Genomic DNA, 115,343 nt, shown 5'->3' with positions numbered 1-115,343 from the left:
GAATCTAAGGAGGTATATAAATGTTGCATCTAATATTGGCTATACTAGTTATATTTTATATGTTTTTTGTAGTTATTAAAATACGTAAAAAGAAAATAGATGAACTAACTAGATTTCTAAATAACGTAAACTATTCTGAATTAAAATCCAAACTAATTAAGAGTAATGAAAAAGACAGGCAAAGATACTAACATTCTTTTCCTGTCTAAACTCAGTGTTAGTTTATATTCACATTTTGAGCAATAAAGTCTTTTACTTCTTCAGCTGTTGGAAGTTTTAATATTTCATCAACTAAGCCTTCCATCTCTCTTTTACTAAGATTATTCACAATCCACCTAGCTCTTAGCATAGAGGATGCACTCATACTAAACTCGTCTAATCCCATTCCAATGAGAACTGGAATTAGCTGTGGATTTCCCGCTACTTCTCCACACATTCCTACCCATATTCCTTCTTTATGACCATTATCTATTACTTTTTTAATGAGCCTTAAGACTGCAGGATGAAACTCGTTATATAGATAAGCTATATTTCCATTGCATCTATCAACTGCAGTTGTATATTGAATTAAATCGTTTGTTCCTATACTAAAGAAATCTACTTCCTTTGCAAATAAGTCAGACATCACTGCTGCTGCAGGTACCTCAATCATAATACCTACTTCTGTGTTTTCATTAAACATTATGCCTTCTGACCTTAATTCATTTTTTACATCTTCTAATATGCCCTTAGCTTGTCTCAATTCTTCTATTGCAGAAATCATAGGAAACATGATTTTTATATTTCCGTAAGCACTTGCACGTAGCAAAGCTCTTAACTGTGTCCTAAAAATGTCTGTCTGATCAAGACAAAGTCTTATGGCTCTATAGCCTAAGAATGGATTTATCTCCTTTGGAAATGGAAGATAAGAAAGCTCCTTGTCTCCACCTATATCAAGAGTTCTGATAACTACAGGTCTACCTTCAAGCTTTACTGCTACTTCCTTATATGCTTCAAACTGTTCCTCTTCAGTAGGTAGTCTGTCTCTATCCATATACAAAAATTCAGTTCTATATAGTCCTACTCCTTCACCATCGTTTAACAGTACTCCTTCTACGTCCTTTGGAGTCCCGATATTTGCTGCTATCTCAACTTCAAAGCAATCTTTAGTGATACTTTTTTGTCCTCTCATTTCCTCTAGCTTTTTCTTAAATTCAATATATTCTTCTCGTTTTCTTGAGTATTCTTCAATAACTTCTCTCTCAGGATTTATAATAACATTACCTGTATCTCCATCTAATATTACATAGTCTCCATTTGATATTAGTTCAGTGGCATTTTCCAAACCAACTACAGCAGGTATTTCTAGTGTTCTAGCCATTATAGCCGAATGTGAGGTTTTTCCACCTACTTCAGTTATAAATCCAATGACTTTTTTTCTATCCATTTGAGCAGTATCCGATGGTGTTAAATCCTCAGCCACTATTATGACTGGTTCTGTTAAGTTGCTTAAATCTGTATCCTCTATTCCAAGTACTATTTTAATTAGCCTTCCTGTTACGTCCCTTATGTCAGCTACTCTTTCTCGCATATACTCATCTTCCATAGCCTCAAACATTTCAATAAAAAAGTTAGCAACCTCTGAAATAGCCCATTCTGCGTTCACCATTTCTTCTTTTATCTTACTTTCTATCTGTCCAAAGAAGTCTGGATCTTCAAGTATCATCTTATGAGCTCTAAATATACCTGCCTCTTTCTTTCCTATAGTATTGAAAGCATGCTGATACAAGGCTTCTATTTGTTCTTTTCCTTTTTCTCTTGCATCATTTAGAATACTAATTTCTCTTTCTGGATTATCAATGTGGTTCTTCTTTAGTTTGATTGTCGGTTCTTTTTTAATAATGGTCTTACCCATTCCTATTCCAGATGATACACCTATGCCAATCACAACTAAGCCCCCCTATTCTCCAAAGCCATTGTCTATCAGCGCTATTAACGCTTCAACAGCTTCTTTTTCATCTTCTCCTTCAGCTTGAATTGTCAAATTAGTTCCCTTACTTGCTCCCATACTAAGTACACCCATTATACTTTTGCCATTGTATTCTTTTCCATCCTTAATAACCTTGATTTGAGACTTAAATTTTGATGCTGTAAAAACAAATTGACTTGCTGGTCTTGCATGAAGACCTGTTTCATTTTTTAATGCTATTTCTGCACTAAACACACTGGTTTCCCCCTTTATTGTTTTATGCTCATGAATGCTATCCTAAAAATTGACTGACAGTTTATTATAATATTAATATTATAATACCACATTTCCCCACATATGTTAGAACTATTTTATCTTTAACCTTACTATTGTAAGATAGGACTCTTTAGCTACACCTCTATATATAGACTAAAAATCAAAAGTCACTACCTAATTATCTCCTTTGGTGTAAAATTAATATAGTCACAAGCTATACAATGAAAATCAATTCCCTCTATATTGCCTTCCACTACAAGCTTATGCCCCTCCCCATGAAGATGCCCATATACACATTTAGTTACATTATACTTTTTCATAATATCTACAAATTCATTTGGAGACTTATTTTCTGTGTTAAAGGGTGGATAATGAAGCATAACTATTTTCTCAAAAGAATCATCTTTTATAGAAGAAAGAGATAAATCTAACCTATTTATTTCTCGTGAAAATATTTTCTCATCCTGTGAATCAAACTCATCGCTATCCTTTGATGCCCATCCTCTTGCACCACAGATAACAATAGAATTATATAAAAAGCTATCATTGTGTAAAAAATGTATAGTCTTAAACCCAAGTCCTTCTAGCTTAGATTTTGTAGACCACCAATAATCGTGGTTTCCTCTAGTTATAACCTTATTACCTGGGAGTTTTTCTATTTTCATTAAATCTGCATATGCTTCTGAAAGTCTTAGTGCCCATGAGATATCCCCAGCAATTAGGACTATGTCATCCTCCGATACAATATTCCTCCAATTGTTAAATATTTTATCTTGATGCGATACCCAGTTGTTACCAAAAATATCCATTGGTTTATCTCCTGTTGAATCTAAATGAAGATCAGCTATGCCGTACACAGCCATAATTTCACCCCCAATGCCTAAGTTAAGGTTAAGATTAAGATTAAGATTAAGGTTAACGTTAAACATTAACCTTTAAAGCTCTAGTTTTACAGATTTATTATAGCTAATGTAGCACATCAACTAATTCTATAGATTAACTAGATTATATTTAAAACCCATATTATTAAGTATCTCTTTTTCTCTATTATGACATGTAAATAATATTATCTGTCTTTTTAGGCTTTCAATAGATAAAAATTCTAGTATATTTTCTATTCTATCCATATCATACTGCACAAAACAATCGTCTAGGATTAGCGGTAGATTATTATCTTCTTTTATAATATCAATAATCCCAAATCTCAGTGCAAAGTATAGCTGATCTATGGTACCTCCACTTAGTTTGTCTACATCAACTATTTTATTGCTTATAGGGTCTACAACTTTTATATCTAGGTTCTCAGTTATTTTAATATCAGTATACTTTCCTTTTGTAACTTTTTCAATGATTTCTCCTACTCCACTACTTAGTCTTGGAGCAAAATCTCTTTGAATATTTCTAGATATTTTATCAATAGTATCTCTAGCTAGTTCTAGGGAAGATAAGTTTTTCTCATATTCCCCCTTAATCCTATTCTTTCTAATTATTTCTTCTTCTATTTGCACAAGTTCAGCAGTTGTTGAGCTTAGAATTCTGATTTTTTCTTCAAATCTTGTAAGTTCGTTCTTAGTTTCTAGTATTGTATCATTTATGTCCTTTAGATTAGCTAATAAGTCATCTTTATCAAGCCCTCTTATATCTAGTCCTATTGTTTCAGTAAAATCATCAGACCTTTTCTTTAAAAACTCTATGTTTTTATCCCCAAGAATGTTACTAAGCAAGCTCTTCTGACTTTCTAGTAGCTGAATAGATTTTTCATAGTTTCTCTTTTTTTCTAATCCTTCTTTAAATGTATCCATATTGCTTACATTATTCTTCTTATACAACATCAACAGGCTATTTCCTATGTTTTTTTGCTTAAGCTCAATATCTTTTATTTCATTTATCAAGTCATCGATCTCATTTTGAGTACTTTCTTCTAGTCTCTTGTGCTCTAAAAACTTAGAATATTCGTGTTTTAACTTTCTTATATTGTCTAAAGAAACTAAGTCCTCTTTTATTAAATTCAGATATTTTTTAATATTGTCTTCCAACTTTTGTATTTCTTCTATTAGACTATTTTTCTTATTCTTAAGTTCCAATACTTCATTTGCTGCAAAATTTCTCTGGCCTAAGTCATTTACTAACTTTCTTATCTCAGCCTTTGATTTACAGCCACATGAATCAAGTATATCCTGCATTTCCTTATCTAGTTCTTCAATTTTGCTCTCTCTTTGTACTTCCTTTTTTTCAATATCTACTATCTGATTATTTAAAGTATTAATATAGTTATTTAGCTCCTTTGAAGAATAAAAGGCATATATTAATAAGGCTAATGGAATTGCAGCTACAAAATACATAGCTCTAAACAACATGATTCCAAGAATTATACTTGTTAAAGCTCCAAAGGCTGAAAAGATTTTTAAAAGATTTAATCTATTAAGACTTTTTGATTTTTCATCCAGTCTAGTTTTTAGAAACATTATATTATTGTACTCATTATTATACGACAGGCTATTTTTCTTTTCTTCTAACTCTTCATAATTATATAGCTTTTCATTTATATCATTTAAGTTAAAATCAATTTCACCAGTGGACTTACTGGCTATTCTATCATATGTAATCTCTAAATCCTGCTTCTTTTGCTCCATAATGTTATAATATGCTATTAATTGTTCGATTTCTTCCTCTTCAATTCCTTCAAAAAAAATCAATTGCTCTATTATTGTTCTTATCTTTTTTTGCCTATTTAGGACTTTATCTTGCTTCTCCTTTAACTCTTCCTTGTTATCATTTAATGATTTAATCTCTTGCTGGAATTTAACAGCCTCGGTATAGTCCTCATCATTTAAATTAGCAAATTCCTCTAACTCCTCTATTTGTTTTTTTAGAATGTTAATCTCTTCTGAAAGCTTTAGACATTCTAAGTATTTTTCTCTGGCTTGGAAAACTTCAATTAGATTAATCTTTCCTTCTATCTCTGTCTTTTTTTCATTTAATGCTCTTATTTCATCTGATAAAAGATTAGCCTTTTCCTGATACTCCTTTACTTCTATTGAGATATCATAAGCTCTTTGCCTTTCATTGTTCAATTGTTCTATTTCTTCAACAACTTTACCATAAGGAGATGTCTTAATCCTTTTTTCAGTACCTATATCATTAATCTTCTCATTAAGCTTCTCTAATACTTTTTTTATAGAAATATCCTCGTCAAGACTTCCTCCTAAATTGATTAGGCTATCCTTGACTTCCTTTGCTAATGTGTCATCAGACTTACTCTTTAACTGACCAATGGATATGGTATTGTTGTATACTGTACTATTTAAGCCCATATGAATTGACATAGGCTGATGAAGCCTAGTTACATTATCATACTCAAAAAGATGGCTAATATCTTCACCTGTTTTATCGTCTATTATCTTAACTTCATCATTTCCCTTTAAAAAATTTCTTTCTATTCTGTATATGTTGTCTCCTACTTCATATTTAAGGACTCCACTATAGTCCGTAAAATCCCAGGGTAGATATCTATCATAGTCATCAGTATATATTTTTCTCTTTATATATGGCTTAAAAAAACCAAAAAGCATTCCCTCTATGAATTTATGCACTGTGGTTTTACCAGCTTCATTTTCTCCATATACAATATTAAATCCATTTTCAAGGGTAATAGATTTTCCTTTAAACTTCCCAAAGGAAGTAAGCAAAAGCTCTTTTATAGTCATTTTTTCACCTTCTCGCTTAGTAGTACTTCTAGTCCATAGTATAGTGCATTCTTAACTATTTCATTGTCTAACCCTTGTCTTTCCATTTCTTTTATGAAAAAACCTATTATATTATTTGGGTTTTCTTTATAGAGTTTCTTTAAGTCATAATCAGGAACAGTATTATCAATTATATCTATATAATAAAATTCCCTCAATAAGTATTCTTTTATATCCTTAATATTTAAACTTATTTGATTATCCCTTGTACCTGTTACAATAGCTCTATAAAGGTTTAGAGCTATGTCCTCCTTATCATCAATAGATTTTATCTTGTCTACTATTTCATTATAGGTCATATTCTCATTTATAGAAATTTCTTTAATAATGAATTCTCTTTTAGCAAAAGGTACAAAAGCCATTTTAGTTTTACCTTTTGAAATAGTACCTTCCATAATACCGTGGCTGCCTGTTTCTCCAAAATCAAGGGGTTCAGGGCTTCCACAATAACAAATACTGCTACTAATAAACTGTGGTTTGTGGATATGACCAAGTGCTACATAATCAAAGCCACTGTTTAATAAGGCGCTTCTATTTATGGGAAGGTACTCTGACTCCTTGTTAAATACATCTCCATGTACAAGTAATATATTAATTTTATTAGTATCTTCTGCTTTTATATTATCTACTAGATTTGCTCTTTCTAACTTCTTATCCCAGCTAAGTCCCCATATTGTTGCATTTAAATCATTAAATTCAAGTTTAGTAATCCTATTTGGTTCGAAGATGTGAACATTGTCTCCCCAGTTAATCAATCTATATAAAGATCTCCTCCCAAGAGTATCATGATTTCCTGCAGATATAACTACCTTTGTACTACTTATTTCTCTAAATTTAGAGTCTATTCTCTTAACATCAGCAACTGAGCAATATTCATCCTCAAATAAGTCTCCAGCTATAAGTAAAATATGTGCTTTTATCTGTTTACATCTATCTATTATCCTATTAAAAGTTTCCCAAAGCTCCAATCTTCTTGTATTAGCTTGTTTATTATCAAAGCTTGCGCTTTTAAATTCCATTCCAAGATGAATATCGCCTGTATGAATACATCTTATTTCCATTTGCTACACCTCCGCTTAATAGAACATATATTCGATACTAGATATAAAAATTCCTTTATATTTTTTTAATAAATCTCTAAAATTAAATAATCATGGGGACAGGTTCCTTGATTTAAACCAAGGTTCCTATCTCCATGATTACTCTTAAAAAATCACAAAACCTATAGTAACTATATGCATTTAGTTGTTAGATATAAGTTTCTCTACCAATTTATTGCCTTCGTATATTACTTTTTCTTCATCAACATTTATAAGCTTTCCGTCCTTAACTACTATTTTACCACCAACTATTGTATAATCTACTTTTCCTTTAAAACCAACCGTTCCTAATAAAGACTTAGGATCGTATTGAGTTCCTACAAACTCAATTCTATTCTTATTTATCATGAATAGATCTCCAGCTTTTCCTATAGATAATTCACCGATATCATTTCTACCTAAGAGTTTAGCTCCACCCTTAGTAGCTAGCTTCAGCATATCATATCCAGTAGGTGCTTTTCTACTAGAATGAAGCCTGTGGAGTAGGTATCCTATTCTCATTTCTTCTAGCAGATTAGAACCGTCATTGCTTGCACTCCCATCTACTGCTAGACCTACTGGAATATCCATCTCTAGCATTTCAGGTATTCTCGCAACTCCAGATGACAGCTTCATATTTGAAACAGGGCAATGAGCGACTCCTGTTTTAGTTTTTGCTAGAACCTTTAGCTCTTCATCATTAAAATGAATACCATGGGCATACCAGACATCTTCTCCAACCCAGCCTAGGCTCTCCATGTATTCTAGTGGTCTCATTCCAAATTTTTCGGTAGTAAATTTCTCCTCATCAATAGTTTCTGCAAGATGGGTGTGTAGTCTTACTCCATATTTTCTAGCTAGTATTGCAGACTCCTTCATTAGTTCTCCTGTTACACTAAAAGGTGAGCAAGGTGCTAATACTACCTGTCTAGTAGAAAACTGGCTACCATCATGGTAGGTTTTAATGAGTCTTTCTGAATCGTATAGTATTTTATCTATGGTCTGCACTACAGAATCAGGTGGTAGTCCTCCATCCTTCTTACTTAAAGACATGCTACCTCTTGATGCATGAAACCTCACTCCTAGCTCTTCTGCTGTACGAAATTGTATGTCTATAAACTCATCACTTTCCTCCTGAGGGAATACATAGTGATGGTCAAAGCATGTTGTACACCCATTTTTCATTAGCTCTCCAACCCCTACGTAGGTACTATATCTAATAATATCAGAATTCAACCCTTTCCATATTTCATAAAGAGTCGTTAGCCAATCGAATAGCTCCATATTTTGAACCTGTGGAAGATTTCTAGTAAAAGTTTGGTATAAATGATGGTGAGTATTTATAAGTCCCGGATACACTATCATATCCTTGCCATCTATTACTTCATCTGCATTATATGCATCATTTCCTATATACTTAATGGCTCCATCTTCAATATATAGATTAACATTTTCAAATACTCTGTCTTGCTCATCACATGTCACTAAATAACTGATATTTTTAATTAATAGTGAATTTTTCATCAGTATTTTCCTCCAATCCTTAGTATAAAGTAAAAGCAAAATCCTGTTATAACAACAAATTCCTTTCCAAACCATTTTTTATTTAACGTCTAAAAATAGAATATAGTAACTGTTATATTATATTGTCCACTGATTATTTATAACACCCACTAACTTCCAGCTACCTTCATATTGCTCGAATACTAAGCGAAGACTTCTCCAATCTATGCCTCCATACTCTGGATTAAAACCTGAAAAATAGTATTCTACGATAATAGGATTATCATATACTTCAAATTGATTCTCTAGCATATTTCCACTGCTCAGTACTTCATTATATCCAACCTTTTCGGCATTTACAAAGTCTTCTGAGTATATGAACTTATCATAGTACTCACTTGGTGTTAGCTTAATTTCATCTCCTGTGCCATCATAATGTCCCCACACATAAACTTCTTTATCCTCAAAGAAATTCTTTATCTCGTCCTTATTGTATACTACGTCATTCTCCAATGAAACACAGGTATAAGGAGTAAATCTAACACCCTTAACTGGATGAATAAGGTCTGATATAGTTTCTACATCTTTATCTTTTATTGCATTAATTAGCCTTTCTGATGTTTCTTTAATCAATTTTTCTGCAACTTCAGGTTTAATAATACCTTCCTCTGTTAGTTCATATGTGTCATCTCCATAGTCTATGATTTCATCTTGATTATTTTCTTTTTCTGTATCTTGGTCACCTTTTACATCATCACTAGAAATTGGATTTTTATTATCTAACTCATTCTCAATTGTTCCATTTTCTGATATAGGTTGTTGACTTATGAGTTTTATAGCTGTTGGAATTATCACTGCTGCACATATAAGACCTATAATAATTGTATTTCTTGTTTTATGTTTTTTCACAAAATCACATCCTTAATGCATTTTTGAATTTATATATTCTTAGACGTTAACAAGCATTATTTGTTCCCTTGTCAAACAATACTCTATTTTATGATTCTTCTAGCTCCCATTAATAAATCCTTTGCATTTATCAAAGCTATAACAGATACTAATATTATCTCATATACAAACCAGTTATCTATCTCTAATAGTATAATTATGGTTTGTATCATAATTATAAATATATTTAAGATAATTTTAGGTATATTCCAAGATACGGTCATGAATTTCCTAGTATTGATTGCTCTTATCATGAACATACATATATAGCTTATTAGTGTTGCTATAGTTGCCCCCTGAATTCCATATTTGGGTATTAAATGTAAATTGAGTATTATATTTATAATTGCACTTATAGTAGTAGTAGTAAAAACATATTCACTTTTTTTATGCATCATATATATACTTGCCAAAAACGTAGCTAGGGATGCAAATAGGGTTGCCATCACTAAAACAGGTATATAGCTCCATGTTATATAAAATTCTGGTGAAGCAAGTAATCTAGTAATCAACTTAGTAAAAGCCACAATTACAGATGCCCCACAAAATAGAAGGGAGCTATAGACATTTAATACCCTAGAAAAGAACCAGCCTTTATCACCTTTTTGATACTCGTCTATGGCTGATATTTGCCATGCATCCATAAAAATTCCCGCAACTATTGTTATAATAGTAGGCACCTTATATGCAATTGCATATAAACCATTTGCTCCACTTCCTAATATATATGAAAGAATATATCTATCGGACATGCTGATAATCCATATAGATATGGTTGTTGGAATAAGGGGTATAGAATATTTAAGCATATTTTTAAAGGTGGTTTTATCAATGTAATTTAAGCTAACATAATTATAAAGCTTTGCCACAGTAAACAACATAATTGCTGATATTAAATCTGATATAATAGTCGCTAACAAGTATCCAGCAATTCCATACTTAAATACTACTAAAAAAATAATGTTTAAAGCAATAGTTAATGCAGTTCTAAGCACACCATCAAGTGCATAGAGCCTAATATATTCCTGAGACCGTGTAAAATTTGAACACAATGAATGTAGGCTTGACATTAATATGAAAAGATAAACATACATAATATATTCTGATATAAAATCAATTCTTTTTAATAGAGGCATAAAGACAATTAGCCCTATAACTCCTAAAAGGTTTATCATTAATCCTATAGAAAAAACACTTTTTTTGTTAGTAGAATTATCAAGACCAAACCTGATTACTGCATTCAAAATACCTGCCGATACAATAGGAATTAGTATATTACAAGTTTGTACTATTAAGTCTAATTTCCCATATTCTGAGCTTGATAATACTCTTGTGTAAAGTGGTAGCATTAAGAAAACAAGTAGTTTAGAACTAAAGGTACCTATTGCAAAAATAAATGTATTTGAAGCAAGTTTTTTATATCTATCCATCATCTTCATCCTCTTCTCAACCCATCCTGTCAAACTGACTAAGTATATTAATATCACATTTTAATTAAATTTGCCAATAATTAATAATATAAATTTGATTATGATACTAACTATAATCCAAGCCATAGTTTGTATTATAAGATGTTAGATGCACAGTACTTTCGTACAATTGATATCAGTTAATTCATATTTTATTATTTACTTCATGTGTTATAATAAGTAATAGAATTCTAGTTATTTTACATGGCTAATTATTAGCGTTGGGAAGGTGTGCTTATGAAATACAAGCTCATTGCCATTGATATGGATGGGACATTACTTAATAGTCAGCATGAAATATCTGAAAGAAATAAAGTAGCCATAAAAACAGCTGCTGAAAGAGGTTAAAAAAATAGCTGATTTCGTCACTGATACTAGTGACTGTGATGGAGTTGCAAAGGCTATAGAAAGTCTATTGCAGTAAAATACTTAACCACATTCTTATATAATTATCATTAGCATACTGTTAGAAAATGTGTTAGGACAGATTCTTGAATATAGGCCAATAATCTGTCCTAACACATTTTCTAAGTGGAAACTCTAAGTTTTTATGTAAACTAATAGAATATTGGATTAGAGTATCATAAAGGTTTAAAATTTAGGAAAAAATACTAGTTTTTAAGTAATCTGATGTCCTTAAAAGTCACCTTTTACAATTTTTGCAAACTCATTTAAGTCAGTACTAGGATATACAATGAAACGTGGCAGTTGTAGCCGGTCAGAATCCTTACTAATATACCCAGGTTTTATTGTAAAGGCCATTGTATAACCTAGCTCTTTTATACATGCTATGATATCTTTATTATATTTCCCATGTGGATACGCTATATAGCTTGTCTCCCAAAGTTCCTTATTCTTTTTTAGATCACTCAATATCTCATCTTTTTCAGCAGACATCAACAATGGCCTACCATTTTCATTTGCCTTATGAAGGCTGTAAGTATGGCATCCATATTTAAATACATCCTCATAATTTTTAATTTCACTATTTGATATGAACTGAAGATATTTGGGGTTAAAAGGAATTTGAGGATTAATAGATGCTTCTCCTATCATAAATATAGTTCCCTTAAGCCCATATTCTTTCATTATAGGGTATGCATATATATGATTGCTAAGATAACCATCATCAAAAGTTATGACTACTGTTCTTTTAGGTAGTTCCTTAGTACCATTTAAAAAACCATATAATTCATCAAGTATAGCTGTATAGTATCCATTATCATTAAGATAATCCATCTGCTCCCTAAAATTCTCTAAAGAGATTACACTTGAATTATTTTCCCAGTCATAGTTTTTTATCTCTTCTTCTGTAAGTATATGATGATAAAGCAGAACAGGAACTTTTTTAGCCTGCCCCATCTTTAAAAGAGACTCAATAGCTTTATTTACTTCCTTCTCCCCTGTGCTTTCCTCAGTATTTATACTTATATAATGCACATCATCACATTTTTCATACTCCAACTTAGCTTCAAAAACTTCTGCTATGAATCTAAGTGGTACATATATTCTATCTTTATGTACAAAAACTCTTGCTCCAGTTACAGGCTTCCCATCAGCATCATAGTCTAGATATCTTTCCTGTCCATCTATTATAGCTTTATCAGAGCCTATAGTAAGCTCAACTTCTTTTTCATTGTCTTTAACCCATACTTTTCTTATACCTTCACCCCAAGTATCTCTAGACCAATCTACATTATAGCTCATATTTTCGGAAATAACTCTAACGGGGACAAATATTCTTCCTGTCTTCAACAATACAGGTTTGCCTATATGTTCATTGAACTCTACTTGATTTCCATTTACAGTGACGATATATTCTTGACCTGATAAGAACTCAATCGAGTTATAATCTACTATAGTAAAGGCTAATGCTGGTATTGCCACAAACATAACCAGCAGCACAATAACTATAATACTGGCTTTCTTTGATTTCGTTCCCATTATACTTACCCTCCTTTTATTATTGGTTAGGCTTTTTTTAGCTTTTCGTGAACAGTTTTACTACTTTTAGCTCTAATATTTCCTTGTTCTTCTCTTTTCACTCCTGCCATAGATAAAAGCAAAAACTACCCATATCTTAAAGTTTTTTATTAGAGTATCTTTTGTAGCTCTATAAAAACTCCTCAGCATAATATGCTTTTTTAAAGTAGGTTTATTTTTATTTTAGTATTGACTGACTCCAATACTCTTTTGTTCTTATCAAAAACTTCAGCTGTAATAACCATATATAACCATTCTCTATAATCCTTTCTATGGAAACCCTAAATTTCCTCTTTTTTGTTAGAAAATTGTCATCTTATTTACAAGTAACTATCAAAGGAGGGTAACCAATAGGTCATATTTATGTAGTATTTTACTTTTTATTATGATAAAATATAAAAGTTGAAATTTAAGTTTTGAATATAATATATCAGATTAGAAAGGGATAAAGAGATGGATGTAGGTTTTGTTTCATTAGGCTGTAGTAAAAACTTAGTAGTGACAGAAGGAATAATCGGATTATTCAATAAACATAATTTCAATATAGTAAATGACGAAAAACAGGCAGATATAATAGTTATAAATACTTGTGGTTTTATAGAATCTGCAAAACAAGAAGCTATAAACACCATATTTGAAATGGCAGAGCTTAAGAAAAATAGATGTAAGTATTTAATCGTGACAGGCTGCCTTGTTCAAAGGTATAAGGAAGAATTAGTGAAAGAAATTCCTGAGGTGGATTTATTTTTAAGTATAAGCGATTATGAACACATATGGAAGGAAATTGAGAAGTTATTGGGTCTAGAAGAGGGAAAAGAAGCTAAATTAGACTTTAATAACAGGGTACTAACTACTGGTGAAAATATGGCTTACCTTAAAATTGCAGAAGGCTGTAACAACAATTGTACCTATTGTGCTATACCCTATATACAAGGTCCATATATTTCTAGAACTATGGAAGATGTTTTAGGAGAAGCTAAGAATCTTGCAAAGCAAGGAATAAAAGAGCTTATAGTTATAGCTCAGGATACTACAAAATACGGAATCGATTTATATGGAGAATCAAAGCTTGCAGAGCTTTTAGAAGAGCTTTGTAAAATAGAAGGATTTCAGTGGATTAGATTTCTATATGCTTATCCAGAAAGCATAAGCGATGAATTAATCGCTGTTGTAAAGAATAATCATAAAATATGTAACTATTTTGATATACCAATACAACACATATCTGATTCAGTATTAAAAAGAATGAACAGGAAAAGTGATGGGGCAAGCATTAGAAAGCTAATAGAAAAAATTAGAAAGGAAATACCAGATGTGATTCTAAGAACTACATTAATAGTAGGCTTCCCTGGTGAAACAGAAGAGGATTTTAATGAATTATATGATTTCGTTAAAGAAACAAGATTTGATAAGCTGGGAGTATTTACTTATTCAATGGAAGACAATACTCCAGCAGCAAGACTAAAAGAGCAAATTGAAGAGGCTATTAAAGAAGATAGATTTGATAAAATAATGAAGCTTCAAGAACAAATCTCAAAAGACAGCCTAAGTAAAAAAATCGGAAACGTTTATAAGGTATTAATAGAATCAACAACTCCAGATAATCAATACTATATAGGTAGGACTTATATGGATGTTCCAGATATGGATGGAGTAGTTTTTGTTAAGAATAATGGTAAGGAAAACCTATTAAATAAATTCGTTAAATGTAAAATTTTAGAAGCAGTAGAATATGATTTAATTGGTGAAATAGCAAAGCAATAATGCAAAACATTTTCAAGGTTTTGCTCTAAACTAAGAAGAGTATAAGCTACTCTTTCAAATGTGCTACTGCATATGTTGAATTTGAGTCACAATTAAAAAGAGATTCTTCGCACTTACGTCCTCAGAATGACATATTTACATAAGTGAAGAATCTCTTTTAATTTTAACTGTGCAGCAGTTCTAATATTTTTTGCTGGTGGAACTATATAGTATATATCAGCAAAATTAGAAAGCAGATATTTGGTACTGTACTATAAATTACATAATCTTATTCTTCTTAAATTGACTGATACTTACTAGCATTGTTAAAAAGTATATAACTAGTGATACTCCCAAGAATAGTAGACTCCATATTGTAAAGTCAGTTGCAACGCTTTCCAAAATTATCTCTAGCTCTCCTGATTCGATGAAGCTTGGCGTTGGAACGCTTTTTAATAATGAAGAAAAAATAACTGGTATAAAGAAAAATCCAAGGAAGAATATTCGAGATAGATTTATAGCCCTAGCAGCTCCGTATTTATAGATAAATATATATAATACACCTGTAAATATGAGGGCAAGGCCTGCACCGATTAATGGTATTGTAATCAAATAACTATTCATTAAGGTCTTATTGTTGAAAATAACTGACATCAAGTAATAATACAATACACTGACTGCTGCTAAAATTAAAGCAGTCATATACTTACTCATTACAATCTTATAAGGCTTCAATGGAAGAGTTCTAAGTAATGAATATCCCCTATTCTTATCTTCAACGTATTCATTTCTTGCTACTACTCCATAAACCATTAGAAAAATAAATCCTGCTGACATAAATATACTTGTATCAGCTTGAATAGTTGAAAAAACAAAAAACAATCCGATTAAAGAATATAGAAGTATGGTCTTCCTAGCTTGATAAAGGTCTTTGTATATTATATTTAGCATAAGCCTCTCTCCTTTACTAATGATATTAATATTTGATCTATGCTGGTGTTCTCAACTCTTATAACATCTTTTTCAATATATGGTTTTATTGTATTTTTTAGCTCTTCGTATCTATCAGTTAATCCAGTTATTCCAAAGTAGTTTTGCTCAATCCCTATAAGCTTGCTGTTTATTTCTCTTATTTCATATCCATTTTTTATGTGTATAGTTTTCCATTTCTCTAGTAGTTCGTCCTTTGGAGCTGACAGTACAATCCTTCCATCAATTAGATATGTTACATAGTCAGCTATTTTTTCAATATCCTCAGTAATATGAGTAGAGAATAGAACTGACTTGTTTTCATCTTGTATTATTTCTAGAAGTATTTTGAGTATTTCACTTCTTATAACTGGGTCAAGACCCGATGTAGGCTCGTCAAGTATTATTAGTTCTGGATTGTGAGCTAAAGCTAAGGCTAAGGAAAGCTTTACCCTCATTCCCTTAGAAAGCTCCTGAACTTTTTTTGTAGGACTTACATTGAATCTTTCTAAAAGGGCATAGAATTCATCCTTATTCCATTGTCTATAGTGCTGAGAGATGAACTGCTCCATCCATTTCACACTCATGTCTTCATAGAAATACTGTTCCTCTCCTACATATCCTATCTTATTTTTTATTTCCTCTTCAGAGTTTTCATAGTCTAGACCAAATAATTTTATCTTACCACTATCACAGTTTATTAAGTTCATTATTGCTTTTATTGTAGTAGATTTACCTGCGCCATTGGGTCCAATCAACCCCATTATATATCCTCTTGGTAGAGTCAAAGAAATATCCTTCAGTGTAAACTCCTTGTATTCTTTTCTTAAGTTTGATATCTCTAAAATATTCCTCATTAAAATTCCTCCTTTATCTCTTTTAACATTTTAATAACGTCGTCAATTTCTATATAATATCTCCTAGCTTCATCTGCTATCTCTTTAAGCCTTTCTCTTATCTCCTTTAGCTTTTCATCCCTTAGATTATCCTTGTTTATTGAAGTTACAAAGGAACCTAATCCAGGTCGTGTCACTATGTATCCTTCGCTTTCTAAGTCTGCATAAGCCCTTTTAACTGTAATTACGCTAATTTTTAGCTCATTTGCCATAGTTCTTATAGATGGTAAAAGCTCATCTTCTTTTAATTCTCCAGTAACTATTGCTTGTACTATCTGATCTTTAACCTGCTTATATAAAGGATCAGGATTTGTATTGGATAAGGTTACAAACATTTCATCACCCTAACTGTGTATATAGTATATATACAGTATATTGTTTATATACTGTATTGTCAATAGCAAAAAATAGTTCGCAAAAAAGTTTACAGATACTAAAAGTTACAGATTTTCTTTTATCTAATTATTCAAAGTGTAGTTATTAATATTTTGTAATATTATTTACAGTTTAATGGTTTAATGTTAATATTTAGTCAACAAATTGTGGTAAATCTAATATAAGGAGGTGTAATCTGTTATGAAAAAAAGACTATTAACTAAACTAATACTTATGCTTGTATTAATAAGCTATATAAGTACTTTTGCATCAGCAGACCAAAGAATGGATACCTCTACATATGTTACCTCTAATCATACATCTATAGACACAGAATCTTCTGCCACTACAGAGCAAGTATCTAAACAAGAGCCTTATGTTGAGAATGGAGTTTTGATGTGTAGCTGTGGTATTCCCTATAGTAAGCATCTTGAGCGTTCACACACTAATGATATTGGCATCAATGCTTATAAATGTGACTGCGGAGGTAATATAAGAGAATCAAGAACTCCAGGACCATGGTTTTACACAGATGAATCAAAAGAATGTCAACATAAAAAATATGGTCATGATTATGAAATGGCAAGACATGTAAGAGTAGACTACAAATGTACTCAATGTGCTTATGTATATTCTATAGGAACGTATGAATACAAGTGGGAATGTAAAGGATGGGGTTATTAAGAGAATAGGTACCTTGAACTATATCAAGGTACCTGTCCTTTTATTCGGCTGATTTGTATAGCATTTCAACATGAGGTAAATCGTCTTCTAAACATGTATCTGATACCTCTATGTCCATATTTTTAAAACAATTAACAAAAAATTAAAAAAAGCTTTTAGCTATTAAAAACTACAAGCTTCCATTTAATTTTTAAAGAGCTATTTGTTACGAATTTGTAACAAGCTTTACAATTTAATGTTTAATTGTTAATATATGGCCAAAGACTTTGATAAATCTATATGAAAGGAGGTGCAATCTGTTATGAAAAAAAGACTATTAGCTAAACTAATACTTATGCTTGTATTAATAAGCTATATAAGTACTTTTGCATCAGCAGACCAAAGAATGGATACCTCTACATATGTTACCTCTAATCATACATCTATAGACACAGAATCTCCCGTCACTACAGAACAGGAAAATAAGCAAGAGCCTTATGTTGAGGATGGAGTTTTGATGTGTAGCTGTGGTATTCCTTACTTTGAGCATCTTGATCAAAACAAGAACAAAGATGAATTTCATTTATTAACTCCTATATGTGGATGTGGTGGTAAAATACTTACAACTGTAACTAAGTTTGATTGGTTCTATACGAAAGAGGAAAGAAAATGTATCCACCATCATTATGGACATGATTATGAAATGGAAAGAAAGGTAGTAACTAAGTATAGCTGTAATAATTGTAGTTACTTAGAATATGACTCATATAGTGAATACAAGTGGGAATGTAAAGGATGGTAAGTATAATTAAAGGAAAAACAGGTACCTTGACTCATAATCAAGGTACTTGTCCTTTTATTTGGCCCTAATATAAATTAATTTTGTGTTTTAGTGAAAAATTTTCTAGCAAAAATCTAAATGATATTTAAGCCAAAAAGACCAGAGGTGTAATACATTATCAAAAGAAGTATTAAGAGAAAATAATTGTTAATATTTTGTAATATTATTTACAGTTTAATGGTTTAATGTTAATATTTAGTCAACAAATTGTGGTAAATCTAATATAAGGAGGTGTAATCTGTTATGAAAAAAAGACTATTAGCTAAACTAATACTTATGCTTGTATTAATAAGCTATATAAGTACTTTTGCATCAGCAGACCAAAGAATGGATACCTCTACATATGTTCCCTCTAATCATACATCTATAGACACAGAATCTTCTGCCACTACAGAGCAAGTATCTAAACAAGAGCCTTATGTTGAGAATGGAGTTTTGATGTGTAGCTGTGGTATTCCCTATAGTAAGCATCTTGAGCGTTCACACACTGACGACATTGGCATCAATGCTTATAAATGTGACTGCGGAGGTAATATAAGAGAATCAAGAATTCCAGGACCATGGAAATACACACATGAATCAAAAGAATGTCAACATAAAAAATATGGTCATGATTATAAAATGGTAAGGGATGTAATAGTAGTGTATGAATGTATTCAATGTGCTTATGTAGATTCTATAACAACACAAGATTCCAAATGGGAATGTAGAGGATGGGATTATTAAGAGAATAGGTACCTTGAACTATATCAAGGTACCTGTCCTTTTATTCGGCTGATTTGTATAGCATTTCAACATTAGGTAAATCGTCTTCTAAACATGTATCTGATACCTCTATGTCCATATTTTTAAAACAATTAACAAAAAATTAAAAAAAGCTTTTAGCTATTAAAAACTACAAGCTTCCATTTAATTTTTAAAGAGCTATTTGTTACGAATTTGTAACAAGCTTTGCAATTTAATGTTTAATTGTTAATATATGGTCAAAAGCTTTGATAAATCTATATGAAAGGAGGTGCAGTCTGTTATGAAAAAGGGACTATTAGCTAAACTAATACTTATGTTTGCATTAATAAGCTATATAAGTACTTTTGCATCAGCAGACCAAAGAATGGATACTTCTACATATGTTCCCTCCAATCATACATCTATAGACACAGAATCTTCTGCCACTACAGAGCAAGTATCTAAACAAGAGCCTTATGTTGAGAATGGAGTTTTGATATGTAGCTGTGGTATTCCCTATAGTAAGCATCTTGAGCGTTCACGCACTAATGACATTGGCATCAATGCTCCTGCATGTGAATGTGGAGGTGTGATAATAATAACTGAAACTCCAGGTAAAACATGGTTTTACACAGATAGAATTAGAAAATGTCAACACAAAGCAAATGGTCATGATTATGAAATGGCAAGACATGTAATAGTGGACTACAAATGTACTAGATGTACTTATGTAGAATCTGTAGTAAGGCAGGAATATAAGTGGGAATGTAGAGGGTGGTAAGTATAATTAAGGATACAGTTACCTTTACCTATAATCAAGGTAACTGTTTCTTATTTTTATCTAATTTGTATAGCATTTCAACATGAGGTATATTATCTTCTAGATATATATCTGAAACCTCTTCAAATCCAAAACTTTTATATAAACCCTTTATATATACTTGTCCAGAAAGCCTAATGGATTTTTCATTTAAGGTTTCTTCAATAAAGTTAATTGCTCTTTTTAACATTTCCTTTGCTAAGCCTTTACGACGATACTTATCCTTAACTAAAAATCTACCAATAGAAACTTCATCATAAGATATGCCTTTTTCTAAAATTCTTGTATATGCAATAACATCTCCATTATCCTCTAAGAATAAATGATATGCTTTTTTGTCCTTTCCATCACAGTCTTGGTAAAAGCAATTCTGCTCTACTACAAATACTTCTATTCTTGCTTTTAAAATACTGTACAATTCTTCAATGGTTAACTCATTATATTTTTTTATTTTCCATTCCATGTCTATTTCTCCTTTCCAGTTTCCCATAGGGGAAAATTTTCTTACATAAGCCTGTTAACTATTTCATGTATAATTTATTATACATTTATCATGCAAATTCCTGCTTATGTGAGTAATGAATAGTTACATGGGTATAATATTTTATGATTTTAATTAAAGCTTTAGAAAATATTTTAGGAGGTACCTAGTATGAATGAAGTAATTAGAACTTTCATGGATCATAGATCAATAAGAAGCTATAAAGAAGAAATGATAAGAGATGAGGAGCTAGATGCAATTATTAGGGCTGCTCAAGCTGCTCCCTCTTCAATTAATGGACAACAGGTAAGTATAATTGCAGTAAAAGATAAAGAAAGAAAAGCAAAAATTGCAGAGTTTGCTGGTGGGCAAAAGTGGATTGATGAAGCTCCTGTTATTCTAATATTTGCTTCAGATTTTTATAGAGCAAAACTGGCAGCAGAGAAAAATGGGGTTGAGCTAGTAATTACTGAGGATCTTGAATCTATCATGGTTGGCTGTGTTGATGTTGGTCTAGCTATGGGAAATGCCATAGGTGCAGCAGAATCCTTAGGCCTAGGTATCGTTCCAATTGGAGGAGTCCGAAATAACCCTAAGAAGATAATTGAGCTTCTTGAGTTGCCAAAATACGTATATCCTATATGCGGGCTATGTGTAGGATATCCTAATGATAAATCAGAGCTAAAGCCAAGATTACCAAAGGAAGCAGTATATCATGAGGAAAAATATAATAGTGATTTAAGGGAAATTATTGATAGCTATGATGAGGAAATGTCTCAGTATATGAGAAAAAGAACTAATGATAAAAGCGACAGAAATTGGTCCCAAGGCATAGCTCAAACATATAGTACAATATATTTTCCTAATGTTAGTCCTACTATTAAAGAACAGGGGTATGAGAATAAATATTAATTTAATTGAAAAACACGGGTCAGGTTTTATAGATTAAAAAAACCTGACCCATGTTTTCAGATGTTGTATAGGTAACTAACATAAAATCAAAGATTCTAGCTATCTGCTCATTAATATTTCTGAATCTCTAGCAAATCCTCTACCATTTGATTCATTCTTTTATATGAATCATAAACACCTTGATTGTAATACTCCGGTCCCAACTTTTCTGTAATAAAATCTAATATTAGTGTAGCTGCTAAATATCCTAATTCTTCATCTCTTTCTTTTACAAAGTAATCCATGATTGCTAAGATCATCTTTTCTTTTATTTCTTTGCTCAGTATTATCTTATTATTCAAGCTTTTAATCTCCTTTCAATAGAATTTTTACAGCTTCAAATAAAAAAAGTCCAATACTATTTTTTATTATTCAACATACATGTTTATTTCCCTTCAAAAAATATAGGAGGAACATATGTTAATATGCTCCCCTATTATTCTACAGTGCTTTTTTATAAATCTCTAATACATCTTCATAGCTAAGAGGCTTATATGAGCCTACTGTACCACCATTATAATTTGTCACTGCTCTTGCCATTTTTTCAAGGTTTTCTTCTCCTATCCCCAGTTCTCTTAGGGTTGTCGGTATTCCTAAGGATTTGAAGAACTCCTGAGTCTTATCTATAGCTTCATTGGCTATATCATAATCGTACTTGTCATCCTTAATATCCCATACATTTTTACCATATTCGACAAACTTTTCTACAGTTGAATCACTTAAAACATGTCTCATCCAATGGGGTGTCAATATTGCTAAGCCTACTCCATGTGTTATATCATAATAAGCTCCCAATTCATGCTGTAATGGGTGGACACTCCAAATTGCTTCTTTTCCATATCGTATAAGTCCATTTATTGCAAGGCTTGAAGCCCACATTAAATTTGCTCTAGCTTCGTAATTATCAGGTTCTTTTATGGCTATTGGTCCATATTTAATACAAGTTTTAAGCAAGCCTTCTGCTATTTTATCTTGAACAAAAGCATCCTTGTTGTTACTAAAATAGGATTCAAGAATATGGCTCATTATGTCTGCTGTTCCTGCTGCTGTCTGGCTTGCAGGTACTGAGAAGGTATATGTTGGATCTAATATGGAGAACTTAGGCGCCATATCTGGATGACCTACACCTAGCTTTTGCTTAGTCTCAGGATTAGTGATAACTGCTCCTGCATCCATTTCTGAACCTGTGGCTGCTAGTGTAAGTACTGAAGCAATTGGAAGCACTTTTTCAATTTTAGCTTTTCTAATAACTAAGTCCCATGGATCACCTTCATAGAAAAATCCTGCAGCTATTACCTTTGCACAGTCTATAGTACTTCCTCCACCTACTGGAAGTATAAAGTCGATATCATTTTCTCTGCAAATTCTAATGCCCTCTCTTACACTTTCTATCCTTGGGTTTGGCTCTATCCCGCTTAACTCCCAAAATGGAATGTTTTCTTCATTTAGTATTTTTATAACCTCACCATATAAACCGATTTTCTTGATACTTCCTCCACCATAAGCAAGTAAAACCTTTGATCCATATTTTTTAATTTCTTTTCCTAGTACTTTGATTTGATCTTTTCCAAAGAAAATCTTAGTAGGTATAGAATAATTAAAGTTTAGCATAATTCTCTCTCCTTTAACATTTATCAATTTTCCTTACATGCCTAATATACCCAAAAGAAATTTATACTAATCTACTAAAGTCCTAATGTATAAGTCTTCAACATCTAATAACCTCAAAGAATATTCTTGTAGTAAATAAATTTTCACTTTACTATAGCTCTAACAGATTCTTCTTATATCTATTATAAATCTTTTTTAGTTTATTCATGTTTTTTTCAATTTCTAATTGAAGCTTAGAAACACTATCATAGTCCTCAAGCTCTATTGCATCATGTAATTTGCTAAATAAACATTTTTTATCTAGTGTGTTCTTAGATAAGGAATTTTTAATATCCTCTATCTCCTTCCATGTAATTTTGTCTAAATCTGTAGCGGTATCATCCTGATGTATCTTGGTTATGTTTCTCATTATTTTAATATCATGTCTAATAATCCTATCTGTCAATTCAGTTAACCATCTTCTTAAAATACTATCTTTATAAGATTCTATAATCTCATCTGAAAATACTTCACCTCTTAATAGAATTTGTTTCTTATCCTTGTATATATCTAAGTTTTTAATATTCTCCCATACAGTTCTAGGAGGATTACCAAATATTCTATTTCTCTCTTCTTCAGAATAATATTCAAATACATCTTCTTCGCTTCTATAAGCTCTTCCCTTTTCTAAGTAAAAGCCTTGGACCTCAGGTTCTTTCGAAATCTCAAATTCTAATTCCTTTGAGCTTTTCCCACTTTCTGCTACAGCTATTATTCCATCTAGCATCCCTTGATATATACTAGATATAACTAAATAAGTATTAGAAAGTGGATTCGGAGACCTTACTTCAAATCTTGTAGTTAAAGGATTTTGCTGATCACCAACTACACCAACTAAAACAGTCCTATTTCTAGAAGGCTTATCAATACTGCGACCTAATGAACTAACTATACATACAGGAGCTTCAAAACCTGGTTTTAATCTATTAAATCCATCTGTTGACGAAGTTATAAATGGATTTATAACTTCATAGTTCTTCAATATACCCATTAAAGCACCATACCCTATTTCACTTAGGTAGTCCTTAGTTCTGTCTACAGGAGTAAATAGATTTTTTATACTACCATCTTTAAGTCTTACTGAAACACCTACATGAGTATGTTCTCCGTTACCTGCCACTTCTTCAATTGGTTTTGCTACAAAGCTTACTTTTAATCCATGCTCTGTAAATATTTCTTCCACTAAATCTCTAATAAATATTTCGTTATCTGCAGTTTGAACTCCGGTACTATACTTCCAGTCTATTTCTAGCTGTTCCATTACATAATGTAGGTGTCCATCAGTTCCAACTTTGCTTGATATTCCCCCAACTTCTTTGTGGCCCATTTCAGGCTCAAAACCATACTTCTCAAGAGCCATCAAACTTTTCTCTAATGCAGTTCTTACAGTTCCCCTAGTCCTTTTCCAATACTGCTCTTTCAAAGATTGAGAAGTAGTAAGCTTTTGAATATTAGGTCTAAATTCAGGGGTTTGCACCCACATTTCTAATTCTGTTGCAGATGTCAGTATCACTTCATCAATATAGTCCACACTATCTATTCCTATATTTTTAATCAAATGTGGATATTGTTCAAATATTTCAATTAGGCTCTTTTTAAAATTCTCTACAGCCTTGTGCAAAATGGATCTTGAATCTACCTTTTTTCCATTGTGGATTAAAAAAGAAGGTATTTTTAAAGTTCCTACTGGTAAATTGCTTTCTTCATAAATGTGCTCATAGTTATAGTCTACAAACCAATTAACATCTAAATCGGGGACTATGTCTACTCTTGCATTATTTAAAGTTGCTATTTTGTTTAAAGCAACACTAGACCCATCAGTTTGTATTCCACTATTAAGAAAATTATCTATGTCATTAATAAATAATTTTATTGGTATCTTTTCATCAGTAGCATTTCCACCAAGATCAACACCCATAAATGAAACAAATTGTATTTCCGGGTGTTCTTTTAATAATCCTTTGAGATTATGAATTCTATCCTTTTCTTTATAGATTGTATACACTAATTCAGCTTTTTTCATCAATTAACACAACCTTTCAGTGTTTAATATTTATCTTCTCGCCTAGTATTTCAAATACTCTTCTACTACTGAATATCTTTTACTTGCATAATTAAACTATCCATATTTATAATTTTACATTTTATTTTATTTAAATTAAAATATCAAGAAAAAATTTGCCCCAGTTACCTCATATGAACTATTAGTTGTGAGATAACTGGGGCTTTACTTATCTATTATTCTTTTTCTTGTCTTTTAATGATCTTAACTTATCTAATTCTTGGTTCCTTTTATGTATTCTAATCTTTCCACTTAAGTTTAGTTAAACTGCTTTCTGGAATTTTTTAAGTAAATGTATAAAATGGTTAGATTCACGAAGAACATGATCGCCCAACAAAGGTATTATTATAGACTTTATCTTACATTCAATTAGTCCGCGAGTACCTTGAGCATTAAAATCACTAATCCTTTTTGTAGCTTCAAGGCTTTCATCTGTCACTTTTGAAATTGGTAAAGTTTTACCCATAGTCTTCTTCACATCTTCTGTCAACTTATCAAATTCCTTACCAAAATTATTAGCCATATTAAATAAATCTTCTTCTGTTGGATCAAGAAGTCCTCTAATGAATTTTGAATGCTCAGCCATAATCTTATTCCAGAATAGCTCTTGCTCATAAATCTCTTGTGCTATATTAATTTGCTCTCTTCTCTGAAGTCTATCAATCATTCGAAAATACAGTTTTGCTTCTCTCATGATATGGTCGATTAAAAGCGGATAATTGACCGTGAACATATTACAAGACAAAACATTTCTAAGTACAGTATCTTTAAAGTTTATTAAACCTGCTGTTAAAGCTAAAGCGTTTTGGTTAACCATATATACTCTTTGCTCTAGCACTGGATTGTACACAATATTTTCTCCGCCTACTAATCCAAGTTCAGCCTGAGTGAGACCCGTTTGTATCTGTACACCAGTTAGATATGATGATGCCATTTCAGCATTAAGTGTATATGAAGTTACTATCTGACCTGATTCAATTACACTATGACTAACAACTCCGTTTGAAAGCAAAATGACATCTTTTAAAAGTCTGTCAAACTCTACTCTAAATAAATCTGCCTGTTGAGAAAAGCTCACATCTCTTGGAGTAAAGCCTACTTGTAGGAAAAATGAATGTTCTTTCATAATTCTAGCAAAGAAAAGGTGTATTTCTAGAGATTGTCTGATAAATTCAATATTTGACAGCATAATGCCCCTCCATTTATTTTAATGAAATCCATTATGCTATCATAATATTAATATTCATATAATTTGTTACATTATTTTATTGTTTCTTCAACTTAAATCGAATTTTCTAATAGCAATTATCTGATTTGAAGTACTAAAGTCAAAATAAACAGGTAATTAATTTCATAAGAATTAATTACCTGTCATATTTTTATCTCCTTTTCTTATCCTTAGCTTTAAGTAATCTTGACATATCAAGACCTTGATTTGTTGAATTATCAGTTGGCTTTTCCTTAGTTTCTCCTGTTTCTTTGCCTGCAATAGGGTTTTGCTTCTCTTCATTAACTTCTTCATTAATATTACCTAAGTGGGATTCTGTAGATGACCTATTCATTTGGCCTCTATTCTTTTCTTTTATTTGATTAACTTTATCGCCACTAGGCTTTTTATTAGTAGTATCTAGGACACTAATCTTTTTATGTCTAAAAGCAAAACTTACTAGACTCAATCTTCTTATAGCAATATCAAAAATAAATAGTAGTAATGCTATTGAAAGAAGTATAGGGTACAACTCCCTAATACCGAATACTCGATTTAAATCATCTGTAAATACTTCATCTGGTTTTGTAATGAATTTACCAGCTGATTTATTTTTTACTAACTCTAACCTATTATTGGTAGCAGTTATGTCATACTCCTTTGAATAGTTTGAGGTAACCGCATAATTAGATGTATTGACTACTTCTCCATCCTTATATTGATTAATCTTAACTATATACACTCCCTTGTCAGTCACTGGAAAAACTCCTCTAAACTCTCCTGGTCTAGAAGGAGACAATTCTATATCATAGCTTTCTAGATTTGGTTTTATTATTGTTGCCTTTGTCGATAATCCTTCTTCAAAGCCATCAATATTAGTTACTATAATCTCTTCTTCGTCACCATTGTTAATAGACTCAAAGGCAATGTTCTTACTAGATGCCCTAGGAAAAGTCCATTCTATCATGTTCTTTATAAAATCGACTCCTACCTCAGTATTTAGATACTTTGAGCTCCAACCTCCATTTAAATCTGAAGTCCAAGCCACACTTCTTCCTAGACCATATTGCCATTCTACAAGTATAGGATCTCCTTTGTCACTGGTAAGAATTGTAGTAGCTCTGTCTTTGCTAGATGCTCCAATATATCCATCAAGACTTGGTATTCCTTCAGCAAAAGGACTAATAATATCATGTAAGTAAGTAATAGTCGGAGTAAATGTTTCATTATTAATATAGGACTTTGAAGCTAGGAACGTCTCTTTAGTAAATATCTGAGGTATTGATGAAAACTCATCTGCAAAATAATACCTACCCTTACCACTGTTAGCAATCCACTCAAGTAGACTAGTATCTGAATCTGCTCCAACTGCAACTGTTGATACTGTAATTCCTGCTTCTTTAATACCTTCCATGACGCTTTCGTATCCTGTTGCCTCCGCCTGACCATCAGTAAGTAGGATGATATGCTTTAGTTTAGTGTCTGCATCCTTTAATGCCTTATATGCTTCATCTAGTGCAGGAAGTATACTAGTTCCTCCCCCTGCCCTAATAGTTCCTATGGCTGATTTTATCTTTTCTTCGTCATCAGTTGGCGATAATTTAACTACCCATTGAACAGCTCCATCAAAAGCAATAACCCCAATCTTATCCTTTGGTTTAAGTGAATTTACTGCCTTTATAGCTGCTTCCTTTGCTATTTCCATTTTGTTTATGCCATATTGTCCACTATCCATACTTCCAGACTTATCTATTACTAGCATAAGACCCAAACTAGGTACTTCCCCTTTTACCTTCATTTCCATATCTACAGGAAGTATTTCTTCTAAGGGGGTCTTGTAGTATCCTCCTAAAGCAAAGCTATTTTCTCCTCCTGCTACTACTAACCCTCCACCAAAATCTCTTACATAGCTTTTTAGTGAGTTTAAAAATTCTATTTCTACATTTTCAAGAGACACATCACTCATGATTATAGAGCTATGTGAAGCAAGTTCAGACAAGGTTCTAGGGGCTTCTCTATCTTTTATATATCTTACATCTATGCCTGAAGCAGTAAGAATTTTGTTAAGCTCTCTTCCTTGCTGACTTTCTCCATCAATTAATAATACTCTTGGTATCCCCTTTATATCAGTATAGGTAGAGTACTCATTGTTATGAATGACAGTATCATCTTTAGATGATATGACAGCCTTATATGTCTTGAATCCAGAGCCTTGTGCTACATCTGAAAATACAAACTTATTGTTTCCTTTTTCAATGTTTATTTCTTTTTCACCTGATAATACATCATCTGAATAAAGTGTAAGCTTTCCTTTAGTCTTTACATTACTATAAATGTCTATGACTATGTCAAACTCTTGATTTTCATATAGTCTGCTAGGGATATCTATTCCATTTAGCTGAACATCTTCACCTACATTTTTCTCAATACTATATATTTTTAAATCAATATCCTTCTGATTAATCAAAGACGCTTCTTTTGAGCTGTCTCCTATATTCTCCTCTCCATCAGTAAGCAAGACTATTCTCTTCATACTATCTGATGGTAAGAGTGTCTGGGCTATCTTTAGCCCCTTTTCTATATTAGAAAGCCCTGCTCCTGGTCTAGTCTGAAACTCTATAGTTTTAATATCATCTCTAAGAGGCAGTTCTACCTCCCCATTTTGTCCAAAGGTAATAATTCCTACTTTGTCTTTTTTTGTTGTATTCTTCAAGGCTTCTTCAATGAATTCTTTAAAATGTCCTTGTGAATTTCTAGTGCTATCAGATAAGTCTACTGCAAATATAGTGGCAGTAGTATCCACAAAAGTCCTAATATTCATACCAGCTAAAGCTAAAATAAGCAAAATCGCTATAATGCTTCGCACTATCAATATTGTCCTAGCTCTTTCTCGATTCATTGATTTTAATGCATTTCTAAAATAGAAAAATAAAACCAGCATTAGTGGTAGCAATAATAAAGCTAATGGAGTGCTGAAATTAATTGCCACGATTATACACCACCCATTCAACTGCAAATAGTAAAATAGCTATTAAGAGCAAGATATTCCCTATGTTTTTCTCGCCTTTTACTTTGCTTTGTCTTTCAATAATCTGTTCTCGTAGATCATTAGATACTACTTCATATTTTGATTCATTGTGTGTATCCACATTAGACACGAAATAGCTGTTAACTGTGCTATTGTCTAATTTTTGCTCAATTGTATATACTCCTATTTCTTTTGTGTCAGTAAATGGTGCTAGCGGAAATGGTGGACCAAGCTTTTCTTTTTGACCATCTGGTTTGATGACGCTTATTTCCTTACTATTAGGTAAAGTATCTAGGTTTAGGCTTTCTCCTGATAAAACAGCTATCTGTTCCTGATTACTCATATTTAAGGAATGTTCAAGCATGTTTTGTATAAAAATAGGAAAATCTACTTGTAGAGGAAAATCACTATCATGAAAGTCAAAACCTATTAGAATAAACTTCTGATTATCTCTTTTGCCCTTTGCAATTACAGGATTATCATTTATAAGTAGCACTGGTTCTATCCATCCAGAATCCGCAATAAATTTTGTTTTACCTATTGAAAAGTCTAGGCTTACGTATCTAAAAAGCTCATCATTTAAGGCCTTCATCTCTCCTGAATCTACACTTGCATCCTTAAAAAATTCACTATTAGTTTGAGCTATCATTATAACACTTCCATCCTTAGGAAGTTTATCTGGTACTATTCCATCAAATACATATAGTTCATAACCACTGATACTCTCACTGATTTCATTTGTCTTATACAGTTCAATATTGTTATTTAGACTAATTGCCTTCTCCAAGAATACATTTCCCTTTGTAGCCAAAAGAATCTTTTTTACAGAGTCTGTATTTATGATATGGTGCCTTACATTGTCAACCATCAAACTATCTTCTATATCTATTTCTGCTCTCAGTATTCTTGCACTTGGATTGATATTCTGCCAATAAATACTTGAGCTTTCCCCAGGCAAAAGGCTAGTTTCTTTTACATCATATAAGCTATCATCCACATATAAGGATACATCAAAGCTCATATCCTCATTAGAATAATTAGTAACTGTTGTAAGAGCAGTTATTCCACTAGAATCTAATGAATGGGAAATGTTCTCTATGGCTACATTTCTATGCTCTCCATCAATATAGTTTATAATTAGTTTGTCTATATCTGTTTCAATCCACTTATCTGTGTAAAAAAGAATTGAATAGTTATCCATATCTTTTGTCATTGCATTTAACAATGATAGGGTTTCCTGTATATTGTCTTTTGAGTTAGTTGGCTTAATAGAAGCTAGTTGACTTTTAGCAAGTTCTTTGTTGTCCGTATTATTTATTAGTATATTTGGCGACATATCCATAGCAATAATAGTAATGGATGTATCTGGCTTGAGATTATCTACTATCTTTTCTATTTCTTTTTTTGCAATATCAAATCTAGTGGTTTCACCTGAGCTTCCTTGCATACTCATGGATGTATCAAGAACTATAATAGTATTTCCACTGCTTGTGTTTGATGAAAAAATATATGGCTTTGCCAATGATAATACTATTAGAGAAAATATGAGTAACTGTAAAATAAGCAGAAGGTTTTTTCTTAACCTCTGCCATGGTCTATTGGCTTCCACATCCTTTAGAGCCTTCTCCCATAGATAATTGCTAGAAATAATTATATCTGTATGTTGTTTTTTCAGTAAATACATTATTATAATTGGAATAAGTCCAATAAAAAATAAAAAGAAAAGTGGAGAGTAAAAGCTCATTTTATCACCTCAAAATCCCTACATTAGTTAGGTTATCAAAAACTATAGATTCTATTGGAAGCTCGTTGGAAACAAGGGTATATTGGCAGCTAAACTTTCTGCATATTTCTTTATTTCTATTTATAAAATTCTTGAATGTTTTCTTATATGATTTTAGAACAGATTGGGTCATAGATATATCCTTTCCTTCCTCTGTTTCACTATCTATTAGTCTAATATCTCCTGAGTAGACAGGATTGATTTCTTCCATAGATAATAGGTTCAGCACTACTATACTCTGATTCATAAATGCAAGGTATTTAACTGCGTCTTGAAAGTTGTCAGAAAATATATCCGATATTATTATTGAAATACCTCTCTTATATGTTCTTGTTTTTATATATTGAAAAAAGTCCTCTGATTTATCAAAGACTATATTGTCTAAGTAAGAAGCTAGTCTATGGATATTGTTTTTTCCATTTAATTGCTCCAAGGCTTCTAGCTTTTTATTTCCATAAGTATAGATATTAACTCTGTCCATATTTGCTAAGCTTAGGTACCCAAAAACTAAGGCTAATTGCTTTGCCAATGTAGCCTTTTTAGGATTTCCAAAGTCCATAGACTTAGATGTATCTATGAAAATATTTATATTTGCCTCTCTTTCCTCCATAAACAGCTTGATAAAAAGCTTTTTGAATCTGCCATATGCATTCCAGTCGATTTTTCTAAAATCATCACCTGAAACATATTCTCTAAAATCAGAAAACTCCACTGATGAGCCTTTGCTTTTAGATTTTCTCCCTCCACCATAACCTTGGTTTAGTGTAATCGTAGTATTTAATTTTAAAGATTCTAGCTTCTTCAACAAGTTGCTATCTATCAGTTTTTGCTCCATAATATCAATCCTTTATTTTCTCAGTCCTTCGATTATTTGTTTTATAATATCTTCACTACTTATATTATCTGATACTGCTTCAAAGTTAAGTAATACTCTGTGTCTTAATACTGGATAAGCAGCATAGTTAATGTCATCAAAGGATACATTATATCTGCCTTCCATCAGAGCCTTTACTCTTGCAGCTTTAATAATAGCCTGAGCTCCTCTTGGACTTGATCCATATCTGACATATTTCCTTGTTATGTCTGGGCTTGATACATCCTCTGGATGTGTAGCAAGTATCAGCTTCATGGCGTATTCCATAACTGGCTTAGCTATAGGTACTTCTTTGGCTATGTTTGTCATTTTTATTAGTTCTTCGCCACTACTTACTTTATTAAGCTCACCTTCACCTACAGATGTAGTGATACTTACTATTTGGCTAAGCTCCTCTAGTTTTGGAAATTCTACATATAGCTTGAATATAAATCTATCCATTTGTGCCTCTGGTAATGGATATGTTCCTTCCATTTCAATAGGATTTTGTGTAGCTAATACGAAAAAAGGCTTGCTCATTGTATAAGTGGTGTTACCTACTGTAACTGTCTTTTCCTGCATTGCCTCTAACATGGCACTTTGAGTTTTTGGTGTTGCCCTATTTATTTCGTCTGCAAGGACTATATTACTAAAAATAGGTCCTTTTTGAAATATAAATTTGCTTGCACCTTTTTCGTCTTGTGTAATTATGTTTGTACCTACTACATCTGCTGGCATCAAATCTGGTGTAAATTGAATTCTAGAAAATTCTAAGTCTAAAACTTTACCTATGGTTTTTACTAGCTGAGTTTTACCTAGTCCTGGTACTCCTTCTAGGAGTACATTTCCTTCGCATAGAATTGCAATTAAAACTTGTTCTATAATATCTTTTTGACCTATTATGGCTTTTCCTATTTCGTTTTTGATTTTATCTGTTTGTTCTCTAAAGCTTAATAAATCTTTTTCTGTTATTTCCATATATTACACCTCTATTCTAAATCACTGAAATATTTACGTATTATCTCCTTCATATTAGGAGGGATTTCTTCATTGTCTAGTCTTTTGTATGCATTTTGCTTATAAGCGTTTAATACTTCATTATAAGGCATAGACTGGCCTTTCATGTCTCCAAATTTCTTTACTTGGATGACATCTTTATCTCCTGAATCGTTTATACTACTATGAACTTGGGTTTGTTCACCTTCTCCTCCTAGGTTTTTAGGAGTGAATATGCTCTCATATTCTTTGACTTCTTTTTCAGAGCCTTCTTTTTTACCGCCTTGCCCTGAACTGCTACTACCAGATGAATTTTCATTTCCTTGTGATGAGCCTTCTCCTGCTCCTCCACCTGTCCCTTGTCCTTGACCCTGACCACTTCCAGAGCCTTGACCATTTCCTGAACCCTGACCATTGCCTTGACCTTGCCCGCCATTTCCCTGGTTGGCACCTTGATTGCCAGGAGAGTTTGACTGCCCATTTGAACCATTATTTCCTTGGAAATTTTGAACAGTGGAACTTAATTTGTCTAGGGATTCATTTAGCTGTGATATGGCTCCTGAAACTCGAGAATCACTCATTAGTCTAGATAGAGTCTCTGACAAATTATTTAGGCTATTTGCTAGATTAGCATTCTCTAAATTGCCCTCTATATTTTGAGATAAAGCTTCTGCTATTTGATTAAATGCATCACTAAGCTCAGGATTATTCTTTAGCTGTTCAGCTAAATCTTCCATGTCCTTTGCTAGATTTTCTAGTTCTTCTTTATTCATGTTTTTTAGCTGATCTGCCATTTTATTAATACTATCTGCTATTTTCTCTGCATCTTTGTTCTTTAAATTCTCTGCAAGTTCCTTAGTAAGTTCCTTATTAGAAAGCTTTTTCGCTATTTCCTCTAATTTTTCTTGGCGTATTTTTTCTTCTATTTCCTTAAGCTCTTTTTTTGCCTTTAATGCTTCCTTTTGAATATCTTTCATATTATCAGAGCTATCCAATTTCTTCTTTAATTCCTTTAGTACATTTTCTATCTGTTTTTTCTCTTCTGCTGTAAGATGCTTTTCCTCTTTCAGATCTTTTTCTACCTTTTTAATCTTGTCTATTTCGCTCTTTATAATCTGCTTGTTTTTTTCTTTAATAAGTGCCTTTTCATTGGAAGGGGTATTTATAAATCCAACAATAATTGAGGAAAAAACCAAAACCATTGTCAATATGGCTATTTTCATTGAAGGTTTAATAAGAATCTTTTTCTTTATTTCCTCACTAGCTAGATTATCAACAGCATCTTTTTTTTGTAATTCTGCTAACTTTGAATCATTGCCCCTAAGCTCTAATGCTGTGATAATCCTCTCTTTCAATCCAAATTCATCTACTAGCCTTGCAGTATCATAGTAAGAAGGAAACTTATATATTGACCAGATAAGCCCTAGGAATAAGGATACAACTAAAGCAATGATTATCTTTATCCATATAAATGTAACTGGAATTATTTTAGATAATATCATTAATATTAATAAGGCTGTAGAAAATCCCAACAGTGAGTATAGTAAATATATTATTAGTTTGCTAAAGTAAAATCTAATCCTTAAAGGCCTTAAAAGCTCTATTAACCTCTTATCAAGCATAGTAATCAATCCTTATTTAGATTTTTTAGTAGTTCTCTTTCTTTTTATTTTTCCTCCAAGCTTTGTCATAGGATTTATCTTTAATGCTGATAAATACAATAGTATAGCTGATAAAACCAAATCAAAACCTAGATTAATATAAAGTGGCAACAAAGGGCTATTGCTAGAGCCTCTTCCTATAAACCCACTTAATATATCTTCCCCCATCATCTTAAATAGTATAGAACCAAGACCACTAAGCGGATTGGCATATAAAATTATAGGAAAAGTCTGTGTAATAGATAGTCCTCGTGGTAAATAAAACAATGCTCTAGTCAGTAAAACTATAAAGAAAGTTCCTCCTAGCAAAAATAAAGCCACTACATAGCTTGCTACTGTTGAAGAAGAAGTCTTCTTAAAAAATGCGGACATAAATATACCTATACTTCCAAAGAGTATTGCTGTTACAAAATAAAACCCAAATATAAGAATTATATTTCCTGGGGAAACACCTCCAAATATGAAGAATGTGCTCATTACAGGTATAGAAGCAACCAGTAGCACAATTACTTCAGCAAGGGAAGAAAATAATTTACCTAATATTATTGAAAAACTTGACATTTTAGTACAGATTAATAACTCAAGAGTACTACGCTCCCTTTCTCCAGAAATACTTCCTGCCGTAGTTGCAGGTACTATAAATATAAGGAGTAGTAGCTGAAATATTGTAAATACAAAGAACATATCTCTAACATTATCTAATCTCATACCTCTAGAGCTATTGTATGAAAAAATCACGTCTACAAACACAAGCAATACAAGTAGTGATAGCACAAGTACATAGAGAGAAATCATTAGTGGTGTTCTCCAGGTCCTCATTCTTGTCTTTAATTCCTTCTTTAAAACTGGATTCATTATTCCACATCTCCTTTCGTAACCTGCATAAATATTTCTTCAAGGTTGCTTTGAAGTGGATTGAATGATGCTAAGGGTATTTCCTCTAATACAAACTTCTTGATGATACTAGACATATCTTCTTCATTACCGCTAAATCCAAACTCGATAATGTTATCATTATCGTAAATATCTGAAACTAAAGGATCTTCCATTAAAAGATTAATAGCCTTTTCAACATTACCTAATACTTTTATACGCACCCCATTTGTGCCGCTAACTTTTTTCATTATTTCATCAACAGTACCGCTTATAACCACTTTTCCTCTTTCGATTATACCAATGCTAGTACACAGCTCTGCCAACTCTGGCAAAATATGGGAGCTTATTAAGATTGTTTTACCCATTCTCTTAAGCTCTCTCAGTATATCCTTCATTTGAACTCTAGCCCTAGGGTCCATACCTGATGCTGGCTCATCTAGTATTAGAAATCTAGGATTGTGTATAAGGCTTCTTGCAAGACAGAGTCTTTGCTTCATACCTCTAGATAATGAGTCTACATATGCATCTACCTTATGAGATAAATCTACTAGTTCTAGTAACTCTCCTAGGATTTTTTTTCTCTCTATTTTATTTAAGTCTGCTATATCAGCATAAAACTCCAAATATTCATCTACCTTTAGATTATCATAGACTCCAAAGAAATCAGGCATATAGCCTATACTGTTTCTAGCTTCTTTAATGTTCTTAGATACATCTAAATCATCAATAAAGATATTGCCAGAAGTAGGTTTTAACAGAGTAGATATCATCTTAAGTGTTGTAGTTTTACCTGCTCCATTAGGTCCTACAAATCCAAATATTTCACCTTCTTTAATTTCAAGGGAAAGATTGTCTACTGCTGTGAATTTTCCATATTGTTTAGTTAAATTCTCTATTCTGATCATTATTTAGCTACCCCCTTTACAGAAAATTTAGGCATCCACATATGGTCATTTCCATCTAAACTAATCTTTAGTTTAGCACCCTGAACCTCATCATAATAGTTATCTTTGTTGTTACGGTCTATTACTATGTTGAAGCCTGTTACTTCATCCCATTGATTATTATCGTAATTATATAACCAAACTTTATTTCCCGAGGATAGTCTAGCATATGTTAGATTAATATTTATCTCTTTAAAATCTATTTTTTCGTCTGATTTTACAGACATCACTACATCACCTTGTCCAAAGAAGCTTCTTTCATAAGGCTGATAATCTAAACCTGTCATTTCTAATACTAGTGGTGATAAGATACCATATGGTATTTCTACTAAATCACCTTTTTCATATTTCAAATCAATCTTCATAGTAATAATATTTCTATCAATTCTCTCCACTACTTTTCCATTTACAGTTATATCACTAGATAGATTGTCTGTATTCCAAGCTATTAAATATAATCCATTATTAATAAAATCATCATTATATACCAAATAATCCTCCAGTATCCTCCTTTTTATATCTTCTGTAAGTGTGGTTTTCTGATTATTTACTACTGTTGGATTACTATTCCAAGGATATATGGAATCTAACAAAGGATACAAATCTTTTTGCATGGCTCCGGATTTGTTAGAAGAATTTAAAGTATTAAAACTAAAACTTATAGATTTTGATTCTCCACTTTTAATATCTCCAAGCTTATGAAAACCATAGCTATAGAATAAGAAAGCATCTTCTAAATCCATATTTGTGTTATTTTTTATTTCCCCTGATATGATATCCTCCTTTAGCTTTAAGTCTTGAATTATGTTTTGCTCTAGTTTCTTGGTTTCTTTTAATGTAATTTGCTGTATATCCCAAACCCCTCTATCTTTAAAGGAAATAGTATTATTCTTTTGCAAAATATATTCTAAGACAATATCTTCATTATTGAAATTCATATAATCATTGTAACCATAGCTGATATTTGGAAATATGGCTGTGTTTTCACTTGAACTAATATTTACATCACCATTTTTAAAGCTTATGACTCCTGAATGAGTGCTTATATCATAGCTATTTAACTCATTGTTTATGCTAATAACAGAAACATTATTCATTAGAGGATTCTTAAAGCTAGTCCCAGAACCCCAGATAAGCATTACTAAGGAGAATATAATTGATAAGGCAGGTATAGTAATCCACGCCATTTCTCTTTTATCTAATATTCTTAAAACTAAATAATTAATTGGTCCTGCTATTATAGTAAATATCATAAGTATAGTAATGATTACTTTTACAGAAGGCGCTTTGTCTGTTGGAATATATTGGTTTATAGAGTGAAATTTATAAGGATAATTGTGGCTTCTTATATTATTTCCTGTATATACTCCTGAAATATCTCCTGCTAATATACTTTGTATGAACTTGTCTTTTCCACTCCAATCTAGAAAAGGACTTAGCCCTAAGTCAAAAACAGATATTATAATCTTTCCTTTTCCACTACTCTTAGCAAATATAATGGGACGTTTTTCCTCCTCAAGGATAACATTACCTGTATCTGAGGTTGCATTTATTATTTGAAGTGGAGAGTTCGGAGTAAAAGGATCTCCACTAGAATCCTTCATGTTCTTAAATTCAGTAATTGTTGAGGTTCCAGTTACATTTATATAATTAAAATCTTCTAGGCCCTTTAATGTCTTATTATAGCTTGGACCTGTGCCTATTAACAGTACCCCTCCATTATTTATCCATTGGTTTAAGGCATTTTTCTCTTCTGTAGTTAGCTTTTCAGTGTTATAATTATTGATTATAATTACATTTAGCATTTCTAAGAATCTTGTATCAGTAGGTAACTGTTCGCTTAAATCGCACATAACTGTGGCTCTTTTTCCACTACTATCTTCTGGGTTTGAAAATACCATAAGTGGTAAGTACCCTAAAGATTCATATTCATCACTTAGTATCCCAACTCCTACTGTATTAGAAGCTTTAGCAGAAGGAAATGCTATAGGTTTATTTTCCCATATTACTTTATCATTTTCATCTAAAATTCTTACTTTATATTCTCCTATATGCCTATCTAGTTTAAACTCCATGTTTATAGTCTTTGTAGTCCCTTCAGCTATATCAATATCCTTTGTATAAGCAGTATATAGTTTTTTATCTGAACTGGCTGTATTCTCAAAAAGAACCTGAATTTTTCCATTTAAATCTTTTACATTGTTTTTTACCTCGATATTTATTGGTGTGACATATTCATATTTATAAAATCCGTTAAAACCTATACTAGTCTTGACTTCAAAAGGTACTTCTGCGAAGACTACCCCTGAAAGCCCTAATGAAAAGGCTAATATAATGGCTAATAATAATGTTACCTTAAATTTTTTGTCCATTCTAATTCACTCCTTATGACGATGATTATAGTTGTTTAACGAAAATACTGGCCATTTGTTCCCTGTGTAGTTCTTATATATTTCCTCTAAATGAGACTGAATTTATTATACTACATTTCATGTTGTAAGTATTAAAAGTAGGAAATTTGTAAGAAAAATGTAATAAATAACAAAAAGCCCTATAGTGAATTATTCACATATAGGACTAAAAAATTGATTTTAAGTATTCTAACTATATTAAGCTATTTTATTAGATTATAAAAGTTCTTCTAATCTTGCTTTATCAAAGCCTACTATTTCTTCTCCATTAACAATGATTACTGGTACTCCCATATATCCTTTTTGCATCAATTCTTTCCTAGCTGATGGGTCAGTACTGATATTTTTTTCTTCGTAGTTCACACCTTTTTCTTGTAGATATTCCTTTGCTAATACACAGTATCCACATGAATTACTTGAATAAATAATTACATTTGACATAAAAAACTCCTCCTTGATTTCATTGTATTATTATTATACCCCATAGGGGTATATTTAATCAAGAAGGAAAAAAATTTATTCTATATTACTTCTCCACTCTTTCAATGTAAGAGTTCTAGACTTCTCTAGTACTGCTGGGTCATTTTCTGCTAGTTTTTTAGCTTCTTCGTAGCTGTCAACCTTGTAGATCACTAATCCACCACTGTGGTCTGTAAATGGCCCCTTCGCAAATATTTTACCTTCATCTATGTATTTTTGTAGATAAGCCTTATGTACATCTAGTATTTCAGCATCCTTTTTAGGATCTATGGTTTTTAATATGGCAGCATATAAAATCATTTTGTTCATCTCCTTATGTTTTTTGTCTATTTTAATACATATTTCTATTTTAGGCAATGGTTAAGTTTTACGAAAATCATTGTATAGTTTCCTCTGGTATTTCAACATATCGTGAAAACAGCTCGATTTCTAGTTCTCCGTTAAAGTCTTTGTCTACAGGCTGGAGTACACATTCTCTCACTTTATTTCCATTGATACCAATTTCTTTGGATGTACTAATAAATCCCATTGAAGTAGCTGAATTGCGACGTATTGGCTCTGAATCTAGATAGTCTTTCATCATAAAATTAAGTTGTACATTGTCTGTAGATTCATATTTAATAACGGCTAGATTCTTATTTCTTGGACACATATCTTCCAATGCTTCTATATGGCGCTCAAGTACTTCTTCTCGCATATGTGAATCTTCTATTCTCTCAGTTTTTTGAATTATATCTTCATATGGATCAAAGGAATATATTTCATCTATATAAAAGTATAGATCTTGTTCAAGTATTGGATCATAGTATTTAACTTTAGTTCCTTTTTCTTGTTTGCCAAACTTTACTTTAAAAGGACATTGAATAAGTACTTCTTTAAAACTCCTATCTATATGTAGCTTTATTGATAGTTCCTTAGTATCATCAATAATAGGAGCAATCTCATCTTTAACTTGCTCGTATGACCCAATAACTATAGTTCTCAAGGGTACTTCATTCCACTCAGTAGGAATTAAAGCTTTTTCTGCAAAGTGCTGAAGCTGCATAGCCTCCTTATTGCTCATATCATAAAGGTAGCTATAGCTTGCTGAGTCGAAACTAACAATTTGTCCTTGTATTTCCATTTGTCTTATGTGAAAATACTTATTTATTTTATCTGCTTCAATCCCACGCAGTAACTCTTTTCGATTTGTCTTAAGCTCTGTCACAGCTTCACAATGTGGCTCTTCTAAATCTATATCAAATAAGTCTTTATCTTGATACATAAACCAAAGATGATTTTTATCTTCTTCTATTGTAAAACTCAACAAATGAATATCTAAGCCTTTTATATTTACACGTTTGTTTATTATGTATTCTTCTTTTGGAAGTAACATCAACTGTTTTAGAAATTTTATTGTCATTTTTTCCTCCTATAATTTTAACCCGTACATTCTTGAAATCTCCTCGAGTCCATTCTTTATTTCATCTCTGGAAAAGTCGGCTTCTTCTAGCTGTTCATCACTTAACTCATTTAACCTTCTATAAAAATCAAGTGCTACTGCAAGGTAGTTTAAATCGTTTGTTCTGATACGTTCAAATAATAAGTTTTCTGCTTCGTTTATTCTTAGTGAATTTATAAGTCCTACAAGTTCTTTATGTAATAAGTCAGTTTGAGTAATGTTTGTTTCATCAACTATTTTATACTTAATAATATCTTTCTTAAAGAAAAATCTAGCAATCAATTGAATCATACTTTGTATCTGTTTCATGATCCAGTCTTTTTGATAGAACATATATGTCACCTCTTAAATTTATTTGTGCTATATCTTCATTTTGTATTTCAAAAAAGGCTCTTTAGTAAGAATACTATATTTATAGTTTCAACCTATAACCTCTATAACTATCAATCTGCTTAAATCCTACCTTTAAAGCTGCCTGTAATTCATCATCTGCATCTTCATCTATAAAGTTTAAAACTCTCTCTTTTCCTTCCTGAAAGATATCATAGAGTGACTTAGAAAGCAAATCTAGTTCAAGTCCACAGTTTTTGTATTCACTATGTATAGTAGTACAGCAAATATCTGCCAGCCCGTCATCAACCATCCTATTCAATGATTTGGTTTTTTCTTTATCTTCAACAATATCAGCACATCATTCAATTGTTCGTTATCAGTAACTCTTAACCAAATCCATTTTCCATCATGATAATGCTTAGTGCCATCTACCAAATCTAGTGTTGCCTTACCTACTTGGTCCTTTATACTATTGAAACTTTCCAACTCCTTCTTACCAAATGTAAATAAGACAGTAAAAGCTCTTCTTTCAGGATGAATTGAAATGATTGTTTTTTTACCGTATTTATAGTGTATTTCCCAGCCATATTTTTTTCCACCATAGTTGATATATTTATCAAGTTTATAATTATGTTCGATAAAGTTAATAAGCTTATCCCAAAGCTCTACAACGTTTTTCTCTTCAATAAATTTTTTCATACTCTCTTCGTTGGGCTTGATATTTTCATTAAACATTCTAGAAAATTGACCTTGTCTCTCTCTTAGTTCGTTTAACCTTTTAATATTCTCATATGGTTTAATAATATCCCTATAATCATTTCTTTTGATTTTTTCTTGAATTTTATCTTGAATATCCTCTAGTCTAACAGCCCTTTCCTCAAACTTTTCACATATATACTTATCGCACTGTGAGCAATTTTCGTATCCTTTTTCGATTACACAAGGTCTAACAGGACACCCTTTATCAATTAAACATGCAGTCAAGCAATCTGAACTAATACATCCTTCGCAGTAAATATTCTCTGCCTTTATTCTAAATCCAAAAAACCTAAACCACCCATCACTTAGCACTTGTCTTCTGTCTTCCTTGTCAATGTTCTCCTTGTATGCCAAACATAAATCACACCTATAGCCACATCGTGTCAATATTTCTTTTGTCATTTACCATACCCCCTTAAAGATAAATGCACATTCTCATAGCCACAAAACAATAGTATTATTCCTGACTATAACCCCGATAACTATCAATTTTCTTAAATCTAATCAGTTTTATAACCCTTTAAATAGCTAGGTTAACTAATTCAAGTTTATAGAGAAAATTTTAAAAATCTTCATTTGTTTTCCATCTTATTACACATGCAATTCTATATTTTTTGTCAAAATCCTTCTTTTCAAACCAACAATTGCCAAAATATAAAAAAGTAGTCATAATAAAATGGCAATTGAATACTCAGTAAATACATCTCTAGTAAAAATACGTTATTGGTAGGTAGTCTTAATTAGACTGTCTACTTGGAAGTATAATATCAGAAATAGCCTAGCTCTTTAAATTCTTTTTCCTAAATCATTGTATCACTCTATCATATATAATTCTTCGACCTTCTTAAATAAGCATGGCTGAATTAAAGGATAAGTTAAGTTCTCAGGCATAGTGTAAGACAACTTTATTTCACCTATTTCAGAACTTGGCAATTCACCTAGGTACTCCACTTCAGAATAAAATAATTGCCCATAAGACTCGATTTCAGATTTAAATACTGAATACACACATACTGGAAAAATATTAAACTTTCTCGCTCCAGTTTCTTCAATCAGTTCTCTAGAAGCTGTCATGTCAATGCTTTCATTTTTTTCTCTATGTCCACCTGGAATCTCCCAAGTTAGCCTCTCTTTATGTCTTACAAAAATCCATTTACCTTCATACCTTGCCATAATGACTGCAAATTGAAGTTTGCTATCTTCAATAGTGTTTAGCTCATAAAAGTTAACCTTCAGCATATTATGCCCCCTAGCCTTATATTTTGCAATAAGGATTTTTTAATGTATTATATAACTTCTTATATTTAATATCCAGACTGAAACTAATTGCATGGAAATCTGTTAAAAACTATATTCTTTTTCATTTTTAGAAAAAGCTAATAACTCAAAGAAGTTAGTACACTGAAAATAAGTTATTGACCCATTATTTAATTTATTTTTGTGTAGGATCCTTTTAATCTTAATTTTCTTTATTCTTTTCCTTAAGAAAATCCTCTTTATATTCATCTACTACATCCCATTTAGACCATGCTGCTTCTAATAAATTTCCTTCATTATCTCTGAAATAAAAATACTTAGCTTCTCCATCTCCAAGAGTATATAAATCTCCGACTTCTATTCCCTTAGTCTTCAATAAGTTATATGTATAATCAATGTTTGGACAATCAAGCTCCATTATTGGAAAAGGCTCCCCATTCCTTATTATTTCTAATGATTGCTTGTTTACTGTTTCGATAAGAAGTAATGCAATAGAATTTTTATGAGGATGATGTAAAACTGCCAAGAAAGAACCTCGATCTTGAAACTTATCCATCAATTTAAATTCCAAATTCTCTGTGTACCATTTTATAGATTCATCAATATTTGTAGTTGGAACATAAACATATCCAATACGGGAAAATGCAAACTCTTTACCCATTGATAATCCTCCTTTTGCAATAACCCTAATATATTTTTGTATTTTTTTACTTTGTGCGAATAGACATGTTAAGATAAGTATAAGCACTATCCGGTTATATTAGTTGGCATTAGTTTTCTTCTTAAACCCAATACAATATATTTGCTTATTCTTTTCTTTCTTTACAACTTCAAATCCCACTCTTTCTCCTAATTGAATATAGTAATTCATGTCTTGTCCAGATTTAGTCCATAACACCCCATAAGTTGTTGTGATCTTTTTACCTCTTAGTTCAATCTCGAGAGGTACCAAAAATATATCTTTTGTTCCACCAGGATAAGGCGGAATAGTAACATCCCATACAGTAAATTCTCCATCATCTTTTAAAACTCTATATACTTCTTCAAAAACTTTTTGGTGATACTGCTTTTCTATGTACATCAATGTAAAAAATGAAGTTGCTTCATCAAAAGTTTTATTTAAAAATTTCAATTCTCTTGCATCCATGACGATTTTCAATGGCCCTTCAGCTGCTTCTTCAAGTTCATCACTTCTAGGATCAATTGCAACTACCTTGTCACCTAGAAGTTGTCCAATAATGCCTTCTCCTCCTCCACCAATATCTAGAACTATCCCCTTTGAACTGTATTCTGCTAAATTTACGCTTTGGACGTCAATTGAGAACATTCTTTCATCTTGATTCATATGTCACCTCTCCCATAAACATATTGTCTATTACTATTTTACATATTTAATTAGTTTGACACTGTCTCTAATAAGATAGTAACAATCTCTCACTTTGCAGATATTATCAAAATAGGTTACTTAATCATTAGGGTTAACCCTATTAAGTCATAAATATTTTACTGTGATTCTATTCATATCTATGGCACTGGTCCTAATTTTCCATATAACAACTCATCTATATTGGCATAGCCTGCCATTTCTCTTCTATTCCAGCTTCTATAATTGCATTATCGCAAGCATCAAAAAATTCTACTGACTCAGGACTTACATCTCCATAAAGTATAAGTTCAATAGCCTTATCTAACCTTTCCCACGTATTTTCTGGTACTTGTCCACGACCTATTACCAAGTCTAAAATCTTATCAATAAATGGCTTAAACCTTCTTCCTAGTTTTGTTTCTATTGCATGAAGTAATAGTTTTTCAGAATATTGTAACACCAAATATTAAACTTATAAGAATTGACACTACAATGTATTTTAATATTATCTCAATAAACACTATTTCCACTCCCTAGCCTTAAATACTATATTCACTACCCTATAACATCTTGCAGTAGATTTGGCCAGCCTTCAAAAAAGCCATCTCCTATTTCAAAGTGTTTTGAATCATCAGAATAAACTTTATATGTAATCATAATATCACCCCTTTAATTTACTCACTATTAAACCTTTACTGATATAATAACTCACGCTCCAAACAATATATCATATTATTTTATAATGCTGGTTCTGACAAAAGCTTCTTATTTCATTTCATTCTCACCACCTATTGCTAAGGCTATCCATTTCATCTCTGTCATTATTTGTGTATCGTTTATTATATTAATAACAATTCTTAAGCAAACATACCATAAACCAGAATTTTCAGCTATCTTTCTCTATATTATTAATAGCACTACTTCACCATGTATTATGAAATATAATCTTACTTATTAAGGCTTCTTTTGCGACACAAATTATCAAGGAAATAACTGATTACTTTCAATATAATAAAAAATAGAGTAGAATATATAACAATGTCTCTTGATATATTACTATGATAAGCTACTGAATATCCTATAGCATTCTGAAAACCATGAGCTATTATACTTACCCAAATATTGCCAAGAAATGCTATGCTAAAAAAATATGGTATATGCATTAAACCTAGATTAATTGCAGTTTGAAAATTCCAGACAGTTACATGAAGTAGTCCAAAAATAAAAGATGATAATATAATAGCCCCTGCTGCCCAATATTTCTTGATAGCCTTAGAAAGCCAATTGGAGATTAAAATATAAATAATCAAGTTACATATCTCTTCAACAAATACAACAATCGGTAGCATAACTAGTTTTTTTATATACAAGTCAATTGTAATATTAGCATTAGATAGTCCTTGTGGATCAGATTGTAGCCATCCCATTATTTCTGGAACTATAACAATTAATACTCCGCTCATTATTACATAGTAAGGATAAAAATAAATAGTATTCAATATCTTAGTTATATTTATATTTGATTTAAAAGGGTTGTCCAAAAAAATACTAATGACTTTCATATTCTTAGAGCATATTAACAAGGTTATTAAATAGTATCCTAACTGTGGTATAATACCTCTAAAATTAAAATAATTATAAATTTTTGTACCAATAAATAACCATAATATTAGAAAATATCCCCAAAAATAATTTACGTTAACTAAACTATTATCTGATATCTTTTTATCTATTTTTTCAACTCTCTTTCTTATGTTATCTATTTTGCTAAAAATCTTTCTTACTACTTTCATTAGAAAACCTCATTTCGATTATAAAAAGTTATACTTATGATTTTTATCCCATGATATAGAAAATCAGCTATTTCCTTCAAATCAAGTTACATCAATACAACTAAAAAGTCTACTGCCACTACTATGCTTAATATAATATGATATAAACCTGGAATAATTTTCCTTTCTGAAGCTTTTAGTACTTTAATCGTATTCTTAAAACAGTCATTATATCCTTTAAGCTTTTTCTCTGTCGCACCAAAAAAGTAATATCTCCAGTGATTCATAAATAAGGCTATGAGCCATAATAAATAAAAAATAAGCAGCAACCATTTGCCTATACTATTAAAGGTTATAAAAAGGACTAGAAAAGATGCTAATATTATCCACCAGTAAAACTCAATGCTATAAAATCCTGCTCCATCAACAAGAACTTTTCCATTTATATTATATGTTTTAATGCAGCCCCAAAATAACAATAGTGTCATAATTGACATTATTATTACAATATAATACATTTAATTTCCCCCACAAATTTTATTTTTCCATCCACTCACCTATTTTTTAAGAAATAATCTTATTTCTTAACTTAAAACTTTTATAATTACTTATGTCTTAAATTTTACTTTCTTTATAATGCTTCAAGATGTTCTTCCATTAGTCTAATAATTTCTATATCTTCATATCTTTCCTTAACTTTTTTTGCAAGACTTTCTATTCCAAATATTTCAGTAAAGGTATGGCTTCCTATTATCAAGTTCATTCCCATAAATTTAGCATATTCAATGGTGTATAGAACTTTTTCTCCCGTTATGTAGACATCGCAATTTTTCTCAACTGCCACTTTAAGGTCTGTGGTGAAACCTCCGCCACCGCACACTAATCCAATCCTTTTTATAGCTTCATCTTTAAACTTCCATGCTTTTACTGGTTCCTCTAACAATGCTCCTAGTTTCTGTACTAAATCCTCAAATGTCATACCTTCATCAGCCTCTGCAATGCGTCCGCAATAGAACCCATCTTCTAAATGAGTCCTTTCAATTATTTGCAAACCTAACTTATCAATTAAAGAATTATTTGTTCCGAAATCACAGTCATCTAACGGAAGATGGTTAAAATAATGCGAGATATTGTATTCTAGCAGTTTTTCTCGACAAGCATCCTTAAGTCCAAACATAAAGTCCCAAGCATCATGATGTGTTAAAATCAAATCAACCTTATTTTTTCTTGCTTCTTCAATGGTATCTAGTGTTAAATTTGTACAGTATCCAATTCTCTTTATTCCTTCTGTCCCTCTTACTGTAATTCCACTTTCTTCATGGAAACAGTCATTATTCTTAGTATCAAATAAATTTACTATAAATTCTTCTATTTCACTTAATCTCATATACATATCCTCCAAAATTTGAAATGGGGAGTTTTTCTCCACATATAGTGAAAAATGTACTTTATTTATATTCTATATACAGAGATGAAGTTCTAGGTTCAATGGAAACACCATTCCAAGTATTTCCCAGCCCTATATCCTTGGGAGTTATATTCTGATATCTCCCCTCTATACCATCTATCTAGACGCTCATATTCTCATCAATAGTAACTATTGCATGTAATGCTTCTTCATAAAGAATCATATCCTTCAGATAAGGGTATCTGTCATGTATTTCTTTGCTGTAGTTAAAAGTTTCCTTTATTCCATGCCAAAAACATGACATGGAATTTAATGTGTAATAATGAATTCCATTAATGACTTTCACACCATCTCTATGGTCATGGCCATTCATACACAGCAATACCCGCTTTACGTCTTCATTTCTACGTTCCAGGATTTCTCTGATTTCCTCACGATTAGAAATTCCTCTCTTCATAAAATCATTTGATAGGCTCTGATGCGAAAATAAGACATAGTACAAGTCTTCGTCTGCTAACTCATTTTTTAGCAATTGGATTTCTTCTGGTGGAAAATATGGATAGTCATCTGTATTATTATTGTAGTTGCGTTTGTAGTATGTCTTGCTGCCATCTGGAGTATTTATATAGTTTGCATATGGTTACCTACATGAAAGAAGCACGGAACACCTAGTTCCTTTAATTTAGAAACTATATGCTTGTTTTCCTTAGAAGGATGGCACAAATCTCCCAGCTCTACAATAAAATCCACTTTTGCTTTCATTGCTGAATCTATAAATTATTGTAATCGTCTATCTGAGTCATGAATAATATCATAATGAAGATCTGTAAAAGCTGCAAATTTCAATTTAATCCCCTCCATTAGATCCTCTTATTTTATTTTTCTTGTTGTCATGAGACTAACGTCTGTGAACCTCTAATCCATCTAATTATTAAAATCAAATAAAATATACCTTATATATCTCTTCTACTAAAATAAGGTCCACACCATAAGGTTTCATGTGTTTTTACATAAGTCCATTTAAAATCTTTGTCCACAACATAGATATCCTGTTCCTCTTTTAGATCATTTGAATTAAGCATTTTTGCATTCTCAATTATTAAAGCATAATCTGAATGCTGCCAAAAAACATAGCAATAGTTTTTTTGTTCGTTATTAAATGCCTTTTCAGCCTCTGGACCTTGTAGACAACTTCTTTTTTCATAGCTAAACACATGCCATAAGTATCCACAAAAACCATCATCATCTAATAAAAATATATCCTTCTTCTCTTTAGTGGTTAAATGGTCAACAAAACTATCTTCCCATTGCTTCCTTAGAAAAACTCCCCACTTTGGAGCTTCAGTTACTTTTATTTTTTTCTTCTGAAGTATTTGATATATATTCATAAAGCCTCCTTAACATCTCAGTTTCTTAGAATACATGTTTTTGTATTATTTAGTTCATCTTCTTCAAAATCTCCTCCAATACTACACCATAATGGTTCCACTACCCTTGAACCAACTCTATAAAGAAATATATCTTATTGTTGAAAAATACATAAGCTGAATATATCCTCTATCAGCTAATTATTAAATGGTTGCTTTACTCCATATGTAAGTGATACAATCAAATTTCATCACTTATCATTCTAGCTAAATTGCATTGCCTTATCTAATCAGGCTTAGCCTATCCGTATTAACTCTCTAGATATACACAATAATCTAAGAGCACTTTCCCTTTTTCATGGACATTTTCGATTTGTTTTTACAACTAAACAAATCTTGATGATAACACTTTAAACTTAGGCTTTGAAATATAAGAACAATAGTGAATACGACCATCAAACTCAATTACATTTTTAAATCTAAGTGCACTAGCAGGAGCTGTAATATAATTTAACACATCATTTTTAGGAACCCAGATCACTTCACTCGTTTCATTAGAAGTCTTTAATTCCCCATCTACATAGTCACAAATAAAATCAAACATAACCTTTGTAGGTACATGTGTAACCTCATCATAATGCATGTGTTGTCCAACATTGGAATATATACCTACTAAGCATCTAACAGAGGCTCTCACTCCACTTTCTTCTAAAATCTCTCTTAGGACACCTTCCTCAATATTTTCTCCAACTTCAATTTGTCCTCCAGTACAATCCCACCCTCTATTATGGGTTTTTACGATAAGTATGTTCCCTTTTTTATCAAAAACATATCCCCCAGCTGCTACAATATGTGTTGGCCATGCCATATCTTATCCCTCCCATTATATTGACTACAGTTACTTTTTAATAACTGTTGCTTTAAGTCCCCTTCACTCGTCTAAGTATAATTCATATACTTACATAAACTTTCGTCCTTCTTATGCTATTTTTATGAATCTGCATTACCTAAATCTTCTAAAAGCAACATTTTCATAGATTCATATTCTATTTTATTTTGCTTTATTAACTTTTTCATTTCCACGCTTAAAGTTACCTGTTATTTTAGCCATAATCAATTGTGATTCAAATGTATCAGCATTTGCAATTTTAGCTAAAAATTTTTCACTTTCTTTTCCTCTTAGTATCTTTACTTGCTTCTTTTCCCAAAATATAAATACCTTATTATCTTTTGATACTTTATAGGAAAAAGGTTCTTCTTCTAGCCTATTACGTTTATCTATATTGTCCAAATATATCTCCCCCATTAAAAATTCTTACGCTTTCATTTACTTTTTACACTTTAATTGAACTTGTTGCATAAAAAGTTGAAACTATGCAAAATGAATTCCATAATCATTTTTTACCTCATATATTTCTCTCATTTAAAAATCTAGCCTATAATTCTGTAGAATATATACGAGAACTCTCTCCCCATGGATGATAACCTACACCAACATACTTAAACCCATACCTCTCATAGTAACCAATATGATCTGTACAGAGGTATAGGTGAGAAAATCCCCCTGTTTTTGCATCTAGTTTTGCCCGTTCTAATAGAAGAGAACCATAATTATTTCCCCTGTAATCTTCCTCAATATATAGTGCACATACCCAGGGATATAAATCCATACGGCTAATAAAATCATTTGTTATAAGACCTGCACAGCCGATTATTTTATCATTATTTAATAACAGATACCATTGAGGTAATGGATTAGTAGTAGTGATACAATTTGTAATACAGTCATCATAGACTTTCATACTACTTGGCGATGCCCATTTACTTTGAAAATATTTAATTGCTCTATCTTTATATTCAGGAGATTTTTTTATAGATATAACTTCCATATCATTCACCTCATATAATTATTTTCTTCTTTTGAATACTGCTATTGCTTCTCTACCATACCCTTGAGCCCCATTTGTTGAAAAACAGGAAACTAGCTCCCATCCTTGCTCTCCAAGCTTATTCAATTCATAGTCAAACTCTTCTGTATCTAATATACCTCCAGTAAAGCCCTGAAGTCTAATCTTAATTGTTTTATGTTCCCATCTTTCCATCTCTTCTCCCCCTTAAATTGAAATAAAATTCAGATATCTTTATTGTAAACTTAATCCAGTAAGTTGTCTATAAATATAATTCTAAAGTAAGGAATTTTATAAATAGATTAGCAAAAAAAACTCCATTTAAAAGATCTTCACCTTTTAAATGGAGTTCATAAATTTTTCTAAAATTCCGGTGGTAGTGTTAGCATTTCTTCGTAGTTAAATACTGGTCCATCTACACACATATATTTACTTCCTACCTTACAGTGTCCACATTTACCTATCCCACATCTCATGTGAGTCTCTAGTGATGTTAAGATGTTCTTACCATCTAAACCTAGTTCTAATAGGTCACTAGATACAGATTTAATCCTATTAGGTGAAGCACATATTATTGCAGTTGAATTGTCCCAATCGAAATCTAAATCTTTAATTAAATCATTCATATATCCGACATAAGCATCAACTTCATTAGTTGGTTTAGCTAAGGCATAAAGCACCTTAATTCCATCTAACTTGCTCCACTCTATCAAGTCATTCCTATATATTAGGTTTTCGTAGGATCTTGAACTAGCTATGATAACTACTTTTCCATAGTCTCGCCTATTTTCAGTTACTCTCTCAATAGCAGTACGTACAGGTGCCAGTCCAACTCCACTACCTATAATTAGAATATCTCTTCCTTTAAGCTCATCTACAGGGAAGCCTTTCCCAAATGGTCCTCTTAGTCCTATTTTATCTCCAATCTTCATATTATGAAGAACAGTTGTTACCTTACCTGCTTTCTTAATATAAAACTCTAGATAATCCTTTTTGAAGTCACCTGAAGGAATAGATATAGCTATTTCTCCTACTCCAAATACAGTTATCTTAAAAAACTGGCCTGTATATTTTAAGCTCTCATGTAATGACTTGTCCTCATATTGAACAACAAATCTCTTGATATCGCTGGTTTCTTGGATAATATCCTTAATAATAGCTACCTTAGGTGTATATACATATGAGCAATCATCACTACATTCATGTTGTTCTGGCACTACCTTAGTATTTTCTTTTGCTTTTTTCTCAAGTTCCTGAATGACCTTATCACTATATTTCTTTCCTAATTTTTCAACTATTTCAACTATGTCAATATATACCGGACATGCATCTATACATCTTCCGCATCCTACACAGCCCTTAAATCCATATCTTTCATCAATGTATTTCATCTTATCATAAATTCTATATCTGACTCTTGAGACTTCATCCCTTGGATTATGTCCTCCTGCATTTCTTGTAAATGAGTCTGCCTGACAAGAATCCCAGTACCTAACTCTAGAGCCTGTTCCGTCTCCATTATCCTCATCAACTACATTGAAGCATGTACAAGTTGGACAAACATTAGTACAGCCAGTACATCCCATACAAGTCTTAGATAACTCTATCCATATTTCATCGTCAAAGCTCTCTTCTAACATTTGTTTTACATCAGAAACTCTTAGTTTCTTTGTAAATCTACTTAGTGCCAACTCATATACTGCTTTCTTTTTATTAGACATATCTTCACTTATAGGCATAAATAGATGAGCAGCTATGGCTATTAACTCTTCTCCCCTACTTGTACCTATTTCAACTAAATATCCATCGTCTATAGGAGTGAAAAGTATATCATATCCTTTTGTAGCAAATGGTCCTGTACCAGTTGAATTACAGAAACAGTTGCTACCAGGGCTTGTACAATTAATAGCTACAAAATATGCTTTTTCTCTTTTTACAGCATAGATATTATCTTTATATCTTTCATAAAAGAACTGATCCAAATAGGTTATGCTATAAGTGTCGCATGGTCTTACTCCAAAATATACTCTTTCTTTAAAGCTTTCACCATCTATATGAGATAATTCTATTCTGTCATTTTTCTTTTCCCATTTAAAAAGTTCTTCTTTTTGCCCAAAAAGATATTTTTTTATAGGAAGTGCAAAGTTAACATATTCTTCTGTGAAGTCTTCACTATCTATAAATGGAAGAAGGTCTACTACTCCACTATGCTTCATAGGAGCATATACATCAAAAGTTTCCTTCCAGCAATTTAAAGCTTCTACTAAATTTTCTTTTTTTAATAGATACATTCTATTTTGCCACCTCTATTCTAACTGAACAAACCTTAAATTCAGGTATTTGTGCAACTGGATCTAAGTTTCTATTAGTTAACTTGTTTACAGGAGATTCCCCAAAATGTATGGGCATGAATACTACTCCTGGATTAATTTTATCTGTAATCATAGCATCTGCAAATATTGAACCTCTTCTTGAAGTAACTTTTACTTTTGCATTGTCTCTTATCCCAAGCTTTTTTGCATCAGCAGGATTTATTTCAATAAACCCTCTTGGTTGTTCTCTATGTAAAGCCCAAGATCTTCTAGTCATAGTTCCTGTATGATAATGATGTTGAGTTCTACCTGTAGTCATTATAAAAGGATATTCATCACATACTATTTCTCCGGAATCTCTGTATTCATTTGCAACGAATTTACCTTTTCCTCTAGAGAAGTTTTGTCTATGAAGATACTTTGTTCCAGGATGATTTCTATCTGTACATGGCCATTGAATACCTTCACTATCTATTCTCTCATATGTTATCCCTCCATAAATAGGAACTACCTTTCTTATCTCTTCCATAATATCTGAAGGAGAGTTGTATTCAGCCTCAAATCCCATAGCTTTAATAATTCCAGCGAGTATTTCCCAATCAGGTTTACTACCTCCTACTGACTCTATAACCTTTCTTACTCTCTGTACTCTTCTTTCTGTATTTGTAAAAGTACCATCCTTTTCCAAAAAGCTTGAAGCAGGTAATACTACATTAGCCAACTTTGCAGTTTCAGTCATGAATATATCTTGAACTACTAGGAAGTCTAAACTCTCAAGAGCTTTCTTCACATGATTAGTATCTGAATCAGATAATATTGGATTTTCACCTATTATATATACTGCCTTTACCTTATCTTTTATTGCAGCATCAAAAATCTGAGTAGCTGTCATGCCTTTCTCTCTAGCAAAATCACTTCCCCAAAATTCTTCAAATCTCTTTATAGCATTTTCATCACTTGCCTTTTGATATCCAGGCAATGAATCTGCTAAAGCGCCCATATCACAGGCTCCCTGCACATTGTTTTGTCCTCTTAGTGGATTTAAACCTGATGATGGCTTGCCTATCTGTCCCACTAGCATAGTTAGATTAGCAAGGGCAGAAACATTCATGCTCCCTGTAATATGCTGTGTGATTCCCATAGTATATAAAATTGTTGCATTTTTGCCTGATGCATATGTTCTCGCAATCTCCCTAATGGTATCAGCATCAACTCCTGTGATTTCCGCAGCCCACTCTGGGGTATATTCAGAAACTGATGCCTTTAATTCCTCGTATCCTTCCGTTCTCTCTTCAATAAATTTCCTGTTTTCTAAGCCTTCAGCAATGATTACATTTATAATACTGTTAATAAAGGCAAGGTTTGTACCAGGTTTAATTTCTGCAAATATGGACGAGAACTCTACTAAAGGTATTCTCCTTGGATCTACTACAATCAATTTTGCTCCGTTCTTCCTTACAGCCTCTATTATTCTCATGCCTATTACAGGGTGTTGTTCTGTAGTGTTTGAACCTATTACAAATATTACGTCAGCATTTGAAATCTCTTCAATTGAGTTTGTCATGGCTCCGCTTCCAAATTGTGCAGCTAAACTAGCTACAGTAGGGCTATGTCAGAGGCGGGCACAATGGTCTATATTATTAGTTTTAATAACACTTCTTGCAAGTTTTGTAGCTAAATAATTTTCTTCATTTGTACATCTAGCTGATGATAATATACCTATTGAGTCAGGACCATAATTATTAATTGTATTCTTAAAAGACTCTGCAATATATTTAAATGCTTCTTCCCATGTAGTTTCTTTAAAAGTTCCGTCCTGCTGCTTAATTAAAGGGTGCTTTAATCTATCGCTATGATGAACAAAGCTATACCCATGCCAGCCTTTAACACAGAGTTTTCCTTGGCTTACTGGATGATCGGGCTTAGGAGTTATGCCAACTATTTCACCATTATCTACATTTACATAATAATTACAACCACAACCACAATATCCACATGTAGTTAACACATTTTTCATTTGTTAAGCCTCCTTTAATTTTTCAAACATCTCATTATAACATTATTAGTTTACGATATCAAAGGCGATTTTGTTAACAAACGTTTTCATATGAAAAAATTTTTAGGGAAAGCCAAAAGGCTTTCCCTAAAAATTAGTATATAATATAAATTGGATAACAAATCAGGATAATGTGTTAAATATTTTTGCTATCTTCTCTTATTCATAGGCTAAGCTATCAAAAAGACTATCTTTGCCCGTATATTCATCTGTATTTAAATAACAGTATGATTCTGGAACACTTAAGATAAGTTCTCTCCATCAATCACAACGCGCCTTGGAGGCTTTTTCAAAACTCAGTTTTATATAGGGTCTCTATAAGAAAACTATTAGTGAACTTAAAGGACTGATTATATATACGATTTACTTGCATACACTCTTAGATATAGTTGGTCTCCCAACTGTTGGACGACCCTCTATGATGATCAAAGTTATATTTCATATTGCCCCTTCTTATACATAATGGTTTATATCCGCTGGTGCATTTGAAAATGATTCAGTTTTCTTTATTCTTCAATCTTTTTAATTTCAATCCAAATCCCATAAGCAGTGGTGGGATCAAAGTTTCAACAAGTGATATTATTGGAATATTGGGTAATTCGAAAATAAGTCTTAAGAATATAAAAGGAGTATGGTAAATGTTCATTACAATCCAGTAATCACCTAGTTCTTCTGGTATATTTGATGCTACTTTTGTCAAACTTTCACCAGTTATTGAGAATGTATACAGCCATAAAGCAATACCAACTATTGTAATAAGTGAGCCTGCGAAAAATCGTATTTTTTATTTGCACTAGTATCTAACAGCCTGCCTGCAAAGATATAAGCCAAAACAAGTATGAACACTATAAATAATCTACTTATAATATGAGTAGCATATTTACCGATTGTAGGACCTGATACAGCAAGAATTATAAAAAATATTATAGATAAAACTACAATAGCAAAATGCAGTAGCAATGCTTTTAAATTGTTTTTCATTTCTATCGCTCCTATTATAAGACTGCATATTCTTCTTTCAGCAATAAGTTAATTTCTTCTGAAATGTTATCTTTAAAGTAATCTCTGCCTTTTAAAAAACTTACATTATCATTTTTTATCTGTTCTAGATAAGACCTTAGCACTACTTGTTCATCTACAAGTGCCATTTATATCCCCCCTGATAGTTATTGTATAGATTATACCATATTTGTTATATAAGAACATGACTTCTATGAATTGCTTGTTTGGTTAGGCCAATCAATCACTCTCTTCCCAAGATATATATCAGGTTTCCCTAACCCGTTTGCATCTGGCATAACACCAATAATTTTAAATCCTAGTTTTAAATAGAATTCATATGGATGTCCTTTGAAATTCTTTATGTCTCTAATTCTATCTAGTAAATTATCGTATAGATCTACATTGGATAATGAAGTCATATTGTTTTCATCATCACTACCTGCTTGGATAGTTATTCCACCTCTTTGCCTTACCTGTTCTTCCAGATCCTTGACTAGTAGTCTTCCTATTCCTTTTCTCCTATGATTAATGTCAACTACTATTGGGTGTAGCTCCCATACATTTCCGTCATATTGACTTATGGCGCCAATCCATCCCAAAACGTTATCATTTTCATCTACAGCAATTCTGCATATTCTATCTTCACTTAAACACTCATTAACCTCTTCTAATGCAGCTCCTAGATCAGGCCATGCATTGGGCCAATTCTCTTTAAATCCTTCTACTAAAAGCTGAGCTGCTTGTTGAATATATTTGTCATCTTCTTTTTGTAATGTTTTAATCTTCATAAACTTACCTCCAAAAAAATGATTAGCATATGATTGCCTTTGACTTCATAGCTATACTACTTTAATTCTACTTCCATCTCTATAATAGAATCTTCATTCTCATCTATAACTTCTACACTGACCTTGTTCACCATAGTCTCAAAAGTATCTGCTACATCCTTTACTTCGAGAATCGCTAATTCATATTCTTCTTTACTATTTACTTTGCCTACTGTCATATGTGGATAATATTCACCATTTCTCAACCACTGTGGCAAATATGGCTCCAATATTCCTGTATAAAGTTTTTTATGAATGTTATATATTTCTTCTTTGCCAGTCTCAATATTGAGAAAAAGATAGTTACCAAAAGACTGTACTGGTGTAATACCTTTAAGCATTAGCTTAAATGGCTTTATCTCTGATAAAACATGTTCTATGTGTTCCTTTATTCCATCTCGAGATATATTACTAGAAAAAGGAAAAACAAGTGTAATATGAGGTCTAACATGACTTGCTAGTGGGTCATACTTCTCCCTTATTTCATCAATGACTTTCATATTTTTGAATTCTGGAAATATCATAATACATCTTTCTATCATGCTACTTTCATTCCTTTCAACTTCTTCAAGACACAAAAGATTGCTATAGGCACTACGGCCTGAAATCAAAAGATGACGAGAGGTCGTCAGAATATACTGAATAAAGCTATCATCTTATTGGCTTGCCAATTTTTTTATCCAATCTCCACTGCGATGCAACCCCATCGTCACCCCAATACTCATCAACACATAATATTTTATCATCTTGAAATTTGAAAAATGAAACTGCATGAAATGAATCACCGCTATCTGCATTCCAAACTCTTGTAATAGAAATCACTAAATCATCAATTATTTCTATTCTTTCTACATTACCACACCAGTCACCAGGATATTCACAATTAGCTATAATAAATTCCTCAACGGAAAATCTTTCATTTGTATTATGCCAATTGATTATAGCATTGGATAAAAAATAAGATTTTAAATTATCTGCATTTTGTGCAGCAACATCTTCCCAATATCTAGTTATAAACTCTTTCTTGTTCATACTTTACTCCCCTTTTCAAATAAATAATTTTTACTTTATACTTAATATCCCCAGCCAACAATCTCCCAATTTTTAGACTTATCGTCCCTTTTTGATATCTACATCCAATTAGTATAATTTACATGTGATAACGTCTTTCCCTCTATGTTTTTACATAATATAAATGATGTAGATTAACTATGGTATTAAAATAAAGTTTATTATAACTTCTATGTCATCCGTCCTTTTCCTTCTATTATTAATATCTTTTTACATAAAACTACAAACAATTGGTAGGAAATTAATTTATTTCTACTCCAATATACTTTCTCACAAACTTCACCTCTTCTGAATATTATGAAGTACGTAGATTTTTGATTTAAGGAGACGATATAGATGAAGGAACTAAAAGCGGTAGAAATCAAAAATATTAGCATGAATTACCATACTCTAGACGGTGAGACTGTAGCCATAAAAGACATAAGCCTTGATGTCTACAATGGTGAGATAATTGGAATAGTAGGTCCTAGCGGTTGTGGAAAATCCACATTATTGTCTATAGTAGCTGGGCTTATAAAGCCAACAAGAGGTAATGTCTATATAAATAATCAAGAAGTGAACGGTCCAAGTAAAGATATAGGTTATATGTTTCAAAGGGATCATCTATTTGAATGGAGAAATATTTTAGATAATGTGCTAATAGGATTGGAGATACAAGGTAAGGTCAATGAAGATACAATAAGGTTTGCTGAAAATCTTTTAGAAACTTATGGATTATCTGAATTCAAAAAACATTATCCAAATCAGCTATCTGGTGGTATGAGGCAAAGAGTTGCTCTCATAAGAACTTTAGCAGTTAAGCCAGATATACTACTTTTAGATGAACCATTCTCTGCTCTTGATTACCAGACAAGGCTAGCTATAGCAGATGAAATAGGAACCATACTAAAAAAGGAGAAGAAAACAGCCTTAATGGTGACACATGATATTGGAGAAGCAATCTCCATGTCTGACAGAATTATCATACTGTCTAATAGACCAGCAACTATAAAGGAAATAATTCCAATAAAGCTAAATTGTCCGAATGGTGTCAGGACACCTATGAAGTGTCGAGAGGCTCCTGAATTTAGGTATTACTTTAATAAGATATGGAAGGAGCTTGATGTGCATGTATAATGACAAATCAGTTTATAATAACATTGTTTCAAAAGAGCAACAAGCATATCTAAATAGAGTAAAAAAGAGAAAAAAGACAATACTAATAACTCAGGTATCCATACTGCTAATATCTATTCTGCTTTGGGAAATAGCGGCACAATTTAAATGGATAGATACCTTCTTTACTAGTTATCCTTCTAAGATAGTAGCATTGTTCATAAAATATGTGAAAAACGGTATGATCTTTGAACATATTGGTATTTCATTAATGGAAACCATTGTAGGTTTTATTGGAGGAACTGTCTTGGGCATTATTGTTGCAGTCCTATTATGGTGGTCAGACTTTATGGCAAAGGTTTTAGACCCATATATGGTAGTGCTAAATAGTCTACCCAAAACTGCATTAGCTCCTATAATAATACTTTGGGTAGGTGCTGGTTACTCTGGTATAGTGGTCACTGCCATTAGCGTCTCTATAGTCATAACCATTTTAAATGTTTATAACAGCTTTATAGAAGTTGACGAAGATAAGATTAAGATGCTAAAAACCTTTGGGGCTACTAAATTTCAAATACTGAAAAAGGTAGTTATTCCAGCCAGTGTTCCTGCTATGGTAAGTACTCTTAAAGTAAATATTGGAATGTCCTGGGTAGGAGTAATAGTGGGAGAGTATATCGTATCTAGAGCTGGTTTAGGATATCTACTAGTATATGGTGGGCAAGTGTTCCAATTAGATTTGGTAATGATGAGTGTAATAATTTTAGCTATACTCACCACATTTATGTATAAAATTGTTGCTATATTAGAAAATAAAATAATGAAGTGGAGACAATAAGTGGTTGCTAAATCTCTCATCACGTACAAGTCGCCTTTGTCTTAGTTTAATAAAAGCCCATTTTTTCTTACAATTTTAGGAAAATGGGCCTTTCTATCAAAAAATACTAAAGCTGTTGAATAATATTATCAACAGCTATTTCAGCAAATTAGTATCTAGAAGCTCTTTGACTCTTTTGTTGTTTTCTAGCATTTCTACATTCTGGACATCTTTTTGGTTCTTGAAATCCTTTTTCTGCGTAGAAATCTTGTTCTCTTTCTGTGAAATTAAAATCCTTTTCACAATCTTGACATACTAATTTCTTATCTGCCATTATATCTCACCTCCTAAATTAATGGTACCTTTATACATTTTTACACAAGACCACCAATTTAGGAGAGGGTTGTTTCAAATGGATAAAGTATTCTATTTACTAGTAAAGTATACCACTTTATTAGCATCAAATCAATATTCTAATTTATTTTAATAACAATAAATCTCCTATTCTTCTAGTAAAAAACTATATTTTTCATTCTCTCTTATGACAGCAAGATCCTTATCAGTTTTGACCATATATCCAAAATCCGGATATAGCTCTTTTGCTTTTATCAGGTCTTCAATTGCTATGTCAATGTTGCCTAAGTTTATGTTGCAACAAGCCCTATTGTAGTATAGAAAGCCTGCATCAGGATTTTTTTCAATTCCTTCTGTAAGTATTTTAATAGCAGAATTATATTTCTTTTCTTCTATATATATAGCAGAAATATTCAAGTAAGAGTATGGATACCCACTATAAGCCTCTATTGATAGATTATAATATTCTATTGCTTCTTCTATCTTTCCTAAATGTTTTAAAACTACCCCCATATTAAAAAGAGATTTATAATAATCGTTCTCTATATTTATACTTTCCTTAATCATGTAATAAGCCTTATCATATTCCTTTATTTCTTCATAAATAGAGCCTAAATTATTATATGCAATATAGTCATCTGGTGTTAACTCTATTACTTTTTTATAGTATTTTATCGCTTTTTCTTTATCACCCTTTTCATCATAAATATTCGCAATATAAAAGTAAGCTCTGTCATACTCTGGCTCCAACTCCGTTGCCTTAAAATAATATTTTAAAGCAGTATCCTTCTGACCTCTTTCATCATATATTATAGCTATTCCATAATATGCCCCTGCTTCATTTGGGTTTATTTTTATGATGCTATTATAGGTTTCGAATGCCTTTTCCTTTAATCCAAGTTCATCATATAAAATAGCTATATTAAATAAAATATCTATAGTTTCATACTTATCTCCTTCAAATTCTAATGCTTTTTTAAAAAACTTCAATGCTTTTTCCTTATTATCTTCATCAAAGAAATTCTCTGCTAAAATCATATAATTATTTCTACGATCTATCTTTTTATATTTCTGTCTCATTAATTTATGCACCTCTACTTTATTGTCAATAGGTATTGTCTATCATAAGTAAAATCTTAGTCACATAATTATATTATTATACAAATTGGTTTTAGACAATATAATTACAAATTTGTAGAATTTTCCTGTACTTACTTTAATTCTTATAAAATATTTGTCCTTAGCAAGTTTGTAATTTTAGTAATGACTTAAAAGCAATTTTGCTTTTATCTATTATCAGAACTTTTTCGTTCTAAAAAACTATAATGACCAGTATATCCCTACTGGTCATTAGCTATAAATATTATAATGATGTCATTATAATATTATACAGCTCCTGTGTCTTTTCACTATTATTATAGTTTATTATTACAAAGCTTTTTTTAAGCCTTAAAAATACATATGGGGGTTTTCCGTTATTTATATATAGCCTTCCTTTCCCAACACTCTCAAGGTTAAAATATCCTCTTAAAATATCTCCAAAATCAAAGCCATTATCCTTTCTTAACACCTGTGGAATTGAATCTAGCAATACTACTTCCACAATATCATATGTACGGATTGTAGATGCATACATGCCACCAATCTTAACTTTCTCATTCTCTACAGTAACCTTAGGCTCCCGAGTTCCATATCCAATGAAAACAAACATAAAAATAAAGATTATCGATATAAATACTATAGTAAAACCTATAATAAGCTTTGTGCTTTTTTTCATGCTTCCATCAGGCTTTAATGAATTTTTATCGTATTTTTGAGACTTTATCATTACATATGGAGTTAGAATAAATATTGGAGCTATTATCAATATTGTTCCTATAGTTTTAAAACTTGTAGAAATTAAAGCTCCTCCTATAATAAAAGTTCCACCTATCATAAACATGTAATTTCCCATAAGCCTGCCTAAAGATTCTGTATCAACATTTTTTCTTTTTTCCTTTGACATAGTATTATAACCAGCTATGAGCCAATAACACTTAAAATACCTAACTAATACCCCTGATACTATACACAAAATTCCTATGAAGATAATTAAATACACTACAATCCCCCCTTGCTCAAAAGAATTTGGCGAGAACTTCTTACCATATCATACCATAAAGCAGCATTATGTTAAAAGAATAACAATAGTTTTGCAAAGCTGAAAATATCATAAAATAAACTCTTTCATTTCCGTAGCTTTATCTCCCTCAAAATTAATATATACTATATGAGGCATTAGGGGTTTTATTCTTTCAAACTCACTATAATCAAAATTCTTATCATAATAATTTATAATAGTACTAAGAGCAGTTCCATGAGTACCTATGACTATATTTTCTCTGGGATTTTCCTTAATTATTTTAAGCAATGCTGCTATGTTTCTTTTTTGTACCTCATTTAGACTCTCACCACGTTCTAGCTTGTAATCAAAGTTATTCCATTGTTCCTTGGCAAAAGTATTAAAATCCTCTATCCATACATCATCTATTTTTCTTTCTCTAAAGTCTTCTATAATATTTATATCCAAATTTGATTTATCAGCAAAATCCTTTACTGTGTCATAGGTTCGCTTGTATGGGCTTGAAAATATTTTAGTAATACCTCTGTCTAACAAAAACTCAGTTACTTTCTTACTATCAACAATACCTTTCTCAGTAAGAGGACGTAATAAATCATCCTGTACTGATAAGTCTGGCTGTGCATGTCTTACAAAATATATTTTTGTCATAATGTATCTCCTGTTCTATATTTTTTAGATAATTGTTTAAAATCGTATCCACTTAATGAAAGTAGCACTTGAGAAGGGAGATAGAAAAGCCACATTAATGATGCAGAAGTATTATATAAAAGGCTAATTATACTGCTAGATTTACTAATTAATTTAGAAATATTAAAAAAAACTACATTTATATCACATAACAGGAAAAGCACCATTCCCCAAGTAATTAGGTATTCATTTGGATATGGGAATAATTTATACCTACACACCTTTATAGCCTTTAGAACACTGTTTAATATGGATACCGCATAAAACAGGGCTACTGCATATATTAGTTCAATTTTCGTAATGAAATAGTTCATCATTAAGTAGGTAACTGTAATAATTAGAAAAAAGGCTGTGAACTTTATCATACCAATTTTAATCTCGCATCTATTGTATCTAATATAATAAATTATATGAACAACTGAAAAAATCCCTACTCCCAAAACAAGATACTCTGTAAATAGAAGCAAAAAATCTGCCATTAATGTAATAAATAGTCCCAACTGAAGCAATAATTTATCAGTCTTGTCGAGATACCTACTTCCTGTCAATAATGATATTAAAAAGCACATAACTATAGATGTATATTTAATTACGTTTGATGAAATAGATATCTCTATTAGAGATAGATCAATAAATAAAAAGGTGATATATAATATACAGATAATTACTAACAATATCTTTACAACTGATATTCTATCACCTAGCAACATTTAATCAATCCTCACCTGAAATCAAATAGTCTGGTTATCTATAATCAGCCATTTTACTTAATGATTCTTTTAAAGCTTCACAAGTTTTTACCTCTATTAACACTGTTATATTATTTTCCTTAGCAAATTTAAGTCTTTCATCAATAGGTACAATTCCAGTATATAATGGCTGATGGTCTAATATGCCATTAAAATCATGAAGATGCATATGCTTGATTCTACTGGCATGTTTCATTAGAATTGGTTCTTCTTTAAAGTTCACCATGGCATCATGCCCTACATCCCAAGTTAAATAGAGATTTTCAAATTCTGTTAGCATATCAAGTGCTCTTTGTATGAATGGGATATGAAAATTAGAAGTATTTTCAATACATAGTATAACCCCATGCAAATTAGCATAATCATTTAATTCAGAAAAAGAGTTAAATAGCTGTTCTTTAAACTGGTCTTCATATTTTTCGTTAACCCAATGTCTTTTATTAGGTAAAGTAGTGTAATTCCCATTATTTATATGCATATTAGCTATTTTAATTTCTGCTTTATTCATCCATTCTATCAGTTCTTTACAACGGTCTAAATGTCCTTTTCTGATTGCTGGGTGAAAAGATGACAAATCAATTTCTTCAGGAAAATGAAATGTAAAGTCAACTCCATACTCACTTTTGGCATCTAATATTTCCATATGGCTTAAACATTCTGGCATGAAAACAGGATAGTTGAAATTAAGCTCTATAAAGTCTAAACCTAACCCCTTACAAAGCATTATATTTTCCTCTAGACTGTTAAATTCAATTAATGCTGGCATTCCAAGCTTCATTTTTTTCCCTCCTGCCTATAGCTAACTATAACTCCTAGCCTACATCCCCTTATGAGTTCTAAATTCTATAACTTTATAGCCTCTAGAGCCACTCTACATGGATAAAGCTCAGCTGTCATTGACCCTGCCTAAAACAACAGGATCATTTACTTTTAGTACTACTCTTAAAAAATTAAGTTTTTTCTTTCTCCATAATTCCACTTCAATACATAAAACCTATCCCAAAGCCTTTGATGAAAACGAAAGAATATCTCCTCTGTTAAAGACGTTTGGATTATAGCTTTTAACAAAAAAATAACAATAATGTTAATTCTCATTTTTTGCCCACTTATAGCTTTATCATAAAGCATTTCAGGTGTAATATATCCTAAGTATTGAAATAGAATAAGTGGCCCAACCATAATAGCTAGAGATGCTATAAAAACAACTATGGCACTTTGTCACCAATCTCTATTTCTTGGAAGATATAATCCAATCCATTTAAAGAAACCAATCTTTTTTCTACTGAACATAAGGTAAGAAAGATATGTTATTGTAAAAACAAGTAGAACTTGAACTCCAATTGATGCTACAACATCTTCCATAAACTTTTTCCTCCTTAGATACTAATAAAAAATCTTTATGAATAAAATCTAACTCTTCCGAAGCAACCACCATACATCATTTCCATAAAATCCACAGCTTCTATATAATCTTTCTGGATTTGTCTCATTATCCACTTCCCCTGAAACTGTAGTAAACTCTACTCTTCCTTTTAGCCTATTTAGCAGTTCAAGTACTAGTACTTTTCCTAGTCCTTTGCCTTGATATTCTGGAAGTACTTGAATCCATTCAAGCGAGCCTTCTGGAACACTACTATCAAATTCAGCTATGCCTAAAGCTGCTGGAATATTCTTTTGTTTGTCCATAATCCATATCCAAAGGCTATTATCAAACACTCTATAGGTTGTCCAACTTTTAACTGTCTCAGGACTTGGATGTAAGTTCTTATAGCACCTTCCAATAAAATCTGAAATCTCACTAAATTCTTCCTCAACATTTGCTTGCTTGATATAAAAATCCTCTGACAAACTATAGGGTAAAATTTTCTTATTATCATGTTTAATACGAAAATATGGCTCAACTTGGCTATAGTCATGAATATCCAACTTCTTAAAGTAATCATCATGTATTATCATGAATTTAGACTCTTCCATAATAAGCTGTAAAGACTGATTAACTTCTCTACTTTTGTTCCAAAGTATATATACTCCCTTTTGCTCTAATCCCTTAATCTCCAAAATTTCATCATCTATACATGTATGTGAACATTGGAGGTTATTTAATCTATCATAGGTTTTCCATAATGCATTTGGAAGAACCTTGCAGGGGTCCTTTATATACAAATTTCTTAACAAAATTTCAAATTCATTATTAACTGTCATATAACTTCTCCTTTCTACTTGTTAATAAACAAACACATGTATTAAACAAAACTATAGCCTACGTTAGTCATTTTTATAATTTCTTTTCAGTAACTACCAAACTATCTATTACCATACCTAAATCAAATTAACAACTCCATTAACTAGCATTATCTCTAATACAATAGTTACAACACACAGAAAAATAAATACACCAAACTTAAATTCAGCAAATTTGTCCTTACAATATTCTCCTCTAAAAAGCGAAAAAATATCAGGTGTTAAAGTATACTTAAGAGAGCTATGAAAATCATCTTCATTGTTAAAAATAAACCTAAAATAAACTCTAAATAAATGTAAATTTAACCATATTAGCAAAAAAACAATAATTATTAGAGACCACATACATCTCTCCCTCCTCCTGATAAATATCAAAAATATTAAATTCTCATGTGATTTATAACAGGTTTTTAATGCCTTTACAGAAATTATATTCCATACCTACATAATTTACAATATAACTAATTGTAAAATACATATAATAAAAGCCATATTGCATAATCTATATGGCAACATGGCTTTTATTCCTTTCTGTATCCATAATTTTATTAGTTACGTATCTTAAATACTCCGAAATAGTTCTTAATTTGCTTTTCAATTTCTATTAACATTTTTTTTGAATACGGGGTGAATTTATTTTCTCCACCTAAAACAGTGTCTCCATCTCTAAAGTTTTGCAAATAATATCTTCTGCTTCCCTTTAGGTACTCTGCAATTTTCAGAATGTCCTCTTTCGTTAATAGCTCTCGACATATAGTGGTTCTAAACTCATAATCAATATATGAATTTTTTAGTATATCGATGCTTTCAATTACTCTTTCTATAGCAAAGTCAGCATTTGCTACAGTATTATATTTGTCTATTGGAGCCTTTATATCCATAGCTACATAATCCACTAGTTCATCTGCTACAAGTTTATTCAGTGTATATGGGCTAGTTCCGTTAGTATCTAACTTTACTAAATAGCCTTTAGTCTTTACCTTTTCTATAAAATCATATAATCCATCATGAAGGGTTGGCTCTCCCCCAGATATACATACTGCATCTAACACTTTCTTTCTTTTCTCAAGGTAATCAAATATAAAGTCTTCTGTTATTTTTTCACCTTTATTATAAACAAGGTCAGAGTTATGGCAATAGCTGCATCTAAAGTTACAGCCACCTGTAAAAAACACTGTACTTATCTTATCAGGATAATCTATAAATGATGATTTTTGGTGTCCCTTAAATTCCATACTCTTTTCCTCTCTATTATGAAACTTTTGTTATATCGCAGCTTTTGCAGTATTAATACTTGCATTTAGGCTTTCTTCTGTATCAAACTCTAACCTGTCCTTATATTCTTCCTTTTTACCTTTATTCCAAGATTGAACAGGTCTATGGAACCCAACTACTCTAGTCCAAACTTCTGTATCTTTTCCACACTCTGGACAAGTAAATTGCTCTCCTTTTAGATATCCATGTTCCGGACATATACTATAGGTTGGTGTAATAGTTAAATATGGTATTCTGCTGTTTTCAAAAGCTCTTTTCAGCAGTAACTTAACTGTTTCAGTACTTTCAATCTCTTCGCCTATAAAGCCGTGTAACACAGTTCCTCCCGTATATAGTGTCTGAAGCTTATCCTGATGCTCTATTGCTTCAAATATATCTTTAGTGTGACCTACAGGTAACTGAGTAGAGTTAGTATAATATGGCTCATCTGTTCCCTGTGTAAATATTCTAGGGTACATTTTCTTGTCCATCCTAGCAAATCTGTAAGCAGCTCCTTCAGCTGGAGATGCTTCAAGATTCCAAAGACTTCCTGTTTCCTCTTGGAATATTTGGATTACTCTGTTCATGAATTCCATTACATCTATAGCAAGTTCTCTACCTTCCTCCGTAGTGATATCTTTACCAAGTAAATTGACACATGCTTCATTCATTCCATTTAAGCCTATGGTACTGAAGTGATTCTTGAAATATTCTCCATGTGCATCTTTTACTGATTGGAGATAAAACTTTGAATATGGATAAAGCCCTGCATCCATATATCTTTCAAGCACCTTACGTTTTGTTTCACATATTTCCTTGGAAATCTCCATTAGTTCTCTAACTCTTCTCTTAAATTCTTCTACTGATTGGGCTAGATAGCCTATACGTCCCATGTTCAGAGTAACCACATTTATAGAGCCTGTAAGAGGATTAGCTCCAAATAATCCTCCTCCTCTTCGTCTAAGTTCTCTATTATCAAGTCTCAGTCTGCAGCACATACTCCTAACATCCTCTGGACTTAAGTCACTGTTTATAAAATTTGCAAAATATGGAGTGCCAAACTTCCTCGTCATCTCCATAATGGAATTAACCACTTCTGAATTCCAAGGAAAATCCTTAGTTATGTTAATTGTAGGTATTGGGAAGCTAAAGCTCCTACCTGCTCCATCTCCTTCCATCATTACCTCACAATAAGCCTTATTAAACATATCCATTTCCTTCTGAAATTCTCCATAAGTTTTATCTCTTCTTTTTCCTCCGATAATAACTTCCATATTCTTAATCATTGGATGCGGCGTAATATCTAAGGTTATATTAGTAAAAGGAGTTTGAAAACCAACCCTCGTAGGTATATTTAAGTTGAAAACAAAGCTCCTAACTGCTCTCTTTACTTCGTCATAGCTTAATTTATCATAATAAATAAATGGCGCAACATATGTATCTAAGGAACTAACAGCTTGAGCCCCTGCCGCCTCCCCTTGAAGCGTATATAACCAGTTAACTATCTGACCTAAGAATGATTGTAAGTGACTTGCAGGTGAAGATTCTATTTTGCTGCTAGCGCCTTTAAAACCATGTAAAAGAAGAGCTTCTAAGTCCCAACCACAGCAATAAGGTGCTAATAATCCTAAATCATGAATATGCAAATCTCCTTTTATATGTGGGTCTCTTAATTCTTTTCTATATATTTTATTAAGCCAGTATTTTTTAGTTATAGATTCAACAATATGATTATTTAAGCCCTGTAAGCTAAATCCCATATTAGCATTTTCATTGATTCTCCAGTCATCAAGTGACACATATTCATCAATTAAAGTCTCAGCATCCATAAAAAGATTTCTAGCTTCCCTTAATTCTTCATGTTTTTTTCTATACAATATGTAAGCCTTTGCAGTTTTGGCATGACCCTCTTCAATTAGAACCTTTTCAACTATATCTTGAATATCTTCCACAGTTGGTATACTTGCACCATGAGCCTCTGTTAGTATATTTACTACTATTTTAGAAAGTCTCTCTGCAGTTTCTCTATTATCTCCACCTACTGATTTAGCTGCTGCAAAAATGGCATTTTCAATTTTTTTTACATCAAAATCGACAATATCTCCGTTTCTTTTCTGTATCCTAGTAATCAAGGCATTACCCCCTTATATTGTGGTTGTAAGGTTATTAATACATATATATTGTATATAACTATATAATATTATAGATTATACTAGATATATTTACAACTTATCTCGCCAACTTTTTATGTTTTTTTATTTTTAAGACAAAAGCACTACTGATTATAAAATAGTGTTTATTATTCTTTTTTGTGGATAATAATAAGGTAAAGACTGTTTGAGGTGATGCTATGAACACAATACAAATATTAGTAAATGAACATGATAATATTAAGAAAGTACTTAAAGTAATTAGAAAAATATGTGTAGCTATTGTAGAGGGAAAAGAAATTCCACATGATGATTTAGTTTCTATAATTGATTTTATAAGAAATTATGCAGATAAGTACCACCATGGAAAAGAAGAGGATATGTTGTTTAAAGATATGGAATCTGAGCTAACTGATAAAATAGGTAATGGGCCAGTCCAAGGGATGCTTATCGAGCATGATTGGGGAAGAGGCTTTGTTAGAGACCTAGAGGTTGCTTTAAAAGCATATAAAGAAGGCAGCAATGATGTTAAGGTTGATGTAATTGCAAATGCTATGGGTTATGCAAATCTACTAGAAAAACATATATTTAAAGAAGATAATATGCTTTTTAAATACGCAGAGAGAAATCTAAAGAAAGAAACTATGAATAAGCTAGATAGACAATTTAAAGAATATGAAGAAAATAATGAACATATTCAAACTAAGGAAAAGTATATTAGATTAGTAGAAGAACTAGAGAAAAAGTACATGTAAATAAGTTGTCATCCTAGGTGTAGTGAATATCCCCCATCCCCCTTCACTGACGCATTGGATGACAACTTTTTTGTCTCAATCCTAGATTAAGCTACTATGTTAAAAAGCATTTTTATCAATATAATATAGTACAAGCTTAGTTATTTCAGTAATTCGCTTTTCATCTACCTTATCTATTGTATCCTCAGGAGTATGATATCCATTTTTCAAATCCATATTGATTAAGCATAAAACGTCTATTCCCTTTGTTCCAAAAGGATAATGATCACTTCCCTGTCCTGCATCTTGGACACAATCTATTTTTAACGCCTTTGAATACCTATAAAATTCTTCTCTCAGCTTTATATTAGTACTATCAAAGCTCAGTAGTGTAAGAGGCATTTCTGTTTTTGAGCCTACCATATCTAAATTAATCATAACTGTCCTATCTTTGTTCAGTGGATATATCGGGTTATTGACATAATGGTAAGAGCCATATATACCCTCTTCTTCTCCATTAAATGCAATAAATAAAATCGATTTTTTAGGTTTGTAATTTCCTTCTTTTAGAATCCTGGCTATTTCCATCATTACAGCTGTACCTGAAGCATTGTCTAATGCTCCTGGATTATATGTACCATTTTTGTTATCTCCTGCATGGTCAAAATGGGCCCCTATAATAATAAACTCTTCTTTAAGAACCTTATCTTTCCCTTCTATATATCCTATTACATTTGCAGAAGTTACATTTTCTATTGCATAGTCCGCCTTCATACTTATCTCTAACCCAGCATTAGAAGCTTTAACTAACTCGTTAAACACTGTCACATTGCAGTTAAAGAGCAAGGGTTGCCCTTCTTCAAACTTGGCTGTTGGTTGGGCGTTAGGTCCCACCACAAAACTACCATACATATGATTAGGATTATCGATATCAACTTCTATAATCATTCCACCAATTTTACTGTTTCCTGATAGTACCTTGTTAATTAGTTTTCTATTTCCCTCACTAGCTAAAATATTTCTTGGTACAAGAAGTACCTTCCCATCATAAGATTCAATATCCTTCATGATATTTTCTGTATTATCTACAACTATACCTTTTCCCTTTAACTCACCTTTAATGCTCAATGAAGGAACTCCTGTATTTACAGAAAACTCTTTTATATATTCAAAGTCTTTTTCAACTTCACCTTTTTCATTTAATATTTGTAGCTTTGGAGCACTATACGTAAATCTAACATTATGGTCAAAATGCTGTAGGTATGTGTCTAAAACACCTGGGTAATCAAGCTTGATTTTTTTAAAATAGTTGGCAATGTAATGGGTAGCAAGCTCATTTCCTTTAGTTCCTGCAAGTCTTCCTTTATATTTTTCTGAGGTCAATTCTTCAATTATTTTCATAATATTTTTAGAATCTAAATCTTTTTCTCTAATATTCTCAAAAGCAGTATTCTGGATTAGTTCACTATTATTGACTTTGCCAAATGTAGCGCATCCAGTTAAAAATAAAGAAACAATAAGTACAGTACTAATCATAAAAGTTAGTTTTCTATTAGTCCTCACCTTAACACCCCCATATATAATTATATACATAATAATACAAATTATTGTCAAAAAAACAAATAGAAATAAAACTCAATCGAAACTTAATAAACTAAGGTGATTTTACTAAAACTCATAAAGTTAATCTCTCGATAATAATCATTATATAATAGAGCTTGCCTATCTTTAAGTAAACAAGCTTAAAAAATTAGTAAAGTCAGCTATGGACACTCAATAAAGCTTTATATATACTAGTAAATAAGAAAAGAGCTTAAGATAGATTCGGATATAATCACAGGAGGAATTAAAATGGACCTAGTAAAAGAAAGAAATAAAAGAACAGCTTGGTTTCTTAAAGATAGGTTTGGAATGTTTATTCACTGGGGACTTTACTCAATCCCAGCACGGGGAGAATGGGTCATGACTAATGAAAAAATGTCAAAGGAAGAATATATGCAATATTTCGAAGAATTTGACCCAATATTCTACGATCCTAAGTACTGGGCTAAAGTCGCAAAAAACTCTGGAATGAAATATGCTGTCATGACAGCCAAACACCATGATGGTTTTTGCCTGTTTGATAGTAAGCTTACAGATTATAAATCTACTAATACTAAAGCTAGAAGAGACTTAATAAAAGAATATGTAGATGCTTTTAGAACAGAAGGCCTTAAAGTTGGCTTATATTATTCTATTATAGATTGGCACCATGATGACTTCCCTCATTATGGAGATAGACACCATCCTATGAGAGACAACGAGAAGTACAAAGACGTAAAACATAACTTTGAAAGGTATCTAGAATACATGCATGGACAAGTTCGAGAGCTTTGCACCAACTACGGTAAAATAGACATACTTTGGTTCGACTTCTCCTATGATGATATGACTGGCGAGAAGTGGAAAGCTACCAAACTAATAAATATGGTGAGAGAATTACAACCTGACGTCATAATAGATAATAGATTAGAAGCAAGTGGCGAAAACTCAGGAAGTATCATGACCAATAATCCTAATTTTTACGCTGGAGACTTTGCATCACCTGAACAAATAATACCTCCAGAAGGAATAGTAGATGAAAATGGAAATCCAGTTCCTTGGGAAGCTTGTATTACTATGAACAATCATTGGGGGTACTCATCAGAAGATAAGAATTTTAAATCTCCTAAGATGATTATTAGAAAGCTGGTAGAATGTGTTAGTAAAAACGGAAACCTACTATTAAATATTGGGCCTAATGCAAAGGGTGAAATTCCTGAGGAATCTCTGCGCATCTTAGAAGCTATAGATAAATGGATGAAGCAAAATGGAAACAGTATATATAATTGTGGAAAATCAATGCTACCAAAACCTGAATGGGGTTATTTCACCCAAAACCAAAATAAGCTCTATGCCCATATATTTGATGGTAGTATAGGACCTTTAGGCATTCAAGGACTAAATGGTAAGGTTAAAAAAGCCAGATTGCTTTCTGACGGTTCTGAATTAAAGTTAATTAAACCTTGGAATACTATGGATTACAATGATTATATCTTTATAAATTTTGGTAAGCCTGAACATCTTACTCATCCTCTACCAGATGATATAGATACTGTTGTAGAATTTGAATTATTATAAATATAATAAAGGGTCAGATAACATTCTGACCCATCTATATTCTCATCCTACATATGTTCAACAACATTTCTAACCCATTTATTTGAAAGCAATCTAGGTATTCCAATGGCTGCCTTAACAACCTCTTCTAGAGTAACTAAAGCCACTACCCAATAAACCGGAATTTTCAAAACTAAGGCACCTAAAAATGATAATGGCACTCCTACAAGCCACACTGAACCCATCTCTAGGAACATAGAAAACCTAGTATCTCCACCACTTCTAAAAATACCAACTATTAATAAACCATTCACTATCTTTATACTCAATGAAAGAGAAATAACTATGAGCATCTTAGTTGTATAGTCATAAACTTCTGCTGAAACATTGCCAAACAAGGTCATAATGGCTGGAGTTGAAACGAATAATATAACTCCTAAAACTATCCCTAGTAATGGCCCGATTATAATAAAAGTCCTAGCATATGATATTGATTTTTCTTTATTTCCTGCTCCAATTTCATTACCAATCATAACAGCACATGCACTTGACAATCCTCTAGATAATACTAAGAATATATTTTGAACAGTATTAGATATCTGAACAGCAGATGTTGCTTCCTTTCCCATTCTTGCATAGGCTACTGAATACATTACAGTTCCTAATGACCAGAAAAACTCATTTATTATAACAGGAGCTGCAGTCTTAAAATACTTCACTACAAAGTCTTTAGATACATCTACTAGCTCATTTATCTTTGCAGCTAAAGCATTCTTGCTATGGTAAGTTATATATAAAACTGAAACTAATTCAACAATCCTAGCCAACACAGTAGCAAGTGCTGCTCCTTCTATTCCCATCTTAGGAAAGCCAAACTTACCAAATATAAGCAAATAGTTAAATGTAGCATTTACTAATAAAGAAACTATACTTATAAACATAGGAATTTTAGCCTGTCCAATACTTCTTAGGGCTGTATTAAATGCAAAGCTTATAGATGTTATTAAGTAACTGAATCCTATAATTTTTAGATATTTTACTCCTAATTCCACTACATCCTGTTCATGAGTAAATATATGCATAAGAGTCTCTGGAATAAAAAGAGCACCTATTGTAAAGATAATACTCACAATTCCACATATTATTATTGCTAATCCAAGGATTCTTCTTATATTTTTAATATCTTTTTTCCCCCAGAATTGAGCTATAAAAATTGATGATCCACTATTTACCCCAAACAATATTAGTGAAAAAAAGAAAAAAACTTGATTTGCTAGACCAGCAGCTGCTATATTAGCATCACCAAGTCTTGTTATCATCAATGTATCTAGCATGTTAATAGAAGACATGACAAGATTTTGTAATGTAATAGGAATCGCAATATTAGCTAAGGATTTATAAAATTTTTTGTCTTTAAGTACAAGTTGCATGATATCTCTCCATCCTACATAGATTATTGTCGATTAAAATATATTCTAGCATAAGGAACTATCTACTTCAATAAGCTATAAAAAATTATCCATAGAAAGTAAAGTCTGATCAATAAAAAAACATAAATTGTCTCCAAATTAGCAGGGTAAAAACTCCTGCTTTTTTTCGTCTTAATCGTTCCTCATCTATCAAACTTGGAATATATTGTAATACGAGTTATGTTAGTTCCTTGCGGAGGTAATGCTATGGATATTTTAAATCGTGTAACAAAAGTTTATCACACATCTAAGGAAATTAGCTTTGATGATTCTTCAAGGATAATTTTGATGAGTGATTGTCATAGAGGAGACGGAAGCTGGGCAGATGATTTTTCAAAAAATGAAAACATTTATTCTGCAGCTCTTAACTATTATTTCGAAAATGGATATACCTATATAGAGCTAGGGGATGGAGATGAACTTTGGGAAAATAGAAACTTTGATAGAATTGTTGAAGCTCATATTGATGTATTTAAAGTTCTATCTAATTTCCATAAAGAAGATAGATTATACTTCATTTATGGGAACCATGACATAGTAAAAAGAAACGAAAAGTTTGTGATGAAAAATCTATATAAATACTTTGATGAACTCGAGAATATATACAAACCCTTATTCCCTAATATCAAAGTTTACGAAGGCTTAGTGCTTAAGTATAAAGTCACAAATGATAAAATACTATTAACTCATGGCCATCAAGTAGATTTTCTAAACTATGATTTATGGAGATTAGCTAGATTTTTAGTTAGATATCTGTGGAGGCCTCTAGAATTGTTTGGGGCAAATGGTCTTATGAGAACAGCCAAAAACCATAAAAAAAAGGATTTAGTAGCAAAAAGACTTAGTGAGTGGGTAGTGAAGGAAAAACACATGCTTATTACAGGCCATAATCATAGACCTATGTATCCAAGGTTAAATGAGCCTCCATACTTTAACAGTGGAAGCTGTGTCCATCCTAACTGTATAACCGGTATTGAAATAGCAGACGGGAAGATCATGCTTATAAAATGGTGTACCAAGACAAAAGATGATGGCACTTTGTTTATTAGAAGAGATATCCTAGCAGGACCAAGGAAAATAAAAGAACTCTTTAATTAACTTGTCCAAAAAATTACGCATACTTAATGAATATAAACCACCAGTAATTCATTTATTTATCTGGTGGTTTATCGTTATCTGCTTTACAACATTCTAGAGGTAAAGCTATGTGAACAGCAAAAGTGTTTTCTTTATTTTCTATCTTTAAAAGCCCATTGTATTGCCCTACAATTCTTTTTATATTTTTCAATCCAAAACCATGGTTTTCTTTGTCCTCTTTAGTTGTAAATCTATCCTCTAGAAAATCTGCTCCTATGCTTACTGCATTTGACTTAGAATTTAATGTTTCAATAACCAAATAGTCACTTTTTACTTTAATCACTAGCTCAATAAATGGGCTATCTATATTGGGATTCATACATGCCTCAATTGCATTATCTAAAAGATTACCTATAATTATTGATAAGTCTACATATTCAAAAATAAGATTTTTAGGCAGTTGAGCCTCTAAGTTCATTTTTATATTTTCTCTTAGTATCTTGTCTCTTTTCATATTTATTAGTGCTGTAAGCACAGGATGACCAACATCAACAATTTTATTAGCGATGGAAACATCTTCTGCTAATCCTAAAATATATTTTTTCGCTTCCTCAAATTTATTAAGATAAATTAACCCATATAATGTACTTACATGATTATTAAAGTCATGTCTTTGTGCACGAATGTTTTGCAAAACATCTTCCATATTCTTGATATAAAAATTCTGATTTTCATATTCCTTAATTTTTATCTTCATAAACTCTTCTTGTTGCTCTTGCTTTACCATCTTTTTTGTAAATATATAGATTAGCCAGCTAAACAAAATAACGCACATTGTAAGTGTAAAGAAAACAATATAATCTATATAAGAGCTAATCTTTATGTACCTATAAAGTATAAATGCCATATAAATAATAATTGAATTAAATAAAAATATAAAAGCTATTGGCCGACTTCCTTCATACTGAAAATACGAGAAAAAAGAAGTTTTACTAATCCAGCAATGTGTAATAAGGAAAAAGCTACCTTTGGATATAATAATAGCTAATATTTTATATATATTCAACTCTAAAACTAATAATGGGGTCAGTTTAAAAATATAAATTATTAGATTAGCCGTGACTAATTCTAATGTAAACATGAATATCATGCCTATAAGTAAAGCAATAAAAATACTTAAGAATTCTTCATTAAAAATCAGTTTAAAAATAAAACTCATTGAAGTTAAAATCAATATAAATCCTGCAATATTAGCTAGTCCCAAAAAATTATTAACAAGAGTATTAAATAATACAATTACAGAAAGCCAAAAAAAGATAGACGTATTTTTGTTTTTTTCTCCTCTAAAGGCGACTATTAGATAATAAAACAGCAAATTCACATCAATTATGTTTGTTATAAGATTGGCGATAATATCCATTTTTCTCACCTATTACATTCAAATAATTTCTTTTCTAATACATTTAATACATCTTTTTTGTACTTTCTACCAATAGGAATAAGTTGCTCCACATCAAATAACATGATTTGATTATCTTTAACATTTAATAACCTCTCGGTATTTATGATAAACCCTCGATGACAACGCAAAAACATATTTTTGTTCAGAGATATCTCAACTGATTTTAAAGTACCTATAAAATCATAGTTACCCACTTCAGATGAAACATAGACCCTCTTTCCTTGTCCTTCAAAGTAATAAATCCATTTGTACTTTAATCTCACTATACCATCTTTTGCTTTAAAAATAAAAGAATTATTTATATTTTTATAGGCATTTATCTCTTTTAATCGTGTAAGAATTTTTTGCATTAAGATGTTGAACTTTTCATATGTGATAGGTTTTATTATGTACTGATAACTTTCTATTTGAAAAGCTTCTAGTGCGTAATCCTTATATCCTGTCAAAAATATAATTATTGTGTCTTCATTAGTTTCTCTAATTTTTTTGCCTGTTTCTATACCATTTAATTCCTTCATTTCAATATCTAAGAAAATTATATCTATATGTGTATTCTTTATTAATTCTAGCATCTCTTCACCACTATAAGCTTCGAATATTTGAGTATCATAACTAATATTAGTTTTATTTATATAATCTTTAATAATACCTACGTGAGCTTTATCATCATCACAGATTGCAATATTTAACTTCATATGACATCACCTCATATAAATTGTTGTCATTTTCTATTATTCTACATGTAAATTTGATTACCTTTTTATTTCATTAAGTTAATAAATATTATAAAATAAGTAGTTTATTTGTTTCTAGTTTTTTGATAATAAGCCTAAAAAAATATAAGGAGTCAGCTTTTATAATTTTATAGATAGCTATAAAACTATAAAAACTGACTCCTTAGGTATTCTTTATATATTAAAAGTCCTATGTAAAAATAGGACTTTTAATATATAGTATTCATTTCTACATATAGTAGTTAATCGAATTCTGATAACCTTTTTTAATTGCTCTGCTAAATTTAAGGTAATTTTTTAAAACAAAGTTTTAAGCAGCATCCATTATCTTCTTGGACATTTAGGCTGATATAGTAGCCCTATGCAGTTAATGTTTAATCCTAAGTTTGCAAAAGCCATAGCTACTGATGCTACACCACTTAATAATCTACCCTTTGCTTTCATTTAATTCACCTCCTGTTTTTCTTTTTATTAAAGGTGTCAATGTGATTCCCTCACATAGAAATCCTAATGACACAATATTGCCATAAGCAATAAAAGAATCGTAAACTAAGCTTAAGCCAATGGTGATTATACTTAATATAAGTATTACATATATGCTTCTTCTCTTATATAGCTTCTTTTCAAGCTCATTAAGCGGTTTATTCTCTGTATCAACAGGGGCAAAGATTAGAACTAATACAATAGATACGATTAACATAATTATTTGATATATCGCTGTGTGATTAATAGGTAGAGCTTTAGAAAGAAATATACAAGAAAAAGTTATGACATTTGTAATGATAAAGCATTGCCAAAAAGAATCTAAATGCACTCCTCCAGCCTGGTTCCTCAACATGCTAAAAGCTAGAACAAAAACAAGGGCCTCTTTTACAACTCCTAATAAAAATGATATAATAAATATCCCTAAATATTTAATAATTGTGATTATTAATATTTCTAATCCATAAATATATAAGTCTATATTTTCCTCATTTGCTACATCATAATTTTTCATCTTATTAACAATATAACAAGCTATTTGATTAATCATATCAATATCTTCCTTTAAGCTATAAGATTTAGTTAATTTAAAAATATCACGATTCTACTTTTAGGACAACCCCTTTTGCATAAACGGTCGTTTTATGGGCATAAACGACATAAAAAGCTTAAACTTTTCTCAGTCTAAGCTTTTTTTATAGCTTCTTAGTCATATGACAAACTAGATTCTTAATCTTAATAGAGCTAAATAACAGTTTACTAAAGTACTTTACTCTTCACTACTCATAAGCTATAGCCTTCCTAGGCTTTACTTTATCCCTGTCTACATGCCAAGTAATCAAATAACTAACTATTATACTTCTAACTATTCTTTGTTGAGCAACTCATATCTTGGTTCATAGCTTCCATTTATACGACAATATATGTAATTACTATTTGTTAAAACTTCAAAGTCTAATATATTTTCATCTGATATAATTTCCCCTTTTCCTCCATCTTTAGATATACGATACAAATTGTTACTGTTTCTTTCTGTGTAATATATGTATTTTTCATCACTGGATAACTCATTTACACTTGCATTTATAATCCTTTTCAAGGAAGTTCCATCCTTATTCACTGAATAAAGTGCATTTTTATCTGCACATAAAATTCCATCAGGCATCAAATATAGTCTTGTTACCCTTTTGTCTATTATAACAGTACTCTCTTTTGTGTGTATATTATATCTCTTCAGCTCAAGGTTGCTGTTGATATAATAAATGTAGTTTCCGTCAAAAGATATATTATATCTAAACATCCCCTCATCTATAACAACTTCCTTTTTATTTGATTTTATATCAACCTTTACAACCCTACCATCATACATTACTAGAAATAAATCATCATCTGCTATAAAAAAGCTCCAAATCTTCTCTATGTTCTTAAAATCCACATATTTAAGATATAGATTTAGAAAATAATATTTATCTTCAGTATTAGTAGTAAAGATATTTTTTTCCGTTAAACTTTCTAAATTAATTTGATTAATTACTCTTGCATTTTTATTATAAGTATAATAATAATAGTTCTCTCCTTGAAGATAGTTTCTGCTAATAACGCTTGGATCTGTACACTCATAAAAAGAGTTTCTAATAAGTTTTTCTTTTTCTCCCGATTTTTTGTCAATTCTTACAGCATTTGTATCCTCGCCTAATATATAATAATTCTCATTTTGCACCAGTAAAAAATTTTTAGATATATTCAAGTTATGGGTATATACATTATCATTTTGCACAGTATTGCAACCACTTAACAAGAATAAGATAAGTAACAAACTATAAACTATTTTCTTTTTATGCTGCTTATTTTTATAGGATAAAACAACTGTGCCTAAAGAACTTATAATGCATATTAATGCTAAAATAATCATTTTGATAAGATAATCCTTTGGTATATTGCTAAATACTTTTACAGTTTCTTCTATAGCAGTACCTTTGAGCATAGTAACTGTAGCATTGCCACGAAAATATCCTGTTCCTTTAATTAATCCTGTAAGAAAAGGTATGCGGTAAGCTAGACTTTTATCAGTTCCAATAACCCCTTGTAAAAACATGGTAGCTGTCGGAATAAAAAGTGTTAGTATCTTACTTCTCGTTATCTCTCCTAAAACAATAACTATACTACAAAAACTAGCAAGCCCAATACACCTTAAAGCAATAATAGAACCCCAAACCTGTCCCATTGTCAGACTGTAGGGAGAATTTGCATAGAATTCTAGACTTTGTAAAGGATAATTTAGATATACTGTGTCCATATAAAAAATAGTAATGATATATTCGACTCCACTTATTAGCAATACAACTATAATAGACAATGCCATCATTATTCCCCACTTTGTAGTAGCAGTCGAGCCTCTACCCTTTTTACTACTTTTGATATAAACCAGCATGTTTGTATCTCTTTCTGTGAAAAAAAAATTAACTGTTAGCACAATAATTACCATAACAAGTAAGTAATCTAATCTATCAACAGATAAGGATGGTATATCATAGGGAATAAAATAACGGTTGCTAGGATTTAGCATAACATACTTATATTTTGACCATACTTCTTGAAAGGCTCTGTCTCTTTTTAGATATTCTTGTATTTCATGATATTTTTCTATATATTCTTCTTCACTTAACCTGTAATCATATAAATCAATACTTATGTAGTTATATTGGCTTTTTACTGATTCTATTTTTTCTTTTTCAACCAAAATAAATTTTTCTTTTTCCTCTGTCAAATTCCCATTCAGGTAACAAATATATGCTTCATATATTTCTCTATCTTCATGAGAAGGTAAGTAATAAACACTTTGAATTTCGTAAAAGGAAAAGATGCTCTTATATAGCAATAAAGCTAAAATCAAAATAATCCCCTTCTGCTTTATCAGTATTTTTTTCAATTCATATTTTAACACCATCTTACCGCCCGCTTTCTCATAATAACAAGCAAAATAAAACACCATATTCCTGTTATTCCAATGCATACTTGATGCTTAAGTAAACACAATCCAAAAACGTTGATACTTTCAAATTTATTTACCATTGTATAATTAGTTACTAAAGCTATAGGGTTTAAGACTGTTGACTGATAATCATTTAACAAAATCAATCCACTAACCAACGTAACACTGAGAACAAATACGATTACAGTCTGTTTTAGATAAGAAGAAAGTAAAAGTACAATACCTGCTAAAAATAGCATAACAAAAATCTTCATCATAAAGTCTAAAACTAAAAATGATGCTACAGACATATTTAAAGGTGTAAACTGAAAAAACCTAAGAGAATAAAGAGGGTTTGAGAAGGTATCGGTACCCGTAATGATATAGATAGCTAATAAGTCTAATAAATAAAAATATGAGCATAAAAAAACAATATATCCAAAGGATGCAAAGAACTTCATCATCACTGTTTTTCTCTTATTTACAGATGTTGCAATCAACTGTAACATCTGAGTTTCATTCTCATTGCAGAAAACACTTGATAGCCCTAAAATCATGAGTAAAATAATCAATAATGAAGAGAAGTCATATCTTAAGTAATACTCTATGCCCCATGTAAGTGAAAGCTCTGTAAGACTTCTATTTTCATAAGAGTTTATTATTTTCTTGTTTTTATTCACCTCATAATCATTTCCAAGCTTTGAATATAAAATTACATTCTCTCTTGATTTTTCCACAATTTTCGAAATATTGCTACCATACATATAGTTATATTCCATATCTGAAATAATTCCATCCTTAAATAAATTCTTATCTCCAAAAATATATCCTGTATATTTACTTTCATCATATTCTTTATTAAAGCCTGGATCATCAAGAAGCTTAATCATTTCTTTATAATAATTCATTATAAAATCTATCTTTTCCTTTGTTATTTCTCCCTTTACCTTTTCATAATAAACTTTCTTGTACCCTTCTAAAAATATATCTCCAGCTACTTTAGGATAATTTAAATACATAAAATTTTTATAACCTTCATTTATTTTATATATATTTATAAATGAAAAAATAATAAGGCATATAATAATAGATGGTTTTAAAAAGTTTTTCCGCATCTCATAGTATAAAATCCTCATACTACACCTCGCCAAAATAATATAGGCAAACATCCTCTAAAGTTGCTTGTACCATAACAGCCTCTTGTTCAGGTTTTCTATCATCTACTATTCTTATACAATAACCATTTTGAGTATTAGCTACATTACTTACTTTATAATTATTCATATATGAAATGATATTCTTCCCATCTGTTTCAATCTCCCAAACCTTACCCTCGATTTCTTTTGCTAAGATTTCCTGTGCTCCTTTTTTCACTAGCTGCCCCTTCTTAAGTAATAGAACTTCTTTTGCAATAAATGCAATATCTGAAACAATATGAGTAGCTAGTATTACTATTTTATCTGTAGACAAAGAAGAAATGATATTTCGAAAACGAATTCTCTCCCTTGGGTCAAGCCCGGCTGTAGGTTCATCTAGAATAACTATTTTAGGATCATTAATAATTGCTTGGGCAATTCCTAATCTTTGTTTCATACCTCCAGAAAAAGAACCAATCTTTTTATTTCTTACTTCATATAAATTAACTGACTCCAATAGTTCATCTACATATTTCTTCAAGCTCTTCTTTGAACAATTTTTTAAAGCTCCCATATATAATAAAAATTCTCTAGCTGTAAAATTCTTATAAAACCCTGGGCTTTGAGGCAAAAAACCTAACTTCTCCACAGGTATACATTTGGAGTATTCTTTAACCTTCTCTGCGTCTTCCCAAAACATTACTCTTCCACTATCAGCCTTTATTAGGCCTACTAGAATATTTATAAGAGTAGTTTTTCCAGCACCATTAGGCCCAATTAATCCATACACTCCTTCTGTTAAAGTAGCGGTAAAATTATCTAAAGCTATGTTAGTCCCATATCTCTTAGTTATATCCTCTATTATTAGCCTCAAAGTAACACTCCTTCTAGTTGCTTTAATAGGTATATTTTTTTATTCCTTCTCCGCATAGAACAACTAATGTGTCAGTAGTCAATGCAATTTCAACCTTACTTGTCCCTTCAATTAAATTTTCTTCTATTTGAAATAGAACTTTTTCCTCTGATATATCATATACCTTAATGACTGCTGTTGACTTGTTGCTATTAACTAAATAAGTAGCAAAATTTTTGCCATCATTAGACAAAATAACATGATTGCTTTCTGCTCTATCTTCAACTTTAATTTTTTTCAACTCGTCATTATACTTTACTAAAACAATTCCTGAGGATGTATCTAAGTCCACAACATTCACATCATGCCATAGTACGGTATTCTTACTTATTTGTGTTCCACCTATTTGTTGTTCAATACCTTCTGTCAATTTATGAGCTTCATAGCCTGTACCATCTTCATTTATTGTCCCTACAAAGTTAATCCTCTTATTATCGATTTCTTTGCTTGTCCTAAAACCAATGATTCCATCCCCATAAGCTGTCAACCCCAATCCACTCGGCCCTCTATCGTCTACTTCCATCTCCTTGATTATTTTTATATCTGTCAAGTCAACTTTACATGTATACAAAGACTTATCATTGTCATCTGTATATATGAATCTTTCTCCATCTCTCGACACCCAAAAATCTCTTATTTGTAGTGGCTTTTCACTAGAAAGAAGTGACTCTATATCAACAGTCTTTTTTAAATTCATGCTTGAATCATAAAATCTACAAGATGGTTTTTTATTTTCATAGCTTGCAATAGCAATTCCATTATCCAAAATACTATAATTAATCAAATTCAGATTTTGTTCTTCTAATGACAGTCTACCTATTATTTGTTCTGCTGTAATATCTATAGATACAACTTCATTACTTTTTGATAAACCATATAGAATATTGTCTTTGCTAATTCCTATAAATGAAAATAAACTAGAATCATAACTTTCTTCAGAAGAGATATTTTCTTTGTGAGTTTCTTGCTCTTCTTTAATTTTTTGTTCTTCTAACTTTTTATCTTTATTTAAAAGTAATTCTACTTCCTCTTTAGGCAACAATAGTTTTGTGCTAGTCTTTAAGCATCCATTTACATTTGCGTCTTCTTTCAACGGAACAGATATAGCATATATGAAGTTATTTTTTTCTGATATTTCATCATGATTAATTGTGAAGTCTATCCTAGCCAAATAGTCCTTTTGGACTGATACATCATAATAATCATAATAGTCATTAGAATATAATGTTTTAATAGGTAAATGATTTACAAATATGGTTGTTCTATATTTACATGTATCTACTCCATAAGCAGATATCTTCAGATTCAAATCGCTTCCTTCTATATAGGGGATACAAGGTAAACTATTATATCTACCTGCATTATCATCATGTAATTGTATGTCATTAAAGGGTTCCTCACGAATTTGAAGATCACTCCTTGCTTCTTCACTCATAATAATGCTCTCTATAAAATTTTCCTTGTAATCTAGACTTTTAGAATCTGCTTTATACTCTAGTTCAACTGGCAAAATGTCTAATAAACTATGATTGACATTAAAGCTCCTACTTTCCCCTTCTGGAATATATGATGGATTAAGTAAAGATGTTACATGTAGTTTTAATACATCACCTTTTTTCCCCACTGTAGGAGTAAACACAGCAGTTTTAATGACTTTACTTTTTTTAGGCAACTCAATAGCCTTTACATATTCCTCCAGGAGTTTTTCATCCTCTTTAAATGAAAATCTTTGTGGTATCCCATCAATAAAGATCATTATTCCTACTTCAATAGAATCTTCCCGATTATTCACTTCTATCGGGATTTCCATCAGATTTCCTTCGTAAACATATCTTTCCTTTCTATCTAATATACCATATCCATAGCTGGCAACAGTGAGTATAGAAGAAATGCTTTCATCATCTTCACTTAGTTCAAAAGGATTCTCAACATTGTGGGACGAAACAGAATCCAGAGTCTCTTTTTCATCAGTTTTCTTATTCTTAGTACAGCCTGTAAGTATACTTGCACAAACCACTATCAATATAACTATTCCTGCAACTCTTCTCTTGTTCACTTAAATCCTCCTTTCATATTTACTAAATCATTTCTCACTATACCAATATAAGCTATATGTAATAATATTTTACTTTTAAACTCTGAGAGAAGAGGCTGAAATTATCCAGCCTCCATATAGTATTAGATATTTAGATTATTCTGAGAATTATCAATCAAATGTTCTAGTGTAAACAGCATAACTACTTTTTCCTCTTACTTCATGTGTTCCATAAGTTGTAATATCATATTCAGCAGTTGTATATGCCTCAGCTTCACTATAAGTAGCATTTCTTTCCGTATTGGAACCATAGTCAAGCCTACTACCTGTAGCTCTTCTTAGAATTTCCACTTTAGACACTACATAAGGTGCTTCAGTCTCTACTGAAGTACACGCAAACGCTGCAGCATTATCCCAACCACGATGCACAGAAAGTTCTCCCTCTAACAATCCATAAACTGTTGACTTGCTATCATAATCTGTACCAGCATAAGCAACTACACATATTGATATTAACATCACAATCAAAAACATACTACTAGTTTTCTTAAGCATTTTATCCTCTCCTATCACATAATAATATTTACCATTATTAATTGGACTTTCTAAAAATGCCATAGTGCTTGTGAATAAATCTACTATTAATGATAAAATGTATTCTTTTAATTTCCCTCCCTCTTTAAATGATTTTTATCATAAATCAAAAGTACCCTCCGGATTTTAGTACTAGGTACAATAGATTTATAATCTTTAATCAATTACAATTTCTTTATTTGATTATTTGGGAGTTTTACTATTCAAAATAGGATCTGATGTACATAAACATTTTATTTGTAACTAAAATTATAATTGAACATCTTAAATGTAATTCAAAAATATCATAACTCTATTTTTATTACAATCCATTTGGCATAAGTGGTCGTTTTTTTGGCATAAACAGTCGAGTAGGAGGTAATTAATTATTTTAATTACCGTCCTCTCACACCACCGTACGTACCATTCGGTATACGGCAGTTCATTAAGACAGTCTGAATTTTTCATACTGTTCTATCAGACCTCTCCAGGTAAGAACGTAAACTTTCACTCCATATATCTGCCACATTTACTTTCCCTGTTTCGGATAGTTTAGGACTTTGGTTTGTTGCGCAACCTCATCCACAGGGTTAAGCCTCGAATGTGATTCGTGTACCTCAGACCGGAGTTTTGCCGCCGACTTCCTTCAAATTCCACCTCACGATGAACACCCTTGTCTTAAGCTAACGGTTGGCACTATCAACCCCCGTATCGGACTTTCACCGACTAGTTTACTCCCATGCTGGGCGCACACAATTAAAGCAGAATGAAATTTCTCTTCATTCTGCTTTTTCTAACCATAAAATAGAAAATTCGATTGATTAGACAATATCTGTGTACCTTGAAGCACTAACCCCGTCCCCTTGCTTCTACCCTTGCTTCTACCCTTGCTTCTACCAAAGAAAATCCCACCCCAACTATTGACAAAGAGCCTGACAAAAACAGCTCAAACTTTTTAGTCTGAACTGTTTTCCTAATCTTTATTTAGTTTTCAAAACCCTCATAGAGTTAAGCACTGCTAGTAGTGCAACACCTACATCTGCAAATACCGCTTCCCACATAGTAGCTACTCCGAAGGCTCCTAGTACCAAAACTATACCTTTGACTCCTAGGGCTAAGATTATATTTTGAATTACTATTTTCTTTGTATATTTAGCTATAGATATAGCCTGTGAAAGCTTTGAAGGTTCATCTGTCATCAGTACCACATCTGCTGCTTCTATGGCTGCATCTGAGCCTAGTCCTCCCATAGCAACTCCTATATCTGCCCTTGCTAGAACTGGTGCATCATTTATACCGTCTCCTACGAATATTAGCTTACCTTTACTACCCTTTTCCTCAGCAATTTTTTCTAATATATTTACCTTATCTTCAGGTAATAGCTCTGAGTAGTATTCATCAAGGTTAAGCTCTTTTGCTACCTGCCTTGCCACATTATCTAGATCACCTGTCAGCATAATAAGCTTTTTAACTCCTTGATTTCTTAAGCTTTCTATAGCTTTTACTGAATCTTCCTTTAACATATCTGAAATAACTATGCTTCCTGCAAATTTACCATCTATAGATATATAGACTATAGTTCCTGATTGATTGACTAAAGTAGCTTTTACGCCTTCCCTTTTTAGCAACTTTAAGTTTCCTGCTAAAACAAATCTACCATTTACCTTTGCTTTTATACCATGTCCTGATATTTCCTCATAGTTTTCAATTAGGCTTTCATCAATTTCCCCATTAAATTCTTCAATGATTGATTTCGCAATTGGATGGTTTGAATGGACCTCTGCAAATGCAGCAGCTCTTAATACTTCTTCTTTTGTAAAACCATTATATACTTTAATTTCTGAAACCTTAAATATTCCCTTAGTCAGTGTTCCTGTCTTATCAAACACAACTGTATCAACTTCATTTAATGCCTCTAGATAATTTCCACCCTTAACCAGTATCCCTGATTTAGAAGCCCCACCTATTCCACCAAAAAATCCTAGTGGAATCGATATAACTAAAGCACATGGACAGGATATTACTAAAAATATTAGAGCTCTATAAATCCATTCTGAAAAGGCATCCCCAGTAATTATAGGAGGTATAATAGCTACTAGTGCTGCTCCAATAACTACAATTGGGGTATAGTATCTTGCAAACTTAGTAATAAAGTTCTCTGTTGGTGCCTTTTTACTGCTAGCATTTTGAACTAAGTCTAGTATTCTAGAAACTGTAGATTCATTAAACTTTTTCTTTACCTCTACAGTTAGTAGCCCACTATTATTGACAAATCCACTTAATATATTATCGCCTGTTTTTATTTTTCTAGGTACTGATTCTCCTGTGAGTGCAGAAGTATCTACCATTGATTCTCCTTCAACAACAACTCCATCTAGGGCCACCCTCTCCCCAGGTTTAACTACTATATAGTCTCCTACATTAACTGCCTCTGGCTTCACAACTACTAAGCCTTCATCAGTTTTTAGATTAGCATGGTCTGGTCTAATATTTAGAAGTGATTTAATAGATTTTCTAGAACGCTCAACTGCAATATCTTGGAATATCTCTCCTATTTGATAAAATAGCATAACTGATACTGCCTCTGGATATTCTTTAACAGCAAATGCTCCCACTGTTGCAAGTGCCATTAAAAAGTTTTCATCAAATACCTGACCTCTTATTATATTTCTAACTGCTCTAAGAAGTACATCTCCCCCTATTAGAAAGTAGCTTATTATATATAATGGTAACTGTATGTTTATATTCTTATCAAACAAAAAACTTCCAAAAAACAACACTGCACCTATCCCAAGTTTTAGAGTTTTCTTGTTTAGTAGTCCACGCTCGCCTTCTCCATGGTTATGTCCATGACTATGTTCATGGCTGTGTCCATGAATATGATCGTGACCGCAGCATTCACTTTTGCCGTGACTATGACCATGTATTCCATGTCCATCTAGCTTATCTCCAACTTTTACAATCACATCAGGCTCCAGTGTATTTACTATTTTTTTTATCTTATTTAATATATTATCAAACCCATGATTTTCGCTATATTCTATTGACAGAATCTTAGTAGCAAAGCTAAAACTTGCACTTTCTATTTCTTCCATGTTATTTACTTTGTTTTCTATCTTTGCGGCACAATTTGCACAGTTTAAGCCTTCTAATACAATATCCTTTCTCATAGAATCAATCCCCCTATTCTGTTATGTATCTAATACTAATGTATTCAGACATATGAATAAGTGCTCATATGTTCAGTTATAGTATACTACCTTTAATTATTGATGTCAATATATATAAACTGATTTAAGAGAGTTTTTTAAATAGCCTTATGTATGCAAAAACAGTACAGACTTCTTCAGTCTGTACTGTCTCAGTATCAAATATCATATAAAAGTTGAAGCAGCTACCCCGTCCCTGGGCTTACCCCTGGGCTTACCTATATATATTATTTATAAAATATGCGTGTGTAATAATAGATGATGTTACTCCTAATATTATCCCTACTATTACATCAGAAGGATAATGTACAGCTAAATATATCCTTGAAAAACCAACTAATAAAGCAAGTAACATAAATACAATCATAAACTGAGGTAAATAATAGACTAATATTGTAGCCATAGAAAAACTAGCTGTTGTATGCCCCGAAGGAAATGAGTAGTCCTTTAATGATATATCAAAAGACCTTATATCTTCTAAAATATTGTAGGGCCTCTCTCTAGTCAAAGATCTTTTTAATATCTGAACAAAAACCTGGCTAAAAGATAATGCTGCTAACATTTCTATCCCTAAAGCCCTAGTCCTTCCAATATTTAATACTATCAATATTAAAGGCATAAGTCCTGAAAAAATAAAGCTTCCTAAATCAGTTATTCGAGGCATTATTATATCTAAAGCCTTACAGCTCAGCTTAGTATTGCATATATGAAAAATTCTGATATCACTAAAAGCAATAAGTCTTCTCAAAAACTTCATTATCATCTTCCTTATCAATATATTGCCATGTACTATTATTATAGATATTATAGAGCATTTTGTAAAATGCTTTTTATTATCATTATAATCTTCGTTGATTTATGTTGCAAAAATTTTCATCTACTTGTCCTATTAATTATTGGACGAAAAAATTTAAAAAAATACTGCATTATTATCATCATCATTTATATCTGTATATGAAATGTTAATTTGATGAGTATACAAGATTTAGCTTTCAATAAAATTAGACATCATAATTTAATATAATTATCAACTATGTTAATTAATAAAATACTAATTTCAAATTAATTTTAATACTTAAATTAATGTTTTTAATAAAAATATTAATTTTTTTAATTTTCTTATTGACATTATTAATTATTTAGTTTATCATTAATCTAAACCAACATATGGAATCATTAATAAATTTAGGAGGATGTGAAGATGTCAGAGTATGCTATTGAAGTAACTCACCTTACAAAAGAATTTGAAGTTAAAAAGAAAAAACAGTCTTTCTGGAAGAAAAGTAAAGAAGATAAGGAAATTTTCCTAGCAGTTGATAATATTAACTTCAATGTTAAAAAAGGCGAAATATTTGGTTTTCTAGGACCTAATGGTGCAGGTAAAACCACTACCATAAAAATGATTTCTACATTATTAAGACCAACATCTGGTACTGTAAAAGTAAATGGTATAGACGTAAGTAGAAAGCCATTAGAAGCATTGAAAAATCTAGGAACAGTATTAGCAGGTGAGCGAAGCACATACTGGAAGCTAACAGGAAGAGAAAATCTCAAATACTTTGCAGCTATGAACGGTATTACAGGAAAGGCTGCTGATAATAAGGTTGAAGCTTTACTTAAAAGATTTAGTTTAGATAAAAGAGCAGACGAAACTGTAGAAAAATATTCAACAGGTATGAAGCAAAGAGTAGCTCTAGCAAAAGCACTAATAGCAGAACCATCTATAGTTATACTTGACGAGCCAACCTCAGGACTAGACCCTCAATCCGCTAGAAATCTAAGAGAACTTATATTGGAAATTAAAGAAGAAGGAAGAACTATTCTTTTGACTACTCACTATATGGAAGAAGCAGACCAACTTAGTGATAGAATAGCTATAATTGACCATGGCAAAATAATAGCTCTAGACACTCCCCAAAACTTAAAGAAAAGCCTTAATAAAACTAATGTAGTAGTGCTTGAACTAAATAGTTGGAATGAAGATATGTCAAACACTATTAAAAATATAAAATCCGTTGAGAAAGTAAACTCAAAATTTAATGATGCAACACAAAAATGGGAGGTTAAAGCCCATATCCAAAATGGTCACGATACTATTAGCAGCATAATTTCTTCCATAACTTCTTACGGTACAAAAATCAATAACTTTAGTACAAAAGAGCCAACTCTTGAAGATGTATTCATAAGTTTAACAGGCAAATCTCTTAGAGAATAGGTGGTGAAGAAATGGACGCTGTAACTAAAAGATACAATAGTATAACCCTTGAAGCAAAACCTTCCATATTTACTGCCATATTGTATATCTTTAAAAGGGAAATGAAAATAATGTTTAGGTATCCATCATGGTTTATTTCCTTATTAATATGGCCCGTATTATTTCCTTTTGGATATATATTTACAGCAAAAGCATTGTCAGGAACCAGTGGAAAATCACTTGAAGTATTTGCAGCAAATGCAGGTACCTCCGATTTTACAACATATATGATAATAGGAACTACCATGTGGATGTGGATCAATATGATGCTTTGGTCCTTTGGCGGAAGTCTTAGACAAGAACAGATGAGGGGTACCCTTGAATCAAACTGGCTTTGTCCAGTTCCTAAAATAAGTCTCTTACTAGGATACTCAGTTTCTCAACTAGTAGTAAGCCTAGTCTATATTATAGTTGCTGTTTTAGAGTTTAAACTTATATATAATTTTGATTTTGTAGGAAATCCTCTATTAGCACTTTTAGTAATCCTACTATCTATACCACCAATCTACGGAATTGGGTTTATATTTGCAAGTCTAGTAATGTGGGCAAAAGAGGCTAATTCAATGGTTTTTCTAGTTAGAGGAATAATGTCTATATTTTGCGGAATAACATACCCAATTGCTGTACTCCCAAATTGGATGTCCAAAGTGTCTAACATGATACCTTTAACCTACAGCATAAAAGCTCTCAGGGCAGTGGTATCTTCTGGTTCTAGCATAAACGATATAAAATCAGATATATTTGCCTTAATAATATTTGGAATTATTTTAATGTCAGCAGGAATACTAGCATTTTTATTTACTCAAAAAAAAGTAAGGGATACAGGTTCTTTAGGCCACTACTAATATTTGAAAGGAGTATTCTCTATGGATTTTAGTAAATATAAAAATTATATTACGGCTATATTAGCTATTACTAAGAAGGATATCAAAATCTTTTTTAGATATCCTGTAAATGCACTATTTAGGATAGTTGAGCCTATTATGTGGATAACCCCAGTATATTTCTTAGCAAAGTCCTTTCAAATAGGAGGAGAAAATGTAGGCTTTGGACAATATACTGGAACCACTGACTACATGGCATTCCTTATACTAGGCAGCATTGTAGGCAGCTTCGTAAGCGCTGTACTTTGGGGTATGGGCTTTTCACTTAAGAACGAAATGGATTCAGGAGTCATAGAATCAAACTGGTTAACTCCAATTCCATTGTGGGTGCAGCTCATTGGCAGATCTATTTTCTCACTTTTTATTACTACATTAAACTCTCTGTCAGTGGCATTTCTTGTATGGATTTTGTTTGGTTTTAATATAATTGCCAGTGGAATACTTCCAGCTATAGTAACTCTAATTCCTCTAATAATAGCCCTATACGGCTTAGGCTTTGGAATTGCCTCTTTAGTTTTAGTTACTAATAATGCTAACAATATTATAGATATTTCTAATTTTCTTATCAATACAATATGTGGAAGTGATTTCCCAGTAGTTATACTTCCTAGGCTTATTTTAACAGTATCTCTTGCACTTCCTTTAACATATGGCTTTGATGCAATAAGAGGAATAATGCTAGGAACAAACACACTGCTTCCTATTCATATAGAACAGCTGATACTTGTAGCCTTTATGATTATAGGCATAGTTCTTGGTCGCTATATATTAAAAAAAGTAGAAAGATATTGTAAAACAATTGGAAATATAGGCTTTCATTAAAGAAAAGCGGAACTTCCCCCCCGCTTTTTCTTTATTTACTAATATACTATTTTTCCTAGCACTACAGGTTTACTCGCTCCTGTAACCCTAAGTAAATTACTAGGATTACCATGTATAGCCTCATTTGCAAGAATGGCAAAAGCTATAGCTTCTTTTGCATCACTTGACAATCCAATATCTTCATTAGTCTTTACTGTAAGCTTTAACTCTTCTCTAATCATGTTTACTAGTAAAGGGTTGTAGCTTCCTCCACCACCAATTATTACTTCATCAATACTATACTGTGGAATTATCCACTTTCTGTAGCTATCTGCAATTGAACAAACAGTAAAGTAAGTTACAGAAGCTAATATGTCTTCATCACTTAGCCCCTTTCCCTTATATCTCTTATATATGTCTCTACTAAAATCAAGTCCAAACTCTTCTCTTCCAGTTGTTTTAGGAGGACTCTTTCTTATATAGGGATGTCTCATAAGCTCTTCTATAAGTTCTTTATTAACACTCCCTTTAGAAGCCATGTCCCCATTATAGTCATATTTAAGCCTTCCCATAGTTATCATATTTACTATAGCATCTATAATCATGTTTCCAGGTCCTGTGTCAAAGGCAAATACTTCATTTATTGTAGAGCCTTTTGGTATAACTGTCACATTTCCTATACCTCCAATATTTTGAAGAACTATTGATTTTTCATTGCTTCTATAAAGGAGATATTCTGTATATGGAACTAAAGGTGCACCATGTCCTCCTACTGCCACGTCCCTTACCCTAAAATCTGCTATAGTCACTACACCTGTTCTTTCTACAATTACACTAGGCTCACCTATTTGCAGAGTGCTATTTTGTGGAATATGGTAAATAGTCTGACCGTGTGAACCAATTAGATCTATACTTGAAATATCCAAGCCTGCAAGTTCACAGGTTTCCAGCACTGCCTTGGCAAGCTCTTCACCCATCTGGAAATTCAATCTGCAAATAAGCTCTACATTAGAATGCTCTCGCGAGCAAGCTAACAGTATATTATCACGTAAGTCCTTAGATATTTCATGATTATGATATTTTAGTAGCTTCACTTGCGTATCTAAGCCATTCCCCTCTATCTCAACTATTGCACAATCTATACCATCTACAGAGGTTCCTGACATGAGACCAGCTACAAGTTTTCGGTTTTTATTCATAAGATTGATTAACCTATTCATCTATGCCGTCCCCAAATCCCCATAAGTAATTAGCTTAATATTATTAGCTTCAATCCAATCTTTTAATTCTTTACTAGTCAGTACTTTTAGTTCATCTAGCCTCTGTTTATTGTAGCTACTATAATCATAAAGCTCTCTATCTACTATTGCTGGATGTGTCATTATCTCAATAGAGCCATCCGGAATTTGGTCTATAATATCTATAAGCTCATTAATATTTGCCTTTTCATCATAAAAGCCCATTGAGAAAGAGTCTGTTGTTTGTACTCCAAGTTCTATTAATAGTTCTTTTGTCTCTAGGTTGGGCTGTCTTAATGGCAAATTATACTCCTTCGCCAGATTAGCAACTATTTCTCTAACTCCATCATACATGTGAATATGGTGATGACTGTCTAAATGGCTTAATTTAATATCATACTTTTTAAACTCTAAAATTTGATTTCTTAGCTCTTTTTCTGCTTCATTAAGGTTCATAACCGGAAACAACTCAGCCCTTCTTTTATAGAAATACCCTCTCTTATTTATTAAAGAAGGAACTTCCTCCTTAGGCGATACTGGCTCCCCGCAGGTTAGTGTTAAATGTAAGCCAATTCCCTCAATTCCATTATCCTTTGCTAATTTTATGGCATCACTGGCTTTAGGCATATTTATCATTATAGAGGTACTAGTCACTACACCTAGTTTCATGGCATATATAATTCCATAATTACAGCCATCAGTAAGACCAAAATCATCTGCATTTATTATAAGTTTCTTCAACCTTTTCACCTCTGGATATTTATTCGAATTGCGGAAGATATTCCTTGTTCTCTTTAATGATATCATCCAATAGTAACTTAGCAATCTTCACAGATGGTACCAATGGATGAGCAGCTAAAGCCTTGAGAGCAATATTATAATCCCCTGTAACCCCTGCTTCTACTGATAACAATTCATAAGCTTTTACGCTGCTTACAAGACCATTGATTTCAGGTGGAAGCTTTCCTACAGTCATAGGATGGGCTCCGTTGCTATCTATAACTGCATTTATTTCTACCACTACATCATCAGGCTGATTTAGAATAGCTCCATTATTTCTAACATTTACGGTGTGAATTTCTTTCTTATTGTTGTATATAGCACTTATTAAAGATACTGCTGCATCTGAATAGTAGGCCCCTCCTCTTTTCTCTAATTGAGTAGGCTTAGTATCTAATGATTCATCAGCATACATTTCAAAAAGCTCCTCCTCAACCTTTAGAACTTGATCTGCCCTAGTACCTTCACCTGATTCTAGTTCTTTTTTCATTTTAGCGATTAATTCATCAGTCATATAGAAATACCTATGATATGGACATGGTATCATGGATAGTGCTTTTAGATAATTTGAATCCCAATTTAGGTCTGGAATATTCTTCATAGTCAAGGATGCCCCATCACATAATTTATCTATAACCTCCATAGTGACATCTTTGCCATCTAAGTAAACCTTCCTTCCCCAAACTAAATGGTTTAATCCTACAAACTCTATTTGTAATCTGCTGCTATCTACCTCTAAAAGCTTAGCGGTGTTTTTCACCATATGTATAGGTACATTGCAAAGTCCTATTGCTTTTACTTTTGTATATCTAAGTATTGTCTCAGTAATAAGCCCAGCAGGATTTGTAAAGTTAATAAGCCATGCATTTGGGGCAAGTTCTTCGATATCCTTACATATGTCTAGGAGTACTGGAATAGTTCTCATGGCCTTGGCAAAGCCTCCTGCACCAGTAGTTTCCTGTCCTAATACATCATACTTAAGTGGTATATGCTCATCTCTTGCTCTTGCTGCTAACCCTCCTACTCGTAACTGAGTCAATACAAAGTCAGCATCTTTAATTGCTTCAGCCCTCTTAAGTGTAAGATTTACATCTATATCTAAGCCTGTCTTCTTTATCATTCGCTTAACCAAATTACCCACTATCTTTAGCTTATTTTTTCCTTCCTCAATATCTACAAGATATATTTGTCTTACAGGTAATTCCTGCGTCCTTTTAATAACTCCATCTATTAGCTCTGGGGTGTAACTGCTACCACCTCCAATAACAGCAATTTTGAGCCCTTTCATTGACCTAATCCCCCTTTTCTAGTTTTTCAATACGCTTGTAAAGTTGAATCATGTTCTCAATAAGGTCTTTTTCAGAAATAGCTGTCATTAAATGGTCCTGAGCATGAACAAAAAGTACAGTGATATCTACTTTTTGCCCACCAGCTTCCTTCTGAATTATATCAGTCTGTATTCTATGAGCTGCTCCTATTTCTTCATGAGCATCTTTTAAAAATTCTTCTGCTTCTTGGAATCTGCCTTCCTGTGCATTTTTCAGAGCATCAAATGCCTTTGATCTTGCATTACCTGCATGAATTATTATTTGAAATACTATTTCTTCAATTGTCATAATGTACCTCCTACATATTATCTTCTGAAAAATAAGATAAACTCCTATACTTTCAGAAAAGCACCAGCAGCTGCTGATGCTTTATCTATTAATCTATTCAGCTATCGCCTCTTCTGCTCCCTGTTCTTCTTGTACCATTTTCTTTTCATAAACTTTGAAGAATGGATAGTAAACTGCAGTCATTATTAAAATATTTATAACTACCAATACAAATGCCTTCCAATCTCCACCTGTTGCTAAATACGCACCGATTGGCGCAGGGAGAGTCCATGGAGGAAGCACAGATGGACGTGCCACTATGTTGAAGTACATTGCAGCATAAGTAATAATAGTAGTTATTATTGGTCCTATAATGAATGGAATAGCAAGTACTGGATTAAGCATAATAGGGGCACCAAATATTATAGGCTCATTTATATTACATATTCCAGGTAATAAACTAGCTCTTCCAAGCTGCTTCAAATATTTAGATTTTGAAAATAATAGTAAAATTACTAACCCTAGAGTAGCTCCTGAACCGCCTATCCAAATAAACCATTGGAAGAAAGGCTCTGGTCCGATATTTGGAAGTACTGCAGTACCACTTGCAGCAGCAGCCATATTTTCTTCTAATAGGACTAGCCAAACTGGTCTTGCAACTGAGCCAACTACAGATACACCGTGTATTCCTGAAGCCCAAAGTAATGTAATTAAAAATACTGGTACTAAAACTCCTGGTAATGTATTTGCTGCATAAACTAAAGGTTTAAATATTCCCATAATAAAAGCATGTATGTCAAAGTCTAACATATCTCTAACTACCCATACCACAACCAGTACAACTGCTGCTGGTATTAAAGCTTCAAATGATCTAGCTACTGATTCAGGTACTCCTTCGGGCATACGAACCATAATGTTTCTCTTCTGTAAAAATCTCATGACTTCAACTGCAAATATTGCCATGATAATTGCTACAAACATTCCTGCACCACCTAGGTTATCCATAGGAAGTACCCATCCAGTTCCCTCCACATTTAGTGGAATCACACTAAGTAAAAATGCAGCCATTGCTAGAATACCACCTGATATTCCATCTAGCTTGTATGATTTCGACAAACTATAACCAATTCCATATGAAGCATATAATGACATAAGTCCTACTGTAAGTCTAAATGGGAATAGTATCTTTCCTACATATGGTGCAACTAGTTCAGCTAATGCTGGGATTGGTGGAGATGCAACTATAAGGAAGAAGCTACCAACAATAATTAGTGGTATAGTTGAAACAATACCATCACGAATTGCTCTCAAATGCCTTTGCTCTGATAGCTTTGTCATTGGAGGCATGAGAACTCTTTCAATGAATTCAAAAAATTTGTTCATAATTACCCTCCTTAAATCATTTTTTTGATTTGCTCTACCAATATCGGTCCCCCTAAAGGACTATAGCCCTGAGGAGAAATAACTGCAATAGGTATGTTTAACTCATTAGCTGTCTGTTCAAAAACAGGCAAACGATGTCTTACCTGTGGTGCAACAAGTACTATATCCCACCCCCTTTTTACCTCATCTTCATACTCGCCTGTTCCTACTGCTTTTACTTCAAGCTCAATATTATGTTTTTGAGCTTCCTTTTCTATTGCTTTAACTACAATTGCACTTGACATACCTCCAGAACACACCATGAGTATTCTCTTCATATAGAGTCCCCCTTTTATTTTAATGCTCTATGAATAAAACCATCTCCATCTTTTAATCTCTTTGTAGCTTCCTCATAAGTACAGTTCTTCTTTAGCATAACTATTGCAATCTTTGGATTAAAGCCTGATAACTCTAATGTCTTTTCTACTTTTTCTTTATCTGCACCAGTTGCCAACATGACCATTCTTTTAGCTCTCTGAATTAATTTCTCATTGGTAGGCTGTACATCCACCATAAGGTTCCCATAAACCTTACCAATACCAATCATTGATGCTGTAGAAAGCATATTTAAAACCATCTTCTGTGCAGTACCTGCCTTCATTCTAGTGGAGCCTGTAATTATCTCAGGGCCAACTATTGGAGTTATTGAAATATCAGCATATTCTCCAATTAGGGGCTTTTCATTACAGCTTAGAGAAACAGTGATAGCCCCTACCTTTTTAGCATATTTTAATGCACCTATTACATATGGGGTTCTCCCACTTGCTGCTATGCCTACTACCACATCATCACTAGTTAATTCTCTCTCTGAAAGATCCTTTTCACCAAGTTCCATACTATCCTCTGCTCCTTCTATGGCGCATATAAGGGCGTCTCTACCACCTGCGATAATCCCTACTACCTGCTCATAAGGTGTACCAAAGGTAGGAGGACATTCTGCAGCATCTAGCGTCCCAAGTCTGCCGCTGGTCCCCGCACCGATATAAAAAAGTCTTCCACCTTTCTTAAATGATTCGATAATTTTTTCTACAGCTTTTTCAATATTGGGAAGTTCCTTTTCTACTGCATAAGCCACCTTTTTGTCTTCCTCGTTGATAATTTTAAGTACTTCGGACAAGCTTTTTTCATCGATGTTATTGGTTCTATTGTTTATCGATTCTGTTATAAGATTATCCAGCTCGTTAATCATAGTGCTCTCCTTTCAGTCTTACCCTCAAATCAATATTGCTTGTTTTTAACAGCCTCTCTTGTATTCTCCAAATGAGATATTACTTCATCATATCTCTTACATGCTACTCCAATGAAAAGACTGTCTATTACATTTAACTGAGCAATTCTAGAAGCCATAGCTCCGCTTCTAAAGTTATTTTCCACATGAGCGGTGAAGAGTATGATATCCGAATATTGGAGTATTGGTGATTGTCCATATTGGGTGATACATATGGTGGTAGCCCCTTTGTCTTTTGCAACCTTTAATGCATCTACTACATCCTTAGTTCTCCCTGAGTTAGATATTCCTATGGCTACATCATTTTTAGTTAAGTGTACTGACGCAGTAAGCTGTATATGGTTATCAAAATACATAATTGCAGGGATATTGATTCTCATAAGCTTATATTGTGCATCTAATGCCACTACAGATGATGCTCCTGCACTGAATAAATACACCTTTTCTGCATTATTAACTGCCTCTATAGCTTTTTCAAGAGAATCAGCGCTTAACACTTTTTTTGTATCCTCTATAGCTTTTATGCTTCCTATGGATATCTTTTCAAATATTTCTTCAGCTGTATCATCTTCACTTATCTTTTCATGAATTATTTTTCTCTTATTATTGACACTTGAAATATCTAGTGAAATAGCTAGTTTAAAGTCCTGATATCCTTTAAGTCCTAATGTTCTACAAAATCTAACTATAGTTGCTTCACTGGTCCCACTTTTTTCTGCCAGTTCCATAATTGAGAGTCCTACTGCTTCCTTAGAATTATCTATAATAAAATGGGCAACTTTCTTCTCTGAAGGTCTAAAAGTTTCTAAACCCTGTGTTATTTTCGTCAATATTCCCTTATCCAACATGTTCCACTTCCTTCATCTGTATTTTTAATTCTCTAACATCATAGTTTATTCCTAGCTCCTTCCATGCTAGCATCAAAGCTCCAATCCCACCATTACAAAGCTTCTCCTTTACAACTATTTGTGGATTATTCTTAGTTATCTTTTTAATAACTTCCTCTCTGATATAGTCAAGGTTCTCAAATACTCCACCCATTAAACATAATTCACTCACACTATTATTTAACTTCCTTATAACTGTCTCTGTCATAAGTACTAAGCTTTCTACAGCTTTATCTAAAATCTCAATTGAGGTTTTATCCCCTTTTATAGCTCCAACAAGTGCTAATGGAGCTAGCTTAGCAATACGCTCCTTGTTCCATAACTCCTTATATGTATATTTTATGAGACTATCTACTGATTGATAATTTAAAAATCTCAATACTTCATTAGTAAGGAATGTTTCTCCTTTTCTTCCATCATAGGCTTTAAACACTGAGTTTAAAATCATTCTGCCAATATCATATCCACTGCCCTCATCATCGATAATGTGTCCACAACCTCCAACCCTTACTATGTTTTTTTCTCTATTCATCCCAAAACTTATTGAGCCTGTACCAGATATTGTAATTATTCCTTCAGGCTTTCCATGGGCACCTACCAAGGCAGTTAGTGCGTCGCTATTTAAGATTGATTTTTTATCTAAATCAAGTTCCTTTAATAAACTCTTAATTATCTCTTCATCATCTTGTCTTCCAATACCCGCCAGTCCTAGTGAAACAATGCTTACATCAGCAATGCCTATATGAAAGTTGTCTAAAAGCTTTGTTATAACTAAACTTAGGTTTTTTTTGGTTCCATCTACTCCTACAGAATGATAGTTAGAAGGACCAGCGAAGGATACCCTTAATATTTCACCATGAATATCAGCTAAATAGCCTATGGTCTTTGTTCCACCACCATCAATCCCAATAATATACCTCACTTATAGCACCTCATTTTCGAATTTACGTTATCTCGCTTTTATTATATTATTTTTGTAATTTTTTTTCAACTATTTATTGATAATAAGAAGGAATTTTTCTTCTATATCAATTTTATTTTGTCATTAAAAACATCTAAATATAGTTCAAAAACAAGAAAAAGAAGATAGAATACTCTATCTTCCTATCTATGCTGCTCCATCAGGTATATATCCTCTAAACTGAGCCTTGTAAAGCTTAGCATAGATGCCATTCCTAGCCAAGAGTTCTTCATGTCTTCCTTTTTCCTCTATACCTTTATCAGTAAGTACAACTATTTCATCAGCATTTCTTATAGTTGAAAGTCTATGAGCAATTACTAGTGTAGTTCTACCCTTTGATAGTCTTTCTAGAGATTCTTGAATCGCTATCTCTGTTTCATTATCTAGTGCTGATGTCGCCTCATCAAGTATCAATATTGGTGGGTTTTTCAGAAACACTCTAGCTATTGATATTCTCTGCTTTTGACCACCTGAAAGCTTAACTCCCTTTTCTCCAACATAAGTATCATACCCATTAGGTAGTGTCATGATAAAATCATGAATATTAGCATTTTTAGCAGCTTCTATTACTTCTTCGTCAGTTGCATCTAGATTTCCGTACAGTATATTTTCTTTAATAGTACCTGTAAATAAGAATACATCCTGTTGAACTAGTCCTATATTTTTTCTTAAGGACTTCAGCTTAATATCCTTTATACTAATGCCATCTATTAGTATATCTCCTTCATCTAATTCATAAAATCTAGGTATTAAATGACAAAGTGTAGTCTTTCCGCCACCTGAAGGTCCTACTAATGCAAGAGTTTCTCCTGGCTTAATAGTATAATTCAATCCAGCTAATACAGTTTTATCATTATCTTGATAACTAAATGTAACATTTCTAAGCTCTATATTACCTTTTACATTTTCTAGCTCAACAGCATTTTCACTGTCTACTATATCGGGCTCAATATTCAATATTTCTTGGAATCTCCTAAAGCCAGTCATACCCTCTTGATATTGCTGAATAAACTGGGCAAGCCTTCTAATAGGCTGCAAGAAGAAGTTTACATACAATAGAAATGAAACTAGCTCTCCATAGCTAATATACTCTCTATAGGCAAAGTATCCACCTGCGCTTAAGGCAACTAGATTTAAAATGTTGGAAAAGAAATTTACACCAGAAGTAAACTCAGCCATTACTTTAAAAGCACTTTCTCTTGTTTCTCTAAACTCATTGTTCCCAACATTAAACTTCTCTACCTCGAAGTCTTCATTAGTAAAAGACTTGGATACTCTTACTCCTGATATACTGTTTTCAAGCTGAGCATTTACAGCAGCTATTTTTTTACGCTGTTCCATAAAAGCATTTTCTAGTTTTCTTCTTTTTGCTATAGCAAACCATATCATAATAGGTACAAATGCAAATATAATTAATGTCAATCTCCATTCGACATTAAGGAGTATAATAAATGAACCTATTAGCATTACAAAGGAAATAAATAAATCCTCTGGACCATGATGAGCTAATTCAGTAATTTCTCTTAAGTCATTGACTATTCTAGACATGATATGTCCTGTTTTTGTATTATCAAAATAGCTAAATGACAGGGTTTGGATGTGAGAGAATATCTCTTTACGCATGTCAAACTCCATCCTTGTCCCTACTATGTGCCCCCATGAGTCCACTATATAATTGCACATATATCTAAGTATATATAAGAGAACTAACACACCTGTTATAATGACTAGACTTCTTAATTCTTTGTTTGGGATTACATCATCTATAACTTTACTAGTTGCCATTGGGAAAACCAAATCCAAGGCAGAAATCATAAATGCACATATCATATCTAATAGAAACAACTTCCAATGTGGTCTATAGTATGTAATGAACTTCCTAAGCATTATAAACCCCTCCTTCATATTTTTCTAATTGTTTAGCTAACTCCTCTAATCCATATAACATATTGTCTACAACTTCTTCATTAATATTTATTAGAGCATTCTTTACAAGTTCTGTACTAGCCTGGTAGTTTATTGAGCTTATTAACTCTAATCCAGCTTGTGTCAAAGCAACCCTACTCACTCTTCTATCATTCTCATCCTTTACTCTTTCTACTAACCCTTTTTCTTCAAGTCTTGAAATTCTTTCGGAAATTGTGTTCTGTGCCTTATTTGTTTCTCTCGCCATCTCTCCTATAGTTGGAGGATAGTCAACTTTCTTGAGGTAAATCAATGTATGAAATTGGTCAAGAGTAAGATTGTTGTTTTGGGCGATATCATGACGCTTTTTATGTATTATGCTAGTAACCTGTCTTACATACTTGACTATTTCTTCTGTTTTTCTTGATAAGTCCAAATTTTCCCTCCCCTTATATCGTTATACGATATTTTTGATACACTAAATATTATATGATACTAATTATTTTCTGTCAATTCACAAAAAAAGGCTCTTTAAATTAGAGACCACAAAAAACTATAGTTTTCTCGCCTATCATTCTGAAACTCAATGAAAGAATCCCATGTTTTCACTCTATGGAAGTTCATTCAATAGCGCTCAGGATGAAATAAAAGGCTTTTCAGTGACCTTCTAGTCCAAGAACCTTTTTATCCTATATATTTGAACTCACATTATACTATACAAAGTACTATTTTGTATTTCTATCAAGTACTAAATTAGCTATATCAAAGACCCTAAGACTATCATTAACACCTTTTTCTATAGCTAACTTACCATATTTATCAACTTCATTCCTATCCTTAGGTCCATGATGCAGTGATGCTGCTCCTCCAATACATCCTCCTACGCACACCATTCCTTCAATAAAATTCGCATCCAGTTTATTTACCCTAGCAAGTTTCAATGCTTTATCACACTCTTTTATTCCATCACAGCTTATAGGTTTAAAGACAACATCTATACTATCAGCTTCTATTACATGTCTTACTGCTTCGGAAAGCCCTCCTGTTCTAGCAAATATTCTTCCAAAAAATGATGCGTTATCAAGTACTGCTTCGTCACAATATTCGATCTTAATGTCTGCTGCATCTAGTAATGCAGCTAATTCCTCAAATGTCATTACAAAGTCTACACTTCCACTTAAGTCATCCTCTCTAATCTCCATTTTTTTTGCTATACAAGGTCCTATAAAAACCACCTTCGCATTTTCATCAGTATTTTTTATAAGTCTTGAAACTGCAATCATTGGAGAAACAGAATGAGATATTTTGCTTTCCAACATAGGGTAATTTTTCTTAATAAAAGAAACAAAAGCTGGACAACAAGAACTGGTCATTATTTTTTGACTCTCTATGTTTTGTGAAAATTCTATCGCCTCATGCTTAGCTATTATATCTGCACCTAATGCAGCTTCTACAACATTGTGAAAACCTAACTTTTTAATTCCATTGACTACCTGTCCAATCTTTGCATATGTAAACTGGCTTGAAATGGCAGGAGCAATTACTGCGTATACCTTAGTATCTTTGTCATATCTAGCCTTCTTTAACATTTCTATTATTTCGACAATACTTGATTTATCCATAACTGCCCCAAATGGGCACTGATAAACACATGCCCCACATTGGATACATTTTTCATTGTCAATGACAGCTTTTTTCTCCTCATTAATAGATAATGCAGAAGTTGGACATGCCCTTTTACATGGTCTCATCACATCAGATATGGCATTATATGGACAAACTTCTTTACATTTGCCACATTCTATACATTTATTCGGATTAATATATGCTCTATGCCCCACAAAGTGTATAGCATCCACAGGACATGCATCATAGCATCTATGTGCAAGGCACCCCCTGCATGCTTCTGTAACTACAAACCGATTTATAGGACATGAATCACAGGCTGTTTCTAGAACCTCTACAATGTTTGGATTACTCTTATCTCCCCCCATTGCCAGTTTTATCCTTTCAACTGTTATAGCACGTTCTTTATATATACAACATCTGGTTCTTGGCTCAGGACCTGGGTCTATTATAGATGGGATTGAATCCAGGCTCTCATCTAGTCTTCCTTCCAAGGCTAACCTAGATACTTCTCTTAAAACTTCATATTTTATAAGCTGAACTTGACTTTCAAATTTCCTCATGTAATATCTCTCCTCTATTCCCATACTAGACATAATTAATCTTTACTATCTTCCCCATACTCTCCATCAATAAAGAAAGCTCTTCAACTACTTTCAGCTTAATACTTAAATCAACAGGCAAACTAGGATTTTGATGAGCAGGATTAATAGCCTTTCCTACCCAAAGATTCAAATGTGTACAGTCTTCTATTAATGTCTTAGCCAAACGAGAAGCACCATCTACACCATTTAAATTGCATATTGTTTCTATATTATTGGAATCACTTCTATATTTTTTAATTTTTTCTACTGTTTTGCTAAGGGTAAGCACTCCCTCAGTAACTAAATCTATACCATCTATAATAGCCATAGGTGGAACATCTGCAGTCATAGAAGATAAGTCTACTTCAATATCTCGCATAAGCTCTCTTCCTACAATTTTTGCTGCAGTACCACCACAAACCACTTTTTTTCCTTCACCTAGCATAAAGTCGTGGACAAGCTTTTTATCATTACATTCATTTTCTGGTGGTCCAGTAAATAAATCTACTATTTCTGGCTGCCGTATTCTTATAGTGACAACTGTTGTATCATCCCCTGGCTTGTCTACATATAAACACTTACATGTATCGATAAGTCCCTTAGATATACTTTTAGCGCTTTTTTTATTTTTAACTTGCTTTAATAAATACTTTGACACATTCTCCCATTGCCAGCCAAGGTTCAATACTCCCCCTACTCCAGCATGTATTACCCCATCGCTTACAAGTGTAATTACATCGCCCTCTTCAAGCTTCACATAGCTCTCTTTTATTTTCTTGCCATTAATAACAATATCCTTTTTTTCAATTGTCGTCTCTTCATAGTTTCTTGTAAAAAAAATTGGCGGATTATCATATTCGATTATGTAGGCTGTTCCATCTTCTTGAATTTTTACTATTCCAAAGGTTGAGTATGCAAGTTTTCTTATGCTACATTCTGGAAGTGTATTAGCTATTGTATCTACAGTTTCAGAGATACTTGCTCCCCCTTTTAGCATTGTACCAGCAATTTTAGTTGTTAAAGTTGCTAGAATATTGGCCTTTACACCGCTTCCTAGTCCATCAGCCAAAACAACTATAGTACTATTATTAGTATTGATTATCTCCACCTTATCTCCACAAAGCTCTTCACCATATTTATTTAAACTGTCATATGCAACATCTACGAAGAAATCCATTAGATATCACCAGCCTCTCCTAGAGCAATATCCTTTAGCTTTGTAAGTATAACTTTGGTTTCTGCAGTAGTTTCTCCAAGAAGGCTTGCAATTTCCTGAGCTACCCTCATTTGTTTTTCTATTACTTCCTGTGCTGCATTTATAGTCTTTTCTTTTACAATAGCAAGCTCTTCCTTATCTCTTTCAGCTAAGGTAACATCAATCATAATCACCATCAAAACGTTTTCTTTTTCTAGATACATAATGTTTCCTATTAGAACCAAACCATAATTGGAGTATACTAGTTTTTGTCCGATTAAATTTTCCTTAGTTAAAATAACATTTCTAAAGATATCCTCATCTATTAGCTTTGATATAGGTTCACCTATCATAGCCTCTGCCTTAACCTTAAATACCTTTTCAGATTTTGGGTTGAACTCTTTAACCTTAAGATCTTCATCTAGAATAAAGATAATATTTGGACTATTTTTGAAAATTACATTTCTTAGGCTCTCGGCTTCAGCTCTCATAAAAGGTAAGCACATATTTATGTCAGACATTCCTTCAAATACAGATTCCGCCTTTTCTCTACATGATACATAGCCGCATGCAATGCAATTAAGCTCGTCTTCAGATCTATGCTTGCCCATTTTTCTTAATATCTCTTTAATTTCTTCTTCAGATGCTTTTTTTCTATTTACTTTCCTATTAAAAAATTTCTTAGTAAAATCTATTTTTTCAACATTATACCCTATATCACCCTGAGCATAATTCTTCTTTTTATTAATATATTTCTTGACTTTGTCAATTCTAGTATAGTGATTTGTATTATCTTTAGGCATTCCCGGACCACTTAAACAACTGTTTTTACAAATATTAAGCTCAGCAAAGATTCCACTTACCCTATCTTTTTCAATACACTTGAGGAATTCCAGACAATTCCCTACTCCATTAATTCTCATAACTTCATATTTGCCTTCATAAGTTCCATTAGACTCAATCAGCCCTCCTTTAGCTGGAAAAGAGCTTCCCCTCTTATATGAAGTACAATCAAACGGTTGAGGCAAAAGATTTTTTAATACTATTTTTTCTTCTATTAGCCAATTGTCTAGCTCTTCAAAAGTCAGTACAGAATCTATTATCCCTTTATGTTGGAAATCTTCTGCTTCAACTTTTTTAGCTAAGCATGGTCCTATGAATACAACTACACTATCTATACCATATTTATGTTTTAGGAGTTTTCCATGGGCTAGCATTGGTGATACTACTGGTATCATGTATTTAGTCAATGAAGGGTAGTATTTTTCTATGAGATTATTAACTGAAGGACAACTTGTAGTAATGAGATTCTCATAGTTTCCTTCTTCCCAATACTTGTTATAATAGTCAAGTACTATTTCAGCACCTATAGCCGTCTCTTCAACTATTTCAAATCCTAAGTTTTTTAATGCTGTCACAATTTGATACTCATCATCCATATCAAAAGCTCCTGGGAAGGAAGGCGCTATGCTTGCTATTACTTTCTTTTTATTTCTTATAGCTTCCTTTACTTGTTCTACATTGCTTTTGATATGTAAAGCTCCTTTTTGACATACAACTTGACACTTGCCACAGAAAATACATAGATCATCGACTATTTCAGCATGGTCCTCAAGAATTGCAATAGCTTTAGAAGGACACGCTCTTAGGCACTTATTACAGTTATTACAATTTTCTTTTTCGAAATTGATAAACTTCATTTTATAGCCTCCTAATTACATGCTGTTCAAAAAATTCTGCCACAGTTTCCTCCCCAACTGAAACTACCTTATCATCATCTACCCTTGCCGAAACAGCTTTAGTACATTCTCCTAGGCAAAAAGCTGCCTTTACTATCACCTTATCTGATAACTGTCTTTCTTCTATAATATCTTGTAGATTCTTTATCACATTGTAGGCTCCCTTTAGATGACATGCACTACCAATGCAAACATTTATAGTAACCACATCTACACCCCCTTAATTGTTATTAATTTGACAATTTTATATAAAAAAATTATTATTTATCTTATCTATTACTGATAATAGTTTTGAAGATATTTGAATATAGCCTTTCTTTTTATGAAAATAGTATACTATGTTGTTATCTTTTTATCAAAGTTTGTTAAATTAATGTATTATACTTAAAACATGTATTTAAGCAGGTTGTAGCTAATAGTAATGTATATTACAAAAAATTAAGAAAACCTTTTCCAAGGCTTTGACCATAACAGTCATTTTATTCTAATTAGTATTTTAATAAATCGAGTAGTGCGCCCATGCTGGGCTCACCATAATAATAGGGTGGAAATCCACCCTATTGACTACCAACTAATACCAGTGGCCTAGTCCATATCCGTAACCTAGATAGTCGTAAAATCTTCTTCTCCTTCTCCTTCTTCTGCTTAACAAGCTTCCAAGTAATATTATGGCAATTAAGTCTCTAGTTAGCCTTCTTCTACCATAAAAAGGTCTTTGCATAGCATCTACATTACTCATCCAATACTTTCTTTCATCTAAGTCTTCATCTATTTCGGGACACTCTCTCTTCATTCTGTCATATATTTCATCAGTCATGTCTTCTATTTCACTATCTGTAGGTTCCCAATCTTCTCCTTTTTCTCTAATATATCTTTCAAGGCAATCACTTACTTTTGGGTATAGTCTACGATATAAATCTGGATATCTCCTATATATATCAGAGTCTTCTAAATATCTATCTATATCATCCATAGTTCAACCTCCTTACTTCAATCTCTTTGCACTAATATTTTACGTAAGGAGACTAAATTTGCCACCATAAATTTTCCGATTAAAAGCGTCCGGAAAATTAGGCTAGGCCATAAAGCAGTCAAGCACCAAATTTATTAACTCTCTTCGGTCGTTCAAATTTGGTGCTTGGTGCATTTGATTTACCTGATTTACTGAGAAAAACATTCAGAAAATCGAGTAAGTTATTAAAAAAACAGGATAACTTTTGGTTATCCTGCTGCAACAACTCTCTTCATTATTTCTACAACTTCGCTTTTACTTTTTGCATTCATGACATTATTAACAGCATCCTCATCTCTTAAGAAATCCACCAGCTCAGATAATGCAGTGAGATGACCTTCTGAATCTGTAGAGCAAAAGGATATTACTAGCTTAATAGGATCATTGTCTTCATCTCCAAAATCCACAGCTTCTTTTAATGTAATAAGGCTCACACCATTTTTTAACACACCATCCTCAGGTCTTGCATGTGGAAAAGCTATTCCTTTAGAAATTACAATATAAGGTCCTAATTGTCTAACCATCTCTATCATTGCTTTTATGTACCGATTTTCTGCTGCTCCACTACTCACTAAGAGCTCGCCACCCTTACGGACAGCTGCCTCCCAGTTCTCAGCACTAACTTCCAAATCAATAGTGCCTTCAGTAATTAAGTCAATTAACAATTTTACCATCACCATCCAGCTATAATTCTAATTTATACGTGTTAAAAAGAGATGCAATTAAGTATGTATTTATGTAGGTAAATGAAACTGCACCAGTATCATTAATAATAAATGCAATAATTGAACCTACAAATATTATACAATATTTCTCAAAGGATTCAACATGAGTTTTATTAATAGGCTTAATTAGCTGCTTTTCTTCTTTATAAAATCTTCTAAGAAAGAACAATTGGAACAATATAATTATACTCCAAGGTGGGAGTAATGACATGGTAATAAGCTGCTTTAGCTTAACATTTATGATGTATGTTAACTCATTTAATCCAAATATTTTAATCCTTTCAACAAGTTTTCCTGCATGGCTAGGGTTTGCACTATCGGAATCAATTAAAACACTCACTCCTAAAATAACAATTCCTATTAAAATTAAAGCTAATACACCCTTCTTGGTTTTGTTATAACTAAATAGTGTTAAATATATTAATATTAAAAATAGCACAATAGAAGTTATATATCCACCCACATTAGCTCCATACTTTCCTGACAAAGCAAGTATTACTATTGGAAAATATAATAATGCAATAAAAGGCGGTAAATAATTTGAAATCAACCTTTTCAAGCTATAAAATGTAATAATAGACGTAGCTATTAAGACACCCATAATATCGTTATTGAGACCATAAAATCTTCCTGCTGCAACAATATTGTTATATCCGATAAAAGAATCATACACTATATTAAAATTGAAATATACTCCTATTAAAATTAATATATTAGTCATGGTAGCTATTGCATTAATAGGGTTTATTCCTCTTTGAATCAAAATCTTTGATATTACCAAAGAACTAAGAATTACTAAAGTACAGTAGACAATTATATATCTATGAAGATTAATTAATCCATATATTATCGATAATAAAATACTCAAAAGTACGCTTGTCATTATAATCTTATGTTGTTGATTATACCTTTTTTTCTTAAATATGTAGTTATATAAAATATAGATCTGACTAATAATCACATATCCATGAAAGACATATTTAATAATATTTAAGTTCAAAAATTCAAGGAGGTTTTTTTCGTTTTCCTCAATGATATTACTTCTTTCATGAACATAAATCTTATTACCAATATTACCGTCTTTATTGATTCCATACACTGTCTCTATATCTACCTTTATATCCAGGCTACTTACTAGCCCCTCTCTTTTTGTTGTATTACTAGTTATAACCCCAACTTTATCTCCAATATTCCTATATATTAAGGGAACAAGAGTGCTATTCAATCTATAAGATATATCTCCCTTAATGTTTTCAGGAAACACATATAGATGAACATCGTTAAATTCATCAATATAATCTTTTAATATTTGAATTCTATTTTGCTTACCATCAATCTCATAAGATACCACTAACACATCTATATACTTAAGCAATTCATCAGTATTTTCCTTTAGCCATTTATTGTTATAATCAATATAGTCTATACCTCTGTTAATTTGCCCTTCTTTATTTGCTACAAGCAATGATGAAGGCCCTTTTCCCAGAAAACCTGTCCTTATTCCATTTTCCTTTAAGTTATCACCTAAAAAACTTACTTTCCGAGAAAAATTAGGATATCTATTTTTAAAGTCCTTAATTATATTGTCATATCCTTGAACCTGAATTGAGCCTGTGTTTAGACTCTGAGTTCCTTGATATAGTCCCCTTTTTATCTTTAACCTTCTTCCTTCCGCCATGGTCATAAAAAGGCTTTCTTTGCTGCTTTCCTTGTACAGGCCTGCTGTCTTTATACTCATAAGTCCTAAAGACATATCATTGCTAATAATTCTTTTAGATATATCAAAGTCTAATTCGTCTAATACTATAATTAGTGTCTTTGGATTACTAGCTAGGCTATAGCTTGGAAATCCAAGAAATGAAAAAAACACTATAAAAATTATTAGTAAAGTTAAGTTTCTTTTTTTCCTCATAATTACACCCTTTTAGTATATTAAGTGATTTACTATAGATAGAATTCCAACTATAATAGCAAACAATCCCAGAACTAACTTTATCTTAAAATAATCATCTACAGTAAATTTTCTATTTCTAACTATTACCTTCTCCTTTACTAGAATTTTCATATCGAAAAAATCTTGTAAAATACAATAAAGTCCCACAATAATAAATATAATACCTATGTACAGCAATATATCACCCCATAAAAGCTTTTAATCTATTTATTAGCATACAATACTTCAGCATCATTTTGCAATTGTTAAATATAATACTATTTATATCTTGAAGGATTTTTTTCCTCTTATGACGAATAGAAAATTTATTATATATATTCAAAGGGGAGATTATATGAATATTGCAATAGTAGGAGCAGGCCAAGGTGGGACAAATCTTATTAAATCTTTAACTGAAATAGATGATATAAATATTACTATAGTTGTAGATTTAGATCTAGATGCTCCAGGTATAGTTTTGGCAAAAAAGCTTAAAATAAAATATTCATCATCCATTGATGATATATCAAGTGTACCTGCTGATATGATAATAGAAGCAACAGGTTCAAAAAAGGTTGCAGATATCTTATTTGAAAAATTCAAAGATAAATGCAAAATAATAGATTCCCATGCTGCTTTATTAGTATCTACTCTAGTGGAAGGAAATATAAGTACCTTAATAAAGCTAAATAAACAAATTGAAGCTATTACTAAAACATCTAATACTGTACAGGAAAACCTACAGTCAATATATAATTCTATAAATGCGATCCACAGTATAGGTGACAATCTCAACTTATCTACAGAAGCCTCAAATAAATACATTGAAGAAAGCGATAAAGTTATAAAATATGTAAATACAATTGCTAATCAAACTAAGATATTAGGTCTAAATGCAAATATAGAAGCTGCAAGAGCAGGAGAACATGGTCTGGGTTTTTCTGTAGTAGCTAAAGAAGTTCAAGCATTAGCAAGCAATAGTGAAAAGTTTGCTTTAGAAATTAGTCAGCTTCTCAAAAAGATATCCGATGAAATATATAAAATAAACTCTGAAATACAGACACTTAGATGTCATACTACAGCACAGATTGATTCATCTCGACTAGTAAGTGCTGCAATAGATCAGCTAAATCAAGCAGCCCATATTTATAATCGAGTAGGAGGTAATTAATTATTTTAATTACCGTCCTCTCACACCACCAAGCATACCGTTCGGTACTTGGCGGTTCATTAAGACAATCTAAATTTATTATACTGTGAAGCTAAACTTTTAAAACCATGATTAATCAGTCTTTGATTAGTTATGGTTTTATTTAATATGTGACTGTTAGATATTCTCCAGTAACCTTTACGAGTGTTGGCGAATTGCTAGGCTATATCTCTTGGGACTCCTAGTTTCATTAGATTTTTAAATCTAGTCCTTACTAGTTTCCAGATTTTCCAGACAACAGCTCCAGGTGAGTAGACCAAGGGAGTCTCACCCTCAGTCTCTCTCAGAACCGGACTTGAACCTCTCAGCTCATCCGGCTCCCATTATTCAGCCGTTGGTACTATTCCTATTTGCCAGTGTGCAAATAATTTAGGTAGATTTTTAGCTATTTTCCCCAACCAATGTTCAGCTTTTCTTTTCCCACGTGATAGTTTCTTATATTTTCTTCTAGCCCAGTTCCTTAAGGCTGCGTTTACATACCTTAATACAAGATACAGTGCTGATTTATAGAATCTTCCGCAGTAATTTATACATCCTCTTATAACTGGATTAGACATGTTAGCTATATCTTTCAATTCCTTATCTGGTTTAAGTTGTAATCTCCAACTTCTTATTGTCTGTCTCATTGCTTTACTTGCCTTGTTGCTGACAGCAGGTGTGAAGTTCACAAAGAATTTTCCATATTTGCTTTTGGATAATCTAGGTCTAAATGTATATCCTAGAAAATCAAAGGTTTCATTTGTATACTTTCCCTTTCGGTCATCATCTTTGCAATAGACAATTCGAGTTTTATCTAGGTGAAGTTCTAGCCCTATTTCTTCAAGTCCCACTTTTAATGCTTTTAACAGGCTTTCTGCTTCTGTTAGTGTTTTACAATGTGCTATTCCATCATCTGCATATCTTGCCCATGGGTCATTTGGATAGTTTTTCTTCATCCACATATCAAAAGCATAGTGCATAAAAAGATTTGCTAGTACTGGACTTATTACACCACCCTGTGGTGTTCCTGAACTTCTTATCAGTGATTCATCTGTATTCATATTTATGATACTTACCTGGTAGAATCTTGTTCTACCTTTTCCTTAACGCTCACTACCATAGCTTTTGACTATAGCAACTTAAGGTGGTTTGAAACTTTCACCTGTATGACGGTTTCGAAGGGCCTACCTTCATCTACCATATAGCATAGCTACATGATTTGCGCTACTCAAGCACATCTCATGCGCTTTCGTGGCGCACTGTCATCAGCATATCTGGTATACCCAACTACAGGCTTTGATTGTGTTCTCATATTTTGCTGTACACATTCATATTCTTTCTAATACATCTCTTGTATTCATTCCAGGTCTAAATCCAAGCCATAGTTTTTCTCCTTAGGTTATTGTCGTAATTCTATTATATATTATTTCTTCTATACGACAACTATCCTAACACATAGGGCTCCATATATCTGCCACATTTACTTTCCCTGTTTCGGATAGTTTAGGACTTTGGTTTGTTGTGCAACCTCATCCACAGGGTTAAGCCTCGAATGTGATTCGTGTACCTCAGACCGGAGTTTTGCCGCCGACTTCCTTCAGATTCCACCTCACGATGGACACCCTTGGCTTAAGCTAACGGTTGGCACTATCAACCCCCGTATCGGACTTTCACCGACTAGTTTACGCCCATGCTGGGCGCACACAAGTAAAGAGAAAGCGTTTGCTTTCTCTTTA

At 32.0% G+C, this 115,343-nt stretch carries 114 protein-coding genes and 1 pseudogene; 17 read left to right on the top strand and 98 right to left on the bottom strand.

What is annotated here, in order from left to right; genetic code table 11:
• Positions 1-20: 20 nt before the first annotated feature.
• A complete protein-coding gene (locus DW1_RS15450) occupies positions 21-191 on the top strand; it encodes a hypothetical protein (RefSeq protein ID WP_159433547.1) in 171 nt (56 codons plus the stop codon).
• Between the two features lie 26 nt (positions 192-217).
• On the opposite strand, the gene ptsP is transcribed toward DW1_RS15450, so the two are convergent.
• The 8 genes from ptsP to DW1_RS04315 form a co-directional block, all read right to left on the bottom strand.
• A complete protein-coding gene (gene ptsP, locus DW1_RS04350; protein WP_074349416.1) occupies positions 218-1,927 on the bottom strand; it encodes a phosphoenolpyruvate--protein phosphotransferase in 1,710 nt (569 codons plus the stop codon).
• 12 nt (positions 1,928-1,939) lie between these two features.
• Positions 1,940-2,203, bottom strand: a complete 264-nt coding sequence (locus DW1_RS04345) for an HPr family phosphocarrier protein (RefSeq protein WP_074349415.1) — start codon at positions 2,201-2,203, stop codon at positions 1,940-1,942.
• A gap of 191 nt (positions 2,204-2,394) precedes the next feature.
• The gene (locus DW1_RS04340; RefSeq protein WP_074349414.1) at positions 2,395-3,087 is read right to left on the bottom strand and encodes a metallophosphoesterase; all 693 of its coding nucleotides are present in this window, start codon (positions 3,085-3,087) and stop codon (positions 2,395-2,397) included.
• A 126-nt stretch (positions 3,088-3,213) separates the two neighbouring features.
• Positions 3,214-5,931 (bottom strand): AAA family ATPase, encoded by a 2,718-nt coding sequence (locus tag DW1_RS04335; protein ID WP_074349413.1) that lies wholly within the window; start codon positions 5,929-5,931, stop codon positions 3,214-3,216.
• Complete coding sequence (locus DW1_RS04330) at positions 5,928-7,031, bottom strand: metallophosphoesterase family protein (RefSeq protein ID WP_074349412.1); 1,104 nt, start codon at positions 7,029-7,031, stop codon at positions 5,928-5,930. The genes DW1_RS04335 and DW1_RS04330 overlap by 4 nt, the downstream gene beginning before the upstream one ends.
• 180 nt (positions 7,032-7,211) lie before the next feature.
• Entirely contained in the window at positions 7,212-8,573 is a 1,362-nt protein-coding gene (locus DW1_RS04325) for an 8-oxoguanine deaminase (RefSeq protein WP_074349411.1), read from the bottom strand.
• Between the two features lie 117 nt (positions 8,574-8,690).
• Positions 8,691-9,461 (bottom strand): hypothetical protein, encoded by a 771-nt coding sequence (locus DW1_RS04320; RefSeq protein WP_074349410.1) that lies wholly within the window; start codon positions 9,459-9,461, stop codon positions 8,691-8,693.
• Between the two features lie 83 nt (positions 9,462-9,544).
• Positions 9,545-10,930, bottom strand: a complete 1,386-nt coding sequence (locus DW1_RS04315; protein ID WP_159433546.1) for a lipopolysaccharide biosynthesis protein — start codon at positions 10,928-10,930, stop codon at positions 9,545-9,547.
• Between the two features lie 276 nt (positions 10,931-11,206).
• Here DW1_RS04315 and DW1_RS04310 point away from each other — a divergent pair.
• Positions 11,207-11,314 (top strand): annotated as a pseudogene (locus DW1_RS04310) (HAD hydrolase family protein); the annotation flags it as partial.
• 291 nt (positions 11,315-11,605) lie between these two features.
• On the opposite strand, the gene DW1_RS04305 reads toward DW1_RS04310, so the two are convergent.
• A complete protein-coding gene (locus DW1_RS04305) occupies positions 11,606-12,913 on the bottom strand; it encodes a stalk domain-containing protein (RefSeq protein ID WP_074349408.1) in 1,308 nt (435 codons plus the stop codon).
• Positions 12,914-13,405: 492 nt separating this feature from the next.
• On the opposite strand from DW1_RS04305, the gene rimO reads away from it, so the two are divergent.
• A complete protein-coding gene (rimO, locus tag DW1_RS04300; protein WP_074349407.1) occupies positions 13,406-14,716 on the top strand; it encodes a 30S ribosomal protein S12 methylthiotransferase RimO in 1,311 nt (436 codons plus the stop codon).
• Positions 14,717-14,974: 258 nt separating this feature from the next.
• On the opposite strand, the gene DW1_RS04295 is transcribed toward rimO, so the two are convergent.
• From DW1_RS04295 to DW1_RS04285, 3 genes are read right to left on the bottom strand one after another with little or no spacing between them, the layout of a single operon-like run.
• The gene (locus DW1_RS04295; RefSeq protein ID WP_074349406.1) at positions 14,975-15,646 is read right to left on the bottom strand and encodes an ABC-2 transporter permease; all 672 of its coding nucleotides are present in this window, start codon (positions 15,644-15,646) and stop codon (positions 14,975-14,977) included.
• Entirely contained in the window at positions 15,640-16,521 is an 882-nt protein-coding gene (locus DW1_RS04290) for an ABC transporter ATP-binding protein (RefSeq protein ID WP_074349405.1), read from the bottom strand. Before DW1_RS04290 ends, DW1_RS04295 begins: the two co-directional genes overlap by 7 nt.
• The gene (locus DW1_RS04285) at positions 16,521-16,895 is read right to left on the bottom strand and encodes a GntR family transcriptional regulator (protein ID WP_074349404.1); all 375 of its coding nucleotides are present in this window, start codon (positions 16,893-16,895) and stop codon (positions 16,521-16,523) included. Before DW1_RS04285 ends, DW1_RS04290 begins: the two co-directional genes overlap by 1 nt.
• A 241-nt stretch (positions 16,896-17,136) precedes the next feature.
• Here DW1_RS04285 and DW1_RS04280 point away from each other — a divergent pair, with 241 nt between their 5' ends.
• From DW1_RS04280 to DW1_RS04265, 4 genes are all read left to right on the top strand, one after another.
• The gene (locus DW1_RS04280) at positions 17,137-17,619 is read left to right on the top strand and encodes a hypothetical protein (protein ID WP_074349403.1); all 483 of its coding nucleotides are present in this window, start codon (positions 17,137-17,139) and stop codon (positions 17,617-17,619) included.
• 301 nt (positions 17,620-17,920) lie between these two features.
• Positions 17,921-18,400 carry a hypothetical protein gene (locus DW1_RS04275; RefSeq protein WP_074349402.1) on the top strand — a complete coding sequence of 160 codons (480 nt, stop codon included), beginning with the start codon at positions 17,921-17,923 and terminating at the stop codon, positions 18,398-18,400.
• A 282-nt stretch (positions 18,401-18,682) separates the two neighbouring features.
• Complete coding sequence (locus tag DW1_RS04270; RefSeq protein WP_074349401.1) at positions 18,683-19,165, top strand: hypothetical protein; 483 nt, start codon at positions 18,683-18,685, stop codon at positions 19,163-19,165.
• A 301-nt stretch (positions 19,166-19,466) separates the two neighbouring features.
• Complete coding sequence (locus DW1_RS04265; RefSeq protein WP_074349400.1) at positions 19,467-19,946, top strand: hypothetical protein; 480 nt, start codon at positions 19,467-19,469, stop codon at positions 19,944-19,946.
• A 34-nt stretch (positions 19,947-19,980) separates the two neighbouring features.
• Here DW1_RS04265 and DW1_RS04260 read toward each other — a convergent pair whose 3' ends face one another.
• Positions 19,981-20,448, bottom strand: coding sequence for a GNAT family N-acetyltransferase (locus DW1_RS04260; protein ID WP_074349399.1), 468 nt, complete (start codon positions 20,446-20,448; stop codon positions 19,981-19,983).
• A gap of 189 nt (positions 20,449-20,637) precedes the next feature.
• Between DW1_RS04260 and DW1_RS04255 the strand changes: the two genes are divergently transcribed.
• Positions 20,638-21,378 (top strand): NADPH-dependent oxidoreductase, encoded by a 741-nt coding sequence (locus tag DW1_RS04255; protein WP_074349398.1) that lies wholly within the window; start codon positions 20,638-20,640, stop codon positions 21,376-21,378.
• A gap of 110 nt (positions 21,379-21,488) precedes the next feature.
• Here DW1_RS04255 and DW1_RS04250 read toward each other — a convergent pair whose 3' ends face one another.
• The 40 genes from DW1_RS04250 to DW1_RS04050 form a co-directional block, all read right to left on the bottom strand.
• On the bottom strand, positions 21,489-21,719 hold the full coding sequence (locus tag DW1_RS04250) for a DUF2164 domain-containing protein (protein ID WP_074349397.1): 231 nt from the start codon (positions 21,717-21,719) through the stop codon (positions 21,489-21,491).
• Between the two features lie 139 nt (positions 21,720-21,858).
• The gene (locus DW1_RS04245) at positions 21,859-23,028 is read right to left on the bottom strand and encodes an iron-containing alcohol dehydrogenase (protein ID WP_074349396.1); all 1,170 of its coding nucleotides are present in this window, start codon (positions 23,026-23,028) and stop codon (positions 21,859-21,861) included.
• A 151-nt stretch (positions 23,029-23,179) separates the two neighbouring features.
• Entirely contained in the window at positions 23,180-25,090 is a 1,911-nt protein-coding gene (locus tag DW1_RS04240) for a glutamine synthetase (RefSeq protein WP_074349395.1), read from the bottom strand.
• Positions 25,091-25,391: 301 nt separating this feature from the next.
• Complete coding sequence (locus tag DW1_RS04235; RefSeq protein WP_074349394.1) at positions 25,392-26,318, bottom strand: DUF2935 domain-containing protein; 927 nt, start codon at positions 26,316-26,318, stop codon at positions 25,392-25,394.
• A 190-nt stretch (positions 26,319-26,508) separates the two neighbouring features.
• On the bottom strand, positions 26,509-29,325 hold the full coding sequence (locus DW1_RS04230; RefSeq protein WP_074349393.1) for a VWA domain-containing protein: 2,817 nt from the start codon (positions 29,323-29,325) through the stop codon (positions 26,509-26,511).
• Positions 29,315-31,108 carry a vWA domain-containing protein gene (locus DW1_RS04225; protein ID WP_074349392.1) on the bottom strand — a complete coding sequence of 598 codons (1,794 nt, stop codon included), beginning with the start codon at positions 31,106-31,108 and terminating at the stop codon, positions 29,315-29,317. Before DW1_RS04225 ends, DW1_RS04230 begins: the two co-directional genes overlap by 11 nt.
• 4 nt (positions 31,109-31,112) lie before the next feature.
• Complete coding sequence (locus tag DW1_RS04220) at positions 31,113-31,982, bottom strand: DUF58 domain-containing protein (RefSeq protein WP_074349391.1); 870 nt, start codon at positions 31,980-31,982, stop codon at positions 31,113-31,115.
• A gap of 12 nt (positions 31,983-31,994) precedes the next feature.
• The gene (locus tag DW1_RS04215) at positions 31,995-32,978 is read right to left on the bottom strand and encodes an AAA family ATPase (RefSeq protein WP_074349390.1); all 984 of its coding nucleotides are present in this window, start codon (positions 32,976-32,978) and stop codon (positions 31,995-31,997) included.
• A gap of 11 nt (positions 32,979-32,989) precedes the next feature.
• Positions 32,990-34,618: a hypothetical protein gene (locus tag DW1_RS04210; RefSeq protein ID WP_074349389.1), complete on the bottom strand. Its 1,629-nt coding sequence runs from the start codon at positions 34,616-34,618 to the stop codon at positions 32,990-32,992.
• 12 nt (positions 34,619-34,630) lie between these two features.
• Positions 34,631-35,512: an ABC transporter permease gene (locus DW1_RS04205; protein WP_074349388.1), complete on the bottom strand. Its 882-nt coding sequence runs from the start codon at positions 35,510-35,512 to the stop codon at positions 34,631-34,633.
• Positions 35,512-36,438 (bottom strand): ABC transporter ATP-binding protein, encoded by a 927-nt coding sequence (locus DW1_RS04200; RefSeq protein WP_074349387.1) that lies wholly within the window; start codon positions 36,436-36,438, stop codon positions 35,512-35,514. Before DW1_RS04200 ends, DW1_RS04205 begins: the two co-directional genes overlap by 1 nt.
• Complete coding sequence (locus DW1_RS04195) at positions 36,438-38,849, bottom strand: hypothetical protein (protein WP_074349386.1); 2,412 nt, start codon at positions 38,847-38,849, stop codon at positions 36,438-36,440. Before DW1_RS04195 ends, DW1_RS04200 begins: the two co-directional genes overlap by 1 nt.
• Positions 38,850-39,104: 255 nt before the next feature.
• A complete protein-coding gene (locus DW1_RS04190) occupies positions 39,105-39,329 on the bottom strand; it encodes a glutaredoxin family protein (RefSeq protein ID WP_074349385.1) in 225 nt (74 codons plus the stop codon).
• A 75-nt stretch (positions 39,330-39,404) separates the two neighbouring features.
• Positions 39,405-39,668: a YciI family protein gene (locus tag DW1_RS04185; protein WP_074349384.1), complete on the bottom strand. Its 264-nt coding sequence runs from the start codon at positions 39,666-39,668 to the stop codon at positions 39,405-39,407.
• Between the two features lie 76 nt (positions 39,669-39,744).
• Positions 39,745-40,770, bottom strand: coding sequence for a hypothetical protein (locus DW1_RS04180; RefSeq protein ID WP_074349383.1), 1,026 nt, complete (start codon positions 40,768-40,770; stop codon positions 39,745-39,747).
• A 9-nt stretch (positions 40,771-40,779) separates the two neighbouring features.
• The gene (locus tag DW1_RS04175) at positions 40,780-41,142 is read right to left on the bottom strand and encodes a DUF6483 family protein (protein WP_074349382.1); all 363 of its coding nucleotides are present in this window, start codon (positions 41,140-41,142) and stop codon (positions 40,780-40,782) included.
• A gap of 79 nt (positions 41,143-41,221) precedes the next feature.
• Positions 41,222-41,461 carry a hypothetical protein gene (locus DW1_RS04170; protein ID WP_074349381.1) on the bottom strand — a complete coding sequence of 80 codons (240 nt, stop codon included), beginning with the start codon at positions 41,459-41,461 and terminating at the stop codon, positions 41,222-41,224.
• Positions 41,458-42,303 (bottom strand): DUF3788 family protein, encoded by an 846-nt coding sequence (locus DW1_RS15130; protein ID WP_083605531.1) that lies wholly within the window; start codon positions 42,301-42,303, stop codon positions 41,458-41,460. Before DW1_RS15130 ends, DW1_RS04170 begins: the two co-directional genes overlap by 4 nt.
• A 411-nt stretch (positions 42,304-42,714) precedes the next feature.
• Positions 42,715-43,140, bottom strand: a complete 426-nt coding sequence (locus DW1_RS04155) for an NUDIX hydrolase (RefSeq protein WP_074349380.1) — start codon at positions 43,138-43,140, stop codon at positions 42,715-42,717.
• Positions 43,141-43,360: 220 nt separating this feature from the next.
• Complete coding sequence (locus tag DW1_RS04150) at positions 43,361-43,819, bottom strand: VOC family protein (RefSeq protein ID WP_074349379.1); 459 nt, start codon at positions 43,817-43,819, stop codon at positions 43,361-43,363.
• 99 nt (positions 43,820-43,918) lie between these two features.
• Positions 43,919-44,503, bottom strand: coding sequence for a class I SAM-dependent methyltransferase (locus tag DW1_RS04145; RefSeq protein ID WP_074349378.1), 585 nt, complete (start codon positions 44,501-44,503; stop codon positions 43,919-43,921).
• A gap of 217 nt (positions 44,504-44,720) precedes the next feature.
• The gene (locus tag DW1_RS04140) at positions 44,721-44,984 is read right to left on the bottom strand and encodes a hypothetical protein (protein ID WP_074349377.1); all 264 of its coding nucleotides are present in this window, start codon (positions 44,982-44,984) and stop codon (positions 44,721-44,723) included.
• Positions 44,985-45,471: 487 nt separating this feature from the next.
• Positions 45,472-46,317 carry a CPBP family intramembrane glutamic endopeptidase gene (locus DW1_RS04135; protein ID WP_074349376.1) on the bottom strand — a complete coding sequence of 282 codons (846 nt, stop codon included), beginning with the start codon at positions 46,315-46,317 and terminating at the stop codon, positions 45,472-45,474.
• Positions 46,318-46,403: 86 nt separating this feature from the next.
• On the bottom strand, positions 46,404-46,814 hold the full coding sequence (locus DW1_RS04130) for a hypothetical protein (protein ID WP_074349375.1): 411 nt from the start codon (positions 46,812-46,814) through the stop codon (positions 46,404-46,406).
• A 113-nt stretch (positions 46,815-46,927) separates the two neighbouring features.
• Positions 46,928-47,683, bottom strand: coding sequence for a Nif3-like dinuclear metal center hexameric protein (locus tag DW1_RS04125; protein ID WP_074349374.1), 756 nt, complete (start codon positions 47,681-47,683; stop codon positions 46,928-46,930).
• 181 nt (positions 47,684-47,864) lie between these two features.
• Positions 47,865-48,236: a metallophosphoesterase family protein gene (locus DW1_RS15770; protein ID WP_242942435.1), complete on the bottom strand. Its 372-nt coding sequence runs from the start codon at positions 48,234-48,236 to the stop codon at positions 47,865-47,867.
• An 89-nt stretch (positions 48,237-48,325) separates the two neighbouring features.
• Positions 48,326-48,466: a hypothetical protein gene (locus DW1_RS15765; protein WP_242942434.1), complete on the bottom strand. Its 141-nt coding sequence runs from the start codon at positions 48,464-48,466 to the stop codon at positions 48,326-48,328.
• 191 nt (positions 48,467-48,657) lie between these two features.
• A complete protein-coding gene (locus DW1_RS04115) occupies positions 48,658-49,092 on the bottom strand; it encodes a DUF4275 family protein (RefSeq protein WP_074349373.1) in 435 nt (144 codons plus the stop codon).
• Positions 49,093-49,456: 364 nt separating this feature from the next.
• Complete coding sequence (locus DW1_RS04110; RefSeq protein WP_074349372.1) at positions 49,457-49,939, bottom strand: NUDIX hydrolase; 483 nt, start codon at positions 49,937-49,939, stop codon at positions 49,457-49,459.
• A 183-nt stretch (positions 49,940-50,122) separates the two neighbouring features.
• The gene (locus DW1_RS04105) at positions 50,123-50,362 is read right to left on the bottom strand and encodes a hypothetical protein (RefSeq protein WP_074349371.1); all 240 of its coding nucleotides are present in this window, start codon (positions 50,360-50,362) and stop codon (positions 50,123-50,125) included.
• Positions 50,363-50,507: 145 nt separating this feature from the next.
• A complete protein-coding gene (locus DW1_RS04100; RefSeq protein ID WP_074349370.1) occupies positions 50,508-50,960 on the bottom strand; it encodes a GNAT family N-acetyltransferase in 453 nt (150 codons plus the stop codon).
• Between the two features lie 18 nt (positions 50,961-50,978).
• Positions 50,979-51,173, bottom strand: a complete 195-nt coding sequence (locus DW1_RS04095; protein WP_074349369.1) for a DUF4177 domain-containing protein — start codon at positions 51,171-51,173, stop codon at positions 50,979-50,981.
• Between the two features lie 167 nt (positions 51,174-51,340).
• Positions 51,341-53,269: a 4Fe-4S dicluster domain-containing protein gene (locus DW1_RS15125; RefSeq protein ID WP_083605529.1), complete on the bottom strand. Its 1,929-nt coding sequence runs from the start codon at positions 53,267-53,269 to the stop codon at positions 51,341-51,343.
• A 1-nt stretch (position 53,270) separates the two neighbouring features.
• Positions 53,271-55,307 carry a formate dehydrogenase subunit alpha gene (gene fdhF / locus DW1_RS04080; protein ID WP_083605528.1) on the bottom strand — a complete coding sequence of 679 codons (2,037 nt, stop codon included), beginning with the start codon at positions 55,305-55,307 and terminating at the stop codon, positions 53,271-53,273.
• A gap of 535 nt (positions 55,308-55,842) precedes the next feature.
• Entirely contained in the window at positions 55,843-56,046 is a 204-nt protein-coding gene (locus DW1_RS04070; RefSeq protein ID WP_074349366.1) for a hypothetical protein, read from the bottom strand.
• Between the two features lie 47 nt (positions 56,047-56,093).
• Entirely contained in the window at positions 56,094-56,327 is a 234-nt protein-coding gene (locus DW1_RS04065; RefSeq protein WP_074349365.1) for a hypothetical protein, read from the bottom strand.
• A 14-nt stretch (positions 56,328-56,341) separates the two neighbouring features.
• Positions 56,342-56,494, bottom strand: a complete 153-nt coding sequence (locus tag DW1_RS15445; RefSeq protein ID WP_159433545.1) for a hypothetical protein — start codon at positions 56,492-56,494, stop codon at positions 56,342-56,344.
• 63 nt (positions 56,495-56,557) lie between these two features.
• The gene (locus DW1_RS04060) at positions 56,558-57,136 is read right to left on the bottom strand and encodes a GNAT family N-acetyltransferase (RefSeq protein WP_074349364.1); all 579 of its coding nucleotides are present in this window, start codon (positions 57,134-57,136) and stop codon (positions 56,558-56,560) included.
• Positions 57,137-57,192: 56 nt separating this feature from the next.
• Complete coding sequence (locus tag DW1_RS04055) at positions 57,193-57,717, bottom strand: 2'-5' RNA ligase family protein (protein ID WP_074349363.1); 525 nt, start codon at positions 57,715-57,717, stop codon at positions 57,193-57,195.
• 109 nt (positions 57,718-57,826) lie between these two features.
• The gene (locus DW1_RS04050; protein WP_074349362.1) at positions 57,827-58,207 is read right to left on the bottom strand and encodes a nuclear transport factor 2-like protein; all 381 of its coding nucleotides are present in this window, start codon (positions 58,205-58,207) and stop codon (positions 57,827-57,829) included.
• A gap of 375 nt (positions 58,208-58,582) precedes the next feature.
• Between DW1_RS04050 and DW1_RS04045 the strand changes: the two genes are divergently transcribed.
• Positions 58,583-59,362 (top strand): ABC transporter ATP-binding protein, encoded by a 780-nt coding sequence (locus DW1_RS04045; protein ID WP_074349361.1) that lies wholly within the window; start codon positions 58,583-58,585, stop codon positions 59,360-59,362.
• Positions 59,355-60,179 (top strand): ABC transporter permease, encoded by an 825-nt coding sequence (locus DW1_RS04040; protein ID WP_083605527.1) that lies wholly within the window; start codon positions 59,355-59,357, stop codon positions 60,177-60,179. The genes DW1_RS04045 and DW1_RS04040 overlap by 8 nt, the downstream gene beginning before the upstream one ends.
• A gap of 148 nt (positions 60,180-60,327) precedes the next feature.
• Here DW1_RS04040 and DW1_RS04035 read toward each other — a convergent pair whose 3' ends face one another.
• The 12 genes from DW1_RS04035 to DW1_RS03990 form a co-directional block, all read right to left on the bottom strand.
• Positions 60,328-60,492, bottom strand: coding sequence for a zinc-ribbon domain-containing protein (locus tag DW1_RS04035; protein ID WP_074349359.1), 165 nt, complete (start codon positions 60,490-60,492; stop codon positions 60,328-60,330).
• 167 nt (positions 60,493-60,659) lie between these two features.
• Positions 60,660-61,592, bottom strand: a complete 933-nt coding sequence (locus DW1_RS04030; protein WP_074349358.1) for a tetratricopeptide repeat protein — start codon at positions 61,590-61,592, stop codon at positions 60,660-60,662.
• A gap of 283 nt (positions 61,593-61,875) precedes the next feature.
• A complete protein-coding gene (locus DW1_RS04025; RefSeq protein WP_074349357.1) occupies positions 61,876-62,613 on the bottom strand; it encodes a DUF3784 domain-containing protein in 738 nt (245 codons plus the stop codon).
• 108 nt (positions 62,614-62,721) lie between these two features.
• Positions 62,722-63,282, bottom strand: coding sequence for a histidine phosphatase family protein (locus DW1_RS04020; RefSeq protein ID WP_074349356.1), 561 nt, complete (start codon positions 63,280-63,282; stop codon positions 62,722-62,724).
• Positions 63,279-64,031 (bottom strand): lysoplasmalogenase family protein, encoded by a 753-nt coding sequence (locus tag DW1_RS04015; protein WP_074349355.1) that lies wholly within the window; start codon positions 64,029-64,031, stop codon positions 63,279-63,281. The genes DW1_RS04020 and DW1_RS04015 overlap by 4 nt, the downstream gene beginning before the upstream one ends.
• Positions 64,032-64,065: 34 nt before the next feature.
• Positions 64,066-64,848: a sugar phosphate isomerase/epimerase family protein gene (locus DW1_RS04010; protein ID WP_074349354.1), complete on the bottom strand. Its 783-nt coding sequence runs from the start codon at positions 64,846-64,848 to the stop codon at positions 64,066-64,068.
• 164 nt (positions 64,849-65,012) lie between these two features.
• Positions 65,013-65,249 (bottom strand): hypothetical protein, encoded by a 237-nt coding sequence (locus tag DW1_RS15250; protein WP_143474352.1) that lies wholly within the window; start codon positions 65,247-65,249, stop codon positions 65,013-65,015.
• 39 nt (positions 65,250-65,288) lie between these two features.
• Positions 65,289-65,432 carry a hypothetical protein gene (locus DW1_RS15440; RefSeq protein ID WP_159433544.1) on the bottom strand — a complete coding sequence of 48 codons (144 nt, stop codon included), beginning with the start codon at positions 65,430-65,432 and terminating at the stop codon, positions 65,289-65,291.
• A gap of 48 nt (positions 65,433-65,480) precedes the next feature.
• On the bottom strand, positions 65,481-66,272 hold the full coding sequence (locus DW1_RS04005; RefSeq protein WP_074349353.1) for a GNAT family N-acetyltransferase: 792 nt from the start codon (positions 66,270-66,272) through the stop codon (positions 65,481-65,483).
• A 117-nt stretch (positions 66,273-66,389) separates the two neighbouring features.
• Positions 66,390-66,656, bottom strand: a complete 267-nt coding sequence (locus tag DW1_RS04000) for a hypothetical protein (RefSeq protein ID WP_074349352.1) — start codon at positions 66,654-66,656, stop codon at positions 66,390-66,392.
• Positions 66,657-66,859: 203 nt separating this feature from the next.
• On the bottom strand, positions 66,860-67,546 hold the full coding sequence (locus DW1_RS03995; protein ID WP_074349351.1) for an anaerobic ribonucleoside-triphosphate reductase activating protein: 687 nt from the start codon (positions 67,544-67,546) through the stop codon (positions 66,860-66,862).
• 30 nt (positions 67,547-67,576) lie between these two features.
• Complete coding sequence (locus tag DW1_RS03990; RefSeq protein WP_074349350.1) at positions 67,577-69,697, bottom strand: ribonucleoside triphosphate reductase; 2,121 nt, start codon at positions 69,695-69,697, stop codon at positions 67,577-67,579.
• Positions 69,698-69,915: 218 nt separating this feature from the next.
• Here DW1_RS03990 and DW1_RS03985 point away from each other — a divergent pair, with 218 nt between their 5' ends.
• The gene (locus tag DW1_RS03985) at positions 69,916-70,470 is read left to right on the top strand and encodes a hemerythrin domain-containing protein (protein ID WP_074349349.1); all 555 of its coding nucleotides are present in this window, start codon (positions 69,916-69,918) and stop codon (positions 70,468-70,470) included.
• Positions 70,471-70,569: 99 nt separating this feature from the next.
• Here the strand turns inward: DW1_RS03985 and DW1_RS03980 are convergent, their stop codons facing one another.
• Entirely contained in the window at positions 70,570-72,012 is a 1,443-nt protein-coding gene (locus tag DW1_RS03980) for a M28 family metallopeptidase (RefSeq protein ID WP_074349348.1), read from the bottom strand.
• Between the two features lie 288 nt (positions 72,013-72,300).
• On the opposite strand from DW1_RS03980, the gene DW1_RS03975 reads away from it, so the two are divergent.
• Entirely contained in the window at positions 72,301-73,608 is a 1,308-nt protein-coding gene (locus tag DW1_RS03975; protein WP_074349347.1) for an alpha-L-fucosidase, read from the top strand.
• Positions 73,609-73,655: 47 nt separating this feature from the next.
• On the opposite strand, the gene DW1_RS03970 is transcribed toward DW1_RS03975, so the two are convergent.
• On the bottom strand, positions 73,656-75,017 hold the full coding sequence (locus DW1_RS03970; RefSeq protein WP_074349346.1) for an MATE family efflux transporter: 1,362 nt from the start codon (positions 75,015-75,017) through the stop codon (positions 73,656-73,658).
• A 246-nt stretch (positions 75,018-75,263) separates the two neighbouring features.
• Here DW1_RS03970 and DW1_RS03965 point away from each other — a divergent pair, with 246 nt between their 5' ends.
• Positions 75,264-76,154, top strand: a complete 891-nt coding sequence (locus DW1_RS03965; protein ID WP_074349345.1) for a metallophosphoesterase — start codon at positions 75,264-75,266, stop codon at positions 76,152-76,154.
• Between the two features lie 52 nt (positions 76,155-76,206).
• Here DW1_RS03965 and DW1_RS03960 read toward each other — a convergent pair whose 3' ends face one another.
• The 11 genes from DW1_RS03960 to DW1_RS03910 form a co-directional block, all read right to left on the bottom strand.
• The gene (locus DW1_RS03960; RefSeq protein WP_074349344.1) at positions 76,207-77,553 is read right to left on the bottom strand and encodes a sensor histidine kinase; all 1,347 of its coding nucleotides are present in this window, start codon (positions 77,551-77,553) and stop codon (positions 76,207-76,209) included.
• A 5-nt stretch (positions 77,554-77,558) separates the two neighbouring features.
• Entirely contained in the window at positions 77,559-78,290 is a 732-nt protein-coding gene (locus tag DW1_RS03955; RefSeq protein ID WP_074349343.1) for a LytR/AlgR family response regulator transcription factor, read from the bottom strand.
• A gap of 363 nt (positions 78,291-78,653) precedes the next feature.
• On the bottom strand, positions 78,654-78,773 hold the full coding sequence (locus DW1_RS15120) for a cyclic lactone autoinducer peptide (protein WP_083605524.1): 120 nt from the start codon (positions 78,771-78,773) through the stop codon (positions 78,654-78,656).
• Positions 78,757-79,362: an accessory gene regulator ArgB-like protein gene (locus tag DW1_RS03945; protein WP_074349342.1), complete on the bottom strand. Its 606-nt coding sequence runs from the start codon at positions 79,360-79,362 to the stop codon at positions 78,757-78,759. The genes DW1_RS15120 and DW1_RS03945 overlap by 17 nt, the downstream gene beginning before the upstream one ends.
• Before the next feature lie 315 nt (positions 79,363-79,677).
• Positions 79,678-81,741 carry a DUF5050 domain-containing protein gene (locus DW1_RS03940; protein ID WP_159433543.1) on the bottom strand — a complete coding sequence of 688 codons (2,064 nt, stop codon included), beginning with the start codon at positions 81,739-81,741 and terminating at the stop codon, positions 79,678-79,680.
• Positions 81,742-81,749: 8 nt separating this feature from the next.
• A complete protein-coding gene (locus DW1_RS03935) occupies positions 81,750-82,802 on the bottom strand; it encodes a hypothetical protein (protein WP_143474351.1) in 1,053 nt (350 codons plus the stop codon).
• A 118-nt stretch (positions 82,803-82,920) separates the two neighbouring features.
• Complete coding sequence (locus tag DW1_RS03930; RefSeq protein ID WP_074349339.1) at positions 82,921-83,793, bottom strand: ABC transporter ATP-binding protein; 873 nt, start codon at positions 83,791-83,793, stop codon at positions 82,921-82,923.
• 22 nt (positions 83,794-83,815) lie between these two features.
• Positions 83,816-85,888 (bottom strand): hypothetical protein, encoded by a 2,073-nt coding sequence (locus DW1_RS03925; RefSeq protein WP_074349338.1) that lies wholly within the window; start codon positions 85,886-85,888, stop codon positions 83,816-83,818.
• A gap of 150 nt (positions 85,889-86,038) precedes the next feature.
• The gene (locus DW1_RS03920; RefSeq protein ID WP_074349337.1) at positions 86,039-86,422 is read right to left on the bottom strand and encodes a hypothetical protein; all 384 of its coding nucleotides are present in this window, start codon (positions 86,420-86,422) and stop codon (positions 86,039-86,041) included.
• Between the two features lie 998 nt (positions 86,423-87,420).
• A complete protein-coding gene (locus DW1_RS03915; RefSeq protein ID WP_200800464.1) occupies positions 87,421-89,610 on the bottom strand; it encodes a heavy metal translocating P-type ATPase in 2,190 nt (729 codons plus the stop codon).
• Between the two features lie 253 nt (positions 89,611-89,863).
• The gene (locus DW1_RS03910; RefSeq protein ID WP_074349335.1) at positions 89,864-90,406 is read right to left on the bottom strand and encodes a phosphatase PAP2 family protein; all 543 of its coding nucleotides are present in this window, start codon (positions 90,404-90,406) and stop codon (positions 89,864-89,866) included.
• Between the two features lie 444 nt (positions 90,407-90,850).
• On the opposite strand from DW1_RS03910, the gene DW1_RS03905 reads away from it, so the two are divergent.
• Genes DW1_RS03905 through DW1_RS03895 form a run of 3 tightly spaced genes read left to right on the top strand, consistent with a single transcriptional unit; the run spans position 90,851 to position 93,609 of the window.
• Positions 90,851-91,864, top strand: a complete 1,014-nt coding sequence (locus DW1_RS03905) for an ABC transporter ATP-binding protein (protein ID WP_074349334.1) — start codon at positions 90,851-90,853, stop codon at positions 91,862-91,864.
• An 11-nt stretch (positions 91,865-91,875) separates the two neighbouring features.
• Positions 91,876-92,748 carry an ABC transporter permease gene (locus DW1_RS03900; protein ID WP_083605522.1) on the top strand — a complete coding sequence of 291 codons (873 nt, stop codon included), beginning with the start codon at positions 91,876-91,878 and terminating at the stop codon, positions 92,746-92,748.
• Between the two features lie 21 nt (positions 92,749-92,769).
• A complete protein-coding gene (locus tag DW1_RS03895; RefSeq protein WP_074349333.1) occupies positions 92,770-93,609 on the top strand; it encodes an ABC transporter permease in 840 nt (279 codons plus the stop codon).
• A 38-nt stretch (positions 93,610-93,647) separates the two neighbouring features.
• Here the strand turns inward: DW1_RS03895 and anmK are convergent, their stop codons facing one another.
• The 19 genes from anmK to DW1_RS15435 all read right to left on the bottom strand — a co-directional run bounded on the left by anmK (position 93,648) and on the right by DW1_RS15435 (position 112,550).
• Positions 93,648-94,808, bottom strand: coding sequence for an anhydro-N-acetylmuramic acid kinase AnmK (gene anmK / locus DW1_RS03890; RefSeq protein ID WP_074349332.1), 1,161 nt, complete (start codon positions 94,806-94,808; stop codon positions 93,648-93,650).
• On the bottom strand, positions 94,809-95,567 hold the full coding sequence (gene chbG, locus DW1_RS03885) for a chitin disaccharide deacetylase (RefSeq protein ID WP_074349331.1): 759 nt from the start codon (positions 95,565-95,567) through the stop codon (positions 94,809-94,811).
• A gap of 19 nt (positions 95,568-95,586) precedes the next feature.
• Positions 95,587-96,894, bottom strand: coding sequence for a 6-phospho-beta-glucosidase (locus DW1_RS03880; RefSeq protein WP_074349330.1), 1,308 nt, complete (start codon positions 96,892-96,894; stop codon positions 95,587-95,589).
• Between the two features lie 4 nt (positions 96,895-96,898).
• The gene (locus DW1_RS03875) at positions 96,899-97,222 is read right to left on the bottom strand and encodes a PTS lactose/cellobiose transporter subunit IIA (protein ID WP_074349329.1); all 324 of its coding nucleotides are present in this window, start codon (positions 97,220-97,222) and stop codon (positions 96,899-96,901) included.
• A gap of 93 nt (positions 97,223-97,315) precedes the next feature.
• Entirely contained in the window at positions 97,316-98,584 is a 1,269-nt protein-coding gene (locus tag DW1_RS03870) for a PTS sugar transporter subunit IIC (RefSeq protein ID WP_074349328.1), read from the bottom strand.
• Positions 98,585-98,595: 11 nt separating this feature from the next.
• On the bottom strand, positions 98,596-98,901 hold the full coding sequence (locus DW1_RS03865; protein WP_074349327.1) for a PTS sugar transporter subunit IIB: 306 nt from the start codon (positions 98,899-98,901) through the stop codon (positions 98,596-98,598).
• 14 nt (positions 98,902-98,915) lie between these two features.
• A complete protein-coding gene (murQ, locus tag DW1_RS03860; RefSeq protein WP_074349326.1) occupies positions 98,916-99,812 on the bottom strand; it encodes an N-acetylmuramic acid 6-phosphate etherase in 897 nt (298 codons plus the stop codon).
• A gap of 29 nt (positions 99,813-99,841) precedes the next feature.
• Positions 99,842-100,699: a MurR/RpiR family transcriptional regulator gene (locus tag DW1_RS03855; RefSeq protein WP_074349325.1), complete on the bottom strand. Its 858-nt coding sequence runs from the start codon at positions 100,697-100,699 to the stop codon at positions 99,842-99,844.
• A complete protein-coding gene (locus tag DW1_RS03850) occupies positions 100,689-101,660 on the bottom strand; it encodes an N-acetylglucosamine kinase (RefSeq protein ID WP_074349324.1) in 972 nt (323 codons plus the stop codon). The genes DW1_RS03855 and DW1_RS03850 overlap by 11 nt, the downstream gene beginning before the upstream one ends.
• A 186-nt stretch (positions 101,661-101,846) precedes the next feature.
• Positions 101,847-103,586 carry an ABC transporter ATP-binding protein gene (locus DW1_RS03845; protein WP_074349323.1) on the bottom strand — a complete coding sequence of 580 codons (1,740 nt, stop codon included), beginning with the start codon at positions 103,584-103,586 and terminating at the stop codon, positions 101,847-101,849.
• Positions 103,579-104,040, bottom strand: a complete 462-nt coding sequence (locus DW1_RS03840) for a MarR family winged helix-turn-helix transcriptional regulator (RefSeq protein WP_074349322.1) — start codon at positions 104,038-104,040, stop codon at positions 103,579-103,581. Before DW1_RS03840 ends, DW1_RS03845 begins: the two co-directional genes overlap by 8 nt.
• A 289-nt stretch (positions 104,041-104,329) precedes the next feature.
• On the bottom strand, positions 104,330-105,817 hold the full coding sequence (locus DW1_RS03835; RefSeq protein WP_074349445.1) for a 4Fe-4S dicluster domain-containing protein: 1,488 nt from the start codon (positions 105,815-105,817) through the stop codon (positions 104,330-104,332).
• A 1-nt stretch (position 105,818) separates the two neighbouring features.
• Positions 105,819-106,991 (bottom strand): SpoIIE family protein phosphatase, encoded by a 1,173-nt coding sequence (locus tag DW1_RS03830; protein WP_074349321.1) that lies wholly within the window; start codon positions 106,989-106,991, stop codon positions 105,819-105,821.
• A complete protein-coding gene (locus DW1_RS03825) occupies positions 106,991-108,709 on the bottom strand; it encodes a [Fe-Fe] hydrogenase large subunit C-terminal domain-containing protein (RefSeq protein ID WP_074349320.1) in 1,719 nt (572 codons plus the stop codon). Before DW1_RS03825 ends, DW1_RS03830 begins: the two co-directional genes overlap by 1 nt.
• Position 108,710: 1 nt before the next feature.
• Positions 108,711-108,956, bottom strand: a complete 246-nt coding sequence (locus tag DW1_RS03820) for a (2Fe-2S) ferredoxin domain-containing protein (protein WP_074349319.1) — start codon at positions 108,954-108,956, stop codon at positions 108,711-108,713.
• 363 nt (positions 108,957-109,319) lie between these two features.
• On the bottom strand, positions 109,320-109,721 hold the full coding sequence (locus DW1_RS03815; RefSeq protein WP_074349318.1) for a hypothetical protein: 402 nt from the start codon (positions 109,719-109,721) through the stop codon (positions 109,320-109,322).
• Positions 109,722-109,969: 248 nt separating this feature from the next.
• On the bottom strand, positions 109,970-110,434 hold the full coding sequence (locus DW1_RS03810; RefSeq protein WP_200800463.1) for a PTS sugar transporter subunit IIA: 465 nt from the start codon (positions 110,432-110,434) through the stop codon (positions 109,970-109,972).
• A gap of 10 nt (positions 110,435-110,444) precedes the next feature.
• The gene (locus DW1_RS03805; RefSeq protein ID WP_074349316.1) at positions 110,445-112,397 is read right to left on the bottom strand and encodes a hypothetical protein; all 1,953 of its coding nucleotides are present in this window, start codon (positions 112,395-112,397) and stop codon (positions 110,445-110,447) included.
• Positions 112,398-112,409: 12 nt separating this feature from the next.
• Positions 112,410-112,550, bottom strand: coding sequence for a hypothetical protein (locus DW1_RS15435; RefSeq protein WP_159433542.1), 141 nt, complete (start codon positions 112,548-112,550; stop codon positions 112,410-112,412).
• A 223-nt stretch (positions 112,551-112,773) separates the two neighbouring features.
• Between DW1_RS15435 and DW1_RS03795 the strand changes: the two genes are divergently transcribed.
• The gene (locus tag DW1_RS03795) at positions 112,774-113,589 is read left to right on the top strand and encodes a methyl-accepting chemotaxis protein (protein WP_074349314.1); all 816 of its coding nucleotides are present in this window, start codon (positions 112,774-112,776) and stop codon (positions 113,587-113,589) included.
• 362 nt (positions 113,590-113,951) lie between these two features.
• Here DW1_RS03795 and DW1_RS03785 read toward each other — a convergent pair whose 3' ends face one another.
• Positions 113,952-114,668 (bottom strand): reverse transcriptase domain-containing protein, encoded by a 717-nt coding sequence (locus DW1_RS03785; protein WP_074349313.1) that lies wholly within the window; start codon positions 114,666-114,668, stop codon positions 113,952-113,954.
• Positions 114,669-115,343: the final 675 nt, after the last annotated feature.

The organism is Proteiniborus sp. DW1 (assembly GCF_900095305.1).
Lineage (GTDB): Bacteria > Bacillota > Clostridia > Tissierellales > Proteiniboraceae > Proteiniborus.
This window is presented reverse-complemented; position numbering and strand designations above follow the sequence as displayed.

What these genes read in the sequence shown, in the direction of transcription:
- DW1_RS15130 (WP_083605531.1), bottom strand. Translation starts at nt 42,303, where the DNA reads ATGACAAAAGAAATATTGACACGATGTGGCTATAGGTGTGATTTATGT.
- DW1_RS04155 (WP_074349380.1), bottom strand. Translation starts at nt 43,140, where the DNA reads ATGCTGAAGGTTAACTTTTATGAGCTAAACACTATTGAAGATAGCAAA.
- DW1_RS04005 (WP_074349353.1), bottom strand. Translation starts at nt 66,272, where the DNA reads ATGACAGTTAATAATGAATTTGAAATTTTGTTAAGAAATTTGTATATA.
- DW1_RS03910 (WP_074349335.1), bottom strand. Translation starts at nt 90,406, where the DNA reads ATGAAGTTTTTGAGAAGACTTATTGCTTTTAGTGATATCAGAATTTTT.
- anmK (WP_074349332.1), bottom strand. Translation starts at nt 94,808, where the DNA reads ATGAATAGGTTAATCAATCTTATGAATAAAAACCGAAAACTTGTAGCT.
- DW1_RS03870 (WP_074349328.1), bottom strand. Translation starts at nt 98,584, where the DNA reads ATGAACAAATTTTTTGAATTCATTGAAAGAGTTCTCATGCCTCCAATG.
- DW1_RS04175 (WP_074349382.1), bottom strand. Translation starts at nt 41,142, where the DNA reads ATGTTCTATCAAAAAGACTGGATCATGAAACAGATACAAAGTATGATT.
- DW1_RS04130 (WP_074349375.1), bottom strand. Translation starts at nt 46,814, where the DNA reads ATGTATTATATTGTAATAATAATGTCAATTATGACACTATTGTTATTT.
- DW1_RS03995 (WP_074349351.1), bottom strand. Translation starts at nt 67,546, where the DNA reads ATGGAATTTAAGGGACACCAAAAATCATCATTTATAGATTATCCTGAT.
- DW1_RS04010 (WP_074349354.1), bottom strand. Translation starts at nt 64,848, where the DNA reads ATGAAGCTTGGAATGCCAGCATTAATTGAATTTAACAGTCTAGAGGAA.
- DW1_RS03970 (WP_074349346.1), bottom strand. Translation starts at nt 75,017, where the DNA reads ATGCAACTTGTACTTAAAGACAAAAAATTTTATAAATCCTTAGCTAAT.
- DW1_RS03855 (WP_074349325.1), bottom strand. Translation starts at nt 100,699, where the DNA reads ATGTTGGATAAGGGAATATTGACGAAAATAACACAGGGTTTAGAAACT.
- DW1_RS04225 (WP_074349392.1), bottom strand. Translation starts at nt 31,108, where the DNA reads ATGAGCTTTTACTCTCCACTTTTCTTTTTATTTTTTATTGGACTTATT.
- DW1_RS03935 (WP_143474351.1), bottom strand. Translation starts at nt 82,802, where the DNA reads ATGTATTTAAATTATCCTAAAGTAGCTGGAGATATATTTTTAGAAGGG.
- DW1_RS03805 (WP_074349316.1), bottom strand. Translation starts at nt 112,397, where the DNA reads ATGAGGAAAAAAAGAAACTTAACTTTACTAATAATTTTTATAGTGTTT.
- DW1_RS03810 (WP_200800463.1), bottom strand. Translation starts at nt 110,434, where the DNA reads ATGGTAAAATTGTTAATTGACTTAATTACTGAAGGCACTATTGATTTG.
- DW1_RS04270 (WP_074349401.1), top strand. Translation starts at nt 18,683, where the DNA reads ATGAAAAAAAGACTATTAGCTAAACTAATACTTATGCTTGTATTAATA.
- DW1_RS04260 (WP_074349399.1), bottom strand. Translation starts at nt 20,448, where the DNA reads ATGGAATGGAAAATAAAAAAATATAATGAGTTAACCATTGAAGAATTG.
- DW1_RS04205 (WP_074349388.1), bottom strand. Translation starts at nt 35,512, where the DNA reads ATGAATCCAGTTTTAAAGAAGGAATTAAAGACAAGAATGAGGACCTGG.
- DW1_RS04275 (WP_074349402.1), top strand. Translation starts at nt 17,921, where the DNA reads ATGAAAAAAAGACTATTAGCTAAACTAATACTTATGCTTGTATTAATA.
- DW1_RS15250 (WP_143474352.1), bottom strand. Translation starts at nt 65,249, where the DNA reads ATGGTTGGGCCACTTATTCTATTTCAATACTTAGGATATATTACACCT.
- DW1_RS03845 (WP_074349323.1), bottom strand. Translation starts at nt 103,586, where the DNA reads ATGCTTAGGAAGTTCATTACATACTATAGACCACATTGGAAGTTGTTT.
- DW1_RS04210 (WP_074349389.1), bottom strand. Translation starts at nt 34,618, where the DNA reads ATGCTTGATAAGAGGTTAATAGAGCTTTTAAGGCCTTTAAGGATTAGA.
- rimO (WP_074349407.1), top strand. Translation starts at nt 13,406, where the DNA reads ATGGATGTAGGTTTTGTTTCATTAGGCTGTAGTAAAAACTTAGTAGTG.
- DW1_RS03835 (WP_074349445.1), bottom strand. Translation starts at nt 105,817, where the DNA reads ATGGGAATAGAGGAGAGATATTACATGAGGAAATTTGAAAGTCAAGTT.
- DW1_RS04195 (WP_074349386.1), bottom strand. Translation starts at nt 38,849, where the DNA reads ATGGACAAAAAATTTAAGGTAACATTATTATTAGCCATTATATTAGCC.
- DW1_RS04255 (WP_074349398.1), top strand. Translation starts at nt 20,638, where the DNA reads ATGAATGAAGTAATTAGAACTTTCATGGATCATAGATCAATAAGAAGC.
- DW1_RS04290 (WP_074349405.1), bottom strand. Translation starts at nt 16,521, where the DNA reads ATGAGGAATATTTTAGAGATATCAAACTTAAGAAAAGAATACAAGGAG.
- DW1_RS04340 (WP_074349414.1), bottom strand. Translation starts at nt 3,087, where the DNA reads ATGGCTGTGTACGGCATAGCTGATCTTCATTTAGATTCAACAGGAGAT.
- DW1_RS04190 (WP_074349385.1), bottom strand. Translation starts at nt 39,329, where the DNA reads ATGTCAAATGTAATTATTTATTCAAGTAATTCATGTGGATACTGTGTA.
- DW1_RS03895 (WP_074349333.1), top strand. Translation starts at nt 92,770, where the DNA reads ATGGATTTTAGTAAATATAAAAATTATATTACGGCTATATTAGCTATT.
- DW1_RS04095 (WP_074349369.1), bottom strand. Translation starts at nt 51,173, where the DNA reads ATGGAAAGATGGGAACATAAAACAATTAAGATTAGACTTCAGGGCTTT.
- DW1_RS04335 (WP_074349413.1), bottom strand. Translation starts at nt 5,931, where the DNA reads ATGACTATAAAAGAGCTTTTGCTTACTTCCTTTGGGAAGTTTAAAGGA.
- DW1_RS03815 (WP_074349318.1), bottom strand. Translation starts at nt 109,721, where the DNA reads ATGGATGATATAGATAGATATTTAGAAGACTCTGATATATATAGGAGA.
- DW1_RS04060 (WP_074349364.1), bottom strand. Translation starts at nt 57,136, where the DNA reads ATGAAGATTAAAACATTACAAAAAGAAGATGACAAATATATTCAACAA.
- DW1_RS03945 (WP_074349342.1), bottom strand. Translation starts at nt 79,362, where the DNA reads ATGATTAATCAAATAGCTTGTTATATTGTTAATAAGATGAAAAATTAT.
- DW1_RS04050 (WP_074349362.1), bottom strand. Translation starts at nt 58,207, where the DNA reads ATGAACAAGAAAGAGTTTATAACTAGATATTGGGAAGATGTTGCTGCA.
- DW1_RS15445 (WP_159433545.1), bottom strand. Translation starts at nt 56,494, where the DNA reads ATGGCACTTGTAGATGAACAAGTAGTGCTAAGGTCTTATCTAGAACAG.
- DW1_RS15440 (WP_159433544.1), bottom strand. Translation starts at nt 65,432, where the DNA reads ATGGAAGATGTTGTAGCATCAATTGGAGTTCAAGTTCTACTTGTTTTT.
- DW1_RS03830 (WP_074349321.1), bottom strand. Translation starts at nt 106,991, where the DNA reads ATGGATTTCTTCGTAGATGTTGCATATGACAGTTTAAATAAATATGGT.
- DW1_RS04020 (WP_074349356.1), bottom strand. Translation starts at nt 63,282, where the DNA reads ATGACAAAAATATATTTTGTAAGACATGCACAGCCAGACTTATCAGTA.
- DW1_RS04065 (WP_074349365.1), bottom strand. Translation starts at nt 56,327, where the DNA reads ATGAAAAACAATTTAAAAGCATTGCTACTGCATTTTGCTATTGTAGTT.
- DW1_RS04235 (WP_074349394.1), bottom strand. Translation starts at nt 26,318, where the DNA reads ATGCTGTCAAATATTGAATTTATCAGACAATCTCTAGAAATACACCTT.
- DW1_RS04185 (WP_074349384.1), bottom strand. Translation starts at nt 39,668, where the DNA reads ATGATTTTATATGCTGCCATATTAAAAACCATAGATCCTAAAAAGGAT.
- DW1_RS03960 (WP_074349344.1), bottom strand. Translation starts at nt 77,553, where the DNA reads ATGGATATTATCGCCAATCTTATAACAAACATAATTGATGTGAATTTG.
- DW1_RS04100 (WP_074349370.1), bottom strand. Translation starts at nt 50,960, where the DNA reads ATGGAAGTTATATCTATAAAAAAATCTCCTGAATATAAAGATAGAGCA.
- DW1_RS03785 (WP_074349313.1), bottom strand. Translation starts at nt 114,668, where the DNA reads ATGAATACAGATGAATCACTGATAAGAAGTTCAGGAACACCACAGGGT.
- DW1_RS03825 (WP_074349320.1), bottom strand. Translation starts at nt 108,709, where the DNA reads ATGAAGTTTATCAATTTCGAAAAAGAAAATTGTAATAACTGTAATAAG.
- DW1_RS04200 (WP_074349387.1), bottom strand. Translation starts at nt 36,438, where the DNA reads ATGATCAGAATAGAGAATTTAACTAAACAATATGGAAAATTCACAGCA.
- DW1_RS04180 (WP_074349383.1), bottom strand. Translation starts at nt 40,770, where the DNA reads ATGACAATAAAATTTCTAAAACAGTTGATGTTACTTCCAAAAGAAGAA.
- DW1_RS03975 (WP_074349347.1), top strand. Translation starts at nt 72,301, where the DNA reads ATGGACCTAGTAAAAGAAAGAAATAAAAGAACAGCTTGGTTTCTTAAA.
- DW1_RS04330 (WP_074349412.1), bottom strand. Translation starts at nt 7,031, where the DNA reads ATGGAAATAAGATGTATTCATACAGGCGATATTCATCTTGGAATGGAA.
- DW1_RS15435 (WP_159433542.1), bottom strand. Translation starts at nt 112,550, where the DNA reads ATGAAAATTCTAGTAAAGGAGAAGGTAATAGTTAGAAATAGAAAATTT.
- DW1_RS15125 (WP_083605529.1), bottom strand. Translation starts at nt 53,269, where the DNA reads ATGTATCTATTAAAAAAAGAAAATTTAGTAGAAGCTTTAAATTGCTGG.
- DW1_RS04305 (WP_074349408.1), bottom strand. Translation starts at nt 12,913, where the DNA reads ATGGGAACGAAATCAAAGAAAGCCAGTATTATAGTTATTGTGCTGCTG.
- DW1_RS04145 (WP_074349378.1), bottom strand. Translation starts at nt 44,503, where the DNA reads ATGAATCAAGATGAAAGAATGTTCTCAATTGACGTCCAAAGCGTAAAT.
- DW1_RS04125 (WP_074349374.1), bottom strand. Translation starts at nt 47,683, where the DNA reads ATGAGATTAAGTGAAATAGAAGAATTTATAGTAAATTTATTTGATACT.
- DW1_RS15765 (WP_242942434.1), bottom strand. Translation starts at nt 48,466, where the DNA reads ATGAAAGCAAAAGTGGATTTTATTGTAGAGCTGGGAGATTTGTGCCAT.
- DW1_RS03965 (WP_074349345.1), top strand. Translation starts at nt 75,264, where the DNA reads ATGGATATTTTAAATCGTGTAACAAAAGTTTATCACACATCTAAGGAA.
- DW1_RS04325 (WP_074349411.1), bottom strand. Translation starts at nt 8,573, where the DNA reads ATGAAAAATTCACTATTAATTAAAAATATCAGTTATTTAGTGACATGT.
- DW1_RS04245 (WP_074349396.1), bottom strand. Translation starts at nt 23,028, where the DNA reads ATGCTAAACTTTAATTATTCTATACCTACTAAGATTTTCTTTGGAAAA.
- DW1_RS03900 (WP_083605522.1), top strand. Translation starts at nt 91,876, where the DNA reads ATGGACGCTGTAACTAAAAGATACAATAGTATAACCCTTGAAGCAAAA.
- DW1_RS04030 (WP_074349358.1), bottom strand. Translation starts at nt 61,592, where the DNA reads ATGAGACAGAAATATAAAAAGATAGATCGTAGAAATAATTATATGATT.
- DW1_RS04135 (WP_074349376.1), bottom strand. Translation starts at nt 46,317, where the DNA reads ATGAAAGTAGTAAGAAAGATTTTTAGCAAAATAGATAACATAAGAAAG.
- DW1_RS03880 (WP_074349330.1), bottom strand. Translation starts at nt 96,894, where the DNA reads ATGAAAGGGCTCAAAATTGCTGTTATTGGAGGTGGTAGCAGTTACACC.
- DW1_RS03875 (WP_074349329.1), bottom strand. Translation starts at nt 97,222, where the DNA reads ATGACAATTGAAGAAATAGTATTTCAAATAATAATTCATGCAGGTAAT.
- DW1_RS03955 (WP_074349343.1), bottom strand. Translation starts at nt 78,290, where the DNA reads ATGAAGTTAAATATTGCAATCTGTGATGATGATAAAGCTCACGTAGGT.
- DW1_RS04015 (WP_074349355.1), bottom strand. Translation starts at nt 64,031, where the DNA reads ATGTTGCTAGGTGATAGAATATCAGTTGTAAAGATATTGTTAGTAATT.
- DW1_RS04045 (WP_074349361.1), top strand. Translation starts at nt 58,583, where the DNA reads ATGAAGGAACTAAAAGCGGTAGAAATCAAAAATATTAGCATGAATTAC.
- DW1_RS04220 (WP_074349391.1), bottom strand. Translation starts at nt 31,982, where the DNA reads ATGGAGCAAAAACTGATAGATAGCAACTTGTTGAAGAAGCTAGAATCT.
- DW1_RS03920 (WP_074349337.1), bottom strand. Translation starts at nt 86,422, where the DNA reads ATGCTTAAGAAAACTAGTAGTATGTTTTTGATTGTGATGTTAATATCA.
- DW1_RS04055 (WP_074349363.1), bottom strand. Translation starts at nt 57,717, where the DNA reads ATGATAGAAAGATGTATTATGATATTTCCAGAATTCAAAAATATGAAA.
- DW1_RS04280 (WP_074349403.1), top strand. Translation starts at nt 17,137, where the DNA reads ATGAAAAAAAGACTATTAACTAAACTAATACTTATGCTTGTATTAATA.
- DW1_RS03985 (WP_074349349.1), top strand. Translation starts at nt 69,916, where the DNA reads ATGAACACAATACAAATATTAGTAAATGAACATGATAATATTAAGAAA.
- DW1_RS03905 (WP_074349334.1), top strand. Translation starts at nt 90,851, where the DNA reads ATGTCAGAGTATGCTATTGAAGTAACTCACCTTACAAAAGAATTTGAA.
- DW1_RS04265 (WP_074349400.1), top strand. Translation starts at nt 19,467, where the DNA reads ATGAAAAAGGGACTATTAGCTAAACTAATACTTATGTTTGCATTAATA.
- DW1_RS04150 (WP_074349379.1), bottom strand. Translation starts at nt 43,819, where the DNA reads ATGGGTAAAGAGTTTGCATTTTCCCGTATTGGATATGTTTATGTTCCA.
- murQ (WP_074349326.1), bottom strand. Translation starts at nt 99,812, where the DNA reads ATGATTAACGAGCTGGATAATCTTATAACAGAATCGATAAACAATAGA.
- DW1_RS04040 (WP_083605527.1), top strand. Translation starts at nt 59,355, where the DNA reads ATGTATAATGACAAATCAGTTTATAATAACATTGTTTCAAAAGAGCAA.
- DW1_RS04115 (WP_074349373.1), bottom strand. Translation starts at nt 49,092, where the DNA reads ATGAATATATATCAAATACTTCAGAAGAAAAAAATAAAAGTAACTGAA.
- DW1_RS04315 (WP_159433546.1), bottom strand. Translation starts at nt 10,930, where the DNA reads ATGGATAGATATAAAAAACTTGCTTCAAATACATTTATTTTTGCAATA.
- DW1_RS04285 (WP_074349404.1), bottom strand. Translation starts at nt 16,895, where the DNA reads ATGTTTGTAACCTTATCCAATACAAATCCTGATCCTTTATATAAGCAG.
- DW1_RS03915 (WP_200800464.1), bottom strand. Translation starts at nt 89,610, where the DNA reads ATGAGAAAGGATATTGTATTAGAAGGCTTAAACTGTGCAAATTGTGCC.
- DW1_RS04035 (WP_074349359.1), bottom strand. Translation starts at nt 60,492, where the DNA reads ATGGCAGATAAGAAATTAGTATGTCAAGATTGTGAAAAGGATTTTAAT.
- DW1_RS04295 (WP_074349406.1), bottom strand. Translation starts at nt 15,646, where the DNA reads ATGCTAAATATAATATACAAAGACCTTTATCAAGCTAGGAAGACCATA.
- DW1_RS04000 (WP_074349352.1), bottom strand. Translation starts at nt 66,656, where the DNA reads ATGTGGTCTCTAATAATTATTGTTTTTTTGCTAATATGGTTAAATTTA.
- DW1_RS04110 (WP_074349372.1), bottom strand. Translation starts at nt 49,939, where the DNA reads ATGGCATGGCCAACACATATTGTAGCAGCTGGGGGATATGTTTTTGAT.
- DW1_RS03865 (WP_074349327.1), bottom strand. Translation starts at nt 98,901, where the DNA reads ATGAAGAGAATACTCATGGTGTGTTCTGGAGGTATGTCAAGTGCAATT.
- DW1_RS15450 (WP_159433547.1), top strand. Translation starts at nt 21, where the DNA reads ATGTTGCATCTAATATTGGCTATACTAGTTATATTTTATATGTTTTTT.
- DW1_RS15120 (WP_083605524.1), bottom strand. Translation starts at nt 78,773, where the DNA reads ATGAAAGCAAAGGGTAGATTATTAAGTGGTGTAGCATCAGTAGCTATG.
- DW1_RS04215 (WP_074349390.1), bottom strand. Translation starts at nt 32,978, where the DNA reads ATGGAAATAACAGAAAAAGATTTATTAAGCTTTAGAGAACAAACAGAT.
- DW1_RS04240 (WP_074349395.1), bottom strand. Translation starts at nt 25,090, where the DNA reads ATGAAAAAAGCTGAATTAGTGTATACAATCTATAAAGAAAAGGATAGA.
- DW1_RS03795 (WP_074349314.1), top strand. Translation starts at nt 112,774, where the DNA reads ATGAATATTGCAATAGTAGGAGCAGGCCAAGGTGGGACAAATCTTATT.